A 109,910-nucleotide genomic window follows, 5' to 3' on the forward strand; every position below is an offset into this window, starting at 1 on the left:
CGCGCAGGTGGTTCTCGAACTGGCTGGTGACCGCACCGTCCTGGGTCCAGTGGCCGGTGTTGTGGGGGCGCATCGCGAGCTCGTTGATGTAGACCGCCGGGCGGCCCTCGGCGTCGACCGCCTCGAACAGCTCGACGGCGAGGATGCCGGTGACGTCGAGCTCGCCGGCGATGCGCAGCGCCAGCTCCTGGGCGGAGGTGGCCAGCGCCGGGTCGAGGTCCGGGGCGGGGGCGACGACCTCGCGGCACACGCCGTCGACCTGGAGCGTCGCGACGACCGGGTACGCCGCCGCCTGGCCGCTGGGGGCGCGGGCGACGAGGGCCGAGAGCTCGCGGCGGAAGTCGACGAGCTCCTCGGCGAGCAGGCGGACGCCTCGCTCCGCGGCCGCAGCCAGGGGCTCGGCGACGTCGGCCGGCGTCCGCACGACCCAGACGCCCTTGCCGTCGTACCCGCCGCGGGAGACCTTGAGGACGCAGGGCAGGCCGAACGCCTCGACGTCCGCCTCGGTCGCGACCACGGCCCAGCGCGGCTGAGGGGCGCCGAGGCGCGTCATCGCCTCGCGCATCACGATCTTGTCCTGGGCGTGGACCAGGGCCTCGGGTCCCGGGTGGGCCACGACGCCGTCGGCGGCGAGCGCGCGGAGGTGCTCGGTCGGGACGTGCTCGTGGTCGAAGGTGACGACCGAGCAGCCCTCGGTGACGGTGCGCAGTGTGGTCAGGTCGCGGTAGTCGCCGACCATCTGGTCGGGGATGACCTGGGCGGCGGAGACGCCGTCGGCCTCGGCCAGCAGGCGCAGTGGTACGCCGAGGGCCACAGCGGGCTGGGCCATCATGCGGGCGAGCTGGCCGCCTCCGATCACGGCGATCCGGGGCGCGGGTTCGGTCGTCGACACGGCCGAACCCTACGAGGTACGGAGGTGCTACGCCGAACTGGTGGCGTCGGCGGCCATGCCGAGCTCGAAGCGCAGGCCCTGGCCGCGGATGGTGGTGATCAGGCGGGGCTGGCGGGTGTCGTCGCCGAGCTTGCGGCGTACCCACCCCAGGTGGACGTCGATCGTCTTCGACGACGTCCAGAAGGTCACGCCCCAGACGTCGCGCATCAGCTCCTCACGGCTGACCACCGACCCGGCGCGCGCGATGAGCGCGTGCACCAGGTCGAACTCCTTGCGCGACAACAGGATCTCGCGGTCCCCACGCCACGTTCGCCGGGTCGACGGGTCGACCCGTACGTCCTGCACCTCGATCACATGGGCCAAGGTAAGGACGCAGGGGCCACCAGGGGCGTGGAATGCAAAGAATTTTGCATTGAGAGGGCGCGCCAAAACCACCGCTGACCAGCGGATACGTGAGTTGACGAAGGTCAGGCTCGCCTGACCGCGACGGGCTCGACGACGCCGAAGCCGCGCACCGGACGGGCCGGCAGCGGGCGCGACTCGACCTGGTCGTCGGGCAGCAGGTCGGCCGTCGCGTGGTCGACGATGATCCGGTTGCGGCGCGCGACCTGCGTGAGCCGGGCAGCCAGGTTGACCGGCGGGCCGAAGACGTCGCCCATCCGCAGCACCACGCCGCCGGTGGCCAGGCCGACGCGGACGTCGGGCATCCGCGGGTCGCGGCCGATCACGTTGATGATCCCCTCGGCGGTGGCGAAGGCGGCCATCGGGTCGTCGTTCACGTAGAGCACGGCGTCGCCCATGCTCTTGATCAGCCGGCCGTTCTCGCCGGCGATGACGTCGCCGCACCGTGCCTCGAAGACCTCGACCAGCTCGCCGATCCGCTCGCGGGACACCTCGTTGGACAGCGCGGTGAAGCCGACGATGTCGGCGAAGCCGACGCTGAGGTCGGTGGTGTGGGGATCGTCGTCGAGGGCGCGGACCGCCTCCATCCGCGCGATGGCGGCGGCGAGGTGGCGACGCCACGCGTAGACGAGGAGGTCCTCGAAGCTCTCCCCCAGCCGGGCGGTCACCCAGGCGCCGGGGTCCTCGGCGTCCTCGGGCGCGGCGTCGGCGACGTGTTGGACCAGCTCGCCGACCTCCCAGTCGGCCAGCCGGGCCATGGTGATGCCGATGCCGCGGGTGACGTTGAGGGCGACCTCGGGGACCACGACCTCGTCGTCGGGCCCCTGCCCGAGGATGCGCATCGCGGCGACGTCGGCATCCGTGTAGGCCGGCTCGTCGCCGTGCTCGGCGAACCCGAGGGTGCGGAACAGGCGACGGGTCAGGTCGAGCGGCAGGCCGGCACGCTCGGCCACCTCGGCGGCGGTGAGCCGGGGCTCACCGCTGTCAGACACCTTCGTCCCGGCGCGGCGCCGGCCCGCTGTGCAGCTCGTGGAGCAGCTCGTTGAGCTGGCGCTGGGTGGCCTCCACGTGCGGGATGTCGTTGAGGCGCACCGTGCCGAAGGTCGAGGCGTCGGAGATCAGCAGGCTGCCACAGCCGAACGGCCGGTCGAGCAGGTTGATCTCCATCGCGATGTCGCTGACGCGCGCGAGCGGGATGTCGTGGCCGCGGCGCGTGATGATCCCGTTGCGGGTGATCAGCCGGCGGTCCGTGAACGCGTGCACCGTGGTCAGCCAGTCGAGGAACGGGCGCACGGAGAACCACAGGATCCCGATGATCACGAGCACCCACACGATGAGGGTGAGCACCCGCTGGAAGCCGGTGTCGTCGAGGAGGACCTGCGCGGCGACGCCGATGGCGAGGAGCACCACGAGCGCGAGGATCGGCCCGAACAGCGCCTTGGGGTGCTGGCGGGTGCTGAGCACGAGTCGCTCGCCGGGGTTGAGCAGCTTCTTCGAGATGGCCACGGTCAGATCATTCCATCAAGTGGGCCCGATCAGGCCGAGGTCGGGCGGACGTGGATCACGTCGCCGGCGCCGACCCGCTCGGTCCCGGCGGCCGTGGTGACCACGAGCCGGCCGTCGTCGTCGATGTCGGTGGCCCGGCCGAGCAGCTCCCCGCCGCCGGGCAGCTCGACGCGTACGTCGCGACCGAGGGTCGCGCAGTGGGAGCGGTACGACGTCGCCAGGCGCGTGGTGCCCTGCTCGCCGCCGGCCTGCCACACGTCGTACCCCTCACGGACGGCCGCGACCACGGCGAGGAGGACCGAGGTGCGGTCGGGCCCGCCGGGGCCGGCGACGGCGAGGCTGGTCGCGGTCGGGACGGGCAGCTCGTCGGCGGTCATCGCCACGTTGATGCCGACGCCGACGATGGCGGCGGGACCGGTCGGGGTCTCGACCCGCTCGACGAGGATGCCCGCGACCTTGCGGTCGGCGTCGAGGAGGACGTCGTTGGGCCACTTGACCTTCGCGTCGTAGCCGAGCGCCGTGATCGCCTTCGCCACGTTGTGGCCGACGAGCAGCGGGAGCCACGGCCAGGACGCCGGCGGCACCGTCGGGCGCAGCACCAGCGAGAAGGTCACCGCAGTGCCCGGTGGCGTCTCCCAGGTGCGGTCGAGGCGGCCGCGGCCCGACGACTGGTGGTCGGCGACGACCACGAGGCCCTCGTGTGCACCGGCCCGGGCCCGCTCGGCCGCGACCTCGTTGGTCGAGGGTGTCTCGGGGAGCAGCTCGAAGGTGAGGTCGGGGGTCAGGTCGGACGCGCCGGCGAGACGGTCGCCGTCGAGCGGTCCACGGGTGGGGGTCGGAGTGGAGCCGGAAGTCACGGGCTCTACCTTGGCGCAGCAGCGGCCATGAGGAAACCCCGGGGGTACTCGCCCCGGGGTTTCGTCGAACGGCTCAGCCGAAGAACACCCGGAGGTCGGCGACCACGTCCTGCGGGACCTCCATCGCGGCGAAGTGGCCGCCGCGCGGGAACTCCGACCAGTGCGCGATGTTCGCGTTGTCCCGCTCGGCCAGCGAGCGGATCGTCTGGAAGTCGTCCTTGAAGACCGCGACCCCGATCCGGCCGCTGCTGACGACCGGCTCGGCACCGGCGTGCTGCTCCTCGTAGTGGTAGCGCGCAGCGGCGCCGTAGGTGTTCGTCAGCCAGTACAGCGTCGCCTGGGCGAGCACCTGCTCCGGCGCGACCAGGCTGGTGCCGTTGCCGAAGCTCTCGAACAGCTCGCTGTAGGCGAGCACGGCGACCGGCGAGTCGGCGAGGCCGGCGGCCACCGTCTGCGGGCGGGTGCCGTTCATCTGGTTGTAGCCGCCGACCGACTGGAACCAGCCCATGTGCTCGAGCGCGGCGTACTCCTTGGGGCCGAAGCCCTCGAACTCCGCCGGATCGCCGCTCGGGAACGAGAACAGGTGCAGCACGTGCGCGCCGCGGAAGCCCTCGGGGTTCGTGACCGCGAGCTCGCGGCCGACCATGGCGCCGCCGTCGCTGCCGTGGATGCCGTAGGAGTCGTAGCCGAGGCGGCGCATCAGGACGTCGTACGCCGCCGCGACCCGCTTCATCGTCCAGCCGGTGTCGACCACGGGGGTCGAGAAGCCGAAGCCCGGCATCGACGGGATGACGAGGTGGAAGGCCTGGTCGGCGGTGCCGCCGTGGGCCTCGGGGTCGACGAGCGGGCCGATCATGTCGAGGAAGTCGAGCTGTGAGCCGGGATAGGTGTGCGCGAGCAGCAGCGGCGTCGCGTCGGCGTGCTTCGAGCGGACGTGGAGGAAGTGGATCCGCTGGCCGTCGACCTCGGTCACGAAGCCGTCGTACGCGTTGAGGCGGGCCTCGACGGCGCGCCAGTCGAAGTCCTTCCACTGCTCGACCATGCCGCGCAGGTAGGACTCCGGGGTGCCGTAGTCCCACGAGTCGCCGGGGACCGCGGGGGCGAACCGGGTGCGGTCGAGTCGGGCCCGGAGGTCGTCGAGGTCGGTCTGCGGGATGTCGATGACGAAGGGGGTGATCTGGTTCATGGCACTGACGTTAAGTGCCATTGCGGAAGGGTTCTTTCCTGTTTAATCGGCTCCGTGCGAAATACTTCGGGACGGGTGCTCGAGCTGCTCGGACTGCTCCAGGCGCGCGTCGAGTGGACCGCCCCCGAGCTGGCCACCCGACTCGGCGTGACCGAGCGGACCGTGCGCAACGACGTCGCCCGGCTGCGCGAGCTCGGCTACCCCGTCGCCGGGATACGCGGGCGGACCGGGCACTACCGGCTCGGCGTCGGCGCCAAGCTCCCGCCGCTGCTCCTCGACGACGAGGAGGCCGTCGCGGTCGCCGTCGGGCTACGCACGCTGACCGGGGTGGCCGGCTTCGAGGACAGCGGCGGGCGGGCGCTCACCAAGCTCGAGCACGTCCTGCCCGACCGGCTGCGTCGCCGGGTCACCTCGCTGCGGGACGCCACCGAGGCGGGGCCGGTCAACACCGACTCCAACGTCGAGGACCCCGAGGTGGACGCCGGCGTGCTCGCCGAGATCGCCGACGCCATCCGCGACCACCGCGGGCTGCGCGCGTTCTACGGCGAGGCGCAGGAGCGGCTCGAGGTCGAGCCGTACCGCCTCGTGGCCTGGCAGCGGCGGTGGTTCGTGGTCGGCCGGCTGCCCGCGACGGGCGCGTGGGCGCCGTACCGCGTCGACTGGCTGACCCTGCGCATCCCCGGCGGGCGCACCTTCCGTCCCGCTCCCCCGCCGGGCGACCTGACCGAGCTGGTCGTGCGCGAGGTGGCGCGGACCGGCTGGGCGGTGCACGCGCGGCTGGTCATCGACGCACCCGCCGAGGAGGTGCTGGCCCGGATCAACCCGGCCGTGGGCGTCGTCGAGCCGCTCCCGCACGGCCGTTCGGTGCTCGTCACCGGCGGCGACAGCCTGGAGGTCGTCGCGGTGTGGATCGGCATGCTCGGCCTGGACTTCACCGTCGAGACACCGGTCGCGCTGGTCGAGCACCTGCGGGTGCTGGCGGACAGGTACGCCGCCGCGGTCGCCGGCTCCTGAGGCCCGGAGTCCTACCCCGGTCGGATGCCCACGCCGTCCGCGCGGACGAGGATGACTCCATGAACCGACTCATCGCGTCCGGCGCGGCGGCCTACGCAGGGCTCGGCGTCGCGTCCTTCCTCAAGCCCGACGTCGTGCCCGCGGTGATCGGCTACTCCGCACCCAACGCCGACACCCGCACCGAGATCCGGGCCGTGTACGGCGGCCTGCCGCTCGCCTTCGCCGCCAGCCTGGTCGCGGTGCCCGCGTCCGGCACCGCGATCGGGGTCGCCACCGCCGGGATGGCCGCCGGACGGGCGGCCTCCGCCGCGTTCGAGGGCCGGCCGAGCCTGAAGATGGCCGGGTTCATCGCGCTCGAGACGGCCGTGGCCACTGCGCTGGTGCTGGGCGCGCGCCGGGCCTCCTCCCCAGCCTGACCCCGGCTCTCCCGATATCGGGATGCCCTTGTCGGCCCCGGCTCCTAGGGTTCGGCTCATGACGCGACTCGTGGACGCCCGCACCGACCGGTTCGTCGAGGACCTCGCCGCCCTCGACCCGCTGACCGCGACCTACGCCGGCATCCCCGGCCACGACGGGAAGCTGCCCGACCTCTCTCCCGACGGCTTCGCGGCGAGCGAGGAGCTGCACCGGCGGGCGCTGGCCGACGTCGCCGGGCTGGCGACGGCCGACGAGCGCGAGGAGGTCGCCAAGGCGGCCTTCCTCGAGCGGGTCGGGCTCACCGTCGAGCGGGCCGATGCCGAGGTCGAGCGCAGCGAGTTCTCGGTCATCTCGAGCGCGATCCACGCGGTGCGCGAGGTGTTCGACCTGATGCCGACCGACACCACCGAGCAGTGGGAGGCGATCGGTTCGCGGCTGGCCGCGGTCCCGGCCGCGCTCGCGGGCTACCGCACCACGCTGCTCGAGGAGGCGGCCGCCGGGCGGGTCTCCGCGAAGCGGCAGTACGCCGAGGTGGCCGAGCAGGTGCGCGGCTGGACCGGTCAGGCCGGGGCCGCGGGCGACTACTTCGCGAATGTCGTGGCCGCAGCGCCGGACGCTCAGCGTGCGGCCCTCACGGCGGCCGCGGCGAGCGCCTCGGCGGCGTACGCCGAGTTCGGCCGCTTCGTCACCACCGACCTGCTCCCCCGCGGCCGCGAGGTCGACGGGGTCGGACGTGATCGGTATGCGCTGGAATCGCGATCCTTCCTCGGCGCCACGGTGGACCTCGAGGAGACCTACCGCTGGGGCTGGGAGGAGCTCAAGCGGATCGAGGACGACATGGCCGCCACGGCCGGGCGGATCGTCCCTGGCGGCTCGGTCGCCGACGCCGTCGCCGCCCTCGACGCGGACCCCGCGCGCGACTGCGGGAGCCGCGAGGCGTTCCAGGCGTGGATGCAGGAGAGGTCCGACACGATCCTCGCCGACTTCGACGGCGTGCACTTCGACATCGCCGAGCCGATCCGCACCCTGCAGTGCAAGGTCGCGCCGATCAACGACGGCGGCGCCTGGTACACCCCACCCACCGAGGACTTCTCCCGCCCCGGCACCATGTGGTTCTCGTTCACCGACGACCACGAGCGCTACTCGACCTGGCGCGAGACGACGACGGTCTTCCACGAGGGCGTGCCCGGCCACCACCTGCAGGTCGCCCAGGCCGTGCACCGCGCCGACCTGCTCAACCGCTGGCAGCGGCTGCTGTGCTGGGTCAGCGGCCACGGCGAGGGCTGGGCGCTCTACGCCGAGCGGCTGATGGACGAGCTCGGCTACTTCGCCGACCCGGGCGACCGGCTCGGCTTCCTCGACATGCAGGGCTTCCGCGCCGCGCGCGTCGTCGTCGACATCGGCGTCCACCTCGGACTCACGGTGCCGGTCGACAACCCGTTCGGCTGGCGGCCCGGCGAGACCTGGGACGCCGACCTGGCCTACGAGTTCATGCGTGCCCACTCGCGGATGGACGACGGCTCACTGCGCTTCGAGGTCAACCGCTACCTCGGCTGGCCGGGCCAGGCTCCGTCGTACAAGGTGGGCGAGCGGATCTGGCTCGAGTCCCGCGCGGCGGCGCAGGCGCGGCACGGGGCGGCGTTCGACCTCAAGGCCTTCCACACGGCGGCGCTCGACCTCGGCAGTCTCGGCCTCGACCCGCTGCAGGCCGCCCTCGGTCGGCTCTGAGGAGCGCGGCGTGCTGCGGCTCGAGCGTGAGGCGGCGCGGCGGATCGCGGTCCGGGCGCAGCTCCTCGATGCCCGCCACGCCCGGTCGGTGGCCGAGGTGGTCGACGAGCTGACCCTGCTCCAGGTGGACCCGACCGCGGCCGTCGCGCCGAGCGTCGACCTGGTGCTGTGGTCGCGGCTGGGCGAGGGCTACGAGCACTCCGACCTGACCTTCGCGCTCGAGACCGAGCGCTCGCTGGCCGAGCTGTCGTCCTACGTCCGCGCGATGGACGACATCGGCCTGCTGCTCGCCGTCGCGCCCCACGACCTGCACCCCACGATCCACGAGTGGCTGGCGGCCAACCAGCGGTTCCGGGCTGACGTGCTGGGCCTGCTCGACGCCGAGGGAGCGCGCACCGCCGCGGAGATCCCCGACACCTGCGAGGTGCCGTGGGCGTCGAGCGGCTGGAACAACGACAAGAACGTCAACCGCCTGCTCGAGGTGCTCACCTTGATGGGCGACGTGGCGATCACCGGGCGCCGCGGCAAGCTGCGGGTCTACGACCTGCCCGAACGGGTCTACCCGGGCGACCTCGACGTCCCGGCCTACGACGACGCGCGGGCCGCCCTCGACCGGCGCGAGCTCGCCGCGCTGGGGATCGCGCGGTCCGGGCCGGGCGAGGAGGCGATCGTCGAAGGGTGCGCCGGGTCGTGGCGAGTCGACCCCGATGCCCTGCTCGCGGTCGACTCGGCCTTCGCGGGGCGGTGCGCCTTCCTGTCGCCGTTCGACCGCCTGGTCCACGACCGCGAGCGGGCGCTCGACCTGTTCGACTTCGAGTACGTCCTCGAGATGTACAAGCCCGCCGCGTCGCGTCGCTGGGGCTACTTCGCCCTGCCCGTTCTCCTCGGTGACCGGCTGGTCGGCAAGCTCGACGCCAAGGCGGACCGCAAGGCCGGGGTGCTGCGCGTGCACGCGTTGCACGAGGACCTCCCCTGGGAGCCTGAGGTCGGCGACGCGGTCGAGGCCGAGCTGGTCGCGTTGGCGGACTGGCTGGGGATGGGTCTGGCTCGGGGCTGAACTTCCGGTGGTCGAGGAGGTCGCGCAGCGTCTCGGTGGTCGAGGAGGTCGCGCACCGTCCCCGGTGGTCGAGGAGGTCGCGCAGCGACCGTCTCGAGACCCCTCGCCGTGCTGCCGGGACTGTGCTCAGGCTTCGGCTCCGGGGTGGTTGCGTTCTGAAAGGGCGCTGGCGAGGACGGCGGCGAGGTGGCTGGGTTCGGCGGTCGGGCGGCGGTGCTCATCCCCGAGTGGTGGAGGGTCGCGCAGCGTTCCCGGTGGTCGAGGAGGTCGCGCAGCGCCCCCGGTGGTCGAGGAGGTCGCGCAGCGACCGTCTCGAGACCCCTGGCCGTGCTGCCGGGACCGTGCTCGGGCTTCGGCTGCGTCGTGGTTGCGTTCGGAGAGGCGCTGGCGAGGAAGGCGGCGAGGTGGCTGGGTTCGGCGGTCGGGCTACGGTCCGCAACGCCACTTCAGTGGCAGCTGGAGACGTCATTTCCGCACACCCCACGGATCGAGTTTCCCCTGTCCACAGGCGGGTTTCCGACGCGCGATTGTGTCGGATCTGGGTGGGAGGATCCAGTCATGGATCTCGGAACCCAGCCCCGCACGACAGCAGCCCTGCTGTCACGGGTCGGTGACCGGATCCGTTCCCGCAACGCCCTCATCATCGAGGAGTGGGAGGACATCACCGCCTGGGCCAGCGACCACATCGTCACCGGTCCTGAGGGGGCCGCGACCATCACCGAGGGCTACCTCGACACCGGTGTCCCGATCGCAGGCGACGGCGCACCGCTGGTGTCGGAGTTCGCGTTGATGGAGCTCGTCGCCGTCCTCGACCGTACGCCCGACGGCGGGAAGGCGTACGTCGGCCGCGTCATCGAGTGCGCCTGGCGGCTCCCGAACGTCTACGCCGCCGTCTCCTCCGGCCGGTTGGCGCCGTGGCGGGCGGAGCGGATCGCCGACCTCACCCACGGCTTGTGTGCTGAGGCGGCTGGGTTCGTGGACCGGCAGTTGTGGAACGCCTCCGGAGTCGGCTGGGCCCAGCTCGAACGTCTCGTCACCGAAGCAGTGCTGCGGTTCGACCCCGAGCGGGCCGAGGCCGACCGTCAGAAGGCGAGCGATCACCGCCACTTCGACCTCGGCGACGTGGACGAGCACGGGCTGGTCCACCTCGACGGACTCCTGGACGCCGCGGATGGCTACGACCTCGACCTGGCTGTGTCCCGGCGCGCGCGGGTGTTGGGTCAGCTCGGTGACGACTCGTCGCTGGACGTGCGGCGTTCCAAGGCTGCCGCGGAGCTCGCCCGCCAGGACATCGCGCTGGACCTGTTGATCCCGGACGCCGACACCGGCGAGGTCGTCGCGACCGTCCCGGGACGCAAGGTCGTCCTCAACATCCACCTCACCGACACCACCCTGACCGGGCACAACCCGGTCGGCCGCTGGGACGAAGGCCGCTGCCCCATCACCACCGCCCAGATCCGGGAGTGGCTGCGTGCGCGACACAGCACGATCATCGTGCGGCCGGTCATCGACCTGGCCGACCACGTCCCCGTCACGGCCTACGAGATCCCCGACCGCCACAGGACCCGCGTGATCCTCCGCGATCCCACCTGCCGCTTCCCACACTGCACCCGCCCCGCGACCCGGTGCGACGTCGACCACCACCAGCCCTACGGGGAGGGCGGCAAGACCTGCCCGTGCAACCTGGTCGCGCTGTGCCGACGACACCACCGGGCCAAGACCCACTCACCGTGGCACTACGACACCCCGATGCCCGGCTCCTACGTGTGGACCAGCCCGAACGGGTTCCGGTTCCGCGTCGACCACCGCGGCACCCACCCCCTCCGCGACACCAGCGACACCGGCCCGCCCGACGAGTAGCGACCCCGCCCCGCACCCCGCAGGACCTCACGCCTGCGGGGGCATCGGTGCGCGCAGGTCAGCGGCCGCCGGCGTACTGCTCGGCGGTGTAGGTGATGGTGCTGCCGGTGCGCGGGTCGGTGACCACGACCCTCTGGTCGACCGACGACCAGTCCACCTCGAGAGGCGACCCGGCCTCGGAGTCGAGGAACGGGTAGGCGGCGACGAAGCGGTAGTCGTTCTCGGCGCCGTCGTGGACGGCCGTGATCTCGAGGTGGGTGCGCTCCGAGCGCACGGGGGTCGCGGGATAGCGGCTGACGACGACGCAGTAGCCCTGCAGCCCCGACAGGGTCGGATCGGTGTCGCAGTCGGTCCACAGCTCCTCGCGCCCGAGGCCGTCGAGCAGCTTGAGGCCGCCCCAGGCCAGGGTCACGAGCAGCAGCACGACCACGGCCGTCCCGGCCGACGACAGTGCCGCCACCTTGGTCCTCGACATGGGCTGCACCCTGCCCCGCTCAGCGTGCCGCGAACCGCTCCCAGGTCACACCGTCGTCGCTCGAGCGCCAGGCCGTCCCGTCGGCCGCGCCGACCCACAAAACCGGGCCGCCGTCGTACTCGATCGCGAGGATGCCGGCCTCGGCCAGGTCGGCCAGGTCGGCGACGTCGGTCGCCACCTTGGTGAGCCGGCCGCCAGCCACCTGCCACACGCCCGCATCGACGGGCCCGCGCGCGCCCTGGCGCTCGATCGTCGCGAGCACCCGGAGCCCGCCCTTCCTGTCGATCCAAGCGCCGGAGACGGTCGGCCACTCCGTGTCGCGGTCGACCTCGTCACGGGTCCAGGCGGTCGGGTCGGCGGCGCGTGCGGTGTCGACGGCGAGGAGCGGGAACAGGGTGGCGCCGTCCCCTCCCTCGAGGACGACGTGGGGTGCACCGGCGCCGGCGTCGGCGATCCAGGGCAGGAAGGTGCCGGGGAGCTCGGACTGCTGCCAGGTCGCGCCGCCGTCGTCGGACCAGTGGCGGGTGACGGCGTCGCCGTGGGTGTCCACGGCAGTGAGCCGACCACCGTAGGCCGCGAGCCCCCGTACGCCGTCCGGGACCGGCACCTCGTGGCCGCTGCCGTCGGGAGCCACGGCCGCGAGTGTCGTCGATGCCCCGTCGAGCAGCACGACCGGGACCTCGCCGGCGGCGACCGGTGCCTGCGTCCGGGCGACCCGCACCGGGGTGGCACGCCCGTCCGCGACGTCGACGATGGACAGCTCGCGACCCTCCCAGCCGTCGCGGAGCACGAACCGTCCCTCGCCGAGCGGTGTGGCCTCGGTCCCCGCGGTGACCTCGCGCAGGCGGCGGTGGGCGAACCCGTCGGCGGTCAGAGCGAGGATCCAGTGCTGCTCGTCGCGGCCGCACCAGATCGCGATCCGCTGGTCGGGTGCACCCGGGGTGGTGGCGATGTCGAGGAGTCCGGCGTCGTCCGCGTCGACCGTCCCGCGCAGGTCCACGGCCCGTGTGGACGGGGCGTCGGCCGAGACGGTCGGCGACGCGACCGGAGGCGCGGGCGACGGAGCCTCGCCGCCCGGGCCGAGCAGCCGGACGGAGGCGACGATGCCCGCGACGGCCGCGACGGCCAGCGCCGCGGCACCGAGCGCGGCTGCCCGCTGCCGGGCGCGCCGAGCCCGCCTCCGCCGGATCGGGTCCTCGGGTCCACCGTCCATCGCACCTCCTACACGTGTCGCCCACCCTGTCACCGTTCACGACTCACCGCGTGCGGAAAAGGTTGCGTCGGTCGGGCTCGTTAGGGTGACGGCGTGCCGACCTTCGTGCTCGCCTCCGCCTCCCCCGCGCGCCTGGCGACCCTCCGCAGCGCCGGTCTCGACCCCCGGGTGATCGTGTCCGGGGTCGACGAGTCCCAGGTCGCCGGCGTCCCTCCCGCCGAGCTGGCGCTGCGCCTGGCCGAGCTCAAGTGCGGCGCCGTGGCCGGCCGCGAGGACGTCCCGGCCGACGGCCTGGTCCTCGGCTGCGACTCGGTGCTCGAGCTCGACGGGGTCGCCCTCGGCAAGCCCGACGACGCCGACGACGCCGTACGCCGCTGGCAGGCGATGCGGGGACGGTCCGGCGTGCTGCACACGGGCCACTGCCTACACGACCGCGCCACCGCGCACCAGATCGCCGCGACCGCCTCGACCACGGTCCACTTCGCCGACCTCGCCGACGACGAGATCACGGCGTACGTCGCGACCGGCGAGCCGCTCCACGTCGCCGGCGCGTTCACCGTCGACGGTCTCGGCGGCGGGTTCGTGACCAGCATCGAGGGCGACCACCACAACGTCGTCGGGGTCAGCCTGCCGCTGCTGCGCGGGATGGTCCGGGAGCTCGGGCACTCGTGGACCGACCTCTGGGCCCGCTGATCCGGCTGCTCGCCGCCCTGCTGGCGCTGCCCGTGCTGGTGCCGGCGCTCCTGCCGGCGACGGCCCATGCCGACGCGCCCACCCTCACCCCCGGCAGCCACGCGATCACGCTGCCCACCGACGCGCCCGCGACCTTCCGGCTCGAGCGCACCGCGACGGGCAGCACCCTCCACGTCGGGCTCTGGTACGTCGGCGCCGGCGACTCGGTCGGCGAGGGCGTCCGCCTCACCATCGGCACGACGCCCGCCGACACCGGCTGCGGCAGCGGCGCGGTGTTCCGCCCGACCATCGGCGAGCCGGCGCCACTGCTCACCACGACGGCCTCGACCTGGACCGACGAGGCCGAGCATCCCTGCGGGACGGTGGAGGAGCTGTTCGTGACGGTGGGCGTCCCGAGCGACCCGCTCGACGGGGGACGGGCGGCGACGCTGGTCGTCGAGGAGGAGCCGCCGCTGTCGGCGTACGCGTTCGACCTGCTGCGCGAGCCGGCGGACCCGGCGTGGGAGCCGGTGGATCCGGGACCGTCGGCCGAGCCCGTCGCGGCCGGGGCGACACCCGCGGACGCGCCGGTCGTCGAGCCGGGCAGCTACGAGGTCCGGGTGCGGCCCGGCCGGCAGGCCGTGGTGGGGATCCCGGTCGACTGGGACCAGTCCCTGCGAGCCCAGGTCGACGGCAGCACCGAGGCGACCGTGACGATCCTGGGCCCGGTGCTCGGTGAGGACGTCGCGTCGAGCGCGCCCGGGCAGGCGCAGTCCTGGGTGACGTCGTACCTCCACCGGAACTCGTTCGACCCGACCCGCGCGGGCGCCTCGCTCGCGGGCATGCGCTACGTGCTCGTCGGGCTGCCGCCGAACGCCGCCCCGGCGACGGTCACCCTGACCCTGGCCGTCGACGGGAGCCCGGGCGACGGGGTCCCGGACTACGCCGTCGCGTCCCCGAGCGGCTCCCCGTCCTCCGACCGGTCCGCCGACCCCACCGACGACGACAGCGCGCCGACCCCGATCTGGATCGGAGCCGGCGCGCTGGTGGTACTCGTCGCGGTGGCGCTCGGCGTACGCCGCCACCGCGGGAGACGTCCTACTCGACGGGGAGCCCGAGTCCGCGGGCGATGAGCATCCGCTGCACCTCGGAGGTGCCCTCGCCGATCTCGAGGATCTTGGCGTCGCGGTAGAACCGCGCGACGGGGTACTCCTCCATGAAGCCGTAGCCGCCGAAGACCTGGGTGGCGATCCGGGTCGCGGTGACCGCGGACTCGCTGGCGTAGAGCTTGGCGACCGAGGCGGCCTGCTTGAACTCCTTCATCGACGGGCCGCGGCCGCCCTCCATCGCGTCCTTCATCGCGGCCGCGCGGTAGGTCAGCATCCGCGAGGCGTGCAGCATCACCTCGAGGTCGGCGATCTGGAAGGCCACGCCCTGCTTGCGCCCGATCGGGCCGCCCATGGTCTGGCGGTCGAGTGAGTACTCGACGCACAGGTCGACGCACGCCTGGATCAGGCCGACGGCGAGCGCGGCGATCGCGACCCGGCCGTCGTCGAGGATGGCGAGGAACTGGGCGTACCCGCGACCACGCTCGCCCACCAGGTTGTGCTCGGGCACCCGGCAGTCGGTGAACGAGAGCGGGTGGGTGTCGGAGATGTGCCAACCGAGCTTGTCGTACGGCGGCTCCGCGACGAAGCCGGGCGTCCCCGCGGGCACGATGATCGCGGAGATCTCCGGCTTGCCGGACTCGGAGACGCCGGTGCGTGCGGTGACCGTCACCAGGCTGGTGATGTCGGAGCCGGAGTTGGTGATGAACTGCTTGCCGCCGTTGATCACCCACTCGCCGTTGTCGAGCTCGGCGCGGGTCTTGGTGGCGCCGGCGTCGGAGCCGGCACCCGGCTCGGTGAGGCCGAACCCGGCCAGTCGCCGGCCGGCGACCAGGTCGGGCAGCCAGGTCTTCTTCTGCTCGTCGGTGCCGTAGGTCAGGATCGGGTTGATGCCGAGGCCGACGCCCGCCTCGAGCGTCACGCCCAGGGACTGGTCGACCCGGCCGAGCTCCTCGATCGCCAGGCACAGCGAGGTGAACGGACCGTCGGCCGCGTCGAGCCCGGCGCCGCCGTACTCCTCGGGAGCGGTGAGGCCGAACAGCCCCAGCTCCCCCATCTTCTGGACCACGTCGGTCGGGAAGTGGTGCGCCTTGTCCCACTCCGCGACGTGCGGGCGGATGGTGGCCTCGGCGAAGTCCCGGACGGTACGGCGGAACTCCTCGTGCTCGCGCGACAGCTCGAACTGGGTCATGGCCCCATCGTAAGGCACGAGGTTAATGATTGTTAACCAGCGGGCCTGTCGATTTTCCCCGCACCGGCAACGGATTCATCGGAGGATGGCCCCCATGACCCCCGTCTCCCGCACCTTCACCGCGCTCGCCTGCGCGGCCGGGCTCCTGCTCACCGCCCCCGGCTCGGCCTCCGCCGCCGACCTGGTCCACACCGACCCGGCGCGCGACGCGCAGAGCGGCCCGGTCGACAGCGAACGGCTCCACCCCGCGCGGAACGAGCGCCGCGCCGACATCCGCCGCGTGGAGATCAGCCACGGCGCCGAGACCCTGACCGTCCGTCTCCGCACCCGGGGCGCACTGCCCACCAAGAAGACCTTCCTGGCCACGCAGGTCAAGACCCCGTCCGGCACCTTCGACGTCACCTACCTGCGCTTCTACGGCGAGTCCGGCGTCTCGATGACGCGCAAGCTCGACGAGATCCCGTGCGAGGGGCTGACGGCCACGCCTGAGCGCAAGGCCATCACGTTCGTCGTCCCGACCGCGTGCCTCGGGACGCCCGCATGGGTGCGGGTCGGCGTCGGGGTCGCCCGCATGCACGAGCGGACGATGGTGATGGACGACGGATTCAGCCGCGGCCCGATCGGCGACCAGCTGCACCTGTCGAAGCGGATCGCCCGGGGCTGAGCCCTCACGCCGTACGGCGGCCGCCGTCGACGAGGAAGGGAGGGCGGTCGGTGTAGCGCACGGCCCTGGCTCGTCCGGCCGCCTTGGCCTCGTAGAGCGCCTGGTCGGCCCGGGCGAGCACCGGCGCGACGTCGTCGCCGGGCAGTGCCGCCGCGATGCCGAAGCTCACGGTGGGCATGGGTCCGCCCTCACCGCGGTAGCGCAGGGCGATGGCTGCTGCCACCTCCTCCGCCGGCGTCCCGTCGGTGAGCAGGACGAACTCGTCGCCGCCGAGTCGGGCCACGATCCCCCGCATCCCGACCACTGCGCGGCACGCGTCCGCGAAGGCGGTCAGCGCACGGTCTCCGGCAGCATGCCCGAAGCTGTCGTTGATTCCCTTGAACCCGTCGAGGTCGGCCACCACGATCGCGGTCTCGGCGCGAACCGGTCCGTCGTCGATCGTGCGCTGGGCGGCGCGCAGGAACTCGACGCGGTTGAGGAGGCCGGTCAAGCCGTCACGCGTCGCCTGGCGGCGCAGCTCGGTCGTCTGCTGCTCGTGGCTGAGAGCGGACATGCTGAAGGTGACCACGACGAGGAGCAGCATGGTCAGCAGCGTGGTCACCTGTCCGCCGAAGACGGCCTCGAAGACCGGATGCGTCGGCCCGACGACGACGAAGGCCACGGCCCGTCCCAGGTAGAACGCCGCGATCCCACCCGACGCGATGGCCATGGCCCGCACGGCGAAGCGGAACTGGGCGCGCCGGTCCCGATCAGGAGCCTCCCGCAGGAGCAGGACCAGCTCTGCGGCCGACCGGCCGATCAGGACGCCCATGGCCACCAGGTAGACCGCCCCGCCGGACCAGACGTCGGAGCGCGGATCGTCCAGCAGCGATGCCAGCAGGACGACGACCGGCACCACGGCGAGCTCCCACTTGGCGACGGGACGCTCCCTCAGGGAACGGGCACCGGCCCACACGCAGCCGGCACCGAGAACGGCGATCGTGTTGCCCGCGGGGTTCGCCGCCACCTGGGCCGGCGTGTCGTTGAAGAGGAAGAGCAGGGCGCTCACCACGAACGCCGCCAGCGAGAGGCACCACCACGCGCTGTAGGCAGATCGGGTCGAGCGGTAGGTGACGCCGTAGAACAGCGCGAGCACGCAGACCGCCACGAGGCCGAAGGCCACGCGCAGGGTCAGGGTGTCCAGCATGCCATCGAGGCTAGGTCGCTCTGGCGGACCTGCGTGGCGGAGTGGGCAGATCATGACCGAAGGCCTCGTGACCATGGTCAATTCGGATGGATCTACGGCGGTTCGGCCGGGACGATCGTCCCGGCCTCGTCCGGGCCGGGGCCCGACGCGTCAGCACGTAGGCTCGCCGGCGTGAGCCAGCTGCGCGATCCCGCCCACCGGGTCAGTCCCCGTGCCCGCCTGATGTGGCACGTCGAGACCGGGATCACCGCACTCGTGGTGGCGATCGGGCTCGGGGTGGCCGCGGTGCTGCTCGGGCCGGACGGCCTGCGCTGGTGGCTGCTGGCGCTGGCGGTGGTCGTGTGCGCGACGGTGGCGGTCGTCGTACCGCAGTGGAGATATGCCGTGCACCGCTGGGAGGTCTCGGCCGACGCGGTCTACACCCAGCGCGGCTGGTGGGCCCAGGAGCGCCGGATCGCGCCGATGTCGCGGGTGCAGACGGTCGACCTCGCCCAGGGACCGCTGGCGCGGCTGTTCGGGCTCGCGACGGTCACGGTGACGACGGCCTCGGCGGCCGGGCCGCTGCAGATCGAGGGGCTGGACCGCCCGGTGGCGCTCGCCCTCGTCAACGAGCTGACCCGCAAGGCCGACCTCGTCGAGGGCGACGCGACGTGAGCCTGGCCGTCCCGCCGCCACCGCCCGTCGCCTGGCAGCGCCTCGACCCACGCATGCTGCTGGTGCATCCGATCAAGGAGGTCGGCAAGTTCCTGCCGGTCCTCGTGGGCCTGCTCGTCGCCGGCGGCGCGTCCGGCACCGGTCCTTGGGCACTGCTGGGCGTCGGCATCCCGGTCGCGCTCGGCGTCGTGCGCTACCTGACCACGACCTACCGGATCGCCGGCGGGCGGGTCGAGCTGCGGCGCGGACTGCTGCAGCGGCACACGCTGTCGACGCCGGTCGACCGGGTCCGCACCGTCGACCTGACCGCGTCGCCGGTCCACCGCCTGCTCGGGCTGACGACGGTCGTGATCGGCACGGGCAGCGTCACCAGCGACAGCGACGAGCGGCTCGCGCTCGACGCACTGCCGCAGGAGGAGGCGGCCCGGCTGCGTGCCGAGCTGCTGCACACCGCCCGTCCTGCCGACGGCGGCTCCGTCCTGCCCGGCGAGCAGGCCGAGCAGGAGCAGGTGGTGGCGCGCTTCGTGCCACGCTGGCTCTGGTACGCGCCGTTCAGCGGCACCGCCCTCGTCGGGCTCGGCGCGATCCTCGCCACCGGCGCCCAGCTCAACGAGTCGATCCAGATCCGGGTCAGCGAGGAGGACCTCGCCGCCATCGACCTGACCCTCGTCGTCGGGGTCGTGCTCGGCGCGATCGTCCTCGTCGTCCTGCTCGCCGTCGGCGGCTACCTCGTCACGAACGGCGGGTTCGTCCTGAGCCGGTACGGCGCGGCCTGGCACGTGCGCCGCGGCCTGCTCACCCGCCGCGAGACCAGCATCGACGTCGCCCGCCTCGCGGGCGTCAGCCTCGGCGAGCCCGCGGCGCTGCGGGTCGCGCGCGGGCGCCGCGTGGGCGCGATCGTCACCGGCCTGAGCGGCGACCGGGCCGGCTCGGCGGTGCTGCTGCCGCCGGCGCCGCGGACGACCGGGTACGACGTCGCGGCGGCCGTGCTCGGCACCCCGGCTCCGGTGTCCGCGGCACTGCTCCCCCACGGCCGCGCGGCGACGACCCGTCGCTACAGCCGGGCGCTGCTCGGTGCGCTCCCCTTCGTGCTCACGGCGGTGGTCGCCGTCCTGGCCGGCGGTCCGGCCTGGCTGCTCGCCGGTGCCCTGCTCCCGGTCATCGTCGCGCTCGCGCTGGCGACCGACCGGGCCCGCGCACTGGGGCACGCGTTCGTCGACGGCCACGTCGTGATGCGCTCCGGCTCGGTCCTGCGCAGCCGGGACGCGGTCGCGGCGGGACACGTGATCGGCTGGAACCAGCGCGCCACGTGGTTCCAGCGTCGCGCCGGCCTGGTCGCGCTGGCCGCCACGACCGCCGGCGGCAAGGGACAGGTGCACGTGCCCGACGTACCCGCGGACGCGGCGATCGCGCTCGCGGAGGCCGCCACCCCGGGCCTGGTCGGCCAGTTCCTGGAGGAGCGATGAGCGGCCGGCCCGACGGCACCTACGCACCCGTCGAGGACGACCGCCCCGACCCGGGCGAGGTCGTGTGGGCGTGGGTGCCCTACGAGGACGACCCGAGCCAGGGCAAGGACCGGCCGGTCCTGGTGATCGGCACGGCCACGGGCAACGACGGTCGCGAGGTCCTGCACGCCCTCGCCCTGACCAGCAAGGACCACGACCGCGACGAGGCCCAGGAGGCCGCCGCGGGCCGGTACTGGATGGACATCGGCACCGGCGCCTGGGACCCGCGCGGCCGGCCGAGCGAGGTTCGGCTCAACCGGCTGCTGGTCCTCGCGGCGTCCGGCGTACGACGCGAGGGGGCCGCCCTGGCCCCGGCGGTCTACGCCGAGGTGATCGCAGCCCGGCGGCTCTTCAGCTGAGCCCGAGGTCCTCGGCGAGCGTGGCGAGGTGGTGCTCGAAGAGCGCTGCCGGGTCGCCGAACGCCCCGGGGCCGTACTGGCCGAACACCTCGAAGCTGATGCAGCCGAACATCCCGGCCCAGACCAGCACGCCGGCCACGATCACCTCGTCGGGCAGGTCGACGCCGAACTGCGCGCGCACCTCGTCGAAGCCCGCGACCAGCGTCGGCGGGACGGGGGCGGCCGGCTCCCGCACGGCCAGGGCGCCGTCGGCGAGCGCTGCCGCGGCCAGCTCGAGCAGCACCCGGACCACGCGGGTGCCGGGGCCGGTGGTCTGCTCGGCCGGGGCCTGGTAGCCGGGCACGGGGGCGCCGTACAGCAGGGCATAGGTGGCGGGCTCGCCCAGTGCCCAGGCGCGCACCGCCCGCCCGAACGCCAGGAACCGGTCGCGGTGGCTGCCCCGGTCGACCGCGGGGCGGCGCAGCGCCGTCTCGACCGCGTCGGCCATCTCGTCGTAGCCGTCGACGACGAGGAGCGTCAGCAGGTCGTCGCGGCTCTTCACGTAGCGGTAGACCGCCGACGAGACCACGCCGAGGTCTCGGGCGACGGCGCGCAGCGAGAGTGCGGCCGCGCCGTACTCCGCGAGGTGCTGGCGCCCGATCCGGGTGATGTCCTCCATCGTCTGCGCGCGGGCACGTGCCCGTGGAGTGGTGGCCATGACCGCATCATGCCACGTTCGTGAACAGTTGCCGCAAAAGTGAGCAGTGCTCTTGCTTTTCGTTCCACGAGCAGGCATCCTCGAAATGGAGAGCACCGCTCTCGCTTTCCCCCAGGAGAGGAAACCCCATGAACCACCACGTCGTCACCGGAGCCGGACCGGTCGGCAGCACCATCGCCCTGCAGCTCGCCGACCGGGGCGAGCACGTCGTCCTCGTCACCCGCTCGGGCAGCGGCCCGGAGCACCCGCTCATCTCGCGGCGCCGCGCCGACGTCGCCCAGCCGGGCGCGCTCGACGCGCTCCTCGAGGGTGCGGTCGCCGTCCACCACTGCGTCCACGCGTCGCGCTACGACGCCGCGACCTGGCGCGCCGAGCTGATCCCCACCGAGCAGGCCCTGCTCGCGGCGGCCGGCCGGGCCGGCGCGGTCGTCGTCTTCCCCGAGAGCCTCTACGCCTACGGCCAGGTGGCGGGACCGATCACCGAGGACCTGCCGCGCGACGCGTCCGGGGGCAAGCCCGGGATCCGGACCGAGCTGCTGCGCGCCCGCGCCGCGTCGGCGACCGCGACCGTCAGCGTGGCGGCCTCGGACTTCCTCGGCCCGCGGGTGCTCACCTCCCACGCGGGCGAGCGGCTGGCATCGGCCATCCTGTCCGGGCGCACCCTGCGCGTGGTCGGCAGCCTCGACCAGCCCCACTCGTTCACCTACGTGCCCGACCTGGCGGCAGCGATGATCCGCGCCGCGGCCGACCCCGCCCTGCACGGCTCGTTCCTGCACGCGCCCACCGGCCCGGCCCTCACCCAGCGCGAGCTGGCGACGGCGTTCGCCGCGGCCGCCGGCGTACCGCTCCCCCGGCTCGGCGCGATCTCGGCCGGCATGCTGCGCACCGTCGGCCTCGTGCACCGCGACACCCGGGAGCTGGCCGAGATGAGCTTCCAGTTCACCGCGCCGTTCGTGCTCGACTCGCGATACAGCGAGCAGCGCCTCGGCCTGGCGCCGACGCCGTTCGACACCGCGATCCGCGAGACCGTCGCGTGGTGGCAGGCCCGGCGCGAGACCGGTGCCGCGCTCAGCGCATGAGCAAGGACGCGCGCCAGACCTTGCGGTCGCGCTCGGAGACCATTGCGTTCTCCTGCAGAACCGGCATCACCTTCTCGCCCATCCAGGCGATCGTCTCCCGGTAGCTCTCGTTGCCGAGCGCCTGGCGCCGCGCCTCCTGCGGGTCGAGCCCGACGACCTTGTAGACGTCCGGGTGGACCAGCGAGCGCATCGTCACGTAGGCGACCTGGGCCGTCATCGCCTGGTGCCAGCGCAGCTTGGTGCGGCCCAGGCCGCGCACCGACTTCGCGAGCTCGTCGCGGGCGAAGGTGACGTGCCGGGCCTCCTCGGTGACGTGGATCCGGGCGACCATCCGGGTCAGGGGCTGGATCCGCTCGTCGCGCATCATCTCGCGCTGCCAGCGGTCGACGGGCTCCTCGCCGATCAGGATGCCGGCGTACGCACTGGCACCGCGCAGTGCGAGCGGACCGAGCCGTGCGAGCCGGTGGGGCGTGGGCCGAGGGCCGTACGCCGGCACCCCCATCGACCCGATCGCCCGGCCGAACATCACGGTGTGCCGGGTCTCGTCGCCGACCTCGGTCAGCGCGAACTGGGTGCGGGCGGAGGTGGGGTCCTCCCGGTAGGCGTCGCGCAGCAGGATCTGCATGAGCACGATCTCGAACCAGATCCCGACGCTGGCGATGCTCGCGACCTCGTGCATGGACAGGGTGATCCGCTGCTCCTCGCTGAGCGCCCTCCACATCGGGGTGCCGTAGAGCGACATCCGCTCGGGCTGCATCCACCACAGCCCGGGGACGGGAGGAGCACTCCAGTCGAGGTCGACCTCCGGGTCGTACGACTGGCGGGCGGTCGAGCGCAGCAGCCGCTCGGACAGCGCGTCATCGACGAGGGTCACGGGTCCTCCTGAGACATAGGTATTACCGTCGGTAACGGATAAAGGTACTCTTCTCCCCATGGCCCCCCACGTCAAGAGCGACGGACGCACCACCCGCTGGGAACGACACCGCGCTGAGCGCCGCGAGGAGTTCGTGCTCGCGGCCGTGCGCGCCATCGACAGCCTCGGGCCGGACGCCTCGGTCGCCGACATCGCAGCGGAGGCCGGGGTCAGCAAGCCGGTGCTCTACCGCTACTTCGCCGACAAGAGCGAGCTGCACGCCGCGGTCGGCGCCTGGGCGGCCGACCTGGTGCTGGCCCGGGTGCTCACGGCGGTGCTCGCGCCCGCCTCGGCCCGCGACCGGGTCACGGCCGGCGTGGCGGCGTACCTCGACACCCTCGGCGAGCACCCCCAGGCCTTCCTCCTGCTCAGCAGGCCCGCCGGCGGCACCGACCCGCTCGCGGCGGGCAAGGACCAGATCGCCGCGAAGCTGACCCGCCTGCTCGGCGACGCACTGCGCCACCTCGGCGGCGACACCGGCGCGGCCGAGCCGTGGGCGCACGCGGTCGTCGGCCTCGGCACCTCCGTCGGCCAGTGGTGGCTCGAGCGGCACACCGTCTCGCGCAGCGCAGCAGCCGGCTACCTCAGCGACTTCATCTGGCACGCCCTGTCCGGCGCCGCGGCCGAGAGCGGCGTCGACCTGTCCCGCCTCGACGCGGGCGACAGCGACGTCACGCCGATCCGCACGCAGAAGCGCCGATGAGCGCGGCGCCGCAGCCCGGGCTCCACGAGCCGCAGGAGGCGTACGACGGCCCGGCGGTCCTGGTGGCCGCCGGCACCGAGCACCCCGTGTCGGTGACCCTGCGCGGCGCCTTCCAGCCGCTCGACGGGCACTTCCACTGGTACGGTCGGATCGCGGTCGACAGCGCGCTCGACGCCGTCCGCAGCGGGTCCGCGGTGACCCTGCGGACCGTTCACGGGGAGGCCGACGGCAAGGTCGCCGACGTCGACCCGTGGGGTCGGTTCCGGGTCAGCGGGACCGGGCGGCCGCCGTTCTGAGCGCCCGCCAAACCGTTCGATCGAACGGTTTGAGCCGCTTGTTGTAGCACCAACTCCCCCGAACCGTTCGATTGAACGGTTCGGGGGATGTCAGCCGGGCGTGACGATCACGTTGACCGCCTCCAGCGGCGCGTCGGGACCGGCCCGGTAGGCGTGCGGCACGTCGGCGGCGAACCTCACGTGGTCGCCCGGGCCGACGGCGAGCACCCGGCCGCCGTGCTCGACCTCGCCCACGCCCTCCAGGACGACGAGCTGCTCCTCGACGCCGCCGGAGTGCGCCGGGGAGATCCGCTCAGCACCCGGGGCGAGCCGGATCAGGTAGACCTCCGTGGTGCGGCCGGGCTCGCGCACCACCCGGACCCGGGTGGTGACCATGCCGCCGTGGGCGAGCACGGCGCCGTCATGGTCGTCGACGAGCGCCGCCAGCGGTACGCCGAGCGGCGCCGCGACGGCATACAGCGTGTCGAGCGTGGGGTTGCGCCGACCGGTCTCGAGCTCGGACAGCGAGCCCTTCCCGATCCCGGCCTGGGCGGCCAGGGCGGACAGCGACAGGCCCCGCGCCTCGCGCAGCGCCCGGATCCGGGCGCCGACCTCTCGCGCCATCGCCGCCCACCGCCTAGAGTGTTCCGTATACAGAACGCCGCACCGGTGTTCCCGGAGGAGGCGGCGTGTCCGAGGAGACTACTCACGGTCCCGTGATGGCGGGCGTCGTCACGGCCCTGGTCGGGTTCAGCAGCTCGTTCGTCGTGGTGCTCGCCGGCCTGGTCGCGGTCGGCGCCACCCCCGCGCAGGCCGCGTCCGGTCTCGCCACGCTGTTGGTGACCCAGTCGCTCGGCATGCTGTGGCTCTCGCTGCGGCACCGGATCCCGGTCACCCTCGCCTGGTCCACCCCGGGTGCCGCGCTGCTCGCGACCTCCACCGGCGTCACCGGCGGCTGGTCGGCCGCCGTCGGCGCGTTCGTCGCGACCGGCGTGCTGATCGTGCTGACCGCGCTCGTGCCGAAGGTCGGCGACCTCGTCGCAGCCATCCCGCACAGCCTGGCCCGCGCGATGCTGGCCGGCGTCCTGCTACCGCTGTGCATCGCGCCGGTCACTGCCCTGGTCGACTCCCCCGCCGCCGTCGCCCCGCTCGTCATGACCTGGCTGGTCCTGCTCCGACTCGCCCCTCGCTGGGCGGTGCCGGGCGCCCTCCTCGTGGCCCTCGGGACCGTGCTCGCCACCGCGCGGATCGACGCCGCCGACCTCGCCCCGCACCTGGCCTGGACCACGCCCACCTGGTCGCTGTCCGCACTGGTCGGCATCGCACTGCCGCTGTACGTCGTCACGATGGCCTCGCAGAACGTGCCGGGCGTCGCGGTGATGAGCGGCTTCGGCTACCGGGTCCCCTGGCGCGAGTCGCTCGCCGTCACGGGGATCGGCACCGTCGCCGGCGCTCCCACCGGCGGGCACGCGATCAACCTCGCCGCGATCAGCGCGGCCCTGTCCGCCGGCCCCACCGCCGGCCCGGACCCGCGGCGGCGCTGGATCGCCGCGGTCAGCGCGTCGGTCGCCTACCTCGTGCTCGCCGTGGCCAGTACGGCGCTCGCCACGCTCGTCGCCGCAGCGGCGGACGGGGTGATGCAGGCGGCAGCCGGACTGGCCCTGCTGGGCACCCTCGGCGCCGCGCTCGCCGAGGGGCTCGCCGACCCGGCCGAGCGCGAGCCCGCGGCCGCGACGTTGGTGGTCGCGGCCTCCGGTGTGACCGTGCTCGGGATCGGCGCCGCGTTCTGGGCGCTGGTCGCCGGGCTGTTGCTGCGGGGGTTCCTGCGGGCCGGGCGAGCGCCGGTCGTCAGGCCGTCTGAGCGAACATCGTCGACCTGAGGCCCAGGCGACTGCGGAAGACCTCTCCGTCGACGTCCACGAACACTCCCCCGGGACCCACGATCCGGACACTCGCCACGTGACCGCCGCTGGGCGTATCCAGCGTCAGCTGGAGCGACTGGAAGTCCCCGACCTTGGGGAACGCAGTTTCGATCGAGGACGCGGGAACCACGGCCGTCCATGATGTCTTCGGGTCATAGGGGTCAGGTGCTGCCGCCAGGTAGGGCTCGCCACCGCCAGCGGTCCAGCCACCGTTGCTCGAGGAGAACTGCGTGTACGCGGGCAACCCACCGTACGTCCGGATCTGCCCGGCCGTGGCCGCGATGGCGGCGTTCGACTCGGGCTGCTCGACGGCGATGCCTCGATAGACCTGCGACTGGGTGGTGTCGTACACGTCGAACGGACCGTGGTCCTCGGTGTCGCGCTCGAAGATCGCGTACGTGCGGGCAGCCACGGCCTGCGCCTGGACCGCCTGCGGGTTCCACTTCGCGGGCATCTCGGCGGGCACCACGCCGCGCAGGTACTTCTCCACGCTCACCACGTTGACGGTGTCGCGGCCCTGCCCGTTGGCCGGCACGACGGAGCGGATCTTGCCGCGGTAGTCGGCGGCCCCGCCGGGCACGTAGAGCCGCAGGGTGCCGCCCTTGCCCTGGAACTCGGCCTGCCCCGGGATGATCCGGACCTTGTGCCAGCGCTTGGTCTTCACCGACAGCTTCGTGTCGGCGCCGTGCGCGGTCAGCTTCCAGCGCTTCGCGCCACGCTTGCGCAGCTTCCACGCCTTCCCGGTGGCCAGGCTGCGGACCTTGAGCCGCGACCGGTGCTGGACCACGACGTTGCTCGAGGTGTCGGCGGTGATCAGCACCTTGACCGAGCCGCCACCGACGCCGGTCGCCGTGCCCGGGTAGTAGAAGTCGAGGATGGCCGCGGCCGGCTGTCCGGCGTTGGCACGGGCCTGCGCGCCATACTGCGAGAGCCCTCGGCCATGCCCCCAGCCCGTGCCGGTCAACGTGACCGTGTCAGGGCCCGCGGCGGGCGCGGACGCATGCGCCGGCGGGACGGCGAGCCCGAGGGCCAGACCGGCAGCGAGAGTGGTGACGGTTCGCGGGAACAGGCGCATCGTCCGAGAGTAGCCGCCGGTTGAAGCCGCGGCCGCGGTGCGCAATAGGCTTCGACCATGACCGAGCCCGACAGCACGCAGACCCCGGACCCGACCGACGCGCCCGACGGCGCCGTCGTCGTACCGGACAAGCCCGCGCTGGAGGGGCTCGAGGAGAAGTGGGCGCAGCGCTGGAAGGACGCCGACACCTACGGCTTCGACCGCACCCAGCCGCGCGAGAACGTCTACGCGATCGACACCCCGCCGCCGACCGTCAGCGGCAGCCTGCACGTCGGGCACGTCTTCTCCTACACCCACACCGACCTGATCGCCCGCTTCCAGCGGATGCAGGGCAAGTCCGTCTTCTACCCGATGGGCTGGGACGACAACGGCCTGCCCACCGAGCGCCGCGTGCAGAACTACTTCGGCGTGCGGTGCGACCCGTCGCTGCCCTACGACGCCGACTTCACCCCGCCCGAGAAGCCGGACCCGAAGCGCCAGGTCCCGATCAGCCGGCCCAACTTCATCGCGCTGTGCGAGCAGCTGGTCGAGCAGGACGAGAAGGTCTTCGAGGACCTGTGGCGCACCCTGGGCCTCAGCGTCGACTGGAACACGACCTACACCACGATCGGCACCAAGGCGCAGACCGTCAGCCAGCGCGCGTTCCTGCGCAACCTGGCCCGCGGCGAGGCCTACCTCCAGGAGGCGCCGACGCTGTGGGACGTCACCTTCCAGACCGCGGTCGCGCAGGCCGAGCTGGAGGCGCGTGACTACGCCGGCGCCTACCACCGGGTCGCCTTCCATTCCCCTGCGCAGCCCGACGGCTCGCCGGGCAAGCCTGTTTACATCGAGACCACCCGGCCCGAGCTGATCCCGTCGGTGGTCGCGCTGATCGCGCACCCCGACGACGAGCGCTACCAGGACCTCTTCGGTACGACGGTCACCTCGCCGGTCTTCGGCGTCGAGATCCCCGTGCTGGCCCATGCCGCCGCCGAGAAGGACAAGGGCGCCGGCATCGCGATGTGCTGCACCTTCGGTGACCTCACCGACGTCCAGTGGTGGCGCGAGCTGCAGCTGCCGGTGCGCACCGTCATCGGCCGCGACGGCCGGCTGACCCGCGAGACGCCCGAGTGGCTCTCCTCGGAGCAGGCCTCGACGGCGTACGAGGACCTCCAGGGCAAGACCGTCCACTCCGCCCGCGAGGCGATGGTCGCCAAGCTCAAGGAGTCCGGTGACCTCGACGGCGACCCGAAGCCGACGCAGCGGATGGCGAACTTCTACGAGAAGGGCGACAAGCCGCTCGAGATCGTCTCCACCCGCCAGTGGTACATCCGCAACGGCGGCCGCGACGCCGGGATCCGCAAGCAGATGCTCGAGCGCGGCTCGGAGATCGACTGGCTGCCGCCGCACATGAAGCACCGCTTCGACAACTGGGTGGGCGGCCTCAACGGTGACTGGCTGATCTCACGCCAGCGCTTCTTCGGCATCCCGTTCCCGGTCTGGTACCCCCTCGACGCCGAGGGCGAGCCCGACTACACGCGGCTCCTCCTGCCGACCGAGGCCGATCTGCCGATCGACCCGTCGACCCAGGCGCCGACCGGCTACACCGAGGAGCAGCGCGGCAAGCCGGGCGGCTTCATCGGCGACCCCGACGTGATGGACACCTGGGCCACCTCGTCCCTGACCCCGCACATCGCGGGCGGCTGGGAGTCCGACCCCGACCTGTGGTCGCGGGTGTTCCCGATGGACCTGGCCACCCAGGCCCACGACATCATCCGCACCTGGCTGTTCTCCCGCGTCGTGCGCGCGCACTTCGAGAACCACGTCGCCCCGTGGTCGCACGCGATGATCTCGGGCTTCATCGTCGACCCCGACCGCAAGAAGATGTCGAAGTCCAAGGGCAATGTCGTGGTCCCCAACGAGATCCTCGACAAGTACGGCGCCGACGCGGTCCGCTGGCGTGCGGCCATCGCCCGCCCCGGCCTGGACTCGCCGTTCGACGAGACCCAGATGAAGGTCGGCCGCCGGCTGGCGATGAAGGTCCTCAACGCCTCGAAGTTCGTGCTCGGCAGCGTCGGCGCGACCACGTTCAGCGCCGCCGCGGTCAGCCAGCCGGTCGACACCGCGCTGCTCGGCCGCCTCGGCGGCGTCGTCCGCCGCGCCACCGAGGCGTTCGAGGCCTACGACTACACCACCGCGCTCGAGGTCAGCGAGAAGTTCTTCTGGGAGTTCTGCGACGACTACCTCGAGCTGGTCAAGGAGCGCGCGTACGCCGGCGACGGCGACGCCTCGTCCTCCGCCCGAGCCACCCTCGCCCTCGCCCTGCAGGTCCAGCTCCGGCTGCTCGCGCCCTTCCTCCCCTATGTCACCGAGGAGGTCTGGTCGTGGTGGCAGGAGGGCTCGGTGCACACCGCCGCCTGGCCGAGCGTCACCGAGCTCGGCTCCCCCGCCGCCTCCGACGGCTCCCTGATCGACGCCGTCGCGGCCGCCCTGTCCGGCATCCGCGGCGCCAAGTCGGCCGCCAAGGTCAAGATGCGCGCACCGCTCGCCCGGGTCGAGGTCAGCGGTCCCGCACGCCTGGTCGAGGCCGCCGAGAAGGCTGCCGAGGACCTGCGCCGCAGCGGCAACGTGGTCGGTGAGCTGGTCTTCACGGTCGCCGAGGACGCCACCGAGCTGAGCGTCACCGCCGAGATCGCGGAGGAGGAGCCGGAGGCTCCGAAGGAGTAGGTCCGGTCCGGGCTCAGTCGCCCGGCCACTCCCCCGTCCAGCGCTCGAAGGCGCGCGCACCGCCGCGGTCGATGAGCGCCCGGACGGCCGAGAAGATCGCTCCCTGCACCATCGCCGCGACCAGGATCTTGCGCAGCCGGTACTCCGACTGCAACGGCTTGGGCGGATCGTCGGTCGCCTGCGGGTCGACCCGCTTCCACACCTGTTGGAAGACCTGGCCCGCGATGAGCCCGCCGAGGAGGCTGCCGGCGAGCCCCCACGGGCGGTAGAGCAGCTTGGCCGAGCGGCTGGTCCGCTTCTCGTGCGTCATCGCCGGCCTCCCCGGCGCCGCAGCACGACCGCAGCCGCCGCGAGCGACACCACTGCGGCGACGCCGATCGCGACCCCGCGCGAGCGCCTGGCGAGCCGCGCGACCAGGACGTCGACGTCGCCGGCGAGCTCCGCGCGGGTGTGCTCGATGGTCCGCTCGAGCTCCTCGACGCCGGCACCGTCCGCGGCGGCCCGGTGGCCGCTCATCGCGGGTGCCTGATCGCCGCGACGTCCTCGCGGACGCCGGCCAGCGCCCGCTCGGGGACCGGCGGGGTCGCGGCCGCGACGCGCTTGCGCCCGACGAGGGCGACCACGCCGGCGACCGCGAGCAGGGCCACGCCCACGACCAGTCCGGCCAGCCAGGCCGGGAGGGCGAGCGCCAGCGCGAGGATCGCGGTGGCGAGCAGCACGCCGACGCCGTACAGGGCCAACAGGCCGGCGGCGCCGAGCATCCCGGCGCCGATCCCGAGCCCGTTGGCCTTCTCGGTCGTCTCCACACGGGCCAGGCGCAGCTCGTCGCGCACCAGCTCGCGCACGTCTTCGGAGATCCGGGCGACGAGCTGGCCGGTCGTCAGCGCCCCGGCCCCTCGGGAGTCGGTGGTCGGTGGATGAACAGTCATGCCTGGTCGGTTCCCGAAGTCGGGGAACCGATACGGACCGGTCAGCCGGTCCCCGGGATCAGGCCGACTTCTTCTTCTTGGACTCGCGCAGCACCAGCGTCGGCGCGACCTCGTCGTCGACGACCTCCTTGGTCACCACGACCTTCTCGACGTCGCCGCGGCTGGGGACGTCGTACATGACGTGGAGGAGGACCTCCTCGATGATCGCGCGCAGGCCGCGGGCGCCGGTGCCGCGCTCGAGGGCCTTGTCGGCGATCGCGCCGATGGCGTCGTCGGTGAACTCCAGCTCGACGCCGTCGAGCTCGAAGAGCTTCTTGTACTGCTTCACCAAGGCGTTGCGCGGCTCGGTGAGGATCTGGACCAGGGCGTCCTGGTCGAGCGGGCTGACGCTCGCGATCAGCGGCAGGCGGCCGATGAACTCGGGGATCAGGCCGAACTTGGTGAGGTCCTCGGGGCGGACCTGGGCGAGCAGGTCGTCGGCGGCGCGCTCGGCCTCGCCGCGCGGCTCGGCGGTGAAGCCCAGGGACTTCTTGCCGACCCGCTGCTCGATGATGTGCTCGAGGCCGGCGAACGCACCGCCCACCACGAACAGGATGTTGGTGGTGTCGATCTGGATGAACTCCTGGTGCGGGTGCTTGCGGCCACCCTGCGGGGGCACCGAGGCGGTGGTGCCCTCGATGATCTTCAGCAGCGCCTGCTGGACGCCCTCACCGGAGACGTCGCGCGTGATCGAGGGGTTCTCGGCCTTGCGGGCCACCTTGTCGATCTCGTCGATGTAGATGATGCCGGTCTCGGCCTTCTTGACGTCGTAGTCGGCGGCCTGGATCAGCTTGAGGAGGATGTTCTCGACGTCCTCGCCGACGTAGCCCGCCTCGGTCAGCGCCGTGGCGTCGGCGATCGCGAACGGGACGTTGAGCATCCGGGCCAGCGTCTGGGCGAGGTAGGTCTTGCCGCAGCCGGTCGGGCCGATGACGAGGATGTTGGACTTGGCCACCTCGACGACCTCGTCCTTGCTGTGCTTGCCGGAGATGGGCTGCACCCCGGCCTGGACGCGCTTGTAGTGGTTGTAGACCGCGACCGCGAGGGACTTCTTGGCCTGCTCCTGCCCGATGACGTAGGAGTTCAGGAACTCGAAGATCTCCTTGGGCTTCGGCAGGTCAGCGAGCTCGACCTCGGAGCCCTCGGCGAGCTCCTCCTCGATGATCTCGTTGCACAGGTCGATGCACTCGTCACAGATGTAGACACCCGGACCAGCGATGAGCTTCTTGACCTGCTTCTGGCTCTTGCCGCAGAACGAGCACTTCAACAGGTCGCCACCGTCACCGATGCGTGCCACGGGTCCTCCTCACAATCGAACTACCCGACGGTACCCCCTGCCACGCTCCGGCGGGAGCGTGACACGAGGGGTACGTCGGGATGCTCATCGGTCTTGTTCGTTCTCGTCTGAGCCGCGGCTCAGGCGAGGGCCGGGGTCTTCTTGAGGGACTCGAGCACGGCGTCGATCAGGCCGTACTCGATCGCACCCTGGGCGGTGAGGATCTTGTCGCGCTCGATGTCGCGGCTGACGTCCTCGACGGACTTGCCCGAGTGGTCGCTGATCATCTTCTCGAGGAGCTCGCGCATGCGCAGGATCTCGTTGGCCTGGATCTCGATGTCCGAGGTCTGGCCGAACGTGCCCTCGGTGTAGGGCTGGTGGATCAGGATCCGGCTGTTGGGCAGGGCGAGGCGCTTGCCCTTGGCGCCCGCAGCGAGGAGGATCGCCGCGGCCGAGGCCGCCTGGCCGATGCACACCGTCTGCACGTCCGGCTTGATGAACTGGATCGTGTCGTAGATGGCGGTCAGCGCGGTGAAGGAGCCGCCGGGGCTGTTGATGTAGATGCTGATGTCCTGGTCGGGGTTCATCGACTGCAGGCACAGCAGCTGGGCGATGACGGCGTTGGCGACGTCGTCGGAGATCGGCGTGCCGAGGTAGATGATGCGGTCCTCGAACAGCTTGGCGTAGGGGTCGATCCGGCGGAAGCCGTAGGACGTGCGCTCTTCCCACTGCGGGATGTAGTAGTTCATGGCGTGATCACTCAGTCCTTCTTGTGAGCCGGACGGCCCTCGTCGACGGCTTCCTTGGCACTCTTGACGACCTTGTCGACCAGGCCGTACTCCAGCGCCTCCTGGGCGGTGAACCAGCGGTCGCGGTCGGCGTCCTCGGTGACCTGCTCAACGCTCTGGCCGGTGTGGTCGGCGATGAGGTCGAGCAGCACCTTCTTGATGTGGAGCGACTGCTGCGCCTGGATCTTGATGTCGGAGGCGGAGCCTCCCATGCCCGAGGAGGGCTGGTGCATCATGATCCGCGCGTGCGGCAGGGCGTAGCGCTTGCCCTTGGCGCCGGCGCACAGCAGGAACTGGCCCATCGAGGCGGCCAGGCCCATGCCGACGGTCGCGACGTCGTTGGGGATGTAGTTCATGGTGTCGTAGATGGCCATGCCGGCGTCCACGGAGCCACCGGGGCTGTTGATGTGCAGGAAGATGTCCGCCTCGGGGTCCTCGGCCGACAGCAGCAGCAGCTGGGCGCAGATCGCGTTCGCGTTCTGGTCGCGCACCTCGGAGCCGAGGAACACGATCCGCTCGCGGAGCAGCCGGCTGTAGATGTTGTCGTCGAGGAAGCTGATCCCCGCTCCCCCGTTCATCTGCGGGTTCATCTCATGACCGCGCGCTGCGTGGTGAGCGCCACCGGGAAGATTCTGAGTCACGCGAGTGACCCTAGCCGGACCGGGAGGCAGAACCACGCGTTCGACACCGCTGTTCGCCGACAGCAGATTCGCGGCGCCCGGTCGTCGTACCCCACCGGTAGCCTGCCGGGAAGCCGACTGCCCCACGCGCTCCAGGAGGTCCCATGCCCGCGGCTCCATCCACCGGCCGGCTCGTCGCCGCCGTCACGCTCCTGGCGGGCCTCGGCCTGGCCGCCTGCGACGCCGACGAGGGCGGACCGGAGGGGCCCGACGACGGTGACCGTACGACGGCCGCGGCCGCCGTGCTCCACGAGCCGGCGACGACCTGGGAGCTGCGCGCCGACACGGTGCTGCCGGGCGGCCGGTTCGCGCCGCTGGCGCCGGCGGGCGACGACGAGGTCCCGCAGCCGGGTGGCGTGGTGGTGGGCGACGTCCTGGTGGCCGCGATCACCGACCAGGGCAAGGGTGACGACGGGGCCGCCGCCTCGCTGCTGGTCGGCGTGTCCGGCGCCGGGAAGGTGCTGTGGAAGGGCGAGGACTACGGCGGCTGCTGGACACCCGACCACGCCGCGCTCTACTGCACCCGGGGCAACGCCCTGGTCCGGGTGAACGCCGAGACCGGCGGGTCAGGCGCCGGGGCCGAGGTCACCGTCGCCCCGGGCACCACGCCCGTCCTCGACGACGGCGTCCTCTACGTCGTCGTGACGCCCGCGGGCGCCGACGAGACCGCCTACCCGCCACCGTTCGCGGTCGCGGCGCTCGACGCGACCACGCTGAAGAGCGTGTGGCCCGGCGGCCCCGCGGGCGCCGCCGAGCTCGCCGGGTTCGGGTCCGGCTCCCCCGCGCTCGACCTGAGCGGCGACGACGTGTCGGTCGCGGCCTGGAAGGAGACGCCGTCCGGGCAGCCGGACGCCACCCAGTTCGAGCTCGACCGGGCCAGCGGCAAGGTGCTCGGCAGCACCCCGCTCGGCAAGGGCTCGTTCCTCGAGCGGCCGTGGACCGTGCGCCGCGGCTTCGGCAACGACAAGCTCGAGGTGCTCCTCGGCGACGAGGTGCTGCTGCAGCTCGAGGGCCAGCCGTGGGACACCCAGGACCAGCGGCTGACGACCACCGAGGGCCGGGTCGGCGTCGGCGCGACGCTCTACGACGTTACCACCGGCAAGGCGGTCTGGGAGCGGGCCGACCTCGGCGACGACCTGGCCGGCTGGCGCTGGACCGCCGACCGGAAGCAGGTCGCGGTGACCGGCTTCGACGCGAAGGCCGGGAAGATGCAGACGACCTACCTCGACGCCGGGACCGGCAAGACGCTGTGGTCCGGCCCGGGCACCGACGTCGCCCCGACCGAGACCCCCGACGCCTTCGTCCAGGTCGCGAGCGACTACGCGACCTCGTGGGTCGTGCAGGCCCTGGACCGCACCTCCGGAGAGGTGGCGTGGGAGAAGGACGTCAGCGCGATCGGCGAGGAGGGGTACGACGACGGGGTCTCGCCCGGCGGCCCGTACGTCTCCCCCAGCGCCGTGTGGCTCGTCGGGGCCTCGACGATCGTGGGCTTCACCGGCTTCCCGGGCTGACCCGGCCGGACTCCCGCTCGAGCACGAGGATCGCGAGCTGGACCCGGTTGTCGAGGCCCAGCTTGGCGAACAGGCTGCCGACGTGGGTCTTGACCGTGGCCAGGCTCAGGTGGAGCGACGACGAGATCTCCGCGTTGGAGCACCCACGCGCCACGAGCCGGGCGACCTCCCACTCGCGCTCGGTGACCTCCGCAGGTGCCCCGGCCGGCGCGACCGGCTCCGCCGCCAGCGCGACCAGCCGGCGCAGGACCCCCGCCGACATCACGGCGGCCCCGTCGTCGGCGCCGAGCACCGCCTGCTCGATCAGCTCGGGGTCCTCGGCCTTGAGCAGGAAGCCGTCGGCCCCGGCCCTCAGGGCGCCGAGGACGAACCCGTCGGTGTCGAAGGCGGTCAGCATGATGACCCGGCAGCGCAGCCCGGCGGCCCGGATCCGGCCGACCGCCTCGATCCCGTCGCCGCCGGGCATCCGGACGTCCATCAGGACCACGTCCGGGTCGACCTCGCGGACCACCCGGAGGGCGGTGACGCCGTCGCCGGCCTCGCCGACGATCTCGATGCCACGGGCGGGATCGAGGACCAGCCGCAGGCCGGCGCGCACGAGCGGCTCGTCGTCGACGATCACGACCCTCACCACGGGACGCTGACCTCCACGACGAACCTCCCGTCCACGAGGCCCGCGCGATGCCGGCCGTCGGCGAGACGAACCCGCTCCGCGATCCCCTCCAGGCCCAGACCCGCAGCGGCGCGATCGGCGCGGGCCGCCACCCGGTTGCGGCAGCGGACCTGCACCCGCTCGCCACCGGTCACGTCGAGCTCGACAGGCTCGCCGGGCGCGTGGCGGGCGGCGTTGGCGAGAAGCTCACGCACCACCCGGTGCAGCAGCCGGGAGGTCGTCTCGGACAGACGTCCGTCGGGGTCGGCGACCACGGCCGGGTCCAACGCGGCCCGCACCTGTGCCCCGGCCGCCCGGTGCTGCTCGACCAGCTCCGGGAGGAGCGCGGCTCCGGCCGGCGGTACGGCGCAGGGCGCCTCGTCCCGGTGCAACACGCCGAGCACCTCGCGCAGCTCAGCGTGCGCGGTGCGGGAGAGGTCCGCGACCAGCCGACTGCTGGAGCGCACGGTGTCCGCCGGGAGGTCGTCGCGACGCCCGAGAGCCCCCGCATGCAGCGCGATCAGGCTGAGGTGGTGGCTGAGCGTGTCGTGCATCTCGCCGGCGATCCGGGCCCGCTCGTGGCTCCGCGCCTGCTCGACGACGAGCTCGCGCTCCCGGTGGGCCTGCTCGGCGAGCTCGCGCCGCGCGCCGACCACGAGGCCGACGAGCACCATCACCACCACCGCCCCCGCCAGCACACCGAGCAGGCCGACCCGGTCCCGCCCGACGACGAGGATGCTCGCCGAGCAGGGGACGACGAACGCCGCGACCGCCCCCGCCCCGAGGCGCCACGAGCGGAGGGACACGAGGAGGACCACCGCCACCACTGCGGCCGGCGTCGCCGCGCCGAGCGGAGCCAGCAGGGCCAGCACCAGGCCGGCCGCCCGTGAGCGTTCGACGAGGACCCGTGCCAGCAGGTACGCCGCGGCGCAGCCCGCGGCGAGCTCGGCCAGCAGCCACAGGGCGACCAGGTCGTCCGGCGGAGGGTCGGGCCGCTCGAGGACGCCTCCGATGGTGATCGCGGCCTCGAGCAGGCCCAGAACGGCGCACACCGCGACCAGCAGCGTCCGAGAGCGCCGTCGCGCCACGAGGGGTGCGTCGTACTCGCCCCGAGCCTGCCCGATCATGCCGTGAGCCTAGAGCGAGAGCAGGGCGGGCGGATCAACCGAAGGGATGAGCGCGCCCCGACCTTCGGTGCCCGGGCCCGGCCCCGCGCCCGATGCGGTCGAGAGGGGCCGACGGGGAGCGTGGAGCCATGACGATCACGACTGCCCCTGTCCCGGACACCGTCCACGAACGGGACTTCCACCGGCTGGCCCGCAGCACACCCCGCCACCGGTGGTGGCGCCCCCTGGCCGTGGTGGCACTCGCGGGCGTCCTGTTCCTCGCCGGGACGATGCTGGCGATCGTTCCGATGGCCGTGGTGGAGGTCGCCGTCCCGGGCCAGGACGGACTGGTCGACCGGCTGTTCGGGCCCGCCGGGATGTCGGACCCGCTCGTCGCGACGGTCATGCTGACCACGATCGCCCTGATGCTGCCCGCCGCCCTGCTGGCGGTGCGGCTGGCCGGCGGCCGAGGGGCCGGCACCCTGTCCTCGGTGACGGGCAGGCTGCGCAGGGTCCTGCTGGTCCGCTGCGTCGGCCTCGGCCTGCTCCTGGTCGTACCCGCCCTGCTGGCCTTCGTCACCCTCGACGGCACGTGGCAGGACCTGGCCGTCTCCGGCACCACAGCACCGCTGCTCGCGGTGGCGCTCCTCGTGGTGCCGCTCCAGGCTGCCGCGGAGGAGTACGCCTTCCGCGGGCTGCTGATGCAGACCATCGGGGCGTGGCTGCGCCATCCCGCGTTCGCCATCGTGCTGCCCGTGCCGCTGTTCACCCTCGGTCACGAGTACGACCTGCTCGGACTGCTCGACGTCACCGTCTTCGCCCTCACGGCCGGCTGGCTGGCCTGGCGCACCGGCGGCCTGGAGGCCCCGATCGGCATCCATGTCGCCAACAACGCCGCACTGGTGGCCTTCGGCGCCGTCGGTCTGGTCGACCTCGACGCGACGGAGGGCACCTGGTTCGGGCTCGCCTGCAGCGTCGGCGTCACGCTCGGCTACGCGTGGCTGGTCCGTGGCTGGGGTGACGCGGACGCTACCTCTCGGCCGCGGCCTTGAGGCCGGCGAGCGTGGTCGCCATGCCGGCCTCGAGCTCGTCGGCGTGCGAGTCGTTGCCGCCGAGCAGCAGCGGGGCCACGATCCGGCTGCCGATGCTCAGCGAGCCGGGGACGGGGCGCCGGTGCACGACGCGGGTGCGGCCCGGGTCGGCGGGGTCCGCTTCGAGCTCCCAGATCCAGCGGGCGCCGCTGGACGGCGTGTCCCACACCAGCCGCTGACCGGGCGCCACGTCGGCGACGACCGAGCGGGTCGGCCACACGACGGCCTTGCGCCGGTTGATGCCGAGGTACCACTGGCCCACGCGCAGGCCGCCGCGCTTGAGCGGCACCATCCGGACCGTCTCGGGACTCCACTCGGCGAGCTGGCCGAAGTCGGTCAGCAGCGCCCACACGTGCGCCGCGGGCGCCTCGATCACGGCCTCGGCGCGCAGCTCGCGCGCGGCGTTCGTCGTCATGGCGCTCATCATGACGTCGCCGGTCGGCCTACCACCACCTCCCACGGGAGGAGATGTCACGCGAGCCAGCGCACCAACGCGGTGTGCACGTCGGGGTGGTTGAGCAGCCCGAAGTGGTCGGTGCGGCCGAGATGGAGCACCTCGGCGTCGGGGAACAGCTCGGTGCCGCGCCGGTCGCGACCGACGGCGGAGCGCGGGGTGACCAGCAGATCGCCGACGGCCTGTGCCACCGGGTGGCGCGCGGAGCGCGTCAGCGTGGCCGACACGAGGCGGTAGCGGGCGTGCGGCAGCGGAGGTACGTCGTGGGCGAGGCCCTCGATCAGGTCGTGGATGCCCGGCGCCTGGCGGTCGATGATCCGGCCGAAGGCGGCGACCTCGGGGGCGCGGGCGAGGGTGCGGCTCGCGTGGTCGGCGCCCACGGCGAACCAGGAGCCGAGGTGCGGCGTACCGAGCGTGACGACGTCGCTGACCAGCCGGGTCCAGGCTGCGGGGCCCTGCCCTTCGGCGACGACCGCGGACGAGGCCCGCAGGATGAGGCCGCCGAGGGAGTGCCCGACGAGCGCGATCCGGGTGACCTCCGTGGGCCAGGCGTCGACCAGGTGCTGCATGAGCGAGGCGAGCACGACGCCGTTCTCGCGCAACGGCAGGCCGGTGTTGGCGCGCAGGTAGACGGGGGTCCAGCCACGGGCGGCCAGGGACTCGCCGTACGTCGAGCCGAGGCGGTCACGATGCCGCCTCCAGTAGTCCTCGTTCTCGCACAGGCCGTGCAGGAAGACGACGATCCGGCCCGTGGGCTCCGGGAAGGCGCGCGCGAGGTCCGCCGGCGTGAGGGGTACGTCGCGCCCGCCGCTCCGCACGCCCATCTCGATCGCCAGGCGCGGCCGGTCGCGGCGGATCTCGTCGCCGATCAGCCCGTTGACCGCGGCGTTGACGAACCGGCCGCGCGGCCCGTCCTCCAGCGCCGGGCCGACGCCGGCGGCACCCAGCCGGGCGAGCCCGAGGCTGGCCCCGCGGAAGGAGAGCCCGACGGCGCCGTAGACGGTCGCGGCGATGCCGCGGTGCAGTGCCTCGGCCGGTACGGCGGCCGGGCCGACGCCGCGCCGGACCAGGCCGTGGGTGCGGCGGGCGATCGCCTGGTGGGTGTCGCGGGCGGTCGTCACGACCAGGTCGTCGAGGACCGCAGTGGCCAGGGCCAGGGCGTCGACGACGGTCGGGGCAGTGGTCATGGCCCGCAGCCTAGCCGAATGAGTGCACATGCGTACACTCAACTTCCGGGTGCCACCATGGCCGGGTGCGGACGTTCGAGGAGCTGGTGACCGAGGCGCGGCAGGCCGACGTGAGTGGCTGGGGCTTCGGCTGGCTCGAGGGCCGCGCGCGCGAGGAGCGGCCGTCGTGGGGGTACGCACGGCTGCTGGCAGAGCGCCTCTCGGGCGTCGGGAGCGGAGCCGCCCTCGACCTCGACACCGGCGGCGGCGAGGTCGTCGCCGAGGCGCCGGCACTCCCCCGGAGAATGGTGGTGACGGAGGGTTGGGCCCCCAACGCAGCACGCGCCCGCGAGCTGCTGGGCCCGCGCGGCGTGGAGGTCGTCGAGGTCGACCCCGGCGTACCGCTCCCCTTCCCGGACGCCACCTTCGACCTGGTCACCGCCCGGCACCCGGTCGCCCCCGACTGGCCCGAGATCGCCCGCGTGCTGCGCCCGGGCGGGCACTACCTGGCCCAGCACGTCGGCCCGGCGTCGGCGTTCGAGCTGATCGAGTGGTTCCTCGGCCCGCTTCCCGAGGAGCGGCGAGCGCGGGATCCCCGGACCGAGCGGGCCGCGGCCGAGGCAGCGGGGCTGACCGTGCTCGACCTGCGCACGGCGCGCTGCCGCATCGAGCTGGACGACATCGGGGCGGTCGTGTGGCTGCTGCGCAAGTGCGTGTGGTGGGTTCCGGACTTCACCGTGGAGCGGTACGACGACCGGTTGCGCGCCCTCGACGCCCGGCTGCGCACGGGCGGGCCCTTCGTCGCCCACTCCACCCGGCACCTCGTCGAGGCCCGGCGCTGAGCCGAAATGCACCGCACCCGGCCATCCGGTCGCATCTCCGCGAGGAGGGCGACCCGGATGCCGGGTGCGACGGTGGAGCGTGCGGATCAGGCCTCGGCCGGGGCCTCGGTCTCCTCGGCGGCCTCGGCGGTCTCCTCGGCGGGCTCGCCGATGGTGCCGTCGGCCTGCAGGTCCTTGAGCTCGACGACGTTGCCGGCGGCGTCCTTGACGGTCGCGCCCTCGACGAGCAGCTGCAGCGCCTTGCCGCGGCGGATCTCCTGGACCAGCTCGGGCACGTGGTTGTGCTCGAACATGTGGTTCACGAACTCCTGCGGGTCCTGGCCGGACTGCTGGGCGCGGCGGATCATGTGCTGGGTCAGCTCGCCCTGGTCGACGCCCATCTCCTCCTTGTCGGCGATGTCGTCGAGGAGGAACTGGGCGGCGACGGCGTCACGGACCCGGCGCTCGAGGTCGGCCTCGAACTCCTCCTGGGTCTGCTTCTCGTCCTCGAGGTACTTCTCGAGCGTCATCCCGGCCATGGCGAGCTGCTGCTCCAGGTTGCCGCGGCGCGCGTTGAGCTCCTCGGTGACCATGCTGTCGGGCAGCGGGATCTCGACCTTCTCCAGCAGCGCCTCGAGGACGGCGTCGCGGGCGGCGGCGGCCTGCTCGAGGCGCTTGCCGCGGGTCAGCCGCTCGCGGACGTCGGCACGCAGCTCGTCGAGGGTGTCGAACTCCGAGGCCTCCTGGGCGAACTCGTCGTCGAGCTCGGGGAGCTCCTGCTCCTGGACCTGGGTGACCTTGACGGCCACCTCGACGTCCTGGCCCACCAGGTCGCCGGACACCAGCTGGGTGGTGAAGGTCTTCTCCTCGTCGACGCCCATGCCGGTCAGGGCCTCGTCGAGCCCGTCGATCATGCCGCCGTTGCCGACCTTGTAGGAGAAGCCGGAGATCTCGGCGCCCTCGACGACCTCGCCGTCGTTGGTGGCGACCAGGTCGATGACCACGAAGTCGCCGTCCTGCGCCGCGCGCTCGACGTCGATCAGGGTGCCGAAGCGCTCACGCAGGGCCTCGACCTGCTCGGCGACGTCCTCGTCGGAGACCTCGAGGTCCTCGACGGAGGCCTCGATGCCGTCGTACGCCGGGAGCTCGAACTCAGGCTTCACGTCGACCTCGGCGGTGAACTCGAGGCCGTCGTTGTCCTCGAACTTGGTGACCTCGATGTCGGGCTGCGCGAGCGGCGTGAGGTTGTTCTCCTGGAGCGCCTCGACGTACGCCTTCGGCAGCACGTCGTTGACGGCCTCGTCGAGGACCACGCCGCGGCCGACCTGGCGGTCGATGACCTGCGGCGGGACCTTGCCACGGCGGAAGCCGGGGACGTTGATCTGCTTCGCGATCTTCTGGTACGCCGCGTCGAGGCTCGGCTTGAGCTCCTCGAAGGGCACCTCGACGGTCAGCTTGGCCCGGGTCGGGCTCAAGGTCTCGACGGCGCTCTTCACAGGTGTTCTCCTACTGGTCTGGGGATGGTGCACGGGCCACGAGGGCCCGCCGATCGGGGCGATCTGTCGGGGCGACAGGACTCGAACCTGCGGTCTCCTGCTCCCAAAGCAGGCGCGCTAGCCACTACGCTACGCCCCGCGGAACGGCCCGTCGCTCGGGTGGACGGACCGCACTTCGAGGGGATGACGGGAATCGAACCCGCGTAATCAGTTTGGAAGACTGAGGCTCTACCATTGAGCTACATCCCCGGAGGTCACGGCCGTGCTCGCGCCCGGCTTGAGACCACGCGCAATCGTGCCACACGGCAGGGTGACGACCCCAACTCAGGGGCGCCGGTGGACCACCAGCAGCGCCCGGTCGTCGTCCGGTGAGCCGACCGCGGCGACCAGGCGACGGGCCAGCCCCTCCCACGACCCGCGCAGCAGCGACTCGGCCTCTCCCATCATGTGGTCGATGCCGAGGTCGATGTCGCGGCGCGGCTCCTCGACCATGCCGTCGGTGTAGAGCAGCAGGCTGTCGCCCGGCGCGAGCCGGCCACGGTGGCAGCTGAAGTCGGCGTCGTCGACGATGCCGAGGACCGGCCCCTCGGGCCGGAGCAGCTTCCAGCGGCCCGAGCCGGCCTCGCGCTGCACGGCCGGCGGGTGCCCGGCCGAGCGCAGCTCGAAGTCTCCGGTGCGCAGGTCGACCGAGACGTGGACGGCGGTCGCGAAGCCCTCCTCCCAGGCGCGCTGGAGGAGGTAGTCGTTGGCGGCCGGGAAGAACCGGTCGGGCGGCAGCGCGGCCACCAGCCCGCCCATCGCACCGGACAGCTGGAGCGCCCGGGTGCCGGCCGCCTCGCCCTTGCCGGACACGTCGACCACGACCAGCTCCATCCGCCGGCCGCGGTCGCTCGCGGTGGCGACGACGAAGTCGCCGGCGAACGGCGAGCCGCCGGCCGACGACAGCGCCGACTGGACCAGCCACTCCCGGGGGAGCTGCGGGATCTCGCCCTGGGCCAGGATCCGGTCGCGCAGGTCGACCAACATCGACTGCCCCCGCATGGGGCCGACGCCGACGTGGTCGCGCCGCAGGGACAGCACGATCACGAGGACCGAGACCCCGTACATCACGACCAGCGCGACGACGATGCGCACCGGGTAGGTGTCCTGCAGCACGGCCGCAGAGCTGAGGGCCACCATGATGAACGCCGCGAACCAGCGCAGCACCCGGTTGCTGAGGAACAGGATGCCGAGCACCAGCGGCAGGAAGACCAGGTTGATGGGGACGTCGTCCGGGTTCCACCCGATGCCGACGACGACCGCCGAGGTGAGCAGCGCCAGGACGCAGGCCAGCCCGACGTCGGAGCCCGCCCAGCGCCGGCCGCGGATCATCGACCCGCCCTGGACCGGAACACCGGCTGGCAGCGCGGGCACCAGAACAGGTTGCGGCCGCCCAGGACCTCGGTGCGGACCTTGCCCTGGCACACGTGGCAGGACTGGCCGGTGCGGCGGTAGACGTAGACCTCGCCGCCGTGGTCGTCGACCCGCGGCGGGCGACCCATCGCCTCCGGGGTGTGCTCGGGACGGACGGTGTCGATCCGCCCGGTGAGCACTCCCTCCCCCATCAGCACCACCAGATCGTCCCAGATCGCCCCCCATTGCGTACGACGAAGCGTGCGACCGGGCCGCAACGGGTGGATGCGGTGCCGGAAGAGCACCTCGGCGCGGTAGACGTTCCCGACGCCGGCCAGCACGGTCTGGTCCATCAGCAGGGTGCCGATCGGTGCGCTGCTCCGAGAGATCCGGGCCCAGGCCCGCTCGGGGTCGGCGTCGTCGCGCAGCGGGTCCGGGCCGGCCTTCGCGACCACCGCCGCGCGCTCGGCAGCCGTGACGAGCGCGCAGGTCGTCGCGCCCCGCAGGTCGGCGTATGCACCGGGGCGGGTCAGCCGCAGGCGGACCTGCCCGACGGGCGCCGGGATCTCGTCGACGCCGGCGTGCACGTCGAAGGTGCCGTAGAGCCCGAGGTGGACGTGGACGAACCGCTCACCCTCGAACTGGATGAACAGCTGCTTGCCCCAGGCGTCGGCGTCGACGAGCAGGGCGCCGTCGAGCTGCGCGGCGGACTCGGCGAAGCGGCCCTGAGGGCTCCCGACCTGGACGCGGCTCCCCCCGAAGACCGCGGTCAGCTCGCCGGCGAGGCGATGGAGGGTATGACCCTCGGGCATCAGTCCTGGTGCCCGAGAGCCGACTCGGGCAGCGGCGGGAGATCCCCGGTGGTCTCGTACGACGACAGCTGGCCGATGCGGCGCACGTGGCGCTCGTCGCCGGGGAACGGGGTGGTCAGGAAGACCTCGACGAGACGGGTCATCTCGTCGAGGGTGTGCATCCGGCCGCCGACGGCGACCACCCAGGCGTCGTTGTGCTCGCGCGCCAGGGTGGCGGTCTCCTCCGACCAGGCGAGGGCCGCCCGGATGCCCTTCACCTTGTTGGCGGCGATCTGCTCGCCGTTGCCGGAGCCGCCGATGACCACGCCGAGGCTGTCGAGGCCCTGCTCGCGGTCGGCGCGCACGCCCTCGGCAGCGCGCAGGCAGAAGACCGGGTAGTCGTCGAGCGCGTCGTAGACGAACGGGCCGTGGTCGACCGGCTCGTAGCCGTGCTCGGTCAGCCAGCCGGTGAGGTGGGACTTGAGCTCGAGGCCGGCGTGGTCGCAGCCGAGGTGAACGCGCATGGCAGCGATTGTCTCAGGTCTCAGACCTGGTGCAGGCGGCGGGCGGCCTCGGCGATCGAGCCGCTGATCGACGGGTAGACGGTGAACGTCTGGGCGAGCTGGTCGGCGGTGAGCCGCTCGGTCACGGCGAGCGCGACGGGGTGGATCAGCTCGGAGGCGCGGGGCCCGACGACGACACCGCCGAGCAGGCTGCGCGAGCCGGGGGCGACGAACAGCTTCACGAAGCCGTCGACGATGCCCTGCATCTTGGCGCGCGGGTTCGTGGCGAGCGGCTGCATGACCACCTCGGCGAGCACCTCGCCCGCGTCGACCTGCTTCTGGGTGACGCCGACGGTGGCGATCTCCGGGGACGTGAAGACGTTGGACGCGACCACGCCGAGGTCGAGCGGCTGGACCGCGTCGCCGAGCACGTGGGCCATCGCGATCCGGCCCTGCATGGCGGCGACCGAGGCCAGCATGAACACCCCGGTGCAGTCGCCGGCGGCGTACACCCCGGGCGCGGAGGTCCGCGAGACCCGGTCGACCTTGACGAACCCGCCGTCGTCGAGCGTGACGCCGGCCGACTCCAGGCCGATCCCCTCGGTGTTGGGGACCGAGCCGAGGGCGAGGATGCAGTGCGATCCGGTCACCTCGCGACCGTCCTGCAGGGTCACGGTCACCGCGTCGCCGGAGCGGGTCACCGACTGCATCCGGGACCGCCCGAGAACGGTCATGCCGCGCCGGGTCAGCACGTCCTCGAGCACCTGCGCGGCGTCCTGGTCCTCGCCGGGCAGCACGCGGTCACGCGAGGACACGAGGGTGACCGGGATGCCGAGCGACTGGTAGGCGCTGGCGAACTCCGCACCGGTCACACCGGAGCCGACCACGATCACGTGCTCGGGCATCTCGGCGAGGTCGTAGACCTGCTCCCACGTCAGGATCCGCTCGCCGTCGGGCTGCGCGGTCTCCAGCACCCGCGGCGTGGCGCCGGTCGCGACGAGCACCGCGTCGGCGTCGTACGTCGCCTCGGTGCCGTCGGCGAGCGTCGCCACCACCCGCGACGGGCCGTCGAGGCGGCCCCGGCCGTGGACGACGGTGACGCCCTCACGGGCCAGCCGGCTCTCGATGTCGGCGGACTGCGCGAGCGCGAGCGCCTTGACCCGGTCGTTGACCCGGGCCAGGTCGACCCGCGGCGCGGCGACGTCGATGCCGAGCTCGCCGGCTTCGAGGAAGTCGGTCATCACCTCGGCGGTCGCGATCAGGGTCTTGCTCGGCACGCAGTCGGTCAGCACCGCCGACCCGCCGACCCCGTCGGAGTCCACGACGACGACCTCCGCCCCGAGCTGGGCGGCCACCAGGGCCGACTCGTAGCCACCGGGTCCCCCACCGACGATCACGACGCGCGTCATGGCCGCCATTCTTGCAGCGCAGGGCTCGCCCTACGATTCCTGCCATGCGTCCTGCCCTGCGCCTGTCCCGCGCCGCCACCCCCGTCGCCGCCGTCCTGCTCGCCACCGCGGTCGCCGCGTGCGCCCCGGCGGAGGACGAGCCCGAGCAGAGCGGCAAGAGCGCCTCGGCCGACGAGTGTGCCGTCGCCGACCTCCCGCTGGTGAAGAAGGGCGTGCTGACGATCGGCACCGACTCGCCGGCCTACGAGCCCTGGTTCGTCGACGACGACCCGGCCAACGGCAAGGGCTTCGAGTCCGCCGTGGCCTACGCGCTGGCCGACGAGCTCGGCTTCTCGAAGGACCAGGTCAGCTGGGTGACCGTGCCGTTCAACAACTCGTACAAGCCCGGCAAGAAGGACTTCGACTTCGACATCAACCAGATCTCGGTCAACCCCGAGCGTGAGAAGGCGGTCGACTTCTCCGACGGCTACTACTCCGCCGCGCAGGCCGTGATCGTGCTCAAGGACAGCCCCGCCGCCGAGGCGACCTCGCTGGCCGACCTCGCGAAGTTCAAGATCGGCGCCCAGACCGGCACCACGTCGCTGACCGCCGTGCGCGACGTGATCAAGCCCGAGCAGGAGCCGCTGGTCTTCCAGAACACCAACAACGCCAAGCAGGCGATGCTCAACGGCCAGGTCGACGCGATCATCGCGGACCTGCCGACCGCGTTCTACATCAGCGCGGCGGAGATCGAGAACAGCGTGCTGCTGGGCCAGTTCCAGTACGACGGCGGCGAGCCCGAGGAGTTCGGCCTGCTCTTCGAGCAGGGCAACGAGCTGCTCCCCTGCGTCAACGGCGCCATCGCGTCGCTGAAGGAGAACGGCACCCTGGCCGACCTGCAGCAGAAGTGGCTGTCCGACGTGGTCAGCGTGCCCGAGCTGCAGTGAGCGGGTCGACCGCGGACTGGCAGCCGAGCGAGCGCGAGCTCGCCCGGCGTCGTACCCGTTCCCGTCAGCGGCGCCACGGCGTCGTGGTCGCCAGCATCGCGACGGTCGTGGTGATCGGCGCGCTCGGTGCGGCGCTGATGCTGTCGCCGGGGTGGCCGCGGGTGCGCGCGACCTTCCTCGACCTGCACCACGCCAAGGAGTCGCTGCCGTCGATCCTCGACGGGTTCTGGCTCAACGTGCGGATGTTCCTCATCGCCGAGCCGATCATCCTGGTCCTGGGCCTGGCGCTGGCCCTGGCCCGACAGGCGACGTCGGCGTGGCTGGTGCCACTGCGCGGCCTCGCGGTGCTCTACACCGACGTGGTGCGCGGCGTCCCGACGCTGCTGCTCGTCTTCCTCTTCGTCTTCGGCATGCCCGCGCTCGGACTCGCCGGCATCCCCAACAGCATCTTCTTCTGGGCCACGGTCGCGCTGGTCGTGTCCTACTCGGCCTACGTCGCCGAGGTGTTCCGCTCCGGCATCGAGTCGGTGCACCCCTCGCAGCTCGCCAGCGCCGAGGCGCTGGCCCTGTCCCGGGCCCAGACGATGCGGCACGTGGTCGTCCCACAGGCCGTGCGCCGCGTCGTACCCCCGCTGCTCAACGACTTCGTCTCCCTGCAGAAGGACACCGCGCTGGTCGCCTCGGTCGGCCTGTTCGACGCCCTGTTCGCCGCCGCGGACTACGGGAACTTCAACTTCAACTTCACGCCGTACGTCGTCGCGGCCCTCTTCTTCATCGCGATGACCGTGCCCCTGGCCCGACTGTGCGACGTGCTCGCGCGACGACTGGCCCGGCGCGAGCGGGCAGGAGCACTCTGATGACGGCACTGCTGCAGGTCCGCGATGTCCGCAAGACCTACCCGCGCCACGACGAGCCGGGCCGGCGGGTGGTCCTCGACGACCTGTCCCTCACCGTCTCCCCTGGCGACGTGGTCTGCCTGATCGGGTCGTCCGGCTCGGGCAAGTCGACCCTGCTGCGCTGCCTCGACCTGCTCGAGCCGATCGACGACGGCGTGATCGAGTTCCAGGGCCGTGAGATCTCCGACCCGCTGGTCGACCCGCGGGTCGTGCGGCGCGACATCGGCATGGTCTTCCAGGCCTACAACCTGTTCCCGCACCTCAGCGTCCTCGACAACTGCACCCTGGCACCGCGCCGCGTGCACGGCATCCCCGCCGCGGCCGCGAAGGACAAGGCCCGCGAGCTGCTGCACCGCTTCGGACTCAGCGAGCACGTCGACAAGCACCCCGACCGCCTCTCTGGCGGCCAGCAGCAGCGGGTCGCCCTGGTCCGCGCGCTGTGCACGGACCCGGCCCTGCTGCTGCTCGACGAGATCACCGCCGCGCTCGACCCGGAGCTGGTGGGCGAGGTGCTCGACATCGTCCGCAGCCTCGCCGAAGCGGGTACGACGATGGTGCTGGCCACCCACGAGATGAGCTTCGCCCGCGAGGTCGCCTCGCACGTCTGCTTCCTCGACGGCGGCCGGATCGTCGAGGAGGGTCCGCCTGCGCAGGTGCTGGGGGCTCCCGAGCAGGCACGGACCCGGGAGTTCCTGCGCCGGGTGCTGCCCCAGGCCTGATCGGGTCCGGCAACGACACGGCCCCCGCCCCGCAACAGCGGGACAGGGGCCGAGGCGATGCCGGATCAGAGATGGATCATGTGGCCGGCGATCCCGTGGATCGCCTCCTTGACCGCCTCGGACAGCGTCGGGTGGGCGAACACGTTGCGGCCCACCTCGTCGGCGGTCAGGTCCCACTTCTGCGCGAGGGTCAGCGCGGGGAGCAGCTCGGTGACGTCCGGGCCGATCATGTGGGCGCCGAGGATCTCGTTGAACTCCGCGTCGGCGACGATCTTGACGAACCCGACCGCCTCGCCGAGGCCCTGAGCCTTGCCGTTGGCCGAGAACGGGAACGAGGCCGTCTTGACGTCGTACCCCTTCTCCTTCGCCTGCGCCTCGGAGTAGCCGAAGGAGCCGATCTGCGGCTGGCAGTAGGTCGCGCGCGGGATGAAGTCGTACTCGACCGGCATGGTCTCGGCGCCCGCCAGGTGCTCGGCGGCGACGGTGCCCATCGCGTCGGCGACGTGTGCCAGCATCATCTTGGCCGTGACGTCGCCGATCGCGTAGACACCCTCGACGCTGGTGCGGCAGAACTCGTCGACCTGGATCGCGCCACGGTCGGTGAGAGCGACTCCGGTGGCGTCGAGGCCGTAGCCCTCGAGGCGGGGGGCGAAGCCGAAGGCCGCGAGGAACTTGTCGGCCTCGAGCACCTGCTCGTCGCCCCCGGCGGCCGGGGCGATACGGACCTTGACACCGGAACCGGTGTCCTCGACTCCCTTGACGGCGGTGGAGGTGAGCACCTTCACGCCGAGCTTCTTGTAGTGGCGCGCGAGCTCCTTGGAGACGTCGGCGTCCTCGGTCGGGACCATCCGGTCGAGGAACTCGACGATGGTGACGTCGACACCGAAGTTCTTCAGCACGTAGGCGAACTCGACGCCGATCGCACCGGAGCCGCCGATGATGATCGAGGAGGGCAGGTTCTCGTCGAGGATCTGCTCCTCGTACGACACGATGTTCTTGCCGTTGACCTCGACGCCGGGGACGGTGCGGACGGTCGCACCGGTGGCGATGATCAGGTTGTCGCAGGTGTAGTCGGCGGTGGAGCCGTCGTTGAGCGCGACGGAGACCGACTTCGGGCCGGTCAGGGTCCCCCAGCCGTCGATCTCGGTGATCTTGTTCTTCTTCATCAGGAAGTGGACGCCCTTGACGATGCCGGCGCTCACCTGGCGCGAGCGCGCGTGCGTCGGGCCGAAGGCCATGGTCGCGTCACCCTCGATGCCGAACTTGGCCTTCTCGTGGGTCAGCGTGTGGGCCAGCTCGGCGTTCTTGAGCAGCGCCTTGGAGGGGATGCAGCCGACGTTGAGACAGACGCCGCCCCAGTACTTCTTCTCGATCACGGCAACGGACTTGCCGAGCTGAGCGGCGCGGATCGCGGCGACGTAACCACCGGGGCCGGCACCGAGGACGAGGACATCGAAGTGGGTCACGGAGCCAGCGTAGTAGGGGCCCTCCTTGTGTCGGACATCACGCTCAGGGCAGAGTGCTCCTACTCATGAGTACGGCGGCATGGGGCCGCCGTACGCGAAGAGGAAGCTGCTCCCTCCATGTCTCGGATTCTCGGATTCATCGCGTCCTGCGCGCTCGCGCTCGCCGGCCTCGCCGCCGTACCGCTACCCCAGGCCCAGGCCACGTCGGCGGGCCTGCTCGACGTCATCGTCGTGCTCGAGCCGGGTGCCGATGCCGACGCCACCGCGAACGCGCTGGTCACCCGCAAGGGCGGCACCGTGACGCACGTCTACGAGCACGCGCTGAACGGCTTCGCCGCCACCCTGACCGACGCCCTCGTCTCGCTGCTGCGCGGCGACAACCGGGTGCTCTCGGTGGAGATGGACCGCACCGTGCGGGCCAGCGACACCCAGAGCCCGGCGCCCAGCTGGGGCCAGGACCGGGTCGACCAGCGCAACCTGCCGCTCGACAACGCCTACTCGTGGACCAGCAGCGGCTCCGGCGTCGACGCGTACGTCGTCGACACGGGCATCCAGCTCGACCACCCGGACCTCGGCGGCCGGGCCGTGTCCGGCACCGACACCGTCGACGGGGACGCCGACGCGAGCGACTGCAACGGCCACGGCACCCACGTCGCCGGCACCATCGGCGGCACCAGCAAGGGGCTCGCCAAGCAGGCCCGCCTGGTCGCCGTACGCGTGCTCGACTGCGGCGGATCCGGCGCGACCTCCGGTGTGATCGCCGGCCTCGACTGGGTCGTCGCCAACCACCAGCCCGGCCGCCCGGCCGTCGCCAACATGAGCCTGGGCGGTGGCGCGTCCACCGCGCTCGACTCCGCGGTCAAGCGGGTGGTCGCCGACGGCGTCACCATGGCCGTCGCGGCGGGCAACGAGAACGCCGACTCCTGCACCAAGTCGCCGGCCCGGGTCCCGGAGGCACTGACCGTCGCCGCCAGCGACCGCGCCGACGCCCGCGCCGGCTTCTCCAACCGCGGCACCTGCGTCGACCTGTTCGCGCCCGGCGTCGACATCACCTCGGACTGGCTCGCCGGCGGCACCAACACGATCAGCGGTACGTCGATGGCGACCCCGCACGTCAGCGGCGCTGCGGCGCTGTACCTGTCCGCGCACCCCACCGCCACGCCCGCCCAGGTCGCCACCGCGGTGCTCGGCGCGACCACCAAGAACAAGATCACCGGCACCCAGAAGTCCTGCGTGCTGCTGATCATCTGCTCGCCCGCCACCCCCAACAACCACCTGCTCTACACCGGCGCCTGACGAGTCGGCGGCGTACGACGGACTAGCCTGACTCCCGTGACGTCGTACGCCGCCTACGGCACCAACCTCGACCCCCAGCGGATGGGCGAGCGGTGCCCCCACTCGCCGCTGCAGACCACCGGCTGGCTCACCGGGTGGCGGCTGACCTTCGGCGGCGAGGAGCACGGCTGGGACGGCGCGCTGGCGACCATCGCGCCCGACCCGATGAGCGCGGTCTTCGTCGCGGTCTACGACGTCAGCCCGCTCGACGAGCCGAGCCTGGACCAGTGGGAGTCGGCCGACTCTGGGCTGTACCGCAAGACCAAGGTGCGGATCTCGACCATGGCCGGTGAGGTCGTGGCGTGGACCTACGTGCTCGACGCCTACGAGGGCGGGCTGCCCTCGGCGTCGTACCTCGGGGTGCTGGCGGACGCGGCCGAGGCCGCCGACGCACCGGCCGACTACGTCACCGGCCTGCGGGGCCGGGCCTGCCGCTCGACGGGGTTGTGAGGCGGCTCGCCACGCTCCTCGTGCTGGTCCTCGGCGGGACCGGGGTGGCGGGGTGCGACGACACCGGCCGCACCCGCACCGACGGGACCGACGGGACCGGCGGGACCGGCGGGACCGGGGAGCTGGCCGGGATGCCCGGGGTCCGCGACACGTGGTCGGGTCTACAGGAGGTCGAGGACGGCGTCCGCGGACTCGTGGTCGTCGCGGACCTCGAGCAGGACATCACCGCCGAGCAGCTGACCGACGTGCTGGTCGCCACCCAGGCACCGAACCCCGACCTGTACACCCTCTCGCTCGGCTGGGGCGAGCTGCCCACGAGCGTGCCGCTCGAGCTCGGGGACCGCGACGTGATCGACGGCGCCTACGGGCCGCTCGAGGCGACAGCCGGCGACCGCGCACCGCAGTTCCTGGCCGCGGCACGCACCTTCGAGGGCTCGGTCGGCCTGACCCCGCGCGGCACCGAGGTGGTGCTCGCGAGCATCTCCCCCGACGACGTCACGGCCGCGCTCGAGGCGACGCTGGCCGATCCGGTCCTGCGGGCCAGTCCCCACATGTCGATCCGCACCGGGGAACGGCAGGGGCCCGACTCGTCGGGCGTCGCGTGGTCGGCGCCGCTCACCGCCGACGGCGCCGGCCGCTGGCGGGCGCTGCGCGCCACGCTCGACCTCGCCCCGGCGGACGTCACCGCGAACACCTGGTTGCGGGAGGGCGACGACGACTCGCCGGTGTCGATCCGGGCCAGACTGGCGCTGCCCGGTGTCGACCGCGAGGGCATCGTCGTCCCCGCGACGTGGGGCGAGCGACTCTGGCCCCTGATCCACGCACAGCTGGACGTCGCCGGGACGCTGCCGCCGGGGTCAACGTACGAGCTGGAGCTCGACCTGAGCCTCGGGGGGCTGCCGAAGGACGAGACGATCGTGGCACTCACCGTCGGCAGGGGCGCCGGCGACCAGCCGAGCCCGTGGGACCCCGCCGCGGCGCGCTACCTGCGGAGCGTGACCTCTCCATAACCTGACCCGTTGTCAGGTTATGCGGACGTCCCGTGCTCTTCGTCGCCTGTCCCTCGCCGTCACCGCCGTCGGTGTCGCCACCCTCTCGCTGGCCTTCCCCGACGCCGCGCCGGCCGAGCCCGGGCGGTCGGCGGCGGTCGCCGCCCTCCCGGCCGCTCCGACCTCGCTCCCGCAGCGGGCGCCCGGCCTGCGCGACGTGATGTGGGTCGGCAACAACTGGGCCGGAACGGCGAGCGTCGTCGACGCGCACGACTTCACGGTGCTCAAGCGCGGCGTGGACCTGGTCCCCGACAAGGCGCAGGAGCTCGCCGACATCCGCACCAACCCGGTGGACCTGGCGTACTTCCTGCTCATCCGGTACGGCCCCGGCGAGGGCCACGACCAGTTCGTCGACGACATGTTCACCACGCTCGACGGGCGCTACCTCGCGGTGTCGCGGCCCAGCTTCGCCGACGTCGTGTGGATCGACATCGCCAAGGCCACCGCCGGCGAGCCGGACTCGATCGTGCGTGAGCAGTCGATGGACGGCAACCGCAGCGACCACATGGCGCTCTCGCGCGACGGCCGGCGGCTGCTGGTCTCGGACTCGACCAAGCGCCAGGTGATCGAGTACTCGATGGTCGACGAGACGCTCACCGACGGCACCGTCGTGAAGATGGGCGACCGGATGCGGACCTTCCCGTCCGGGGAGACCCCGCACGAGAGCAACTACACCCGGGACGGGCAGCGGATCTTCCACGCCTCGATCGGCCTGGTCTACACGCCCGGGGACATCCCGCTGCTCGACGCCCTCAAGGGCGACCGGTGGTTCCAGGTCGTGCGCAACTCCGACTTCTCGGTCCTCCAGCGCTGGGGCATCGGCCGCGAGCTCGCCGAGGCCGGGTACCCGAACATGAGCAGCGCCGTACGCCCGATGGCTGTCTCCCCCGACGAGCGCTACGTCTACTTCCAGGTGTCCTTCTTCCACGGCTTCGTCGAGTTCGACACCCAGGCGCCCGACCTCAACGGCAAGGTCGACTACACGCTCGGCGGCGTCCCCGAGCCACGAGCCGGCGCGGTCACCCGATTGATCCCGCTGCCCAACCGGGTGCCGAACATGCTGCGCGAGCAGTACGTCAACGACTCGGCCCACCACGGCCTGTCGATCAACGCGGACGGCGACACGCTCTGCGTCGCCGGCACCATGGACGACTACGCCGCGCTGGTCGACCGGACGTCGGGCAGATACACGATCTTCGACGAGACGACCACCGGCCACACCTACCTCAAGCCGTACTGGACCACCGAGGGCCTCGACGACACCTGCTGGATCTCGCTGTCGGGCAGCGACGCCGTCGCGGTCATCGACACGAACACCGGACAGGAGCTCGCCTACCGGGAGGTCGGCGACCACCCGCAGCGGGTGCGTCACGGGTACGTCCCGGAAGGCCTCGTCGCGACCTGGTGATGAGTAGGCTCGCGCCGTGACCGAGTCCACACCGTACGCCCTGGCCGAAGAGGCCGCCGCCCGTCTCGCCGAGCTCACGGGCGTGGCCCGTCACGACGTCGCGCTCGTGCTCGGCTCCGGCTGGCTGCCGGCCGCCGAGGCGCTCGACCCGACCGGAGAGAACACCACCGAGATCTCCGTGACGGACCTGCCGGGCTTCGGCGCCTCCGCGGTCGCCGGCCACTCGGGCAAGATCCGCTCGATCCGGCTCCCCGGCGCCGATGGCGACCGCCACCTGCTCGCCTTCCTCAGTCGCACCCACTACTACGAGGGCAAGGGCGTCGCCGCCGTCGTCCACGGCGTGCGTACGGCGGCCGCCGCCGGCTGCCGCGCGATCGTGCTCACCAACGGGTGCGGCGGGCTCAAGGAGACCTGGACGCCCGGCACCCCGGTGCTGATCAGCGACCACATCAACCTGACCGGGCAGTCGCCGATCGTCGGCGCCAACTTCGTCGACCTCACCGACCTCTACTCCACGCGGCTGCGCGAGCTGTGCCGCTCGGTCGAGCCGAGCCTCGACGAGGGCGTCTACGTCCAGTTCACCGGGCCCCACTACGAGACCCCGGCCGAGGTGCGGATGGCCGGGATCCTCGGCGGCCACCTGGTCGGCATGAGCACCACGCTCGAGGCGATCGCCGCCCGCGAGGCCGGCATGGAGATCCTCGGCATCAGCCTGGTCACCAACCTGGCCGCCGGACTCAGCGGCGAGCCGCTCGACCACGCCGAGGTGCTCGAGGCCGGCCGCAACGCGGCCACCCGGATGGGCGCGCTGCTCGGCGACATCGTCCCGCGCATCTGAGGTCCGCGGCCGTGGAGCCGTACGCCGAGGTCGAGGAGTCCTACCGCGCCTTCGCCGCCGAGGCGACGGACTCACCTACCTTCGCTGCGTGGGCGGCCGCGGTCGCCGACGATGCGGAGGTCGTCTCCTGGATCCGGACCCTGCCGGCGGTGAAGCAGCAGCCCAACCTGGTGTTCGCCGCCGCCCGGCACCACGGCGTGCCCGCGCCGGGGCCCTACGCCGGCCTGCGGGCCGCGCTGCTCGAGGACACCGGTCCGCTCCGCGCCACCATCCTGGCCCGGGCGACGCAGACCAACGAGGTCGGCCGGCTGGCGACGCTGGTGCCCGCGTTCGGCTCCTTCGCCGGACCGCTGGCGCTGCTCGAGGTGGGCGCGTCCGCGGGGCTGTGCCTGTACCCGGACCGCTGGGGCTACAGCTGGTCGACGGACGACGGTCCCGTGCTGCTGGGCGAGGAACCGCGGCTGCCCTGCCGGGTGAAGGGAGCCGCTCCCCTGCCGACCGTGCTGCCCGAGATTGCCTGGCGCGGCGGCATCGACCTCCACCCGCTCGACGTCAGCGACCACGACGACATGGCCTGGCTGGAGACCCTGGTCTGGCCCGAGCAGGACGAGCGGCGGGCGCGGCTGGAGCGGGCGATCCAGGTCGCCCGGACCGACCCACCGAGGGTGGTCGCGGGTGACCTGGTGGAGGAGCTGCCGGAGATGGTGGAGCGCGCGTCGGCGTACGGCACGGTCGTGGTGTTCCACAGCGCCGTCATCGTCTACCTGCCGCCACCGCGCCGACTCGAGTTCGACGCGCTGATGCGCGACCTCGTCGGCTCCGGCGCGTGCCACTGGGTGAGCAACGAGGGCAAGCAGGTGCTGCCCTCCGTGACCGCCACCGGCCCGCCGATCCCGGACGAGCACCCCACGTTCGTGCTCGGGGTCGACGGGCGGATGGTCGCGCAGACACACGGTCACGGGCGAGGGCTGCGCTGGACGGCGTGACCCTGTGGATGACCGGCCCGGTTTGTCGTAGGTCTCCTGCACGCTGGTCGGCATGGAGACAAGGAGGCACCATGGGAGCCATGACCATCGTCCGGCCGCCGACCACGAAGCTCGGCGACGTGATCGTGCGCGAGGGGCCGATCACGGTCGCGGAGCGCGACGCGATCCCCGACAACGGCTACCGGCATGAGCTGCTTGACGGGGTCCTGCTGATGTCCCCGTCCCCGCGCCCGCGACACCAGGTCATCGTCGGTGAGCTGTTCGTCCTGCTCCGAGCAGCGGCGCCTCGAGACCTGAAGGTGTTCGGCGCACCGATCGACGTGCGCCTGGGTGACCGGTCGGTGCTCGAGCCCGACGTGCTGGTGACCCGGCGCTCCGACCTCACCGAGTCCGGCATCCACGTGCCGCCTCTCCTCGCGGTCGAGGTGCACTCCCCGTCGACGAAGGCCTACGACCTCGGCCCCAAGATGGAGATCCTCGCGGCTGCGGGCTGCCCGAGCTACTGGACCATCGACCCGAAGGAGCCCGAGCTGACCGTGTGGTCGCTGCGCGACGGCAGGTACGCCGAGACGGCCCGCGTGGCCGCCCAGGAGACCTGGACGGCCAGCGAGCCGTTCGCGGTGACGATCACACCGGTCGACCTGCTCGACCTCTGATCAGCTCGCGCGGTTCATCCGCCGGACGCCGACCCACAGCCCGAACGCGGCGACGACCAGCGACGCGGCGAACCCGGCGAGGACGGTGTCTGCGGGGAACGACCCGGCGAACAGGGCTCGCTCCGCGTCGACGATGTAGCTGAGCGGGTTGAGGTCGGAGGCGGTGCGCAGCCAAGCGGGGGCGCCGTCGAGCGGGAGCAGGACGCCGGCAAGCAGCAGGAGCGGGAAGATCACGGTCTGCTGGACGGTCCAGAACACCCAGGCCTGCTCCTTCGCGGCGACCGCGAGGGCGAGGCTGAGGGCGCCGAGCCCCACGCTGAACGGGACCAGGACGAGCACGCCGACGACGACACCGCCGAGGTGCAGGTCGAAGCTGAACGGCGTCACGACCGCGACGATGATCAGCGTCTGCAGCAGGAGCGGGACCATCTCGCGCAGCGCCTTGCCGATGAGCAGCGACGAGCGGCGCACGGGCGAGACGAGGAGCCGCTCGAAGGAGCCGCTGATGATCTCCTCCGAGAGGTTGGCGCCGGTGAAGGAGGCGCTCATCAGGGCCGTCATCGACACGATGCCCGGGACGAACCACTGCAGCGCAGACCCGGTGGGGGTGTCGGGCAGCAGCGGCGCGAACAGGCCGAGGAAGACCAGCGGCTGCACCATCGCGAACAGCACCGACGCCGGCTGGCGCAGCACCGGCTGCAGCTCGCGGACCAGCACGTTGACGATGTCGGCGAGGATCCCGACCGGGCGCGACTCGACGCGGGTACGACGGACGGCCGGTGCCGGCGCGACCGTGGGGGCGAGGTCGATGCTCATGCTGCTGCTCCTTCGGTGGAGGTGGAGGTGGAGGTCGAGGTGGTCTGGGAGGTCTCGCGCAGGCTGCGCCCGGTGAGGTCGAGGAAGACGTCGTCGAGGGTCGGGCCGACCACCTCGATCCGGGCGACCGGGGTGCCGGCGGCGGCGAGGTCGGCGACCAGGCCGGGAGCGGCGTCGCGGCCGAAGGCGGCGCGGACCGCGACGTGGCTGCCGGTGACGGTGACCTGGGCGCCGTCGATCCGGTCGGCGCGGGTGGCCGCGGCACGGGCGTCGTCGGCGGTGGCGAAGTCCATGGCGACCAGGTCGCCGAGGGCGGACTTGAGGGCGGCGGCGCGGTCGTCGGCGATGACCTGGCCGTGGTCGATGACGATCACGCGACCGGCGAGGGCGTCGGCCTCCTCGAGGTAGTGCGTAGTGAGCACGATCGTGGTGCCGAGCTCGGTGTTGAGCCGGCGGACCTGCTCCTGCAGGTTGACCCGGTTCTGCGGGTCGAGGCCGGTCGACGGCTCGTCGAGGAACAGGATCGGCGGCTCCTGGACCAGGCCGATCGCGACGTCGAGGCGACGCCGCTGGCCGCCGGAGAGCTGGGCGACCGGGCGGTCGGCGTGCTCGGTGAGGTCGAACGCCTCGAGCAGCTCCTCGGTCCGGATCCGCGCGTCGCGCCGCGACAGACCGTGCGCGCGGGCCTGGCACATGATCTCGTCGCGGCCGCGGTACTGGTGGCCGGCGGCATTGCCCTGGCCGACGTACCCGATCGATCGGCGTACGGCGGCGCGGTCGCGGACCACGTCGTGCCCCGCGACCGTGGCGGTCCCCGAGGTCGGCGCGATCAGCGTCGTGAGCATCCGCAGGGTGGTGGACTTGCCGGCGCCGTTGGGGCCGAGGAAGGCGACCAGCTCGCCGGCCGCCACCTCCAGGTCGAGCCCGCGGACGGCCTCGATCGTCTGCTTGTTGCGCGTGAAGTGGCGGGTGAGTCCGGCGGTGCGGATCACCGGCCCGCTGGCCTGATGGGTCGTGTTCTTCTCCATGACCACCACGCTAGGGAGCATTCCGGTCAGGTTCCGTCCTGATTACTGACTATCTTGGAAACATGTCCACCTCAGCCCGGATGCTGCGCCTCCTCTCCCTGCTGCAGACCCACCGGTTCTGGTCCGGCGGCGACCTCGCCGAGCGCCTCGAGGTCAGCGACCGGACCCTGCGCCGCGACGTCGAGCGGCTGCGCGACCTGGGGTACGACGTCGACGCGGTCCGCGGGGCGGCCGGCGGCTACCAGCTGCGTGCCGGCGGGGCGATGGCCCCGCTGCTGCTCGACGACGACGAGGCGGTCGCCGTCGCGGTCGGGCTGCGGGCTGCGGCCAACGGCGGCGTCCCGGGGTTCGAGGACACCACCCTGCAGGCATTGACCAAGGTGATCGCGCTGATGCCGCCGCGGCTGCGCCGCCGGATGGGCGCGCTGCAGACCCAGACCGAGGGCCTGCCGTGGTCGGGCGGCCCGCCGCTCGACCCGACGGTGCTGACGACGCTGGCCCAGGCCTGCCGCGACGACGAGGTGGTCACCTTCGCCTACACCGCGTACGACGGCACGAGCACCACCCGCCGCGTCGAGCCTCACCGGCTGGTCAACCTCGGCCGCCGCTGGTACCTGGTCGCCCACGACCGCGAGCGACAGGACTGGCGCTCGTTCCGCGTCGACCGGCTGGCCGATGTACCGGCGACGACCGGACAGCGGTTCCGCCCTCGCGAGATCCCCGGCGGCGACGCGGCGCAGTACGTCAGCCGCGGCCTGCGCAACCGGCCGCAGCGCCACCACGTGCGGATCGTCGTCCAGGCGCCGGCCGCCGAGGTCGACGCGGTGATGGGGCGCTGGGGCGAGGTCGAGCCGCTGGGCGCGGCCACCTGCCGGATGACGATGAACACCGACACCCTGGACTGGCCGGTGCTCGTGCTGGCCAACCTCGACCACGACTTCGAGGTCGAGGAGCCGGCCGAGCTCAACGCGCTGATCACGCGGCTGGCAGCACGGGTCCACTAGTCTTCCGGGCGTGCCTCGCATCCTCGGAGAGTCGCTGAGCGACCACCGCGAGCTGGTCCAGCGCCGCGTGTTCGACGCCTTCGCGGAGCTGATGGGCGAGGGCAGCTTCGACGCCGTCACGATGGCGGCGATCGCCGAGCGCGCGGGGATCGGGCGGACCTCGATCTACCACCACTTCCACGACAAGGAAGCCGTGCTGGTCGCCTTCGCGACCCACGAGACCGACGCCTACACGACCGACCTGCGATCCGCGCTCGACGCCGTCGCGGAGCCGGCCGACCAGCTGCGGACCTACGTCCGCCACCACCTCGCCGCGGGCGAGAAGTTCCACATGGGCCTGGGCCCGTCGCTGTACGGCGTCCTGTCCCCCGCCGCCCGGCTCGAGATACGCGAGCACGTCGTCGCGGTCGAGGACGTGCTGCGCGCCATCCTGGAGCGCGGCCGGGCCGACGGCACCTTCAGGTACGACGACGCCGACGCCACACTCTCCCTGGTCCACGCGTGCCTCAGCCCCCGGCACCTGCCGTCCGCCGCGATCGAGTCGTTCGTGCTGCGGGCGGTGGGGGTCGAGGCTTGAGTACCTGGTCATTCGCCGCCCGCGGGCTGCGGTCCACGCGGGGTCGAAAACCCCTAGAAACAAGGAGAAACTCCTCGCAGACCATAGGATTCGAACATATGTGCGAGTAGAATGGGTGCATGATCTCGGACCTCTCGGATGGCACGCTGGAGCGGCTGCTCCACGCGGCCGAGGACGGCGTCCGGGATCGGCGGAAGGCCGAGGTCCGACAGCTCGAGCTGCTGCTCGCGTGGGCCGACCTCCACTCCGGTGATCCGCAGGCCGAGCCCGGCGCGGTCCCGGTCCGGTTCGGTGGTCCGCGGCTCATCTCGCTGGGTGGGGACGGGACCCCGGAGGTCGCCGACCTCGCACTGGTGGAGATGGCGATCGCCCGTCACGAGCACGTGCTCTCGACCCGCGGCGCCCTGGCCGACGCGTTCGACCTGCGCCACCGCCTCCCGCAGACCTGGGCCGGCGTCCGTGAGGGACACTGCGAGGCGTGGGTGGTGCGTCGGGTCGCACGGATGTCCCGCACCCTCGACCGCCACCAGATCAGGATCGTGGATGAGGCCGTCGCTGCCGCGTTGGATCAGGCACCCAGCCGGATCCTCGCCATCGCGGAGGCCAAGGTGATCGAGGCCGACCCGGTCGCTCACCAGGCCCGGATCGACAAGAACCAGGCCCAGAAGGGTGTCTGGTACCCCAAGCCCCGCCCGGGCTCCCAGGTCGACCACACCGACAACGCCGACAACACGGCCGGCGTGGGGACGGTGTTCGCCCGGCTCGACGAAGCCGACGCCCTGGCCCACCAGGAGGCGGTCGAGGACCTCGCTGCCGCTCTGGCCGAGCACGCCGACGTGCCCGAGGGTGCCGAGCCACTGTCGATGGATCACTGGCGGGCCGAGGCGTTCGCGATGCTCGCCGACCCCGCTGCCGTGCTCGCGTTCCTGAACGGCATCAACGACACCTCGGAGGTCGAGGAGGTTGCGCAGCAACCGTCACGACACCCCCGCAACCCGACCGCCGAACTCATCGTCCACATCTCCCTCACCGACACCGGCGCCCTCGGTCCCCTCGCCCGCGTCGAGGGCCTCGGACCTCGGCTCCTCACCCAGGTGAGCGACCTCCTGGGTCGCCACACGACCATCACCGTGCAGCCCGTCATCGACCTGCACACCGGCCGCTCGGTCAACGGCTACGAGCACCCCACCGACGTCAAGCACCGCACCCAGCTGAGGACCGTCGGAGACGTGTTCCCCCACGCCACCGGCCTCTTCAACAGAAACGGCCGGCCACCCGACCACGACCACACCATCGCCTACGACAAGCACGGACCACCCGGCCAGACCGGCGACCACAACGACACCCCACTCACCCGACACCACCACCGAGCCAAGACCCACGTGCCCGGATACACGGTGATGCAGCTCGGACCCGACAGATGGATCTGGGGCACGCCCCACGGCCTCTACCGCCTCGTCACCGGCGGCGGCACCCGACCCATCACCCAGGCCGAGTACCAGGTGCACGCCCACCAGGCCGTCACGCTCGCCTGCGACCTCGCCGCCTGACAGTACGGCGGCGAGGTCGCAGGTGCGCGTCGCTACTTCTTGACCTTGACCTTCACGGTCGTGGTGGCCGAGGCCCGGTGCACCGGGTCACCGAGATAGGTGACCTTGAGGGTGCGCTTGCCCTTGGCGGACTTCGGCAGCCTCACCGTCACGGTGCCGTCGGCGCCCAGGGCGAGGGTCCGGACGAGCTTGACCTTCTTGCCCTTGAGCTTGCCGCCCTTGTAGACGACCGAGACCTGGCCGGTGGCGGCGTACTTGCCGCCGGGGACGGCGACGATGACCGTTCCCTTCTTCTTGCTGGTCGGCTTCTTGGTGACCGTGGCGGTGGCGGTGGTCGCGACCGGGTAGCCCAGCTTGGTCCAGTCGATGCTCACCGGGGTCTCGGTGTCGAGGTGCCTGCTGGCGTGCGCGTGTGCCTGCCAGGTGTAGACGGCGTACTTCTGGCGCGGGTCGAGCCTGTCCGCGGCGGCACTCAGGCTCACCGCGAAGGACCCCTCGGCCAGTGCCGCCGTCGGCAGGTACGTCGCAGCGGCGAACTTGGCCATGCCCTCGGCTGCGGAGCTCGCGGTCGGCATGCCGCCGGCCGGGGCGAGCCCGACATAGACCCCGGCGCCACCGCTGATGTCCGAGTTGACGAAGTTCTCGCCGCTCACCGCGATCTCGACGCCGGCCGCGGTGGTGACGGGCGACGCCGTGACGGCCGGAGCGTCGGCGATCGGGGCGCTGGCCGTGAAGGAGGCGGCGACCTTCTTCGGCTGGTTGTCGGCGCTCGCATAGAAGTGGGCGCGGACGCCCGGCGTGAGCTGGCCGAGGAAGGACGGCGCGAAGGAGCCGCCGCCGACCGGCTTGCCGGCGCCGATACCGAGCTCGGTCGCCGGTGCGCTGTCTGCCGGCAGCACACCGGCCCAGTCCGGGGTGTCGCTCAGGGTGGCCACGCCCTCGGCCTGGGTCCAGTCGGAGGCCTCGGCGTCGAAGGTCGTCACGACCACACGCGTAGGCGCGGTGGACGCCTCCTCGCTGCCCATCCCTGCCGCGTTCCAGGCCGACACGATCGCCGAGATCGAGCCGTTGCCAGCGGCGTCGACCGACACGACCGGGTCGGCCACGGTGACCTTGTAGTAGGTCGTCGTCGCCATGACGAAGGCGCCCTCGACGGACCCGTCGTACGCGACGCTCGCGACACCGGTGGCGGCGTCGTAGCTTCCCTCGCCTCCGGGGAAGGTGATCACGCCGTCGGTGTCCTCGCTGGCACCGCCGCCGAGGACATGGGTGGAGAGGTGGTCGTCGAACTGCTGCGAGATCTCCCACTGCAGGCTCAACGGAGCCGGGGTCGCCGAAGCGGGTGCCCCCGGGACGAGGGCGAGGCCGGCAGCGGCGACGCCGACGGCCGTGAGCGCGGCGAAGGAGCGGCGCCGGGTCGGTCGGATGGACATGGGTGTTCCCTTCTGTGGTGGTCCCGAGACGGACAGGCAGGCGGCTGCTAGCGCAGGCCGCGCACGGGCGGAGGTACGACGAGGGCGGCCGCCGCGACGAGCAGCAGCGCGCCGCCGCCCCACCAGGGCCAGGAGCGGGCCGCGGGTGCGGCCGGCGCCGGGGTGCTCGTCGACACGGGGCGCAGGTCGGTGGCAGGGCGCGCGAGCAGCGGCTGCTCGGGTGACGGCGCCGCGACGGCCGGCGGCGGCACGACGACGGGGGCGGCAGGTGCTGCCGCGGGGGGCTCGGCAGCGGCCGCGGTCGTGGCGGGCGGCGGGGGCGCGCTGTTGTGGATCTCCGGCGGCGTGCTGGTCGCGACCGTCGGGGTCGGTACGACGACCCGGCCGGCGTCGAACGCGACGGTGAGCGGGGCGGCGACCTTGTTGGGATCGGCGCTGCCGCCGCTGGAGTACCAGAACGCGGCCGTCCCGAGCGGCTCCATGAACGCGACCCACGACTGCGGGAACGCGCCCCAGTCCTGGCCGGACCGCACCTGCGCGCCGGTGGCGAGGTCGACGGTCACACCGCGGTACGCCGGGTCGGCGGTGAACCCGTCGGCGCCGAGCGTCACCTGCGGCAGGGTCGCGATCGTGACCTGCGCGGCCGGAACTGCCACCCACCGGGTCGGATCGGCCTGGTCGGAACCGAAGCCGCTCAGGGTCGCGGTGACCGTGCCGCGGCCCTCGGCCACCTCGAGCACCGGGTCGCTGAGGTAGAAGAACGAGAACCCCGAGTAGAAGACGACCGTCGCGCTCCCCTGCCACGCGATCCGCGCGGTGCCGGCGGTCCGGTCGAGGGTGCCGGTGCCCTTCCCGAAGACGAGCTGGTGGTTGCTCGAGCCGCCGATCCGCAGCGCGGCGCCGGTGCTGTCGGTGCGCAGCCCGGCCCAGGTGGCGTCCTTCCACGCGCCTGCGGCGGCATCCCACTTCTCGATCTCGACGTCGCCCGAGCGCTGCTGCCACTGGGCCTCCGGCACCTGCTGGCCGCCCCGACCGGGGTCGGGGATCCGGCCGGCGACGAGGAAGTTGTAGGTGCCGGGGTTGTACGCCGCCGTGTTCGACTCGGTGTTGACGCCCCAGCGGAGCACAGCGTCGGTGAGGGTCTCGGTCGTCGGTTCGGTGGTCGGCGGGTCGGTCGGCTCGTCCGCCCGGGCGGGCGTGACGGCGAGGGTGGCGAGCACGACCAGCCAGGCGACCAGCCCGGCGGCGGCGAGCACGGCGGCGAGCGGCCTACGCACCGGAGACACCTCTGCGGCGGGCGAGGACCAGGCGGGCGAGGGCGCCGGCGAGCACGACCCCGGCGGCGACGAAGAACCCGATCCCCCAGCGGTCGGTGGCGCGCCCGTGGTCGGCCGGTGCGACGGCCGCGACCACCGGCTCGTCGCCGGCCGCGATCGCGAACCGGACGACGGGCGGCTGGTCGCCGTCGAGCCCGTACAGGCGCAGCTCGTGGGTGCCGCCGGACGCGGCGACCGGGAGGGTGAGGACGCCGGTCACCTGGCCCTGGGCACCGACGAGGAAGGGCCCGGCTGCGGCGAGACCGTCGTCGAGGACGGCCGAGACCTGGGCGCCCGGTGTCAGGCCGCGGGCGGTGAACGACAGGGCCCGGCCGGCGACAGCGGAGGGCCGGTCCACGCTCAGCACCGGTGCGGCCGCTGCCTGCGGAGCAGCCGGAGCGTCAGCTACGACGACCTCGGGGGCCGCCGCCTCCTCGGCATCGGGAGCCCCGGCAGCGGGAGCCCCGGCCGGGTCAGGTGCCTTGCCGCCGTACAGGTCCTTGACCGTGACCGGCGTGAAGGTCTCGTTGGCGGCATTCGTGACGCCGTGCGCGCCGACGGTGATGATGCCGCAGCGGACCTTGCGGCAGTCGACGGTGCGGGTGCCGCCGTCGCGGTCGACGGCCTGGAAGGTCGCGCCGGGCACGGTGATCGTGGTGGACCAGCGGCCGGCCGCGGAGACGGTGCCGCCGTTGGCGGAGGCGGCGGTGTCGGAGCCGGGGAAGGCGACGTACTTCTGGTGGCCGGCGTTGGCCTGGCTCTCGCTGTCGGGGACGTAGAAGTAGTCCTCGCCCGTGACGCCGCCCTTGCTGGGCCGCCAGTTCCCGGACACGGTGCCGAAGAAGACGTAGATGCCGCCGTGACCGCCGCGGACCGACTGGAAGCCGGTGCCGCCGACCTCCAGGGTGGTGGCGTACGTCGGGTCGACCACCGCGCCGCCGCGGTCGCTGCTGATCGAGACCCGGGCCTGCGCGTGGGCTGCGGGGACGGGCGCCACCAGCGAGGCGAGCACGCCGAGCAGCACGAGCACGGTCCGGGTCAGCATCGCGCCTCCTGCGCAGCTCGAACGGGTACGACGACCGGTGTGCCGTCGTGGTCGAGCACCCGCACCGGGTGCTGGTAGACCTCGCCGAGCAGGTCCTCGGTGAGCACCTCGCGCGGCGCGCCGACCGCCCGTACCCGGCCCTCGGCGAGGATGCAGATCCGGTCGGCGTACGCGGCCGCCAGGGACAGGTCGTGCAGCACCACGACCACGGCACAGCCCTCGGCCGCAACGAACCGGGCGACCCCGAGGACCGCCTCCTGGTGGCGGATGTCGAGGGCCGCGGTGGGCTCGTCGAGCAGCAGCACCGGCGTCTCCTGGGCGAGGGCTCGGGCGAAGGAGGTGCGCGCCTGCTCCCCGCCGGACAGGGTCGGGAAGGTGCGCTCGGCGAGACGTTCGACGTCGGTGCGCACCATCGCCGCGGCCACGACCTCCTCGTCGGCCACCGACCGTGGGGTGCGGTGCCACGGCGAGCGGCCCATGGCGACGACGTCGTGGACCCGGAAGCCGAAGGCCAGGCCCTGCTGCTGGAGCTGGACCGCGCGCTGCTGCGCGGCCTCGCGGGCGGCGTACGACGCCAGCGGCCGCCCCGCGAGGTGGACTGCTCCCGTTCCGGGCCGGACGTCGCCGGCCAGGACGCCGAGGAGGGTGGACTTGCCGGCGCCGTTGGGGCCGACGAGTGCGACCAGCTCGCCCGGCCGGACGGTGAGGTCGACGCCGTCGAGGACGACCTTGTCGCCGAGGGTGACGTGGATGCCGCGGGCCTCGATCATGCCCAGCCTCCTGCGGTGCGACGGGACCGGCGGATCAGCCAGAAGAAGAAGGGGCCGCCGACGAGGGAGGTGAGCATGCCGATGGGGAGGTCGGCGTTGTCGACGGCGGTGCGCGCCCACAGGTCGGCGAAGGTCAGCAGCACCGCGCCACCCAGCGCGCTGGCGGGGACGAGGAGCAGGTGCCCGGGACCGGCGATCATCCGCACCAGGTGGGGCACGACCAGTCCGACGAACGCGATGATGCCGCAGAAGGAGACGGCGGCGGCGGTGAGCAGCGCGACGACCACGATGGCCGCGAGCCGCAGCCGCTCCACGTCGACGCCGACGTGGAACGCGGCCCGGTCGCCGAGAGCGAGCAGGTCGAGGCGGCGCGCGAGGACGAGCGCGGCGGCGATGCCGACGGCGGCGAGCGGGGCGACCACGGCGACCGCGGCCCAGCGGGTGCCGTTGAGGCTGCCGAGGGTCCAGAACACGATCTCCTCGCGGGCCTGCTGGTCGCCGAGGAACATCAGGAACGCCAGGGCAGCGCTGGTCATCGCGTTGAGCGCGATGCCGGTGAGGACGAGGGTGACGACCTCGGTGCGGCCGCCGTCGCGGGAGAGCAGGTAGACGAGCAGGGTGGCCGCGAGGCCACCGAGGAAGGCGGCCGCGGCGATCGTCCACGAGCCGAGCACCGCGACGTCGAGGACGATCACGCAGCCTGCGGCGACCGCAGCGCCCGAGGACACGCCGACCACGGCAGGCTCGGCGAGCGGGTTGCCGAAGATGCCCTGCATCACCGCACCGGCGGTCGCGAGCGCGGCGCCCACCAGTGCGGCGAGCACGACCCGCGGGAAGCGCACGTCCCACAGGGTGTCCTCGGCGCGCGGGTGCGTCGGCAGTGGCCCGAGGTCGAGCCCGATCCGGTGCAGTACCGAGCCGAGCACCTCCAGCGGCGGCACGTGCATCTGGCCCTGCCCGGCGCCGACGACGAGCGCGACGAGGAGCAGGCCGGTCAGCCCGCCCAGCAGGCCCACCTTCACGAGACGGCCTCGGGGGCGTAGACGGCGACAGCGAGGGCGTTGAGGACGTCAGCGGTCTGCGGTCCGAAGCCGAGGATCTGCGAGTCCTCCATGTCGACGAACCGCTCGTGCTCGCCGGCCGGCGTGTTCGCCAGTGCGGGCAGCCGCTCGAGCAGGCCGGCGACGCCGTCGACCGAGTCGAGGCCGCCGCTCATCATCAGCACCAGGTCGGGCTGGGCGGCGACGATCGCCTCGTCGGTGACCGGCTTCATGCCGTCCCAGCCGATCTCCTCGGCGACGTCGTAGAGCCCGAGCGCGTCGATCAGGCCGTCGGCGCCGGACTCCTCGCCGAAGAGGTAGTAGACGCCGGACTGACCGCGGACGTAGAGGAACAGGGTGCGCAGCCAGTCGGTCTCCGCCTTCGGCGCGACGGCGGCGATCGCCGTACGCACGTCGTCGACCTCGGCGGCGGTGCGCTCGACGAGGGCCGCGCCCGCCTCCGGTACGCCGAGCGCCGTGGCGACCTGCGTGGTCAGCTCGGCGACGTTGTCGAGGCCGCGGTGGCTGTCGACCACGACGACGGGGATGCCGGCGTCGCGCATCTGCAGGATCACGTTCCACGGCCCGAGCGAGGTGTCGGTGAGGATGACCGTGGAGTCCAGCTCGAGGATCGCCTCGGCCGCCAGGTCGTGGCCGTTCTGCGTCACCAGCGGCAGGCCGGCGGCCTCGTCGAACTGCGTGGAGATGTCGCGCCCGACGACGCGGTCGCCGAGCCCCAGCTCGAAGACCGTGCGGGCCAGGGTGCCGTAGACGTCGAGGGCCAGCACCCGGCTGGCGTCCTTCACCGTCACCGACGTGTCCTGCGCATCGGTCACCGTCACCGGCAGCGCGGGCTCCGGCGTCGCGACCGGGTCGACCGTGCCGTCGGCGACGACCGCGCTGGTCGCACCGGTCCAGTCCCGCGCGTCGGCGAGCGGCGTGACGTCCGCGAGCCGCGGGGCCGCCGTACCGCGGTCCGCTCCCCCGCTGCGCTCCGACGCAGCGGGCGAGGAGAGCCCGCAGCCCGCGAGGAGGAGCGTGGCGGACGCGGCGGCCAGCAGGCGCCGCGGCGATCGGACGGGGTGGGACATCACGGCGGGTGCTCACTCTCGGATCAAGATGTTAGGTCAACCTTATTTAGGCTAGGCTAATCTTGATTGAGACGTCTTGACAAGTTGTCAGAATCTTGTCGACAATCTGTCGAGAACTTCACTCGATCCCCAAGGAGCACCCCCCATGACCCCGACCGAGACCGGCCTCGTCCCGCTGTCGACGGCCATGCGCGAGGGCTCGCGCGCCGAGCACGAGGCGGCCGAGGGCTCGACGTTCATGGCCGAGCTGCTCGACGGCCGGCTCACCGCGCAGGCGTACGCCGACCTGCTGCTCCGGCTGCGCCGTGTGTACGCCGCGCTCGAGGAGGTCGTCGCCGAGCACCGGGCAGACCCGATCGTCGCCGCGGTCCACGACCCCGCGCTCGAGCGGCTCGCCGCGATCGACGCCGACCTCGCCCACTGGGCTCCGGGCATCGACCCCGCCAGCGTCGACTCCCCCGCCGCGACGGCGTACGTCGACCGGATTCGCGCCGGCGCCGCCTGGGGCGGCCTCCTCGTCGCGCACCACTACACGCGCTACCTCGGCGACCTCTCCGGCGGCCAGGTGATCGGCCGCGTGCTGCAGCGCACCTTCGACCTGCCCGAGGGCGCGGGCGTGCGCTTCTACGACTTCGCGCAGATCGCGAGGCCGAAGCCCTACAAGGACGACTACCGCGCTCGGCTCGACGCGCTCGACCTCACCCCCGGCGAGGTCGAGCGGGTCGTCGACGAGGTGCGGGCCGTGTTCAGCCTCAACCAGGCGGTGTTCGAGGAGCTCGGCGGGCAGATCGAGCGCTACCGGGCGGCCTGACCGACCGCCTCGGCCGGGGCGACGCTCCCGACGTGGCGCCGCAGGAAGTGGAGGGCGTGCTCGACGGCGGGCTCGTGGAACGGCTTGCCTGCGAACAGGTCGAAGTGGTCGCCCGGGTAGTGGCGGACCTCGGCCCTGCCCGCGAAGGCTGCCTTCATCGCGGCGTGCAGCGGAGCGCTGCGGTCGAAGTCGGCGACCTGGACCAGCCAGGGGATGTCGGCGAGCGCCGCCGCGGCCTTCGCCGGCGCGCGGGTGCCGAGCTCCATCACGACGTCGGCGGCGATCTCGTTGCGCCAGGTGGGGCCGGCGATCGCGAGGTAGTCCTCGTAGGCGCCGGACAGGGTCAGCGCACCGGTCTCGCCGGGCTGCGCCACGACCGGGATCATCGCGGGGCCGCGACCCGCCCTGCGTCGTACGGCGCTCGCGAGGCCGCGCCCGGTCGAGGCGAGCAGCTGTCCGGCGCTGTGATGCCGGGTGGCCAGCCGCGCGGCGGCGAGGCCGTCGACCATCGGGACCACCGAGACGACCGCGGTGATGTCGGTGCGCTCGGCGGCGACGGACACGACGTGCCCACCCCCGAGCGAGACGCCCCAGAGCACGACCCGGGTCGCGTCGACACCGGGGAGCTGCTTCGCGGCGTCGACGGCGGCGTGCAGGTCGGCGACCTGCCCGGCGAGCGAGACGACCTGGCGCGGCTCGCCCTCGGCGGCGTCGGAGGCGCCGAATCCGCGGTAGTCGAAGGTGACCGCGTGCAGACCGGCCGCGGCGAAGGCCTCGGCGAACGGGAACATGCCGGCGTCCTGGGTGCCGGCGAGGCCGTGCGCGAGGACGACGACCGGGGCGCCGTCCTCCCCGGCGACGTGGGTGGCGGCGCAGCGCACGCCGCCGGAGGTGAGGTCGAAGGTCGTGCCGGTCATGCGGGGCTCCCGTAGATGCTCTGGATCCAGATGTGGGTGATCGCGTCGATGTGGCCCTCGCGATCAGGACCGACACCCAGCGCGTGCCGCTCGACAGCGTGGTCGTTGAGGTCGAGGAGGACGGCGGCGAGGACGTGGGCGTCGACGCCCTGCGGCGCGTGCCCGTGAGCCCGCTCTCGCTCGATCATCTCGGCGGTCATCTCGGCAAACTCGGCGCGTCCCGCCTCCCACAGCTCGCGCACGGCCGGGCTGGTGGCGCGGGCCTCGAGGAGCGCCCGGTAGGTGTGCGGCGTCTTGTCGACCGAGTCGAAGAGGGTCGCGACGACCGTGCGGATCCGGGCCCGCGGGTCGCCCTCGGCCTTGACCAGCAGGTCGGTGGCGTCCGACGCGTCGTCGTACAGCTCCGCCATCAGGGCCAGGACGGCGGTCGCCTTGCTCTCGAAGTAGAAGTAGAAGGCCGAGCGGGTGACGCCCGCGCGCCGCGAGATCTCGGCGACGTTGATCTCCTCGAGCGTCTGCTCACGGAGCAGGTCGTCGAGCGCGGCCAGCAGCGCGGCGCGGCGCTGGTCGCCGCGGTTGACGCTGCGACGGTCGACCATGCGCGCCCAGAGGCGCTCGTCGTTCATCGCGCCACCGCCGCCGCGCGCGCCCGGCCGGCGGGGATCTCCCTCGTCCGAAGGTCGTGCTCGTAGACGAAGTAGTCGAGCTGCTGGGTGTGCCGGGCGCTCGGGACCATGTGACCGGTGTACTTCTGCGTGTCCTCGTCGATCACCCGCTCCATCTCGGCGATCGACGGCGTCGCATAGCGACCGACCAGCCAGGCTGCCACCATCCGGGTCTGGCACTCGACGAACGGGAACAGCGTCGGCGTCGACTGGGCGAAGCCGATGAAGGCGAGGTCGTCGATGCCGGGCTTGAAGACCCGCTTGTAGAGCCGGATCTCGTTGTCGGGGGCGCTGATGAGCTCGGGATCGAAGAACGGGAAGGTGATGTTGTAGCCCGTCGCGTAGATGATCACGTCGAAGTCCGCGCTCGTGCCGTCCTCGAAGTGGACGGTCTGGCCGTCGAGCCGGGCGACGTTGCCCCTGGGGGTGACGTCGCCGGACTTCAGTCGCAGCGGCAGCTCGCCGGACTGGGTGGGGTGGGCCTCGAAGAACTTGTGGTTGGGCGTGGGCAGGCCGTAGAGCGTCGGGTCGGAAGCGGTGAATCGCTGGCCCCACTGCGCCACCTTGCGCTGCCAGCTCAACGGCAGGTGCGGGTTGGTGCGGTAGTTCATGTCGGCGGCCTTGCCGTAGAGCAGCTTGGGCACGATCCACGCGCTGCTCCGGGTCGACAGGGTGACCTGGTTGCGCATCGCCTTCTGCGACAGCTCCACGGTGATGTCCGCCGCGCTGTTGCCGATCCCGACCACGAGGATCCGCTTGTCCATCAGGTGCAACGGCGTCCACGGGTCGACGTAGGCGTGTGAGTGGATCGTCTCGCCGGTGAACTCGCCGGGGAACTCGGCGAAGCGGGGGTCCCAGTGGTGGCCGTTCGCCACCACGAGCACGTCGAAGTCGCGGGTCCGGCCCGCCTGGTCGGTGATGTCCCAGCCGCCTTCGGTCCGGCGCTCGGCGCTGACCACGCCGTTCTCGAACTCGATGCGCCGGCGGATGTCGAAGGCGTCGGCGTAGGCGTCGAGGTAGTCCTTGATCTGGGTGTGGTGCGGGAAGTCCGGGTACTCGTCGGGCATCGGGAAGTCCCTGAAGGACAGCTGGTGCTTCGAGGTGTCGATGTGCAGCGACCGGTAGGCGCTGCTGTGGCCGTTGGGGTTGCCGAACGCCCAGTTGCCGCCGACCCGGTCCGAGGCCTCGAAGGTCGTGAACTCCAGGCCGTAGTCGGCCAGCATCTTGCTCATCGTGAGGCCGCTGATGCCGGCTCCGATGACAGCGACGGTGGGTCGGGACATGCCGACTCCCTCCTTGACAGATCAGCGTGACGGGCGTCACGTTAGGCCTGCTATTTGACACGTGTCAACAGATTCAGACGAACGTCAGGAGAACGCAGATGCAGGTATCGGTCGTCGTCGGCGGCGCATCCGGGATCGGGGCGGCCACCGCCCAGGTGTTGCGCGCGGCCGGACACGAGGTCGTGGTCGCGGACCTGCCCGGTACGGCGGCCGACGCGTTCGTCGACGTCACGGACGAGACCTCCGTCGAGGCCCTCTTCGACCTGGTCGTCGCCGAGCACGGCGCTCCCCACGGCGTGGTCAACTGCGCCGGCGTGAGCACGCTGTCGCGCGTCGTCGACCACGATGCGACCGAGTGGCGCCGGGTCGTCGACGTCTGCCTCAACGGCGCCTTCCTGGTCCTCAAGCACGCCGGGCGCCGGGTCGCGGACGGCGGCTCCCTGGTCTCGCTCTCCTCGCTCAACGCCCGCCAGCCCGGGACCGGCCTGGCGGCGTACTGCGCCGCGAAGGCGGGCCTGGTCGCCCTCACCGAGGTGGCCGCGCTCGAGCTCGGCGCGCGCGGCGTACGCGTCAACGCGGTCGCGCCCGGCCTGGTCGTCACCCCGCTGACCGCGCCTGCGATGGACATCCCCGGCGTGCGCGAGGACTACCTCGAGAACACCGCCCTCGGCCGCTCCGGCGAGCCGGTGGAGATCGCCGCCGCCATCCGGTTCCTGCTCTCCGACGAGTCGACGTGGATCACCGGCGAGACCCTCGACATCAACGGCGGCGCGCACCTGCGCCGCTACCCGGACCTCGTCGCCCTGGTCGAGAAGGCGTTCGCGTGAGGACGGCTGTCGTCACCGGCGGTGGCTCCGGCATCGGCGCCGCGCTGGTGCGGGCGCTGGTCGCCGACGGTGCGTACGTCGTGTGCGCCGACCTGGACCTCGACGCGGCCTCGGCCGTGGCCTCCTCCGCATCGGGGCCCGGGACCGCGGTGGCGCGGCAGGTCGACGTCACCTCGTCCGCGGCGGTCGAGGAGGCAGTGGCGGCCGTGGTCACCGAGCACGGCCGGATCGACCTGATGTTCAACAACGCCGGGATCACCTGGCTCGGCGCGACCGAGTCGCTGAGCCTGGCGCAGTGGAACGCGATCATCGACGTCAACATCCGCGGTGTGGTGCACGGCGTGCACGCGGCGTACTCGCGGATGATCGCCCAGGGTGGAGGTCACATCGTCAACACCGCCTCGATGGGCGGACTGATGGCGGCGGGGTTGATGACGTCGTACGTCACCACCAAGCACGCCGTGGTCGGGCTCTCCCTCGCGCTGCGCACCGAGGGCGCCGCGCACGACGTCGGCGTGACCGTCGTGTGCCCGGCCGCCGTCGACACCCCGATCCTCGACAAGGGCGAGATCGGGCCGTTCCGGGGCCGCGACTTCTACCTCGAGGGGCAGGGTGTCAAGCGGCCCGTCGACCCGGCCGTGCTGGCCCGCCGGGTCCTCGCCGCCGTCGCGGCGAACGAGGCGATCGTGATCGAGCCCCGCCAGGCAAGGATCGCGTGGCGGGTCGGGCGGCTCGCGCCGATGTTCGTCAACCGGATGGCGACGAGGTTCATCGCGAAGCAGCGCGCACAGGCCTCCTGAACCAGCGCCGCCGGCTGGGGCGCGGCAGGGTCGGGCGGCTAACGTCTTGGCCCATGGTCACGTTCGGGGGGACCGGTGTCATGCTGCTCGGCATCGGCGTCGCGGGAGTGCTCTGCGCCCTCCTCGGCCTCGCCCTCGCCCGCCCCCTCGGCTGGGTCTCCGCGATCGCGACCGCGGGCTTCCTGTGGTCCGTCGCGGTGATCGCGCTGGTCACCCTGGTCCCCACCTCCCCCGACACCGGCTTCGTCCCCGCCGAGACCCGGATGACGACCTGCTCGTGGGACATCGGCGGTCCCGCACCCGACGGCTTCTGGATCTTCCAGTCCGGGCAGCGCACCCTCAACACCGTGCTCTTCGTGCCCGCCGGCGCCCTGCTCGTGCTGGCGGTCGCCCGATGGCGCAGCGGCTGGCTGCTCGCCCCCGCCGGGCTCCTCGGCCTGGCCGCGTACTCCGCCCTCATCGAGAAGACCCAGCTGGAGCTGGCCCGCATCGACCGGGCCTGCGACGTCACCGACATCATCGACAACGCCACCGGTGCGGTGTTCGGCGCGGTGATCGGGCTGGTGGCCGTGGTGGTGCTGCGACCCTGGCGGCACCGGCAGGCGAAGGTGCGCCGGCGCTCGGCGTATCGCTGAGGGAAGTCCCTCTCGGCACCCCGCCATCATCCGCCGGTGGTTCCACTCCAGCAGCCACCGGCCGCCGTACGACGCCAGCGCGAGCAGCCCGCCGACCGTGACCTCCTGGGCGAAGTCCAGCCGGGTCCGGCCGCCCTCCGCGGTGAGCGTGAACCGGGCGAACCCGTCGAGGTCGCCCCCGATCGCCACCTCCACCACCGGCGGCGTGCGGGAGACGGCGTCGAGGACCAGGTCGAGCGTGTAGGGCAGGGCGGAGCGGCAACGCACCCACGCGGTGTCCGGGCCGAGCTTGGCGACTGCGCGGACCTGCGGCCACCAGCGCGGGTAGCGCTCGAGATCGACCAGGGCCGCCGCCACGTCGTCCACCGGCGCGGCGACGAGCCAGGAGTCGGTGAAAGTGAAGGAGCGGCGCACGGGTCCATCATGTCGGGCGCGGACACCCGGACCTGAGCGACACTGGGACCATGCCGAGCACCGGACCCACCATCGCCGAGGCCGCCGAGCTCCTGGGCCTGACCGCGGACACCCTGCGCTACTACGAGAAGGACGGGCTGCTGCTGCGACCGGTGCCCCGCGACAACAGCGGCCACCGGCGCTACGACGAGCCGGACCTGCGCTGGATCGAGCTGGTGACCAGGCTGCGTTCGACGGGGATGCCGATCCGTGACGTGCGGCGCTACGCCGACCTCGTGCGGGCGGGCGACGGCAACGAGGAGGAGCGACTGGCGCTGCTGCAGGCCCACCGCGACGAGGTACGCCGCCAGCTCGCCGAGGTCACCGCGCACCTGGGCGCCATCGACCTCAAGATCGCGCTCTACGAGGGGCGGCTCGTCCAGCTCGAGCGCAGCGCTTGACCTGGAGCGCGCTCCAAGGGGTTCGATGGTCGACATGACGAACTCGACCCGCACCCTCGGTACGACGTCCCCGCTGACCGTCTCGTCCCTCGGCCTCGGCTGCATGGGCATGTCGGAGTTCTACGGAGCCCCCGACGAGGCGGCCGGCATCGCGACCATCCACCGCGCCCTCGACCTGGGGATCACGTTCCTCGACACCGCCGACATGTACGGCCCCTTCACCAACGAGCAGCTCGTGGGCAAGGCGATCGCCGGCCGGCGCGACGAGGTGCAGCTCGCGACGAAGTTCGGCAACGAGCGGGCGCCCGACGGCACCCGGCTCCGGATCAACGGGACGCCCGACTACGTCCGAGCCGCCTGCGACGCCAGCCTGCAGCGCCTGGGCGTCGACCACATCGACCTCTACTACCAGCACCGTGTCGACCCGACGGTCCCGATCGAGGACACGGTCGGGGCGATGAAGGAGCTCGTCGAGGCGGGCAAGGTCCGCCACCTCGGACTGTCGGAGGCCTCCCCCGAGACCATCCGGCGCGCGCACGCGGTGCACCCGGTCACCGCGCTGCAGACGGAGTACTCGCTGTTCACGCGCGACCTCGAGGACGCGATCCTGCCGACGCTGCGTGAGCTCGGGATCGGCCTGGTCCCCTACTCCCCGCTGGGCCGCGGCATCCTGACCGGCGCGATCACCGGCACCCCGGCCGACGGCGACAGCCGCGCGACGGCGTACTTCCCGCGCTTCCAGGGCGAGAACCTCGCCACCAACCTCGTCCTGGTCGACAAGGTCCGCGAGCTGGCGACCGAGCACGGCTGCACCCCCGGCCAGCTCGCACTCGCGTGGGTGCTGGTCCAGGGCGAGGACGTGGTGCCGATCCCGGGCACCAAGCGAGTCGCCTACCTCGAGGAGAACGCCGGTGCGCTCGACGTCGTGCTCACCGCCGACGACCTCGCGGCCGTGGACGCGGCGGTGCCGCGCGACGCCGTCGCCGGTGACAGGTACGGCGACATGAGCACAATCGACGCCTGAGCCCGGCCGCCGCGACTCAGCGAGCAGGCGTGATCCGCACCTTCACGTTCTTCATCAGCGGTTGGTCGCTCTGCTCGCTGTAGTCGGCGGCACCGATCAGCACGTTCATCTCCGGCATGTAGCCGGCCGCGCTCCCCCGCGGCAGGTCGTACCTGAGCGCCGTGTAGCCGCGCAGCTCGCGGGTCGTGCCGTCCTTGCAGGTGGCGACGATGTCGACCTGGCCCCCCTGCTCGATGCCTCGCGCCCTCATGTCGTCCTTGTGCAGGAAGACCAGCGTGCGCAGGTTCTTCACGCCGCGGTAGCGGTCGTCGTCGGAGTAGATGGTGGTGTTCCACTGGTCGTGGGAGCGCATCGTCTGCAGCACCAGCACGTCGGCGTCGGCCGGGATCACGTCGGGCAGCGGCGCGGAGGAGAACTCCGCCCGCCCCGACGGGGTCCCGAACACCAGCTCCCGAGCGGGCTGCTTGAGCCGAAACCCGAGCGGGAGCCGGACCCGGCGGTTGAAGTCCTCGAACCCGATCAGCGCCTTGGCCATGGTGTCGCGGATCCGGTCGTAGTCGTCGACGTACCAGTCCCACGGCGTCGCACTGTCGGGCAGCGTCGCGCGCGCCATCCCGGCGATGATCGCCGGCTCCGAGAGGAGGTGCGGCGATGCGGGCCTCCGCTTGCCGCGGGACAGGTGGACCATGCTCATCGAGTCCTCGACCGAGGTCTCCATCAGCCCGTGCTTCTGCTCGTCCTTCTCGGTGCGGCCCAGGCACGGCAGGATCAGCGCCTTGCGGCCGTGGACCAGATGGCTGCGGTTGAGCTTGGTGCTGACCTGCACCGTCAGCTCGCAGTTGCGCAGCCCCTCGGCGGTGTACGGCGTGTCCGGGGCCGCCAGCACGAAGTTGCCACCCATCCCGACGAACACCTTGATGGTGCCGTCGTGCATGCCGGCGATGGTCGAGACCGTGTCGCGGCCGTGCTCGCGCGGCGCCTCGATCCCGCACGCCGCATCGAGACGGTCGAGGAAGTCGGCGGACGGGCGGTGGTCGATGCCGCAGGTGCGGTTGCCCTGGACGTTGCTGTGCCCGCGCACCGGCGACGGGCCGGCGCCCTCGCGGCCGAGGTTGCCGCGCAGCAGCAGCACGTTGACGATCTCGCGGATCGCGTCAGGCCCGTGCTCGTGCTGGGTGACGCCCAGGCACCAGCTGATCAGGGTCCGGTCGGCCTCCGAGTAGATCCGGGCGGCCTTGCGGATCTCCTTCTCCTTCAGCCCCGACTGCTCCACGAGCGTGGACCACGGCGTCGCCTCGACCAGGTCCCGGTAGTCCTCGAAGCCGTGCGTGTAGCGCTCGATGAACTCGACGTCGAGCGCCCTCGGGTCGCTGCGGAACTCCTCGAGCAGCGCCTTCGCCATCCCCCGCATCAGCGCCATGTCGCCACCGGGGCGAACCTGCAGGTTGAGCGTGCCAGTGCGAGTGGCCTTCATCAGCGCCATGTCGACCATCTCGTGCGGGATGATCGCCTTGCGCGACGCGGCCTCGATGAGCGGGTTCACGTGCACTATCTGGGCGCCGCGGTCGAAGGCCTCGGTCAGCGCGGTCAGCATCCGAGGCGCGTTGGACGCCGCGTTGACGCCCATGATGAACAGCGCGTCCGCCGTCTCCCAGTCCTTGAGGTCCGCGGTGCCCTTGCCGGTGCCGAGCGAGGCCTGCAGCGCCCGCCCGGACGCCTCGTGGCACATGTTCGAGCAGTCGGGCAGGTTGTTGGTGCCGTACTCGCGTGCCATGAGCTGGTAGAGGAAGGTGGCCTCGTTGCCGAGCCGGCCCGAGGTGTAGAAGGAGGCCTGGTCCGGGTCGTCGAGCGCGCGCAGCTCGGCGCCGACGAGCGCGAACGCGTCGGACCAGCTGATCGGGACGTACTTGTCGGACGCGGCGTCGTACACCATCGGCTCGGTCAGCCGGCCCTGGTCCTCGAGCTCGAACTCCGACCAGCCCTCCAGCTCGGTCACCGTGTGGGCGGCGAAGAACTCGCGGTCCACCCGCTTCGAGGTCATCTCCCACACGACGTGCTTGATGCCGTTCTCGCAGATGTCGAGCTTGAGGCCCTTGAGGTCGTCGGGCCACGCACAGCCCGGGCAGTCGAAGCCGTCGTTCTCGTGGTTCATCCGGAACATCGCGGCACTGCCGCGCCCGAACGCGTGCTCCTTCGCGAGCACCTTGTTGACCGAGATCGCGGCCCCCCAGCCGGCTGCCGGATGGTGGTAGTCCTTCTGCGACCAGCTTTGATCCGCCATGCAGCGAACCTAACCCCGCGCCGCCGTCTGCGACAGGGCTACGGTGGGCCGGTGACCACGCCTGACACCGACGTCCTGCTCACCCGGGCCCAGTCCTGGCTCGCCGAGGACCCCGACGTCCAGACCCGCGACGAGCTGGTCCGGGTGATCGCGGCCGTCGAGGCCGGCGACGCCGCCGCCCGCGCCGATCTCGCCGACCGCTTCCGCGGCACCCTCGAGTTCGGTACCGCGGGCCTGCGCGGCGCACTCGGCGCCGGCCCCAACCGGATGAACCGGGTCGTCGTGCTGCGCGCGGCGGCCGGCCTGGCGGCGTACCTCCTCGACACCGGCACCGCCCCGGGCACCCCCGTCGTGATCGGGTACGACGCCCGCCACAACTCCGACGTCTTCGCCCACGACACCGCCGAGGTGATGGCCGGCGCCGGCCTCAAGCCGCTGCTGCTCCCCCGGCCGCTGCCGACCCCCTTGCTGGCCTTCGCGATCCGCGAGCTCGGCTGCGCGGCCGGCGTGATGGTGACCGCGAGCCACAACCCGCCGCAGGACAACGGCTACAAGGTCTATCTCGGCGACGGCAGCCAGATCGTGCCGCCGGCCGACACCGAGATCGCAGCGCGGATCGCGGCCGTCGGCAACCTGGAGTCGGTCGCGCGGGTCCCGCTGGGCACGACCGGCGGCCGGGTGCTCGACGACGGGATCGTCGACGCCTACCTCGACACGGTCGCCGCGATCGCCGCCGACGGGCCGCGCGACCTGACGATCGTCTACACGCCGCTGCACGGCGTCGGCGGCGGCGCGCTGCCGAGCGTGCTGGAGACCGCGGGCTTCGCGGCGCCGCAGGTCGTCGCCGAGCAGGAGGCGCCCGACCCGGACTTCCCGACCGTCGCCTTCCCCAACCCGGAGGAGCCCGGCGCCATCGACCGCGCGGTCGCGCTGGCGGAGCAGACCGGGGCCGACATCGTCATCGCCAACGACCCCGACGCCGACAGGTGCGCGGCCGCCGTACCCGGCCCGGACGGGTGGCGGATGCTGCGCGGCGACGAGGTGGGGGCGCTGCTCGCCGACCACCTGCTGCGGGCCGGCCGCACCGGCGTCTACGCCACCTCGATCGTGTCGTCGTCGCTGCTCGGCACGATGGCGAAGGCCCACGGGCAGCGGTACGCCGAGACGCTCACCGGCTTCAAGTGGATCGGCCGCCTGCCGGAGCTGGTGTTCGGCTACGAGGAGGCGCTGGGCTACTGCGTCGACCCGACCCACGTCTCCGACAAGGACGGCGTGTCCGCGGCCCTGCTGCTGTGCGAGATCGCCGCCGAGGCCAAGGCCGCGGGGCGGAGCCTGCTCGACCTGCTCGACGACATCGCCGTCACCCACGGCCTGCACGCGACCGACCAGCTCTCGGTGCGGGTCACCGACCTCGGCGAGATCGCGACCGCCATGGCTCGCCTGCGCGAGGCACCGCCGGCCACCCTCGGTGGCTCGGCGGTCACCGCCGCCGACGACCTCGCCGCCGGGTCGGCGCAGCTGCCGCCGACCGACGGGCTGCGCTACCGCACCGCGGACGGCAGCCGGGTCGTCGTACGTCCCAGCGGCACCGAGCCCAAGCTCAAGTGCTACCTCGAGGTCGTGGTCCCCGTGGTCGACGGCGACGTCGCCTCGGCCCGGGCCGAGGCGGCGACGCGGCTCACCGCGTTGCGGGCCGACATCGCCGCCGCAGCGGGGATCTGACGGTCAGAGGCGTCAGCTGATCGAGACCGCGTCGACGACGAAGACGAGGGTCTCGTTCGGCGCGACGCCGTTGCCGCCCTGGCCGTAGCCCAGGTCCGGCGGGACGACCAGCAGCCGGCGGGTGCCCTTCTGGACGCCGATCAGGCCCTGGTTCCAGCCGTCGATGACCGGCGCGTTGCCGAGGTTCTCCAGCGGGAAGGTCTCGCCGCGCTCGAAGGAGCTGTCGAGCACCTGCTTGTCGGACCACGTGACCAGGTGGTAGTTCGTCTCGACGGTGTCGCCCGTCTTCGCGGCCGGACCGCTGCCGGTGACCAGGTCCTTGCTCAGCAGGGTGGTCGGGGGCGCGCAGTCGTCGGGGATGGTGATCGTCGGCGTGCTGCCGAAGTCGCCCTCGACCGTGATGTCGTCGGCCGTGCACTCCGCGGTCGGGGTGGTCGGGGCGGACGAGCCGGTCGGGGCGGACGACGAGGTGTCGGCGGCCTTCTCCTCCCCATCGTCGCCACAGGCACTGGTGGCGAGCACGGACAGCGACAGGAGGGCGGCGGCGGCAAGCCGGACACGGGTCTGCATGGGGTGCAGCCTACGAACGGTGCGAAACCGTCAGCCGACGAGGGCCAGGACGACGGTCGCCACCGCGAGCACGCCGACCACCACGATCTCGGGCCACGCCCAGGCGTGGCGCACGTCCGCGACACCCTCGGCCGTCGTACGGCGCTCGCGGGCGGTGGCGACCTTGCGCTCGATCTTGTCCTGGATCAGCCAGGCGGTGGACCGCTTCTCGAGCGGGGTGTCGTGGGAGGCGTGGCGGTCCTTGCGGATGGTCCCGCGGGTGCGGCCGAACCCGCTGCCGACGTACCGCTGCTCGCCGACGCTGACCACGGTCACCTGGGTGATCTCCACGCCGGTGATCTCGGCGAAGGGCACCCAGCGCGAGTGCAGCACGTTGCGCAGCTCGAGCTCGTCGTGGTGCAGCCGCACCGCGGGCCGGACCATGACCAGCCAGATCAGCGCACCGAGCAGCAGGCAGAAGGGGAACGCCCACGGCGCGAAGCCGGCTTCGTCGTCGACCAGTCCGTAGATCAGCACGGCGGCCACCAGGACGAGTCCGGTCACGCCCATGACCAGGCCGCCGGAGCTGTAGCGCTCGACCTTCTCGACACCTTCGTTCTGCACGTCTACAACCCTATGCTGACGGCATGCCCACCTCCGCCCTCGCGGCGTACTCCGAAGTGACGGCGAGCGACGCCTCGCTGCGCCGGTTCCTACACGGACTGCCCGGCGTCGACCAGGTCGGTGCCGAGGCGAGGGCCGCGGGGCTCGGGACCCGCTCGATCAAGACCACGGCGAAGGCCTGGGCCCTCGACCTGGCGATCCGGATGGTCGACCTGACCACGCTCGAGGGCCAGGACACCCCCGGCAAGGTGCGCGCGCTCGCCAACAAGGCGCTGCGCCCGGACCCCGCCGACCCGACCTGCCCGTCCGTGGCGGCCGTGTGCGTCTACGGCGACCTGGTGGGCGAGGTGAAGGCGATCGTCGGCTCGCAGGTCAACGTGGCCGCGGTCGCCACGGCGTTCCCCAGCGGCCGGGCGTCGATGGACGTCAAGCTCGCCGACACCCGCGACGCAGTGGCCAACGGCGCCGACGAGATCGACATGGTGATCGACCGTGGGGCGTTCCTGGCCGGTCGCTACCTGCAGGTCTTCGAGGAGATCGTCGCGACCCGCGAGGCGTGCGTGCGCCCCGACGGCTCGCACGCCCACCTCAAGGTGATCTTCGAGACCGGTGAGCTGCAGACCTACGACAACGTACGACGCGCGTCGTGGCTGGCGATGCTGGCCGGCACCGACTTCATCAAGACCTCCACCGGCAAGGTGCAGCCGGCCGCCACCCTGCCGGTCACCCTGGTGATGCTGGAGGCGGTCCGCGACTTCCGCGAGGCGACCGGCGTCCAGATCGGCGTGAAGCCGGCGGGCGGCATCCGCACCGCCAAGGACGCGATCAAGTACCTCGTGATGGTCAACGAGATCGCCGGCGACGACTGGCTCGACCCGGACTGGTTCCGCTTCGGTGCCTCGACGCTGCTCAACGACCTGCTCATGCAGCGCACGAAGATGACCACCGGCCGCTACAGCGGTCCCGACTACTTCACCCTGGACTGACCGAGGGATCTGGACATGGCATTCGAGTACGCACCGGCTCCGGAGTCGCGGAGCATCGTCGACATCAGGCCCTCCTACGGCCTGTTCATCGACGGCGAGTTCGTCGACGGCCGCGGGTCGTCGTTCAAGACCGTCAACCCGGCCACCGAGGAGACGCTCGCGGAGATCGCCGAGGCGTCGGACGCCGACGTCGACCTGGCCGTCCGGGCGGCCCGGCGCGCGTTCCGAGGCTGGTCACGGATGTCGGGCAAGGAGCGGGCCAAGTACCTGTTCCGGATCGCCCGGATCATCCAGGAGCGCGCGCGTGAGCTGGCGGTGCTGGAGTCGATCGACAACGGCAAGCCGATCAAGGAGAGCCGCGACGTCGACGTACCCGTCGTCGCCGCGCACTTCTTCTACTACGCCGGCTGGGCCGACAAGCTCGACCACGCCGGACTCGGGCCGAACCCGCAGCCGCTGGGCGTCGCGGGCCAGGTCATCCCGTGGAACTTCCCGCTGCTCATGCTGGCGTGGAAGGTCGCGCCCGCGCTGGCGTGCGGCAACACGGTCGTGCTCAAGCCGGCCGAGACCACGCCGCTGACGGCGCTGCTGTTCGCGGAGATCTGCCAGCAGGCCGACCTGCCGCCGGGTGTCGTCAACATCGTCACCGGCGCCGGCTCGACCGGCCAGGCCGTGGTCTCCCACCCCGACGTCGACAAGGTCGCGTTCACCGGCTCGACCGCCGTCGGCAAGGCCATCGCGCGTGCCATCGCCGGCACCGACAAGTTGGCCACCCTCGAGCTGGGCGGCAAGGCCGCCAACATCGTGTTCGACGACGCCCCCATCGACCAGGCGGTCGAGGGCATCGTCGGCGGCATCTTCTTCAACCAGGGTCACGTCTGCTGCGCGGGCTCACGGCTGCTGGTCCAGGAGTCGGTGGCCGACGAGGTGCTCGGCCGGCTGAAGCGCCGGATGGGCACATTGCGTGTCGGCGACCCGCTCGACAAGAACACCGACATCGGTGCGATCAACTCCCGCGAGCAGCTCGAGCGGATCCGCGAGCTCTCCGACATCGGCGAGGCGGAGGGTGCCGAGCGCTGGGCGCCGGCGTGCGAGCTGCCCTCCTCCGGCTTCTGGTTCCCGCCGACGATCTTCACCGGCGTCACCCAGGCCCACCGGATCGCCCGCGACGAGGTGTTCGGCCCGGTGCTGTCGGTGCTGACCTTCCGCACTCCCGCCGAGGCGATCGAGAAGGCCAACAACACGCCGTACGGCCTCTCCGCCGGCGTGTGGACCGAGAAGGGCTCGCGGATCCTGCACATGGCCTCCCAGCTGCGGGCCGGCGTGGTGTGGGCCAACACGTTCAACAAGTTCGACCCGGCCAGCCCGTTCGGCGGCTACAAGGAGTCCGGCTACGGCCGCGAGGGCGGGCGCCAGGGTCTCGCCGCCTACCTGAAGGAGGCAGACGCCTGATGGCTCGCATCGACGTGCGCAAGACCTACAAGCTCTACATCGGCGGCGCGTTCCCCCGCTCGGAGTCGGGCCACTCCTACGAGGTCACCGACAGCAAGGGGAAGTTCGTGGCCAACGCCTCCCTCGCCTCGCGCAAGGACGTGCGCGACGCGGTCGTCGCGGCCCGCAAGGCCTTCGGCCCCTGGTCGTCGCGGACGGCCTACAACCGCGGCCAGATCGTCTACCGGATCGCCGAGGTGATGGAGGACCGTCGCCCGCAGTTCGAGGACGCCGTCCGCCAGTCCGAGGGTGTCTCCGCCGCCGCCGCGCGGGGCCAGGTCGACGCCGCGGTCGACCGCCTCGTCTGGTACGCCGGATGGGCCGACAAGCTCGCCCAGGTGATCGGCAACGCCAACCCGGTCGCCGGCCCGTTCTTCAACCACACCGCCCCCGAGCCGACCGGTGTCGTCGGCGTCCTCGCCCCGCAGGAGTCCTCGCTGCTGGGCCTGGTGTCGGTCGTCGCGCCCGTCATCGTGACCGGCAACGTGGCGGTCGTCGTGTCGTCGTACTCACGTCCGTTGCCGGCCGTCACCTTCTCCGAGGTGCTCGCGACCTCCGACGTCCCCGGTGGCGTGGTCAACATCCTCACCGGCGACGCCTCGGCGCTCGGCCCCTGGCTGGCCGCCCACATGGACGTCAACGCGATCGACCTGTGCGGCGTCGCGGGCCTCGACAACGCCGCCGAGCTGGCGACCTCGCTGGAGGTGGCGGCGGCCGACAACCTCAAGCGGGTACGCCGACCGCCGGACGCCGAGCCCGACTGGACCGCCGAGCCGGGCCTGAGCCCCATGACGGCGTTCGTCGAGCAGAAGACGGTGTGGCACCCGATCGGGATCTGAGGCGCCGCCTCACCCTGGGGTCGCGGACCGGCCGAGCACGTCCGCGACCTTCGGTGGCATCTCCAGCGCCAACGCATCGGCGCTGACCTCCTCGATCGTGCCGGGATCGGCCAGGACTCCGCGCAGGGCGAGGGTTGCGAAGTCGCGGGGTAGGTTCGCGCTGCGCGGGAGGTTGACCGTGCGGGCCAGGCGTCCGGCGTGCATGTCGATGCCGATCAGGAACTCGCGCAGCACCGGCAGCGGCAGGTCGACGAACTGCCCCTCCCTGACGCCTGCTCGCAGCACGGCCCGGTAGAACCGGTAGATCTTCTGCACGCTCTTGTCCAGGTGGGCGAAGTCCTCGTGCTCCAGCACGTTGGTGTCATAGATGCCGACCAGGTTGTAGGAGTCGTCGCTGAGCGACGCGACGTCGATATGGAGGAACCGGAAGAGACGAGCGGCAGGGCTGACCTCTGCCTTGGAGAGCCAGGCGATGACCTCGCCGACGCGCCGCAGGTCCATGCCGATCAGCTCGGCCATGATGGTGCGCTTGCTGTCGAAGTACCAGTACAGGCTCGGCTGCTTGATCCCGCACGCGGTCGCGATGTCGCGCGTGCTGACCCGCTCGTAGCCGCGGCTCGCGAACAGCACGGCCGCCTCTCGCAGGATCCGGGATCGGGTGTCGTCGGCCTCGCCGTTCACCATGTGCTGCTCTTCTCCTACGGTCGGGTCCGGCGCTCGGGTTCGGCGGACCAACGGTGGACCCGCCCGCCCTGGATGACGCCGACTACGTTACGGCGCTCGAGGAACACCTCGGGATCCGAGGGGTCCGCCGCGAGCACGATCGCGTCGCCGATCAGGCCCGGCTCGAGCCGGCCCCGGACGTCGGACTGGCCGCAGAGCTCCGCGCCGTTGGCGGTCGCCGCGAGCAGCGCCTCCTGCGGCGTGAGCCCCGCACGGTGCAGGTAGGCGATCTCGGCGAGGTTGCCCACCTGCTCGGTGAGGTCGGTTCCCAGCGCGATCGGCACGCCCGCCGCGCGGGCGACCCGTACCGCCTCGCCGATCAGCGGCTCGACCTCCGAGACCTTCGCGGCCACGGACTCCGAGACCGCGCCATCGTCGCGGAGCCGGACCAGCTCGTGCAGGACCGACAGTGTCGGTACCAGGAAGGTGCCGCGCCGGGCCATCAGCGCGGCCTGCTCCTCGCTGAGCCGCGCGCCGTGCTCGATCGATCGGACGCCCGCGGTCACCGCGTCGGTCAGTCCGGAGCCGCCGTAGGCGTGGGACATGACGGGCTTGCCCGCTCGGGTCGCCTCCCGGACGATCGCCTCGATCTCGTCGGCGTCGAACTCCGGGACGTCGGGATGGTCGTGCCCCGGGGAGAGCAGCCCACCCGTCGTGCAGATCTTGATCCAGTCGGCACCCGCACGGACGATGAGGCGGACAGCTCGGCGTACGTCGTCCACGCCGTCGGCGAGGTACGGCGGCCGCCCCGGGTACTCGTGCATGAGGAATCCGTTCGACGCCTCGAGACCGACGCCCGGGAGGTGTCCGTCGCCGTGTCCCCCGGTCTGCGAGAGCGCGGACACGGCAACCTGGGTGGTAGGTCCGGGCACCAGCCCGGCATGGATCCCGTCCCGCACACCGGCGTCGGCGCCGCAGGGGTCACGCACGAAGGTGACGCCTTGGTCGAGCAGCCGCGCCGCCGACCCCGCGCACTCCAGCGCCCACCGTGAGGTGGACATCGACAGGTACCGGAGCGTGTCCTCCTCGAAGCAGGCCAGGTGGGCGTGGCAGTCCACCACGCCCGGCATCAGCCACAGGCCGGTCAGGTCGAGCGACTCCCCAGTGACTGGTCCGGCCGCGGGCGCGACAGACTCGATGACTCCGTCACGCACTACGACGTCGTGGTCCGCGACGAATACCCCGGCGCGGTCCATCACCTGTGCGTTGCGGAGTGTCAGGGTCCCCGGGCGCAGTGGCGCCCTCATGGCCGCGGTCCTTCGGCAGCCGCCTCCCGCGCCGCCCGGGTGGCGTCGGGATCGAGGCCGGCACCGTCGTCGGTGAGGACGACGCCGTAGACCGCGGCGGCCGCCGCGGCCGACACCGCTCCGCTGCGGACGTCGGCCAGCACCCGCTCGGGATCACGGGTCAGCGGGTCACCATGCCCACCGCCGCCGCCACCGGTCACCAGGACCCGGTCCCCCTCCTGCAGCGGGGCGCCGCCCGACTTGGGCAGCACCCGCCGGTTCCCGTCGCGGTCGACGATCTCGATCCGGTTGCGGACCGTGCTCGCACAGCCGCCGGCGACGCCGAGTGGTTCGGCGGCGCTCATCTTGTCGCCGACCAGGCTCAGCTCCGCGCCGTCCAGGAACTCCCACTCACTGATCGTGCCCAGCCCGCCCCGGAACCGTCCGGCGCCGCCGGAGTCGGTCACCAGGGCGGTACGCCGCTTGACGATCGGCATCCGCGCCTCCCAGATCTCGGCAGCCGGGAGCTCGGCACCCGCGAGGTGCACGTGCAGCAGCGCGTCCTCGCCGTCGGCGTCGTGGGTCGCGCCGTACCCGACGGGCGCGGCGTCGGCGAAGAACGTGACCCGCCCGGTGGCCGCGTCGGTGTGTCCGCCGGTGACCGCGACCGCGTCGCCGCCGTTCTGGGCCGGGAACTGGTCAGGCAGGGCCGATGCCATCGCGTGGACGATCACGTCACCGAGCCGCCCCACGGTCCAGCCCATCAGGTACGTCGGGGCCGGCGGGTTCGGGTTGTACAGCGACCCGGCCGGTGCGATCACCGTGAGCGCTCGGGTGTCGCCGGAGTTCGTGGGATAGGTGTTCTCCGTGGTCAGCCGCTTGAGGGCCAGCCGGCAGGCGGCCACCGTCTGTGGGAGCGTCGCGTTGATCGGTCCGGCCTGCTCCGGGGCGGACCCGGTGGTGTCGATGACGATCTCGGAGCCGCGGACCCGGACGGTCACCTCGACGCGGACCGGCTCGCAGCCGACGCCGTTGTCGTCGAGGTACTCGGCATGGCCGTAGTCGCCGTCGGGGATCGCCTCGATCGCCTCGCGCACCGCCTGCTCGGTCTGGTCGAGGAGCTGGTCGATCGCTGCGTGGTAGGTCGCCTTGCCGTACTTGTCGACGAGCGTCGACAGGCGCGCAGCACCGTCCGCGCAGGCGCGTCCTGCCGCAAGCATGTTGCCGAAGGTCTCGCGCGGCAGCCGGGAGTTCGCCCCGATGATGCGGTGCACGGCCCGGTCGACGACCCCGGCCCGCTGGAGCCGGGTCGGGGGCAGGATCAGCCCCTCCTCGTACATGTTCGTCGAGTCCGACGGATAGGTGTTCTTCGCGCCCAGGTCGCCCACGTGCGCGCGGATCGCGACGAACCCGACGATCCCGCCGTCATCTCCGACAGCCGGCACGACCAGCGCCACGTCGGCCGAGTGCGCCCCGGTCAGGTAAGGGTCGTTGACGATGAGGCAGTCCCCCGGGCCCAGGTCGTCCTCGAAGTCACCGACCATCGCGCGGACCGCCTCGTCGAGCGAGCCGACGAACTCCGGCAGTCCCGGTGCGTCGCCGATCAGGTTCAGCCGGTCGTCGAAGACCGAGACGCTGAAGTCGTTGACCTCGTAGATCACCGGGAGCAGGGCGGTGCGCTTGAAGGTCACGAAGACCTCGCGCGCAATGGACTCGATGCTCGCGCGGATCACTGCCACGCTCACCGGATCGGCGACGACCGCGCGGCCGTGCTGGGTCGAGGTGGTCATGCGTTCTTCTCCTTCAGGTCGAGGACGAGGTTGCCCCAGGGGTCGACCGCGATGGTGCGGCGTGGGGTGACGAGGACGGTTGACGTCTGCTCGACGACGATGGCCGGGCCGCTGAGCCGGACGCCTGGATGCAGGTCCTCACGCCGGTACACGGGCCACAGCGCGCCGGACGCGTCGGCGGTCCGGTGGGTCACCGACTCGTGCCGGACGACGTCGGGAACCCCGGCCCTCGCCTCAGCGGCAGGCCACACCGGCTTGTCGAGCGTGCCGACCGCGCGCAGGCGGTAGCCCACGACCTCCAGGTCTCCGTCGAGCCGGAAGCCGTAGGTCCGCTCGTGCAGGTCCTCGAACCGGCCACGCAGGTCGGCGACCGTCTCGCTGCCGTCCAGGATCGGCACGGGCAGCGTGTGCTCCTGGCCGTCGTAGCGGATCTCGACGAACTGGAGCAGCGACCGGCGTTCGTCCGCGACGCCCTCGGCCTCGAACCGCGCGCCGGCCTCCTCCACCAGCTCCCGCAGGGGCGTGCGGATGTCGGTGTCGGCGCTGAGCAGCGCGACCGAGGTACGAGCGAACTCGTGGGCGAGGTCGAGGGTCTGCATGCCCCAGGCGGAGAACACGCCCGCGTGCATCGGAATGACGACGCGGCGCACCTCCAGCAGGTCGCCCAGCACGGCGCCCACCATCGGCCCGCCACCGCCGTACGCGAGCAAGGTGAAGTCGCGGGGATCCGAGCCGCGGCCGACCGTGATCTCCTCGAGCAGCCGGGCCATCCGGGACTCGGTGAGCGCGACGACGGCCGCAGCCGCGTCGACCGTGGTCATGGCGAGCGGGCCGGCGACGTGCTCGTCGATCGCTCGCTCCGCGGCCTCCCGGTCGAGCTTCATCTCGCCGGACAGCAGCGACTCGGGCAGGAGCCCGCTGACCAGCGCGGCGTCGGTGAAGGTGGCCGCCGTGCCGCCCCGGTCATAGCAGGCCGGACCGGGCTGGGAGCCCGCGCTCTGTGGGCCGACGTGCAGTGCCCCGACCTCGTCGACCCACGCGATCGATCCGCCGCCCGCTCCGATGGTCGCCAGGTCGACCATCGGGACGAGGAGCCTGCGGTCCGCGACCACCGCCGTGTCCGCCATGGTGACCACGCCCTGCCTCACGATGCCGGCGTCGAAGCTGGTGCCGCCCATGTCGATGCAGATCAGATCGGGATATCCGCAGGTGGTGCCGAGGCTCGCAGCGCCCGCGATACCGCTGGCACAGCCCGACACCAAGGTGCGCAGGCTCTGCCTGCGGGCGTGCTCGAGCACCATCACGCCGGCGTCGCTGGAGGTGATGAACGCGTCCCCGCCGAACCCGCTGGCGCCGAGGCCCTCCTCGAGTCGGTCGAAGTACTCGCGCATGGTCGGCCGGATGTAGGCCTCGCTGAGCGCGGTCACACCGCGCTCCGTCTCGCGGTAGCGCCGGGTGATCTCGTGCGACAGCACGATCTCCACCCCGGGCAGTCGTTCGCGCAGCACCGCCCCGACGGCGATCTCGTGATCCGGGTTCGCATAGCTGTTGATCAGGCAGACGGCGATCGCCCGGACTCCTGTGCTCGCCAGCCGCTCGGCGACCCGCTCCACGTCCGCGGTGCCGACGGGCCGACGGACGCTGCCGTCGGCGAGGATCCGCTCGTCGATCTCGAAGGTGAGCTCGCGAGGGACGAGGCGCGGCGGCTTGTGCCAGCTGAGACGGTACGGCGGCCAGGTCCCCGAGCCGATCTCGATCATGTCGCGCATCCCGGTGGACACCACGAGCGCGACCTGAGCGCCCTTGTGCTCCAGAAGCGTGTTGATGCCGACGGTGGTGCCGTGGATGAAGCGGCCGGCCGCAGCGAGCGAGACGCCGACCGTGCCGAGCGCATTCATGATGCCGGTGACGGGGGCGTCGTGCGTCGACGGGCTCTTGCAGACCCGGACGGCGCCGGCGGCGTCCATGGTGACGACGTCGGTGAACGTCCCGCCGACGTCGGCCGAGACCGACAACGCGATGGCGCGTGAGTGCATGGGGATCCCTCCTAGGAATCGTGGGAGCGCCACCCTATCGCTCGATAGGGAGATTGCCCAGACTTTCCCTATCATTTGATAGAGAACTCGCACGCCCTCTTGCGGCGTGCCCCTATCAAGTGATCGAGTACCGCCATGGACGAGTCACGACGACAGCCGGCGACTGCACCCTTCTGGGTCGACGTCACGACGACGGACCTGCCGCGCTCAGCGGCGTTCTACGCCTCGATGTTCGGCTGGTCCCGGACAACCACGCACGACCCCCGCGAGCCCGGGTACCAGCTGCTCGGGCGCACGAACCGCCCCGGACTCGCAGGTATCGATCCGGTCCCGGACCCCGGGCCGCCGGTCGAGTGGGCCGTCTTCTTCAGAACGCCGAGCCTCGCCGAGGCGGAGGGAGCCGTGGAGCAGCGCGGTGGACAGGTCGTGACGTCGGGCATCGACTTCCTCGGCTGGGGAGCCATGACGATGGTCACCGACCCGTGGGGCGCGAGCCTGTGCCTGGTGGAGACCTCCGAGTGGGCCGGCGTCACCGTCGGCAAGGACGCGGAGCCGGGCGACCCGGTGGGCGCCGTGCTCCACTGCCCGGACCCCGCCGGCGCGGGCGCCTGGTACGGCTCCGTCCTCGAGATCCGTCCCGAGACCGCGGCGGTGGCGGGCCGGGCTCGCTGGTATCCGGTCCTGCGTGGACCGGACACCGGCGGTGGCGATCGACTGGTCAGCGACCCGCTCGGAGCACGGTTCGTGCTCCGAGCGTGACGCCGACGGGCGCCGCACCTCAGGCGATGCGGCGCCCCTGCTCGTCCTGCAGGGATGCTCCGGAGAGCTCGAAGCCGAGCGCTTCCACCGAGCTCGCGGACGAGGCGTAGAACCCCTGGCGGCTCACGGAGTAGCGGCCGGCCCGGTAGAGGTCGGCCAGCATCTCGGCTGCCTTGATCGAGGCGAGAACCGGGTTGATGACCGGCAGGTCGCCGTCCACCGTGGCGACCGAGCCCGCGGCGGCGAGGCAGTCTCCGATGACGGTGCATCCCAGCACGACCACGTCACTGCCGTCGGCGGCCATGATCCGCCGGACCTCGCTCGCCGTGGTCGTGCAGACCGTCGGCACGTCCTCGAACATGGCGTGCGGGTCGAGGTCGAGGCTGTGGATGCCGCGACAGCGGGCGTCGCGGTAGACGTTGAGCAGGTCACCGAGCCAGGCCGCGACCTTCGGCCCGTCGGTCAGGATCGAGTACGTGCGCCCGACATAGGACGCCAGGTTGATGCTCGCCTCGAGCGGCCCGACCAGGGGCATGTCGACCAGCTCCCGCCCGAGCAGCACGGCCGGGTCGTAGCAGCATCCGATCGCGGCGGCGTCGAAGCCGGCGTCCTGCAGGCTCGGCAGCAGGCGCAGCAGGGCCAGCTCGGTGAACTGCCGGGACGCGTAGCCCTCGATGTCGGGCGGCACGCCCTCCAGGAAGACGGTCTCGACGGTCGTCTCGGGTGACGCGAACTCGCTGACCAGCTTGAGGGTCGTGTCGGCGTCAGGGGTGCGCGGTCCCGGGTAGACGTAGGCGATGCGGCGCGTCATCGATGCACGCCCGCGAGAACCTGCTCCGCCACGAACCCGAGCGGCAGCTCGGCGATGTGAAGTCCCGAGTCGTCGACCGGCCACGGGATCGGAACGTCGTTGGCGGGGTGGGGTCCCGGCCAACGGTAGTTGGCCCGCACCGGACGCGGCGGTCGCGCGCGGCCCGGGGCCGCCTCGCCGCCGGTCGTGAAGGGCAGCTCGACCGCGATCGAGTTCACCGAGGCGCCCTCGAGGCTCGACCCGTCGGAGCGGACAGCCGAAGCGGTGTCGCGGAAGCTGATGAACGAGAGGAACACCGTGAAGTCGAGGCCCGGCTCGAAGGTCCCGGCGGGCAGGGTGATGCCCGTACTCTCCTGGGTGAGCGCGGCGACCGGAGGCACCACTCCGGAGGAGTAGACCATCTCGCCGCGGCAGTTGTCGATGAGCAGGAAGATCGCGTTCTGCGCGAACCAGACGGTCTCGGAGCCCGTCGCCGAGTCGCTGCTGACGAAGGGGTCCCACTCGATCCGCAGTGGCTTGCCCGGATCGACCTGCCCCGCGACGCGGACGCCGTCTTGGAGCAGGTCGATCGTCGGTACAGCAGGGATCTCGCTGCGGCCCGTCGAGCCGCCGAGGTCGACGGTGAGCGCATGCGTGCCGACCGCGTCGGTCGCGACGAAGGTGTACGGGCCGGGCGGGAACGCACGGTCCAGCTCCTCGAGGCTGCCGAAGGACGCCATCTTGCGGTTCAGCAGCATCTCGTTCACGTAGACCAGCGGCGGGCCGGGCGCGAAGGTGGTGATCGCCTCACCGGTGCCGTCGGTGCCGCGTGAGAGCGTGACCTCGTAGCGGTCCTCGACGGCGTTGAGCACGGACTCGCACAACAGCATGTGGTCGACGGCCGTCGGGGTCTCCCCCGGCTTCTCCTGCAGGTGCACGACGTACTTCTCGAGCCACACGGCCGCGAGCTCGGTGGATCCTCCCGCCTCGTGGTGGCGGGTCGACTCCTCCATACCGGTTTTCCTCTCTAGTGGGGGTGGGTGCGGGCGCTCAGACGGTGTCGCCCGCGTGGCCGAGCAGCTCCTCGGCCCCGGCCGGGTCGTCGTCGGCCGGGCTGGTCCGGGCTGAGCCGTTGAGGACGAACCCGAGCGCGAACGCGACGAGGACGGAGCCGGGGAGCACCACGTTGATGACGCCGGTCCGGCCGGTGAACAGGGAGATCTGCGTGCAGATCGCGTAGACGATGGCCGCCAGCGCGAGCGCGGCCACCGCGGGCGCGACCCGGATCCGCCACACGGAGTGCCCGCGTGCGTTGCGCAGGAAGTAGGCGAGGATCGCGAGGCTGGCCAGGGCCTCCAACCCGGGGATGCCGACCAGCGCCGGCGCACTCGACATGACGTACATGTCCAGGTAGGGGTCCGCGCCGATCGCGACGAAGAGCGCCACGAACAGGACCGTGAACACCGTGTGACCCAGGCTCGCGGCGTACGGCGAGCCGAAGCGCGCGTGCTGGCTGCCGAGCCGTCGCGGCAGCAGGCCGTCACGGCCCATGGCGGCGAAGTAGCGGGAGGCCGCGTTGTGGAAGGCGAGGATGGTCGCGAACCAGCTGCTCACCACGAGCACCTGCATCACGTCGCCGGACCAGCCGCCGAGGTAGTGGTCGGCCGCGGTGAAGAACAGGTTGATCGGGTCGGCATTGGCTGCCGCGACGGCGTCGTTGCTGCCGTAGGCGATGATGACCGCCCACGCGGCGAACGCGTAGATGACTGCCATCAGCGCGATCGCGATGTAGGTCGCTCGCCGGATGGTCCGGGCGCGGTCGCGCACCTCACCGCCGTAGATCACCGTCGCCTCGAAGCCGGCGAACGCGGCGATCGAGATGGCGAACATGGTGCCCGTGCTGTGCCCGAACACGTGGCGCGGGTTGAGCGGTGTCACCGAGAGGCCGTCCGCGCCGCCCTGGAGGACGATCGCGATCGAGACAAGGAGGATCATGCCGATCTCGAGCGAGATGATGACCCCGAGGATCTTGGCTCCCAGGTCGACGTTGCGGTAGCCCAGGGTGCCCATGGTCGCCACGGCGACGGCTGCGAAGGCGATCCACGAGACTTCCAGGTCGAGCAGGTTCATGGCCGCCGAACTGGCGAACACCGAGAACGCGCCGATCGAGCCCGCCGCGATCAGGGCGTAGAGCATGGCGGCCACGTAGGACGCCCCGTCACCCGCTCGCCGGCCCAGGCCGGCTCCGATGAAGGCGTACAGCCCACCCGGCCGGGCGAGGTGCTGTGCCATGGTCACGTAGCCCACGGCGAAGACAGCGAGGATGGCGCCTGTCCAGAGCAGCACGCCCACGAAGCCGATGCCGCCGCGGCCGATCGCCAGGGGGAAGGCGCCGGCCGCGAACCCGAGCGGGGCAGCGGCAGCGATCACGAAGGCGACCAGGTCACGGGTCCGCAGGGCTCCTCCGGCGGACGGGTCGGCTTGCTCGGGAGATGTCATGGCCACCTTCTCAGGGTGTGGGCTCGGTCACGACGGACAATGCCAAAGCGCTTTGGCAATGTCAATGGCTCGTTCGGGACAGCCGGAGCTAGGGTGGGCCGCGTGATCGAACGGGCGACCCTGGCCGACGTGGCGCGGGCGGCCGCCGTCTCCCCCACCACCGCCTCCCACGCACTCAGCGGCAAGGGCCGGGTCGACGCTCGCACCCGGGCGCACGTGCAGAAGATCGCCCAGGAGCTCAACTACGTCCCGAGCCGGGCAGCGCGCAGCCTCGCCCTGGGTCGGCCCGACACCATCGGCCTGGTGTTGCCTCGCGTCGCTGAGCTCTCCCTCGACGAGCTGCTCACGACGGATGCCTACGGCCGCCTTGCCGTCTGGGCCAGCCAGCACGCCCTCGTCCACGGCTGTGCCTTGACCATCCTCCCGGACCTGAAGCCACCCACGGAGCTGCTGGCGATGGGCCTCAAGGGCCTGATCGTCGTGGACCCGGTCGAGGGCGACCCTCGCTGCCGGATGCTGGATCAGACCCAGGTCCCGTACGTCCTCATCGGGCGGGACGACCAGCACCCCGACGCACCGTCGGTCAGTCCCGACACATCGAGCGCGATTCGCGCCATGCTCGACCACCTGCACGAGCAGGGCGCCCGGCGGATCGTCCTGCTCGCCAGCGACGTGAACTGGAGCGCCGGGCGTGATGCCCTGGAGGAGTTCGCGTCCTGGCACGCCACCGGATCCACTGCCGTCGCGCACACAGTCGAGGTCGGCACCTGCCGCACGCGTGAGGAGATCGGCGCCCGCGCGAGGTCGGTCGCGCTGGAAGCCCTGCGCTCCGATCCGCGTCCCGACGCCGTGCTCGGGCTCTTCGACGGCTTCGCGGGAGCGGTCGTGACGGCCGCTCGAGAGATGGGCCTCACCGTTCCCGACGACCTGCTCGTCGCCCAGGACATCGACAGCGGCCTGGCCCGCCTCGGTGACCCGCCGATCACGGCCATCGACATCCACCAGGAGGAGCAGGTCGCGACCGCGATGGAGCTCCTCATGGGCGATCCAGACGACCACGCGACTCCCAGGTCCCGCGTCGTACCGGCGACCCTGAGCGTGCGCCGCTCGACCTCCCGAGCGACCGCGCACACCGACGGCTGACCGGCGGCTGACCTACGGCAAGGTCGCCCGCATCACCCGCAGCGTGTTCCCGCCCATGATCGCAGCGATCTGGGTCCGGTCGTAGCCACGGTTCACCAGCTCCTGGGTGATCGCAGCCAGATGGGTGGTGTCCCAGCCGACAGTGGTGGCGCCGTCGTAGTCGCTGCCGAGGGCGGCGGTCTCGATGCCGGCGACCTGGACGACGTGGTCGATGGCGTCGACGACGGCCTTGGTGGTGCGGGCACACACGGCCGCGTTCCAGTAGCCGACGCCGACGACGCCACCCGTGGCCGCGACGCCGCGGATCTCGGCGTCGGTGAGGTTGCGGTTCACGTCGCAGGTGGCCTGGACGCCGCCGTGGCTCAGGACGACCGGCTTGGTGGCCAGGGCCAGCATCTCGGCGACGGCGGCGTGGCTGGCGTGGGCGATGTCGACGATGATGCCGCGGCGCTCCATCTCCGCGAACACGCGACGCCCCAGGTCGGTCAGCCCGCCCTTCTCCTCACCGTGCATCGAGCCCGCGACCTCGTTGTCGAAGAAGTGGGTGAAGCCGGCCATCCGCATGCCGGCGTCGTAGAGCTTGTCGAGGTTGTCGAAGTCGCCCTCGAGGTTCTGCAGGCCCTCCACCGAGAACAGTGCCCCGGTGACCTGCTTGCCGTCCTCGCGGTCGGCGATCAGCCGGTCGAGGTCGCGGCGCGAGCGGATCAGGCGCAGCGCCCCGTTCGACTTCCGGGCCGCCTCCTCCAGCTTCTCGGCGTGGTAGAGCGAGCGCTGCAGCAGCGAGGTCCAGGTCCGCGGCGGCTGCAGCTGGGCGAAGGTGAGCAGCGTGATGTTGTCGCTGTCGGCCGAGTTGCTGTCGTAGTTCTGGCCCTTCGGGGACTTCGACACCGACGAGAACACCTGCAGCGCGACATTGCCGTCCTCGAGCCGCGGCAGGTCCAGGTGCCCACGGTCCGACCGGTCCAGGATGTCGCGGTCCCACATCAACGTGTCGGAGTGCATGTCGACGACCTGCAGCGAGTCGTGCAGCCTTTGCGTCTGCGGGCTGACCTCCGGCAGGTCGGCGGGATCGACCTTGTTCATCCCGTTCTCGACGATGCCGGGCGCGAACGTGAAGAACCCGATCGCGGCCAGCACCACCAGCGCCAGCAACCCCAGCAGCGTCCTCTTGATCCAGCGGCGCTTGCGCCGAACTCCCTCTCCCATGGGGCGAAAACCTACTGTGCCGGCTCGCTCCCCCACCGGCAGTACGGCAGACTCGACCCCCATGACCGCCCCTGCCCGCGTGATCGTGCTCGCCGGCCCCTCGGGGTCCGGGAAGTCCCGGCTGGCCGGGCGGCTCGCGAAGGCCTACGGGTGGCCGACCCTGCGCCTCGACGACTTCTACCGCGACGGCGACGAGCCGGGCCTCCCCCTGATCACCGAGGGCGCCAACGCCGGCCTCGTCGACTGGGACCACCCGGGCACCTGGAGCCACGAGGACGCCTTCGCTGCCCTGGAGGAGCTGTGTACGACGGGCGCGACCGAGGTGCCGACGTACTCGATCTCGCAGAGCCGCCGCACCGGCTCCCAGCGTCTCGACCTGGCCGGCGCGCAGCGGTTCTGCGCCGAAGGGATCTTCGCGACCGAGATCGTCGAGGAGTGCCGTCGCGCCGGGATCCTGGCGGCGGCGTACTGCATCACCCAGCACCCGGTCGTGACCTTCTGGCGCCGGCTCACCCGCGACCTGCGCGAGCACCGCAAGCCCCCGCCGGTACTGGTACGCCGCGGCCTCGCCCTGGCCCGGGCACAGCGGCAGATCGTGCGCCGGGCGACCGCGGTCGGCTGTCGGGTCGCCACCGGCGACCGGGCCTTCGCCGAGCTGCGCCAGAGCCACGAGCGCCACGACCAGGAGGGCGACCATGCGGTGGCCGGCTGACCTCGCGCCCAGCGCGCTGCGCCAGCCGGACTCCCGCACCTGCGGCGCGGCCAGTGTCCTGGGCGCCCGCGCCCTGCTGACCTCGTGGCGCCCGGAGGACCCGGCGAGCGACATCACCGAGGAGCACCGGCTGCTGACCTCCTCGCGTAGTCCGCGCGACCGGTTCCAGGTGCCGTGGCCGCGCGCGCTCGGCACCCCACCGTGGGCGGTCGCGGGCGCACTCCGGGCGCTCACCGGCGAGCACGTCGCGACGGTGTTCGTGCGCCCCCGCCCCGTGATCGGGTACGACGTCCTGCGCGAGCAGGTGCACAGCCGCCCGGTCGGTGTCTACCTCGGCAGCCGCTGCCTGCCCCGCCACGTCGTGCTCGCCGTCCGGGCGACCGGGACCGGGGTCGAGGTGTTCGACCCGGCCAGCGGGCGCCTCGTCGAGGTCCCCGCCGAGCGCTGGTCCGCCCACCGGGTCGACGTGGCCGGCTGGGACTACTTCTGGTTCGTCGTCTGAGCCGCGTACCAGGGCTTGATGGTCTCGGTGATCAGGCGGTACCGCTCGTCGTACGGGACGAACGCGGACTTCATCGCGTTGACCGTCAGCCACTCCATCTCGGCCCAGCCGTAGCCGAAGGTCTCGGAGAGCAGCCCGAACTCCCGGCTCAGCGTGGTGCGGCTCATCAGCCGGTTGTCGGTGTTGACGGTGACCCGGAACCGCAGCGACGCGAGCAGCCGGAGCGGGTGCTCCTCGAGTGAGGGCGCGGCTCCTGTCTGGACATTCGAGGACGGACACATCTCGAGCGGGATCCGCTTGTCCCTGATGTAGGACGCCAGCCGGCCCAGCTGGGCGACGCCGGCGTCGTCGACCCTGATGTCGTCGACGATCCGCACGCCGTGGCCGAGCCGGTCGGCCCCACACCACTGGACGGCCTCCCAGATCGACGGCAGGCCGAAGCCCTCGCCGGCGTGGATGGTGAAGTGGGAGTTCTCGCGCTGGAGGTACTCGAACGCGTCGATGAACCGGGTGGGCGGGTAGCCCGCCTCGGGGCCGGCGATGTCGAACCCGACGACGCCGCGGTCGCGCCAGGCGATGGCGAGCTCGGCGATCTCCATGGCGCGGGCGGCCTGGCGCATCGCGGTGAGCAGGTGCCGCACGATGATCCGGCCACCGTCGGCGGCCACCGCGGCCATGCCCTCCTCGAAGCCCTGCTGGACGGCGGCGACGACCTCCTCGAGGTCGAGCCCGGACTCGACGTGGAGCTCGGGGGCGTAGCGGATCTCGGCGTACACGACACCGTCGGCGGCCAGGTCCTCGACGCACTCCCGCGCGACCCGGGTCAGCGCGTCGGCGGTCTGCATCACCCCGACGGTGTGGGCGAAGGTCTCGAGGTAGCGCTCGAGCGAGCCGGAGTCGGCGGCCTCCGCGAACCACCGCGCCAGCGCGTCGGTGTCGGTCTCCGGGAGGGCGTGGCCCACGCCCGCGGCGAGCTCGATGATCGTCGCCGGTCGCAGTCCCCCGTCGAGGTGGTCGTGGAGCAGCACCTTGGGTGCCGCCCGCAGCAGGTCCTCGGGAAGGCCGCGTGTAGGTTCCATGACCGAATCCTAGTGACGAGACACCAAGAGCCAGGAGCAAGAAGCATGCGGGTCTTCACCACCTTCGACGAGCTGGTCGCCGCCAACGGCGAGGTCCTCGGCACCAGTGACTGGGTCGAGATCACCCAGGAGCGGGTGAACCAGTTCGCCGAGGCGACCGGTGACCACCAGTGGATCCACGTCGACGTGGAGCGGGCCAAGCAGGGACCGTTCGGCGGCACCATCGCCCACGGCTACCTCACCCTCTCGCTGATCCCGTGGCTGGGTCACGGTATCTTCGAGCTGGACACGCCCGGGGCGAAGCTCAACTACGGGATCAACAAGGTGCGTTTCCCGAACCCGGTGCTGGTCGGCAAGCGGATCCGGTCGACGATCACCCTGGCCGACGTCACCGAGCTCGCCAGCGGCTACCAGATCACCCTCAAGCACGTCATCGACATCGAGGGCGAGGACAAGCCGGCCGCGGTCGCCGAGACCGTGGTGCTGCTCCTGCCCTGATCGGCGCGGATCTGTTGGCAACACCTGCCATGCTCAGCGGTTGCCGTCGTCACTAGGGTCGAGCCATGTCCGCGCCTCTCGACGACGTTCTGGTCCTCGACCTCACTCGCGCCCTCGCCGGGCCCCATGCCGCGATGATGCTGGGAGACCTGGGGGCCCGCGTGATCAAGGTCGAGAGCCCCGCGGGTGACGACACCCGCACATGGGGTCCGCCGTTCGTGGACCCCGCGGAGGGGGAGCGCGAGTCGACGTACTTCCTCTCGGCGAACCGCAACAAGGAGTCGATCACCCTCGACCTCAAGGACCCGGCCGACCAGGAGGTCCTGGCCCGGCTGGTCGAGCGCGCCGACGTGCTGATGGAGAACTTCCGGGTCGGCGTCCTGGACCGCCTCGGCTTCCCGGTCTCCCGCCTCCACGAGCTCAACCCGCGCCTGGTCGTCCTGCAGATCACCGGCTTCGGCCACGACGGGCCGGAGGCGAAGCGCTCCGGCTTCGACCAGATCGCCCAGGGCGAGGGCGGCCTGATGTCGCTGACCGGCCTCACCGAGCCGACCAAGGTGGGCGTACCGATCGCCGACCTGCTGGCCGGCATGAACGGTGCGTACGGCGTGGTCTCGGCCCTCTACGAGCGCGAGCGCACCGGCCGCGGCCGGGTCGTGCGCACCTCGCTGCTCGCGGGCATGGTCGGGGTGCACGCCTTCCAGGGCACGAAGTGGACCGTCGCCAAGGAGGTCCCCGGCCTTGCCGGCGGCCACCACCCTTCGATCGCGCCGTACGGCATGTTCGCGACCGCCACCGCCCCCGTGCAGATCGCGTGCGGCTCGGAGAAGCTGTGGCAGGCGCTGTGCGCCGAGCTCGGCATCGACCCCGAGCGCGAGAGCATGGCGACCAACCCCGAGCGGGTCGAGAACCGCGACGCGGTGATCGCCCTGATCGAGGCCCTGCTCGCCGACGTGTCTGCCGACGAGGTCCTCGAGCGGCTCGACAGGGCCGGCGTGCCCGCCGGCAAGGTGCGCTCCCTCGACGACGTCTACGCGTGGGAGCAGACCCGTTCCCAGGGCCTGCTCATCGATGTCGAGCACTCCACCCTCGGCGACATCCAGCTGCCGGGCCCGGCGCTGCGCTTCGACGACAACGCGTACGCCGGCGGTCGCGAGCAGCACGTCGCGCCGCCCACGCTCGGGCAGCACAACGACGAGATCCGGGAGTGGCTGGAGGCCGCCGACGGCTGAGCTTGCGAAGCCGTCGTCAGCGGCCGAAGGTCGAGGAGCGCCGGCGAGCTCGCGCCGCGAAGCAAGCGAGGTCGTGGCGCGTCACGAGACCACGTGAGGTGCTGCCGGGACTGGCCGCAGGCAGTTGGCGAAGCAAGGCCGTGGCCCCGGAGGTCGAGGAGGCCGCCCGCGGCCGTCACGAGACCCCGTGAGGTCTGCCGGGACCGTGCCTCGACAGTTGCGAGAGCGGGCCGGGGGTCTCGTGACGGTCGCTGCGCGACCTCCTCGACCTCCGGGCCGCTCAGGCGTCGGCGACCGCCAGCCGCGCCTTGAGCAGCGGGATCGCGGGGTGCCGCAGCCGGCCCTCGCGGCCGAGCTCGGCGAGACAGGCCTCCAGCACAGCGGTGTCGTAGGGCGCCAGCTCGCTGTAGTGCAGCACCGCGTCGGGCTGCGGGTCGGCAAGCAGGGCCTCGCGGACCGCGACGGCGACGTACTCCCCCATCTCGACCAGCGCCGGGCTCTCGGTGCCGGGCAGCAGGTCGCCGCCGTAGGCCTCGACCGCGGCGGCGACGTCGCCGCGCCGCAGCAGCGCGAGCACGTGGTCGACATCGGTGGCGATCGGCATCAGCAGCCGGTAGGGCCGGGAGGCGAGCTGGCCGGCCAGCGCGGCACGCAGGTGGGAGACCTCTGCCTTGAGCGTGGAGAAGGTGACCGCGTGGTCGCCGTACAGCATCGCGTGGAGCTGGTCGAGCGAGAGCCCGTCGGGGTGCAGCGCGAGCAGCGAGAGGATCTCGGTCTGGCGCCGGTTGAGCAGCAGCCGCTGCCCGTCGACCCGCGCCTCGGCGGTGCCGAGCAGGCTGAGCACCAGGCCCGGCTCGCTGGTCTCCTCGGCCGCTGCGGCCTCCTCGTAGAGGTGGGTGCGTGGCAGCGCCTGCTCGACCAGTCGCGCGAGCACGCGCGCGGTGGCCAGGCCGATCGGGTGGGTGCGCTCCCAGGTGGTCGAGATGTCGAGGACGCCGAGCTTGGCGCCGCTGACCGGGTCGTGCAGCGGCGCGGCCCAGCACACCCAGTTGTGCACGATCGGGGCGTAGTGCTCGGCGCTGAACACCATCGAGGGGCGGTCCAGCCGGTTGGCGAGGTCGAGCGCGTTGGTGCCCACCGAGCGGTCGTCCCAGCGCCCGCCCGGCACGAAGTTCACGGTCTCGGCCTTGCGCCGCATCACGCGGCCGCCGTACGTCCAGAGCACCCGGGTGTCGGGGTCGGTGACCGCGAGCACGAGGTCGCCGTCCTCGGCGGTGCGACGCAGCTCGTCCTCGACCCGCTCGACGGCGATCTGCAGCGGCGATCCCTGCCAGAACGAGCGGGTCTCCGACTCGTCGGCGAGCGGCGCCTGGATCACGTCGCGCGCGACCGAGGCTCCCGAGCGGGTCCAGCTGTCGAGGATCTCGGGACGCACCTGGTTCAGGGCGCCGCCCTCCTCGACCCACGTGGTCCAGGCGGCGAGCGCGCGCCGCCGACGCTGGTCGAGCTCGTCCATGATCGAACCCTACTCCGTGGCTGTGACCGCGATCACCCCCTCGCCACCGCGGCACCCGCCGCCACGACGAGGGCGATGCCTGCCGGGAACGTCGAGGTGAGAACACCGGCCCAGACGACGTGGTGGTAGTCGGCGTGGAGCAGCGCGCCCTGACCGACGAGCACCGCGGTCCACCAGTAGCCGGGAAGCACCAGCTCGACGCCCAGGGCGAGTGTCAGCAGCCAGCAGGTGCCGGCGACCGCGTGGTGGTCCTCGGCCAGGCTGGCGACCGCGGCGGCGACCAGGCACGCCACGATCGTCGCCCCCACCCGCACCGCGACGATCCCGGGCCCCTGACGGGAGAGCGCTAGCTCGGTCGTCGGCCACCGGTCGACCAGGGTCCAGCCGAGGAGCAGGGTGACCGTGCCGGGGACCAGCAGGCCCACGAGGACCGCGCTGGGCAGGGCCGGGAAGGACACCCGGACGGTCGGCACGAGGTTGAGGCAGAACCCGAGCACCAGTGCGAGCGGCATCGTGACGTGGAAGCCGTTGGCGCGCAGGAAGACGGCGATCGCTCACTCCCCCCACTGGGGAGCGGCGGCGGGGAGGACGATGTCCGCCAGGGTGCACGACGCCAGGGCGGGATAGGTCTGGGCGGCCCAGGTCGTGGCCTCGTCGGTGAGCAACCAGGTGTCGAGCGTGCCTCCGTCGGAGCGGCTCGGCCGGGTCGCGAGGTCGAGCCACCGGATCAGGACCGACTGCGCCTGGAGCGCCGTCTGGTCGGCATGGTTGCTGCGGAAGGACGCGCAGGGCGCCGGCGACGCCAAGGAGAACAAGACGGCCTGACGGTTCGCACCGGCACTCGTCTCGCCCACGTCGACGAAGGTGAGGACACCGGTGTGAGCGGGGTGGGGCCGAGGACCGACCTCCGGCTCCCAGCGCGCCGGCAGCGTGACCCCGGCCGCCCGCAACGGCTCCGCCGCCGCGCGCAGGGCATCGGCCACGGCGTGCAGCGGGCGGCTCGTCTCCCGCGCCACGCACACCTCGGGCACGCCGTCGTCGTCGCAGACCAACGGCACCGGTACGGCGCGCAGCCGGCTCGCGTCCGCCGTACCGCCGATCCAGCACCACGCGCCCACCCCGACGGCCAGCACGACCAGCACCGCGAGCACACGGCTCCCGACCGGCGCCGCCCTGGACCGGACGCCGAGGAGCAGGAGCATGGCCAGCCCGAGGCCGATCGCCGCCTGCGCGAGGACCACTGGCACCACGTAGAGCTCCCCGATCATCGGCCCCGTGATCCCGCCGGTGCGGAACGTCTCGGGGATCAACGCGCTGGAGGAGAAGGTGCTGAGACAGAACACCAGCACGGCCGACACCGGTGGCGCCCACGGGCCGGGGAACCGGGCGCCGACGTAGGCCCCGACGAGCACCTGAGCGGCGAGCGTGCTCCATCCCAGGAGGAGGATGACCCCCTGGGATGGAGCAGCCACCGACCCGTGGAACAGGGCCAGTGTCGTGGCCGCCACGGCGATGACCAGCATCACCGCGCAGGCGACCAGCCAGGTGGCCAGCGCCGGCTCCAGCCACCCACGACTCCCCCGCGAAGTCTGGGCGGCGAGCCCGGCGAGGCCGAGCCCGGCGACCCGGGAGTAGCGCCACGCGGTCAGCCCGGCGGCCACCGGACCGATGAGGATGGCGGTCCCGCTCGCCCAGTCGAGCGCCATCTTCCACGATCCCAGCCATGGCGCACCGGACAGCATCATGAAGCCGACACCCGCTGCCAGGCAGAGGCCGGCGAGGACCACGCCGTCGCGGCGGGACCACCACAGCCAACCGCGCCTCATCCGCGCCGCCCGGTGGTGATGAGCCGCAGGAAGCGCTCCTCGTCGGTGCCCTCGGACGTCGCCCGGAACGCGGCCATGCTGTCGTCGAACAGCACCTGCCCCTGCTCCAGGACCACCAGATGGTCGGCGAGGGTCGAGATGTCCTCGATCAGGTGACTGCTGACCACGGTCACTCCCTGGCGCTCCTGCGCTGCGATGACCTCGCGCATCGCCACCCGCTGCTCGGGGTCGAGGCCCGTGGTGGGCTCGTCGAGCAGCAGCACGTCGGGATCGGCCATCAGGCTCTGCGCGAATCCGACGCGCCGCTTCATGCCGCCCGACAACGAGCCCATCGGCGCGCCGGCCCGGTCGGCCAGGCCGACCACCTCGAGCAGCCGGGCCGCGGCGGTCCGGGCCTGCCGCGCATCGAGCCCTCTCATCCAGCCGAGGTAGCGCAGCACGTCGCTGACGCTCGCGCGTGGGGGTGCGTCGAAGTGCTGGGGCATGTAGCCGACGCGGGACAATGCCTGCCGGCGGCGACGCCCGTAGAGCGACGTCCCGTCGACCAGCGCGTCCCCCGAGCTCGGCCGCAGGCTCCCCGCCATCACGCGAAGAAGGGTGGTCTTCCCCGCCCCGTTGACGCCGAGCAGCCCGGTGACCCCAGGACGCGACACGAGGTCGACGTCGACGAGCACGGGCTCTCCCAGGCCGTAGTGATGACTGCAGGCCACCGAGAGCGACAACCCGACCCGGCCTCAGTAGTTGAAGAACTTGGTCGGCTTGATGCTGCACGGGTCCTTGACCAGTGCGCCGTGGTCCTCGCACACGTTCGTGGAGATGCGCACCCCGTTGCCCCCAATGTAGAGGACCTGCTGATCGGCACTGGCGGTCCAGGCCGACTGGGCGTACTTCGGGCTGGTGTCGGTCCCGACCTGCGACTTGAGCGTCGAGCCTTGGTACCAGTCGTAGAACGTCTCGACGTAGACCGCGTCGCCTCCCGCGCGCGGGTCGCGGTAGCTGTAGCCGTTGTGGGCGTAGGACAGGTTCTTGATCGAGAAGGCGCCGAACGACTCGGCCTGCGACTTCCCGTCCTGGATCGCCTGGAGCGGGTTGGCCGCAGAGTAGTAGGTGGACGCGAGCGCCGGCACTGCCGTGCCGACGACCACCAGTGCCGCCGTCACCGCCGGAGCGCCGATCCAGCGGGTCAGTGCCGAGGAATGAATGTGCATGACTGGACTCCCGAGATCATCTGTGTCTGCCCATCTTCGTATGGGCAGACACATCTGACACCACGTCCCCGCGGAAGTCAAGGAAGTCCGGCGGACCTGTGGAGAAGCGCTGCTCAGGCGTGGATGCGGCCGCTGAGCACACCCAGCGGCTCCCCCGAGCCGCCCCAGCGACCGGCGACGATCTCGGCGGCGATGCTGATCGCGGTCTCCTCGGGCGTGCGGGCGCCGAGGTCGAGGCCGATCGGGCTGCGCAGCCGGCCGAGCTCGTCGTCGCCCAGGCCTGCCTCGCGCAGCCGGTCCATCCGGTCGTCGTGGGTACGGCGTGAGCCCATCGCACCGACGTACCCGACCTCCGGCAGGCGCAGTGCGACCTCGAGGAGCGGTACGTCGAACTTCGGGTCGTGCGTCAGCACCGCGATGACCGTGCGGGCATCGACCCGTCCGGCCTCCTGCTCGGCGGCGAGGTAGCGGTGCGGCCACTCGACGACCACCTCGTCGGCGCCGGGGAACCGGCTGGTCGTCGCGAACACGGGCCGCGCGTCGCACACCGTCACGTGGTAGCCGAGGAAGCCGCCGACCCGGGCGACCGCGGCGGCGAAGTCGATGGCGCCGAAGACCAGCATCCGCGGCGCCGGGGCGAAGGCCCACACGAACACCCTCATCCCCTCGCCGCGCCGCTCGCCGTCGGGGCCGTAGGACAGGGTGCCGTTGTGGCCGGCGGCGAGCAGTCCGAGGGCGTCGTCGCGCACGGCGTCGTCGATGCGCGGACTGCCCAGGGAGCCGGTGGCCGGCTCGTCGGGACGGATGACCACCCGCCGGCCGACGTACGCCGGGTCGGGGTGGTCGACGACGGTGGCCACCGCGACCGGGCGGCCGGCCTCGATGTCGGCCGCGATGTCGGCGAGCTCGGGGAAGGTCTCGCGGCTCACCTTCTCGACGTAGACGTCGAGGATGCCGCCGCAGGTCAGGCCGACGGCGAAGGCGTCGTCGTCGGAGACGCCGTAGCGCTGCAGGGTCGGGGTGCCGGTGGTGGCGACCTCCTGGGCCAGGTCGTAGACCGCGCCCTCGACGCAGCCGCCCGACACCGAGCCGACCGCGGACGCGTCGGGCCCGACCAGCATCGAGGCGCCCGGCGGTCGCGGGGCGGAGCGGAAGGTGGCCACCACGGTGCCCATCCCGACCGTCTCCCCGGCCTCCCACCAGGCCAGCAGCTGGGGCAGTACCTCACGCACGGCGTACCTCCTCCAACAGGTCCGCGAAGGTCGCCAGCGAGTGGCCGGCGAGAAACGCGTCGACATGGGGCAGGACGGCGACGATCCCCTGCTGCACCGGGGCATAGCCGTCCTTGCCGCGGTGGGGGTTGACCCAGACGACCTTGTGGGCCAGCCGGTGCAGCCGGTCGACCTGCTCGGCGAGGAGGGCGGTGTCGCCGCGCTCCCAGCCGTCACTGAAGACCACGACGACCGCGCCACGGGCCATCCCGCGCCGGCCGTGGCGGTCGACGAACGCCTTCAACGTCTCGCCGAGCCGGGTGCCGCCCGACCAGTCCGGTACGACGTCGCCCGCCGCCGCGATCGCCCGGTCCGGGTCGCGGCGCCGCAGCGCGCGGGTCAGGTGGGTCAGCCGGGTGCCGAGGCTGAACACCTCGACGCCGGGGCCGGCGGTGACGACCCGGTGGCACAGGCGGAGCAGCGCGTCGGCGTACCCGCTCATCGAGCCGGACACGTCGACCAGCAGGACGACGCGCCGCGGCCGGGTCGCTCGCCGGCGGCGGTGGATCTCGGCCGGCTCGCCCATCCGGCGCAGGCTGGCGCGCAGCGTGCGGGAGGCGTCGACATCGCCGCGGCGGTGCGGCGTACGACGCGCGGTCGGGCGGGTGGGCAGCACGACCCGCAGCGTGCTGAACATGCTCGCGAGCCGGACCCGGTCGGCCGGGTCCATGGTCGCGACGTCGCGGTGGCGCAGCACCTCGATCGCGCTGGCGGCCGCCTTGACCGGGTCCTCGTCCTCGTCCGGCCCGCTCCCCGTCGCCGACTGCTCGTCGGGCAGCAGGGCCGCGGACGGCTGCTGCTGGGCGTGCCGCGGCCGGACCGTCGGCGTGGTGTTGTCGCGGTTGAACCACTCGTCGAACACCCGGTCGTGGCGCTCGAGGTCCTCCGGGGTCGCGCACAGCGTCGCGCGCCCGGCCGCGCGGGTCGCCGTACGGTCGCCGAGGCCGACGAGGGCGACCGCGTCGAGGTAGGCGCGGGTGCGGTCCTGGGTGACGGGTACGCCGGCCGCCCGGAGCGCGGTGGCGAAGCCCAGGAGGATCTCGTCGGGCTGGTGGGTCAGGGTGGCGGTGGTCATCGCGCCAGCATCCGGTCGAGCGCGGCGCGCACCCGCTCGGCGTCGTCGCGGTACTTCACCAGCGCACCGAGGGTCCGCGCCGCCGTCTCGACGTCGAGGTCGGTGGTGCCGAGGTGCTGCAGCGCCCGCGCCCAGTCGAGGGTCTCGGCGACCCCCGGCGGCTTGAGCAGGTCGGTGCCGGCGCGCAGCTGCTGCACGACCTCCACCACCTGGCGGGCCAGGGTCGCGCCGACCTCGGGCGCCCGGGAGCGGACGATCGCGACCTCGCGCTCGAGGCCCGGGTGGTCGATCCAGTGGTAGAGGCATCGCCGCTTTAGCGCGTCGTGCAGCTCGCGGGTGCGGTTGGAGGTGAGCACGACCGTCGGCGGCGTCGCCGCCTGGACCGTGCCGAGCTCGGGGATGGTCACCTGGAAGGTCGAGAGGACCTCCAGCAGGAACGCCTCGAACTCGTCGTCGGCGCGGTCCACCTCGTCGATGAGCAGCACCGCGGGGCTCTGCTGCAGCGCGGCCAGCACCGGCCGCGCGAGGAGGAAGCGCTCGTCGTACAGGCTCTTCTCGGCCTCCTCGACGTCACCCTTGGCGCTTCCCGACAGCGCCTCGAGGGCCCGCAGGTGCAGGATCTGGCGCGGGAAGTCCCAGTCGTAGAGCGCCTGCGTCGCGTCGATCCCCTCGTAGCACTGCAGCCGGATCAGCGGCCGGTCGAGGCTCTCCGCGATCGCCTCGGCCAGCGCCGTCTTGCCGGTGCCCGGCTCGCCCTCGAGGAGCAGGGGCCGCGACATCTCCAGCGACAGGAAGAGGACGGTCGCGAGCTCCTCGTCGGCCAGGTAGCCCGTCTCCTCCAGCCGGCGGGCGAGGTCGGCGACGCGGGTGTCCATGCTTCAAGGCTAGGGGGCGGTCGTTGGCGGGAGGTTGGCAACTGTTGCCGATCTCATCGCCGATCGACGTCGGCCCCCGTGGCGAGATCGCCGCACTCAACGAGAGTGACGTCGTGCGCCGCGAGGAAGGCCCGCGCGCCCCGGTCGCCCGCCGCGCTCTCGACCACGCCGGACCAGTGGTCGCGTCCGATCAGGACGGGGTGCCCCGGCGTGCCGTCGTACGACGCCCGGGCGAGGGCCGCGGTGCCGCAGGCGACCGTCGTCAGGACGCGGTCGACGACCTCCGCCGTGACGTCGGGAAGGTCGACGAGGTGGACGAGGGCGGCCTCGGCGACTCCGGGGGCGAGCACCGCGAGACCGGTGGCGAGCGAGGCACCCATGCCGGAGGACCAGTCCTCCGAACGAATGGTGCTGACACCGGCAAGCCCCTCGAGCAGCGGCTCGGCCTCATCGGCACCCGCCCCCAGCACCACCACGACCTCAGCGCAACCACCGTCGCGCAGCACGCGCACCGACCGCGTCAGCCAGGGAGTGCCGTCGGCGTCGCGCACCAGCGCCTTGGGCATGCCCATCCGGCGGCCCGCGCCGGCGGCGAGGAGGAGACCGTGGACCACGGACGCAGACTAGTTGGCCACCGTCAGGAGCACTGCCGCGTCGCTGAGCGCCTCCAGGTCGTGGCGCTGCGGCGGGATGACGACGTGATCGCCGGCCACGCCCTGCCAGGTCTCCCCGCCCGCGTGCAGCGCGACCTCGCCCTCCAGCACCTGCAACGTCGCCTCCTCCGGAGCGTCGTGCTCGCCGAGCCGCTCACCCGCGCGCAGGGCGATCAGGGTCTGGCGCAGCCGGTGCTCGCGGCCGCCGTACACGGTGACGGCCGCGCGGCCGCTGCTCGCCGCACGCGCGGCCGCGAGCTGGCTGTCGGTCAGCGTGGTCAGGTTCGTGGACTCCATGTCGGGCTCCTTCGTGCGCTCTGACGATCAGCAGGGGTGGATCGCCGCGTTGAAGCAGATCAGGTCGCCCTGGCTCGGCACAACCGGCAGCTCGTCGTGGAGGTCCCGAGCACGGCGCTCGACAGCCCTTTGCAGCGCCCGTTCCCGGGCGACCTTCCTCGTCGCGAGCTTCTCCCGGCTCTGTCGCCGCCCGAGGCCGCGTCCGATCCGGTTCGGCACGAACATGTCTTCATCATGGGACGAACGGTCCGCTGTGTCGAACGACCAGCGATGACCGGGTCAACGACGCGCCGCCGGCCGCGACCATCCGGCAGCGCCTCGCCGCCCGCCTCCCCGGCGAGGAGATGGTGCCGTAGTCCACAGGAGGATCCGAGCGCGTCCTTTGTGTCGAGGGTGCGTGATCGGCTGTGGGCATGAACCGGGACCTCGGCGAGCTGACGGCGGCACAGCTGTTGGCGCGCGCCGAGGCCAACGTTCGCGAACGACGCCAGGCCGAGGTCGACCAGCTCCTGCTGGTCCTTGCGTGGTGCGACCGCAACGGCACCGACCCGCAGACCGGGCCGGGCGCCGTACCGGTGACGCGGGGTGGTGACCGGCTGGTCCGGCTCGGCGGCGACGGCACCCCCGCGGTCGCCGAGCTCGGCATCGCCGAGCTGGCTATCGCCTTCCACGCCGGGGAGATCGGCACGCAGAGCCTAGCGGCCGCGGCGCTCGACCTGCGCCACCGGTTGCCGTCGCTGTGGGCCCTGGTCCTCGACCTGCGGATGCCGGTCTGGCTGGCACGCAAGGTCGCCGTGATGGCGCGGGAGCTGGACCGTGATGCGGTCCGGCTGGTCGATGCCACGGTCGCTGCCGCGGTGCAGGAGTC

Annotated in this window: 113 protein-coding genes, 2 tRNA genes and 1 pseudogene (2 of these 116 cut by a window edge); 49 read left to right on the plus strand and 67 right to left on the minus strand. The window is 72.3% G+C overall.

Annotated elements, in window-relative coordinates:
• The 6 genes from FBY23_RS20635 to FBY23_RS20660 form a co-directional block, all read right to left on the minus strand.
• On the minus strand, window positions 1-892 hold the 5' portion of the coding sequence (locus tag FBY23_RS20635; RefSeq protein ID WP_141799854.1) for a 5-(carboxyamino)imidazole ribonucleotide synthase. Its footprint begins 287 nt before the window's first position; 892 of the gene's 1,179 nt are visible here — the first part of the coding sequence; it begins with the start codon at window positions 890-892; the stop codon falls past the left edge of the window.
• A 27-nt stretch (window positions 893-919) separates the two neighbouring features.
• A complete protein-coding gene (locus FBY23_RS20640) occupies window positions 920-1,246 on the minus strand; it encodes a winged helix-turn-helix domain-containing protein (protein WP_141799855.1) in 327 nt (108 codons plus the stop codon).
• 113 nt (window positions 1,247-1,359) lie between these two features.
• Window positions 1,360-2,286 (minus strand): adenylate/guanylate cyclase domain-containing protein, encoded by a 927-nt coding sequence (locus FBY23_RS20645; RefSeq protein ID WP_141799856.1) that lies wholly within the window; start codon window positions 2,284-2,286, stop codon window positions 1,360-1,362.
• Entirely contained in the window at window positions 2,279-2,800 is a 522-nt protein-coding gene (locus tag FBY23_RS20650; protein WP_141799857.1) for a PH domain-containing protein, read from the minus strand. The genes FBY23_RS20645 and FBY23_RS20650 overlap by 8 nt, the downstream gene beginning before the upstream one ends.
• A 29-nt stretch (window positions 2,801-2,829) precedes the next feature.
• Complete coding sequence (locus tag FBY23_RS20655; protein ID WP_260806110.1) at window positions 2,830-3,657, minus strand: biotin--[acetyl-CoA-carboxylase] ligase; 828 nt, start codon at window positions 3,655-3,657, stop codon at window positions 2,830-2,832.
• A 73-nt stretch (window positions 3,658-3,730) separates the two neighbouring features.
• A complete protein-coding gene (locus FBY23_RS20660; RefSeq protein ID WP_141799858.1) occupies window positions 3,731-4,843 on the minus strand; it encodes an epoxide hydrolase family protein in 1,113 nt (370 codons plus the stop codon).
• 54 nt (window positions 4,844-4,897) lie between these two features.
• On the opposite strand from FBY23_RS20660, the gene FBY23_RS20665 reads away from it, so the two are divergent.
• The 5 genes from FBY23_RS20665 to FBY23_RS20685 all read left to right on the plus strand — a co-directional run bounded on the left by FBY23_RS20665 (window position 4,898) and on the right by FBY23_RS20685 (window position 10,919).
• Window positions 4,898-5,857 (plus strand): YafY family protein, encoded by a 960-nt coding sequence (locus FBY23_RS20665; RefSeq protein ID WP_141799859.1) that lies wholly within the window; start codon window positions 4,898-4,900, stop codon window positions 5,855-5,857.
• A gap of 59 nt (window positions 5,858-5,916) precedes the next feature.
• Window positions 5,917-6,273: a DUF4345 family protein gene (locus FBY23_RS20670; protein WP_141799860.1), complete on the plus strand. Its 357-nt coding sequence runs from the start codon at window positions 5,917-5,919 to the stop codon at window positions 6,271-6,273.
• 58 nt (window positions 6,274-6,331) lie between these two features.
• A complete protein-coding gene (locus FBY23_RS20675) occupies window positions 6,332-8,002 on the plus strand; it encodes a DUF885 domain-containing protein (protein WP_141799861.1) in 1,671 nt (556 codons plus the stop codon).
• A 10-nt stretch (window positions 8,003-8,012) separates the two neighbouring features.
• Entirely contained in the window at window positions 8,013-9,059 is a 1,047-nt protein-coding gene (locus FBY23_RS20680) for a DNA glycosylase AlkZ-like family protein (protein WP_141799862.1), read from the plus strand.
• Window positions 9,060-9,617: 558 nt separating this feature from the next.
• Window positions 9,618-10,919 carry an HNH endonuclease signature motif containing protein gene (locus tag FBY23_RS20685; protein ID WP_141799863.1) on the plus strand — a complete coding sequence of 434 codons (1,302 nt, stop codon included), beginning with the start codon at window positions 9,618-9,620 and terminating at the stop codon, window positions 10,917-10,919.
• Window positions 10,920-10,977: 58 nt separating this feature from the next.
• Here the strand turns inward: FBY23_RS20685 and FBY23_RS20690 are convergent, their stop codons facing one another.
• Window positions 10,978-11,394 carry a hypothetical protein gene (locus tag FBY23_RS20690; RefSeq protein WP_141799864.1) on the minus strand — a complete coding sequence of 139 codons (417 nt, stop codon included), beginning with the start codon at window positions 11,392-11,394 and terminating at the stop codon, window positions 10,978-10,980.
• A gap of 19 nt (window positions 11,395-11,413) precedes the next feature.
• Window positions 11,414-12,607 (minus strand): hypothetical protein, encoded by a 1,194-nt coding sequence (locus FBY23_RS20695; protein ID WP_141799865.1) that lies wholly within the window; start codon window positions 12,605-12,607, stop codon window positions 11,414-11,416.
• Between the two features lie 93 nt (window positions 12,608-12,700).
• Between FBY23_RS20695 and FBY23_RS20700 the strand changes: the two genes are divergently transcribed.
• Together FBY23_RS20700 and FBY23_RS20705 are read left to right on the plus strand one after the other, a co-directional pair.
• Complete coding sequence (locus tag FBY23_RS20700; protein ID WP_141799866.1) at window positions 12,701-13,300, plus strand: nucleoside triphosphate pyrophosphatase; 600 nt, start codon at window positions 12,701-12,703, stop codon at window positions 13,298-13,300.
• Window positions 13,276-14,412 (plus strand): hypothetical protein, encoded by a 1,137-nt coding sequence (locus FBY23_RS20705; protein ID WP_141799867.1) that lies wholly within the window; start codon window positions 13,276-13,278, stop codon window positions 14,410-14,412. Before FBY23_RS20700 ends, FBY23_RS20705 begins: the two co-directional genes overlap by 25 nt.
• On the opposite strand, the gene FBY23_RS20710 is transcribed toward FBY23_RS20705, so the two are convergent.
• The gene (locus FBY23_RS20710; RefSeq protein ID WP_141799868.1) at window positions 14,378-15,577 is read right to left on the minus strand and encodes an acyl-CoA dehydrogenase family protein; all 1,200 of its coding nucleotides are present in this window, start codon (window positions 15,575-15,577) and stop codon (window positions 14,378-14,380) included. The genes FBY23_RS20705 and FBY23_RS20710 overlap by 35 nt on opposite strands.
• Before the next feature lie 94 nt (window positions 15,578-15,671).
• Between FBY23_RS20710 and FBY23_RS20715 the strand changes: the two genes are divergently transcribed.
• Window positions 15,672-16,241: a hypothetical protein gene (locus FBY23_RS20715; RefSeq protein WP_141799869.1), complete on the plus strand. Its 570-nt coding sequence runs from the start codon at window positions 15,672-15,674 to the stop codon at window positions 16,239-16,241.
• Between the two features lie 4 nt (window positions 16,242-16,245).
• Here FBY23_RS20715 and FBY23_RS20720 read toward each other — a convergent pair whose 3' ends face one another.
• A complete protein-coding gene (locus FBY23_RS20720; RefSeq protein ID WP_141799870.1) occupies window positions 16,246-17,427 on the minus strand; it encodes a GGDEF domain-containing protein in 1,182 nt (393 codons plus the stop codon).
• Window positions 17,428-17,598: 171 nt separating this feature from the next.
• On the opposite strand from FBY23_RS20720, the gene FBY23_RS20725 reads away from it, so the two are divergent.
• Genes FBY23_RS20725 through FBY23_RS20735 form a run of 3 tightly spaced genes read left to right on the plus strand, consistent with a single transcriptional unit; the run spans window position 17,599 to window position 19,945 of the window.
• Entirely contained in the window at window positions 17,599-18,081 is a 483-nt protein-coding gene (locus tag FBY23_RS20725) for a PH domain-containing protein (RefSeq protein ID WP_260806111.1), read from the plus strand.
• Window positions 18,078-19,547, plus strand: a complete 1,470-nt coding sequence (locus FBY23_RS20730) for a PH domain-containing protein (RefSeq protein ID WP_141799871.1) — start codon at window positions 18,078-18,080, stop codon at window positions 19,545-19,547. The genes FBY23_RS20725 and FBY23_RS20730 overlap by 4 nt, the downstream gene beginning before the upstream one ends.
• Complete coding sequence (locus FBY23_RS20735; RefSeq protein ID WP_141799872.1) at window positions 19,544-19,945, plus strand: type II toxin-antitoxin system PemK/MazF family toxin; 402 nt, start codon at window positions 19,544-19,546, stop codon at window positions 19,943-19,945. Before FBY23_RS20730 ends, FBY23_RS20735 begins: the two co-directional genes overlap by 4 nt.
• Here FBY23_RS20735 and FBY23_RS20740 read toward each other — a convergent pair.
• Window positions 19,938-20,642 (minus strand): TetR/AcrR family transcriptional regulator, encoded by a 705-nt coding sequence (locus tag FBY23_RS20740; protein ID WP_141799873.1) that lies wholly within the window; start codon window positions 20,640-20,642, stop codon window positions 19,938-19,940. The two genes, FBY23_RS20735 and FBY23_RS20740, sit on opposite strands and share 8 nt — an antisense overlap.
• A gap of 128 nt (window positions 20,643-20,770) precedes the next feature.
• Between FBY23_RS20740 and FBY23_RS20745 the strand changes: the two genes are divergently transcribed.
• The gene (locus tag FBY23_RS20745) at window positions 20,771-21,721 is read left to right on the plus strand and encodes an NAD-dependent epimerase/dehydratase family protein (protein WP_141799874.1); all 951 of its coding nucleotides are present in this window, start codon (window positions 20,771-20,773) and stop codon (window positions 21,719-21,721) included.
• Here FBY23_RS20745 and FBY23_RS20750 read toward each other — a convergent pair.
• Window positions 21,711-22,595: a diiron oxygenase gene (locus FBY23_RS20750; RefSeq protein WP_260806112.1), complete on the minus strand. Its 885-nt coding sequence runs from the start codon at window positions 22,593-22,595 to the stop codon at window positions 21,711-21,713. The genes FBY23_RS20745 and FBY23_RS20750 overlap by 11 nt on opposite strands.
• A 58-nt stretch (window positions 22,596-22,653) precedes the next feature.
• On the opposite strand from FBY23_RS20750, the gene FBY23_RS20755 reads away from it, so the two are divergent.
• Together FBY23_RS20755 and FBY23_RS20760 are read left to right on the plus strand one after the other, a co-directional pair.
• The gene (locus FBY23_RS20755; protein WP_141799876.1) at window positions 22,654-23,337 is read left to right on the plus strand and encodes a TetR/AcrR family transcriptional regulator; all 684 of its coding nucleotides are present in this window, start codon (window positions 22,654-22,656) and stop codon (window positions 23,335-23,337) included.
• Entirely contained in the window at window positions 23,334-23,633 is a 300-nt protein-coding gene (locus FBY23_RS20760; protein ID WP_141799877.1) for a DUF4873 domain-containing protein, read from the plus strand. Before FBY23_RS20755 ends, FBY23_RS20760 begins: the two co-directional genes overlap by 4 nt.
• 90 nt (window positions 23,634-23,723) lie before the next feature.
• On the opposite strand, the gene FBY23_RS20765 is transcribed toward FBY23_RS20760, so the two are convergent.
• The gene (locus FBY23_RS20765) at window positions 23,724-24,236 is read right to left on the minus strand and encodes a helix-turn-helix domain-containing protein (protein ID WP_141799878.1); all 513 of its coding nucleotides are present in this window, start codon (window positions 24,234-24,236) and stop codon (window positions 23,724-23,726) included.
• A gap of 65 nt (window positions 24,237-24,301) precedes the next feature.
• Here FBY23_RS20765 and FBY23_RS20770 point away from each other — a divergent pair, with 65 nt between their 5' ends.
• A complete protein-coding gene (locus FBY23_RS20770) occupies window positions 24,302-25,492 on the plus strand; it encodes a benzoate/H(+) symporter BenE family transporter (RefSeq protein ID WP_260806113.1) in 1,191 nt (396 codons plus the stop codon).
• Here FBY23_RS20770 and FBY23_RS20775 read toward each other — a convergent pair.
• Window positions 25,461-26,609 (minus strand): SpoIID/LytB domain-containing protein, encoded by a 1,149-nt coding sequence (locus FBY23_RS20775; RefSeq protein ID WP_141799879.1) that lies wholly within the window; start codon window positions 26,607-26,609, stop codon window positions 25,461-25,463. The two genes, FBY23_RS20770 and FBY23_RS20775, sit on opposite strands and share 32 nt — an antisense overlap.
• A 57-nt stretch (window positions 26,610-26,666) precedes the next feature.
• Between FBY23_RS20775 and valS the strand changes: the two genes are divergently transcribed.
• Window positions 26,667-29,315: a valine--tRNA ligase gene (valS, locus tag FBY23_RS20780; RefSeq protein WP_141799880.1), complete on the plus strand. Its 2,649-nt coding sequence runs from the start codon at window positions 26,667-26,669 to the stop codon at window positions 29,313-29,315.
• Window positions 29,316-29,328: 13 nt separating this feature from the next.
• On the opposite strand, the gene FBY23_RS20785 is transcribed toward valS, so the two are convergent.
• The 6 genes from FBY23_RS20785 to FBY23_RS20810 form a co-directional block, all read right to left on the minus strand.
• Complete coding sequence (locus FBY23_RS20785; protein WP_141799881.1) at window positions 29,329-29,625, minus strand: DUF4235 domain-containing protein; 297 nt, start codon at window positions 29,623-29,625, stop codon at window positions 29,329-29,331.
• On the minus strand, window positions 29,622-29,831 hold the full coding sequence (locus FBY23_RS20790) for a DUF3618 domain-containing protein (protein ID WP_141799882.1): 210 nt from the start codon (window positions 29,829-29,831) through the stop codon (window positions 29,622-29,624). The genes FBY23_RS20785 and FBY23_RS20790 overlap by 4 nt, the downstream gene beginning before the upstream one ends.
• Entirely contained in the window at window positions 29,828-30,244 is a 417-nt protein-coding gene (locus FBY23_RS20795; protein ID WP_141799883.1) for a phage holin family protein, read from the minus strand. Before FBY23_RS20795 ends, FBY23_RS20790 begins: the two co-directional genes overlap by 4 nt.
• Before the next feature lie 58 nt (window positions 30,245-30,302).
• Window positions 30,303-31,580, minus strand: coding sequence for an ATP-dependent Clp protease ATP-binding subunit ClpX (clpX, locus tag FBY23_RS20800; protein WP_141799884.1), 1,278 nt, complete (start codon window positions 31,578-31,580; stop codon window positions 30,303-30,305).
• 119 nt (window positions 31,581-31,699) lie between these two features.
• Window positions 31,700-32,308 carry an ATP-dependent Clp protease proteolytic subunit gene (locus FBY23_RS20805; protein ID WP_141799885.1) on the minus strand — a complete coding sequence of 203 codons (609 nt, stop codon included), beginning with the start codon at window positions 32,306-32,308 and terminating at the stop codon, window positions 31,700-31,702.
• Between the two features lie 11 nt (window positions 32,309-32,319).
• Window positions 32,320-32,925, minus strand: coding sequence for an ATP-dependent Clp protease proteolytic subunit (locus FBY23_RS20810; protein WP_246319106.1), 606 nt, complete (start codon window positions 32,923-32,925; stop codon window positions 32,320-32,322).
• Between the two features lie 206 nt (window positions 32,926-33,131).
• Here FBY23_RS20810 and FBY23_RS20815 point away from each other — a divergent pair, with 206 nt between their 5' ends.
• Window positions 33,132-34,538 (plus strand): hypothetical protein, encoded by a 1,407-nt coding sequence (locus tag FBY23_RS20815; protein ID WP_141799886.1) that lies wholly within the window; start codon window positions 33,132-33,134, stop codon window positions 34,536-34,538.
• On the opposite strand, the gene FBY23_RS20820 is transcribed toward FBY23_RS20815, so the two are convergent.
• Window positions 34,519-35,169, minus strand: coding sequence for a response regulator transcription factor (locus FBY23_RS20820; RefSeq protein ID WP_313901101.1), 651 nt, complete (start codon window positions 35,167-35,169; stop codon window positions 34,519-34,521). The genes FBY23_RS20815 and FBY23_RS20820 overlap by 20 nt on opposite strands.
• Entirely contained in the window at window positions 35,166-36,317 is a 1,152-nt protein-coding gene (locus FBY23_RS20825; protein WP_141799888.1) for a sensor histidine kinase, read from the minus strand. The genes FBY23_RS20820 and FBY23_RS20825 overlap by 4 nt, the downstream gene beginning before the upstream one ends.
• Window positions 36,318-36,445: 128 nt before the next feature.
• On the opposite strand from FBY23_RS20825, the gene FBY23_RS20830 reads away from it, so the two are divergent.
• On the plus strand, window positions 36,446-37,348 hold the full coding sequence (locus FBY23_RS20830) for a CPBP family intramembrane glutamic endopeptidase (protein WP_160158316.1): 903 nt from the start codon (window positions 36,446-36,448) through the stop codon (window positions 37,346-37,348).
• Here FBY23_RS20830 and FBY23_RS20835 read toward each other — a convergent pair.
• Window positions 37,326-37,802 carry an SRPBCC family protein gene (locus tag FBY23_RS20835; RefSeq protein WP_160158317.1) on the minus strand — a complete coding sequence of 159 codons (477 nt, stop codon included), beginning with the start codon at window positions 37,800-37,802 and terminating at the stop codon, window positions 37,326-37,328. The two genes, FBY23_RS20830 and FBY23_RS20835, sit on opposite strands and share 23 nt — an antisense overlap.
• Window positions 37,803-37,858: 56 nt before the next feature.
• On the minus strand, window positions 37,859-39,028 hold the full coding sequence (locus FBY23_RS20840; RefSeq protein WP_141799891.1) for an alpha/beta hydrolase: 1,170 nt from the start codon (window positions 39,026-39,028) through the stop codon (window positions 37,859-37,861).
• Between the two features lie 65 nt (window positions 39,029-39,093).
• Here FBY23_RS20840 and FBY23_RS20845 point away from each other — a divergent pair, with 65 nt between their 5' ends.
• Window positions 39,094-39,849, plus strand: a complete 756-nt coding sequence (locus FBY23_RS20845) for a class I SAM-dependent methyltransferase (protein WP_141799892.1) — start codon at window positions 39,094-39,096, stop codon at window positions 39,847-39,849.
• An 86-nt stretch (window positions 39,850-39,935) separates the two neighbouring features.
• Here the strand turns inward: FBY23_RS20845 and tig are convergent, their stop codons facing one another.
• From tig to FBY23_RS20880, 7 genes are all read right to left on the minus strand, one after another.
• Complete coding sequence (gene tig / locus FBY23_RS20850) at window positions 39,936-41,324, minus strand: trigger factor (RefSeq protein ID WP_141799893.1); 1,389 nt, start codon at window positions 41,322-41,324, stop codon at window positions 39,936-39,938.
• Window positions 41,325-41,390: 66 nt separating this feature from the next.
• Window positions 41,391-41,463, minus strand: a tRNA-Pro gene (locus FBY23_RS20855).
• A 39-nt stretch (window positions 41,464-41,502) separates the two neighbouring features.
• Window positions 41,503-41,573: transfer RNA gene (locus FBY23_RS20860), tRNA-Gly, on the minus strand.
• Window positions 41,574-41,648: 75 nt separating this feature from the next.
• The gene (locus tag FBY23_RS20865; protein WP_141799894.1) at window positions 41,649-42,737 is read right to left on the minus strand and encodes a PP2C family protein-serine/threonine phosphatase; all 1,089 of its coding nucleotides are present in this window, start codon (window positions 42,735-42,737) and stop codon (window positions 41,649-41,651) included.
• Window positions 42,692-43,528, minus strand: a complete 837-nt coding sequence (locus tag FBY23_RS20870; RefSeq protein ID WP_141799895.1) for an Fpg/Nei family DNA glycosylase — start codon at window positions 43,526-43,528, stop codon at window positions 42,692-42,694. The genes FBY23_RS20865 and FBY23_RS20870 overlap by 46 nt, the downstream gene beginning before the upstream one ends.
• Window positions 43,528-44,031 carry a ribose-5-phosphate isomerase gene (locus FBY23_RS20875; protein WP_141799896.1) on the minus strand — a complete coding sequence of 168 codons (504 nt, stop codon included), beginning with the start codon at window positions 44,029-44,031 and terminating at the stop codon, window positions 43,528-43,530. Before FBY23_RS20875 ends, FBY23_RS20870 begins: the two co-directional genes overlap by 1 nt.
• 20 nt (window positions 44,032-44,051) lie before the next feature.
• The gene (locus tag FBY23_RS20880; RefSeq protein WP_141799897.1) at window positions 44,052-45,419 is read right to left on the minus strand and encodes an NAD(P)H-quinone dehydrogenase; all 1,368 of its coding nucleotides are present in this window, start codon (window positions 45,417-45,419) and stop codon (window positions 44,052-44,054) included.
• 44 nt (window positions 45,420-45,463) lie between these two features.
• Here FBY23_RS20880 and FBY23_RS20885 point away from each other — a divergent pair, with 44 nt between their 5' ends.
• Genes FBY23_RS20885 through FBY23_RS20895 form a run of 3 tightly spaced genes read left to right on the plus strand, consistent with a single transcriptional unit; the run spans window position 45,464 to window position 47,960 of the window.
• Entirely contained in the window at window positions 45,464-46,345 is an 882-nt protein-coding gene (locus FBY23_RS20885) for an ABC transporter substrate-binding protein (RefSeq protein ID WP_141799898.1), read from the plus strand.
• Window positions 46,342-47,202, plus strand: coding sequence for an amino acid ABC transporter permease (locus FBY23_RS20890; RefSeq protein ID WP_141799899.1), 861 nt, complete (start codon window positions 46,342-46,344; stop codon window positions 47,200-47,202). The genes FBY23_RS20885 and FBY23_RS20890 overlap by 4 nt, the downstream gene beginning before the upstream one ends.
• On the plus strand, window positions 47,202-47,960 hold the full coding sequence (locus tag FBY23_RS20895) for an amino acid ABC transporter ATP-binding protein (RefSeq protein ID WP_174245234.1): 759 nt from the start codon (window positions 47,202-47,204) through the stop codon (window positions 47,958-47,960). The genes FBY23_RS20890 and FBY23_RS20895 overlap by 1 nt, the downstream gene beginning before the upstream one ends.
• A 65-nt stretch (window positions 47,961-48,025) precedes the next feature.
• Here the strand turns inward: FBY23_RS20895 and lpdA are convergent, their stop codons facing one another.
• The gene (gene lpdA / locus FBY23_RS20900) at window positions 48,026-49,426 is read right to left on the minus strand and encodes a dihydrolipoyl dehydrogenase (RefSeq protein WP_141799900.1); all 1,401 of its coding nucleotides are present in this window, start codon (window positions 49,424-49,426) and stop codon (window positions 48,026-48,028) included.
• A 117-nt stretch (window positions 49,427-49,543) separates the two neighbouring features.
• On the opposite strand from lpdA, the gene FBY23_RS20905 reads away from it, so the two are divergent.
• From FBY23_RS20905 to FBY23_RS20935, 7 genes are all read left to right on the plus strand, one after another.
• Window positions 49,544-50,722 carry a S8 family peptidase gene (locus FBY23_RS20905; protein WP_141799901.1) on the plus strand — a complete coding sequence of 393 codons (1,179 nt, stop codon included), beginning with the start codon at window positions 49,544-49,546 and terminating at the stop codon, window positions 50,720-50,722.
• Window positions 50,723-50,758: 36 nt separating this feature from the next.
• Complete coding sequence (locus tag FBY23_RS20910; protein ID WP_141799902.1) at window positions 50,759-51,211, plus strand: gamma-glutamylcyclotransferase; 453 nt, start codon at window positions 50,759-50,761, stop codon at window positions 51,209-51,211.
• Window positions 51,208-52,221: a hypothetical protein gene (locus FBY23_RS26060; protein ID WP_160158318.1), complete on the plus strand. Its 1,014-nt coding sequence runs from the start codon at window positions 51,208-51,210 to the stop codon at window positions 52,219-52,221. The genes FBY23_RS20910 and FBY23_RS26060 overlap by 4 nt, the downstream gene beginning before the upstream one ends.
• 19 nt (window positions 52,222-52,240) lie before the next feature.
• Window positions 52,241-53,668: a YncE family protein gene (locus FBY23_RS20920; protein WP_260806114.1), complete on the plus strand. Its 1,428-nt coding sequence runs from the start codon at window positions 52,241-52,243 to the stop codon at window positions 53,666-53,668.
• A 16-nt stretch (window positions 53,669-53,684) separates the two neighbouring features.
• Complete coding sequence (locus FBY23_RS20925) at window positions 53,685-54,506, plus strand: purine-nucleoside phosphorylase (protein WP_141799903.1); 822 nt, start codon at window positions 53,685-53,687, stop codon at window positions 54,504-54,506.
• 11 nt (window positions 54,507-54,517) lie between these two features.
• Window positions 54,518-55,492: a DUF2332 domain-containing protein gene (locus FBY23_RS20930; protein ID WP_141799904.1), complete on the plus strand. Its 975-nt coding sequence runs from the start codon at window positions 54,518-54,520 to the stop codon at window positions 55,490-55,492.
• An 80-nt stretch (window positions 55,493-55,572) separates the two neighbouring features.
• Window positions 55,573-56,148 (plus strand): Uma2 family endonuclease, encoded by a 576-nt coding sequence (locus tag FBY23_RS20935; RefSeq protein ID WP_141799905.1) that lies wholly within the window; start codon window positions 55,573-55,575, stop codon window positions 56,146-56,148.
• Here the strand turns inward: FBY23_RS20935 and FBY23_RS20940 are convergent, their stop codons facing one another.
• Together FBY23_RS20940 and FBY23_RS20945 are read right to left on the minus strand one after the other, a co-directional pair.
• Entirely contained in the window at window positions 56,149-56,964 is an 816-nt protein-coding gene (locus tag FBY23_RS20940) for an ABC transporter permease (RefSeq protein WP_141799906.1), read from the minus strand. It lies immediately after the preceding gene.
• Window positions 56,961-57,992 (minus strand): ABC transporter ATP-binding protein, encoded by a 1,032-nt coding sequence (locus FBY23_RS20945; protein WP_260806115.1) that lies wholly within the window; start codon window positions 57,990-57,992, stop codon window positions 56,961-56,963. Before FBY23_RS20945 ends, FBY23_RS20940 begins: the two co-directional genes overlap by 4 nt.
• A 62-nt stretch (window positions 57,993-58,054) precedes the next feature.
• Between FBY23_RS20945 and FBY23_RS20950 the strand changes: the two genes are divergently transcribed.
• The 3 genes from FBY23_RS20950 to FBY23_RS20960 all read left to right on the plus strand — a co-directional run bounded on the left by FBY23_RS20950 (window position 58,055) and on the right by FBY23_RS20960 (window position 61,123).
• The gene (locus FBY23_RS20950; protein ID WP_222117895.1) at window positions 58,055-58,996 is read left to right on the plus strand and encodes a YafY family protein; all 942 of its coding nucleotides are present in this window, start codon (window positions 58,055-58,057) and stop codon (window positions 58,994-58,996) included.
• 10 nt (window positions 58,997-59,006) lie between these two features.
• Window positions 59,007-59,573, plus strand: coding sequence for a TetR/AcrR family transcriptional regulator (locus tag FBY23_RS20955; protein WP_141799907.1), 567 nt, complete (start codon window positions 59,007-59,009; stop codon window positions 59,571-59,573).
• A 119-nt stretch (window positions 59,574-59,692) separates the two neighbouring features.
• Window positions 59,693-61,123: a hypothetical protein gene (locus FBY23_RS20960; RefSeq protein ID WP_141799908.1), complete on the plus strand. Its 1,431-nt coding sequence runs from the start codon at window positions 59,693-59,695 to the stop codon at window positions 61,121-61,123.
• Between the two features lie 32 nt (window positions 61,124-61,155).
• Here FBY23_RS20960 and FBY23_RS20965 read toward each other — a convergent pair whose 3' ends face one another.
• Genes FBY23_RS20965 through FBY23_RS20990 form a run of 6 tightly spaced genes read right to left on the minus strand, consistent with a single transcriptional unit; the run spans window position 61,156 to window position 67,818 of the window.
• Complete coding sequence (locus tag FBY23_RS20965; RefSeq protein ID WP_141799909.1) at window positions 61,156-62,556, minus strand: HtaA domain-containing protein; 1,401 nt, start codon at window positions 62,554-62,556, stop codon at window positions 61,156-61,158.
• Window positions 62,557-62,603: 47 nt separating this feature from the next.
• On the minus strand, window positions 62,604-63,833 hold the full coding sequence (locus FBY23_RS20970) for a hypothetical protein (RefSeq protein ID WP_141799910.1): 1,230 nt from the start codon (window positions 63,831-63,833) through the stop codon (window positions 62,604-62,606).
• Complete coding sequence (locus FBY23_RS20975) at window positions 63,826-64,917, minus strand: hypothetical protein (protein WP_141799911.1); 1,092 nt, start codon at window positions 64,915-64,917, stop codon at window positions 63,826-63,828. The genes FBY23_RS20970 and FBY23_RS20975 overlap by 8 nt, the downstream gene beginning before the upstream one ends.
• Window positions 64,911-65,687, minus strand: coding sequence for a heme ABC transporter ATP-binding protein (locus tag FBY23_RS20980; RefSeq protein WP_141799912.1), 777 nt, complete (start codon window positions 65,685-65,687; stop codon window positions 64,911-64,913). The genes FBY23_RS20975 and FBY23_RS20980 overlap by 7 nt, the downstream gene beginning before the upstream one ends.
• Window positions 65,684-66,709 carry an iron ABC transporter permease gene (locus FBY23_RS20985; protein WP_260806116.1) on the minus strand — a complete coding sequence of 342 codons (1,026 nt, stop codon included), beginning with the start codon at window positions 66,707-66,709 and terminating at the stop codon, window positions 65,684-65,686. Before FBY23_RS20985 ends, FBY23_RS20980 begins: the two co-directional genes overlap by 4 nt.
• A complete protein-coding gene (locus FBY23_RS20990) occupies window positions 66,706-67,818 on the minus strand; it encodes a hemin ABC transporter substrate-binding protein (RefSeq protein ID WP_141799913.1) in 1,113 nt (370 codons plus the stop codon). The genes FBY23_RS20985 and FBY23_RS20990 overlap by 4 nt, the downstream gene beginning before the upstream one ends.
• A gap of 145 nt (window positions 67,819-67,963) precedes the next feature.
• On the opposite strand from FBY23_RS20990, the gene FBY23_RS20995 reads away from it, so the two are divergent.
• A complete protein-coding gene (locus FBY23_RS20995; protein WP_141799914.1) occupies window positions 67,964-68,629 on the plus strand; it encodes a heme oxygenase (biliverdin-producing) in 666 nt (221 codons plus the stop codon).
• Here the strand turns inward: FBY23_RS20995 and FBY23_RS21000 are convergent.
• Genes FBY23_RS21000 through FBY23_RS21010 form a run of 3 tightly spaced genes read right to left on the minus strand, consistent with a single transcriptional unit; the run spans window position 68,614 to window position 71,494 of the window.
• Complete coding sequence (locus FBY23_RS21000; RefSeq protein WP_141799915.1) at window positions 68,614-69,546, minus strand: alpha/beta fold hydrolase; 933 nt, start codon at window positions 69,544-69,546, stop codon at window positions 68,614-68,616. The genes FBY23_RS20995 and FBY23_RS21000 overlap by 16 nt on opposite strands.
• On the minus strand, window positions 69,543-70,172 hold the full coding sequence (locus FBY23_RS21005) for a TetR/AcrR family transcriptional regulator (protein WP_141799916.1): 630 nt from the start codon (window positions 70,170-70,172) through the stop codon (window positions 69,543-69,545). Before FBY23_RS21005 ends, FBY23_RS21000 begins: the two co-directional genes overlap by 4 nt.
• Window positions 70,169-71,494: an NAD(P)/FAD-dependent oxidoreductase gene (locus FBY23_RS21010; RefSeq protein WP_141799917.1), complete on the minus strand. Its 1,326-nt coding sequence runs from the start codon at window positions 71,492-71,494 to the stop codon at window positions 70,169-70,171. Before FBY23_RS21010 ends, FBY23_RS21005 begins: the two co-directional genes overlap by 4 nt.
• 98 nt (window positions 71,495-71,592) lie before the next feature.
• Between FBY23_RS21010 and FBY23_RS21015 the strand changes: the two genes are divergently transcribed.
• The 3 genes from FBY23_RS21015 to FBY23_RS21025 are packed head-to-tail and all read left to right on the plus strand — an operon-like array spanning window position 71,593 to window position 73,756.
• Window positions 71,593-72,321 carry an SDR family NAD(P)-dependent oxidoreductase gene (locus FBY23_RS21015; RefSeq protein WP_141799918.1) on the plus strand — a complete coding sequence of 243 codons (729 nt, stop codon included), beginning with the start codon at window positions 71,593-71,595 and terminating at the stop codon, window positions 72,319-72,321.
• A complete protein-coding gene (locus FBY23_RS21020) occupies window positions 72,318-73,121 on the plus strand; it encodes an SDR family oxidoreductase (protein ID WP_141799919.1) in 804 nt (267 codons plus the stop codon). The genes FBY23_RS21015 and FBY23_RS21020 overlap by 4 nt, the downstream gene beginning before the upstream one ends.
• A gap of 53 nt (window positions 73,122-73,174) precedes the next feature.
• The gene (locus FBY23_RS21025) at window positions 73,175-73,756 is read left to right on the plus strand and encodes a VanZ family protein (RefSeq protein WP_141799920.1); all 582 of its coding nucleotides are present in this window, start codon (window positions 73,175-73,177) and stop codon (window positions 73,754-73,756) included.
• A gap of 36 nt (window positions 73,757-73,792) precedes the next feature.
• Here the strand turns inward: FBY23_RS21025 and FBY23_RS21030 are convergent.
• Window positions 73,793-74,170: pseudogene (locus FBY23_RS21030) on the minus strand (SRPBCC family protein); the annotation flags it as partial.
• A gap of 50 nt (window positions 74,171-74,220) precedes the next feature.
• Here FBY23_RS21030 and FBY23_RS21035 point away from each other — a divergent pair.
• Window positions 74,221-74,610 carry a MerR family transcriptional regulator gene (locus tag FBY23_RS21035; protein ID WP_141799921.1) on the plus strand — a complete coding sequence of 130 codons (390 nt, stop codon included), beginning with the start codon at window positions 74,221-74,223 and terminating at the stop codon, window positions 74,608-74,610.
• Between the two features lie 34 nt (window positions 74,611-74,644).
• Window positions 74,645-75,634: an aldo/keto reductase gene (locus FBY23_RS21040; protein WP_141799922.1), complete on the plus strand. Its 990-nt coding sequence runs from the start codon at window positions 74,645-74,647 to the stop codon at window positions 75,632-75,634.
• Window positions 75,635-75,650: 16 nt separating this feature from the next.
• Here the strand turns inward: FBY23_RS21040 and FBY23_RS21045 are convergent, their stop codons facing one another.
• Window positions 75,651-77,915 carry an FdhF/YdeP family oxidoreductase gene (locus tag FBY23_RS21045; RefSeq protein WP_141799923.1) on the minus strand — a complete coding sequence of 755 codons (2,265 nt, stop codon included), beginning with the start codon at window positions 77,913-77,915 and terminating at the stop codon, window positions 75,651-75,653.
• Between the two features lie 51 nt (window positions 77,916-77,966).
• On the opposite strand from FBY23_RS21045, the gene FBY23_RS21050 reads away from it, so the two are divergent.
• Window positions 77,967-79,637, plus strand: a complete 1,671-nt coding sequence (locus FBY23_RS21050; RefSeq protein WP_260806117.1) for a phospho-sugar mutase — start codon at window positions 77,967-77,969, stop codon at window positions 79,635-79,637.
• A 12-nt stretch (window positions 79,638-79,649) separates the two neighbouring features.
• On the opposite strand, the gene FBY23_RS21055 is transcribed toward FBY23_RS21050, so the two are convergent.
• Window positions 79,650-80,207, minus strand: a complete 558-nt coding sequence (locus FBY23_RS21055) for an FKBP-type peptidyl-prolyl cis-trans isomerase (protein WP_141799925.1) — start codon at window positions 80,205-80,207, stop codon at window positions 79,650-79,652.
• Between the two features lie 30 nt (window positions 80,208-80,237).
• Window positions 80,238-80,810 (minus strand): hypothetical protein, encoded by a 573-nt coding sequence (locus tag FBY23_RS21060; RefSeq protein WP_141799926.1) that lies wholly within the window; start codon window positions 80,808-80,810, stop codon window positions 80,238-80,240.
• Between the two features lie 23 nt (window positions 80,811-80,833).
• Between FBY23_RS21060 and deoC the strand changes: the two genes are divergently transcribed.
• The 3 genes from deoC to FBY23_RS21075 are packed head-to-tail and all read left to right on the plus strand — an operon-like array spanning window position 80,834 to window position 84,126.
• Window positions 80,834-81,796 carry a deoxyribose-phosphate aldolase gene (gene deoC, locus FBY23_RS21065; RefSeq protein WP_141799927.1) on the plus strand — a complete coding sequence of 321 codons (963 nt, stop codon included), beginning with the start codon at window positions 80,834-80,836 and terminating at the stop codon, window positions 81,794-81,796.
• Window positions 81,797-81,811: 15 nt separating this feature from the next.
• Entirely contained in the window at window positions 81,812-83,248 is a 1,437-nt protein-coding gene (locus FBY23_RS21070; RefSeq protein WP_141799928.1) for an aldehyde dehydrogenase family protein, read from the plus strand.
• The gene (locus FBY23_RS21075; protein ID WP_141799929.1) at window positions 83,248-84,126 is read left to right on the plus strand and encodes an aldehyde dehydrogenase family protein; all 879 of its coding nucleotides are present in this window, start codon (window positions 83,248-83,250) and stop codon (window positions 84,124-84,126) included. The genes FBY23_RS21070 and FBY23_RS21075 overlap by 1 nt, the downstream gene beginning before the upstream one ends.
• 9 nt (window positions 84,127-84,135) lie before the next feature.
• Here the strand turns inward: FBY23_RS21075 and FBY23_RS21080 are convergent, their stop codons facing one another.
• From FBY23_RS21080 to FBY23_RS21095, 4 genes are read right to left on the minus strand one after another with little or no spacing between them, the layout of a single operon-like run.
• Window positions 84,136-84,810, minus strand: a complete 675-nt coding sequence (locus FBY23_RS21080) for a TetR/AcrR family transcriptional regulator (protein ID WP_141799930.1) — start codon at window positions 84,808-84,810, stop codon at window positions 84,136-84,138.
• A 14-nt stretch (window positions 84,811-84,824) separates the two neighbouring features.
• Window positions 84,825-86,096: an amidohydrolase family protein gene (locus FBY23_RS21085; protein ID WP_141799931.1), complete on the minus strand. Its 1,272-nt coding sequence runs from the start codon at window positions 86,094-86,096 to the stop codon at window positions 84,825-84,827.
• A complete protein-coding gene (locus FBY23_RS21090) occupies window positions 86,093-87,865 on the minus strand; it encodes a hydantoinase B/oxoprolinase family protein (protein ID WP_141799932.1) in 1,773 nt (590 codons plus the stop codon). The genes FBY23_RS21085 and FBY23_RS21090 overlap by 4 nt, the downstream gene beginning before the upstream one ends.
• Complete coding sequence (locus FBY23_RS21095) at window positions 87,862-89,901, minus strand: hydantoinase/oxoprolinase family protein (RefSeq protein ID WP_160158319.1); 2,040 nt, start codon at window positions 89,899-89,901, stop codon at window positions 87,862-87,864. Before FBY23_RS21095 ends, FBY23_RS21090 begins: the two co-directional genes overlap by 4 nt.
• 135 nt (window positions 89,902-90,036) lie before the next feature.
• Here FBY23_RS21095 and FBY23_RS21100 point away from each other — a divergent pair, with 135 nt between their 5' ends.
• Entirely contained in the window at window positions 90,037-90,660 is a 624-nt protein-coding gene (locus FBY23_RS21100) for a VOC family protein (protein ID WP_141799934.1), read from the plus strand.
• A 19-nt stretch (window positions 90,661-90,679) separates the two neighbouring features.
• On the opposite strand, the gene FBY23_RS21105 is transcribed toward FBY23_RS21100, so the two are convergent.
• The 3 genes from FBY23_RS21105 to FBY23_RS21115 are packed head-to-tail and all read right to left on the minus strand — an operon-like array spanning window position 90,680 to window position 93,949.
• Complete coding sequence (locus FBY23_RS21105) at window positions 90,680-91,471, minus strand: aspartate/glutamate racemase family protein (RefSeq protein ID WP_141799935.1); 792 nt, start codon at window positions 91,469-91,471, stop codon at window positions 90,680-90,682.
• Window positions 91,468-92,463, minus strand: a complete 996-nt coding sequence (locus FBY23_RS21110) for a hypothetical protein (RefSeq protein ID WP_141799936.1) — start codon at window positions 92,461-92,463, stop codon at window positions 91,468-91,470. The genes FBY23_RS21105 and FBY23_RS21110 overlap by 4 nt, the downstream gene beginning before the upstream one ends.
• Window positions 92,464-92,500: 37 nt before the next feature.
• Complete coding sequence (locus FBY23_RS21115; protein ID WP_141799937.1) at window positions 92,501-93,949, minus strand: APC family permease; 1,449 nt, start codon at window positions 93,947-93,949, stop codon at window positions 92,501-92,503.
• Window positions 93,950-94,051: 102 nt separating this feature from the next.
• Here FBY23_RS21115 and FBY23_RS21120 point away from each other — a divergent pair, with 102 nt between their 5' ends.
• A complete protein-coding gene (locus FBY23_RS21120; RefSeq protein WP_160158320.1) occupies window positions 94,052-95,092 on the plus strand; it encodes a LacI family DNA-binding transcriptional regulator in 1,041 nt (346 codons plus the stop codon).
• Between the two features lie 12 nt (window positions 95,093-95,104).
• Here the strand turns inward: FBY23_RS21120 and FBY23_RS21125 are convergent, their stop codons facing one another.
• Entirely contained in the window at window positions 95,105-96,298 is a 1,194-nt protein-coding gene (locus tag FBY23_RS21125) for a dipeptidase (protein WP_141799939.1), read from the minus strand.
• Between the two features lie 61 nt (window positions 96,299-96,359).
• Between FBY23_RS21125 and FBY23_RS21130 the strand changes: the two genes are divergently transcribed.
• Together FBY23_RS21130 and FBY23_RS21135 are read left to right on the plus strand one after the other, a co-directional pair.
• Window positions 96,360-97,010: an ATP-binding protein gene (locus FBY23_RS21130; RefSeq protein WP_186348239.1), complete on the plus strand. Its 651-nt coding sequence runs from the start codon at window positions 96,360-96,362 to the stop codon at window positions 97,008-97,010.
• Window positions 96,994-97,512, plus strand: coding sequence for a hypothetical protein (locus FBY23_RS21135; RefSeq protein ID WP_141799940.1), 519 nt, complete (start codon window positions 96,994-96,996; stop codon window positions 97,510-97,512). The genes FBY23_RS21130 and FBY23_RS21135 overlap by 17 nt, the downstream gene beginning before the upstream one ends.
• Here FBY23_RS21135 and FBY23_RS21140 read toward each other — a convergent pair.
• Complete coding sequence (locus tag FBY23_RS21140) at window positions 97,491-98,591, minus strand: adenosine deaminase (RefSeq protein WP_141799941.1); 1,101 nt, start codon at window positions 98,589-98,591, stop codon at window positions 97,491-97,493. The genes FBY23_RS21135 and FBY23_RS21140 overlap by 22 nt on opposite strands.
• Before the next feature lie 45 nt (window positions 98,592-98,636).
• Between FBY23_RS21140 and FBY23_RS21145 the strand changes: the two genes are divergently transcribed.
• Window positions 98,637-99,089: a MaoC family dehydratase gene (locus FBY23_RS21145; RefSeq protein WP_141799942.1), complete on the plus strand. Its 453-nt coding sequence runs from the start codon at window positions 98,637-98,639 to the stop codon at window positions 99,087-99,089.
• 65 nt (window positions 99,090-99,154) lie between these two features.
• Entirely contained in the window at window positions 99,155-100,321 is a 1,167-nt protein-coding gene (locus FBY23_RS21150; protein WP_141799943.1) for a CaiB/BaiF CoA-transferase family protein, read from the plus strand.
• Window positions 100,322-100,601: 280 nt separating this feature from the next.
• Here FBY23_RS21150 and FBY23_RS21155 read toward each other — a convergent pair whose 3' ends face one another.
• From FBY23_RS21155 to FBY23_RS21205, 11 genes are all read right to left on the minus strand, one after another.
• Window positions 100,602-101,837: a transcriptional regulator gene (locus tag FBY23_RS21155; protein WP_141799944.1), complete on the minus strand. Its 1,236-nt coding sequence runs from the start codon at window positions 101,835-101,837 to the stop codon at window positions 100,602-100,604.
• A 32-nt stretch (window positions 101,838-101,869) separates the two neighbouring features.
• Window positions 101,870-102,349, minus strand: a complete 480-nt coding sequence (locus tag FBY23_RS21160) for a hypothetical protein (RefSeq protein ID WP_141799945.1) — start codon at window positions 102,347-102,349, stop codon at window positions 101,870-101,872.
• A 42-nt stretch (window positions 102,350-102,391) separates the two neighbouring features.
• On the minus strand, window positions 102,392-103,663 hold the full coding sequence (locus tag FBY23_RS21165; RefSeq protein ID WP_141799946.1) for a hypothetical protein: 1,272 nt from the start codon (window positions 103,661-103,663) through the stop codon (window positions 102,392-102,394).
• Complete coding sequence (locus FBY23_RS21170; protein ID WP_160158321.1) at window positions 103,660-104,337, minus strand: ABC transporter ATP-binding protein; 678 nt, start codon at window positions 104,335-104,337, stop codon at window positions 103,660-103,662. The genes FBY23_RS21165 and FBY23_RS21170 overlap by 4 nt, the downstream gene beginning before the upstream one ends.
• A 60-nt stretch (window positions 104,338-104,397) precedes the next feature.
• Complete coding sequence (locus FBY23_RS21175) at window positions 104,398-104,871, minus strand: hypothetical protein (RefSeq protein ID WP_141799948.1); 474 nt, start codon at window positions 104,869-104,871, stop codon at window positions 104,398-104,400.
• A 113-nt stretch (window positions 104,872-104,984) separates the two neighbouring features.
• Window positions 104,985-106,103 (minus strand): XdhC/CoxI family protein, encoded by a 1,119-nt coding sequence (locus FBY23_RS21180; RefSeq protein WP_141799949.1) that lies wholly within the window; start codon window positions 106,101-106,103, stop codon window positions 104,985-104,987.
• Window positions 106,096-107,217: a VWA domain-containing protein gene (locus tag FBY23_RS21185; RefSeq protein WP_141799950.1), complete on the minus strand. Its 1,122-nt coding sequence runs from the start codon at window positions 107,215-107,217 to the stop codon at window positions 106,096-106,098. The genes FBY23_RS21180 and FBY23_RS21185 overlap by 8 nt, the downstream gene beginning before the upstream one ends.
• A complete protein-coding gene (locus FBY23_RS21190; RefSeq protein ID WP_141799951.1) occupies window positions 107,214-108,092 on the minus strand; it encodes a MoxR family ATPase in 879 nt (292 codons plus the stop codon). The genes FBY23_RS21185 and FBY23_RS21190 overlap by 4 nt, the downstream gene beginning before the upstream one ends.
• A gap of 53 nt (window positions 108,093-108,145) precedes the next feature.
• The gene (locus tag FBY23_RS21195; protein WP_174245235.1) at window positions 108,146-108,706 is read right to left on the minus strand and encodes an NTP transferase domain-containing protein; all 561 of its coding nucleotides are present in this window, start codon (window positions 108,704-108,706) and stop codon (window positions 108,146-108,148) included.
• 9 nt (window positions 108,707-108,715) lie between these two features.
• Complete coding sequence (locus FBY23_RS21200; RefSeq protein ID WP_141799952.1) at window positions 108,716-109,042, minus strand: cupin domain-containing protein; 327 nt, start codon at window positions 109,040-109,042, stop codon at window positions 108,716-108,718.
• 27 nt (window positions 109,043-109,069) lie between these two features.
• On the minus strand, window positions 109,070-109,267 hold the full coding sequence (locus FBY23_RS21205; protein WP_141799953.1) for a hypothetical protein: 198 nt from the start codon (window positions 109,265-109,267) through the stop codon (window positions 109,070-109,072).
• A 188-nt stretch (window positions 109,268-109,455) separates the two neighbouring features.
• On the opposite strand from FBY23_RS21205, the gene FBY23_RS21210 reads away from it, so the two are divergent.
• A protein-coding gene (locus FBY23_RS21210; protein ID WP_141799954.1) for a hypothetical protein crosses the window boundary here: on the plus strand, window positions 109,456-109,910 show its 5' end (the start). 1,033 nt of this gene lie beyond the right edge of the window; the window shows 455 of its 1,488 coding nt (coding positions 1-455); the start codon lies at window positions 109,456-109,458; its stop codon lies off the right edge, out of view.

The organism is Nocardioides sp. SLBN-35 (assembly GCF_006715725.1).
Classification (GTDB): domain Bacteria; phylum Actinomycetota; class Actinomycetes; order Propionibacteriales; family Nocardioidaceae; genus Nocardioides.

Excerpts from the sequence above, each read along its gene's own strand:
- FBY23_RS20660 (WP_141799858.1), bottom strand. The coding sequence starts at position 4,843 with ATGAACCAGATCACCCCCTTCGTCATCGACATCCCGCAGACCGACCTC.
- FBY23_RS20670 (WP_141799860.1), top strand. The coding sequence starts at position 5,917 with ATGAACCGACTCATCGCGTCCGGCGCGGCGGCCTACGCAGGGCTCGGC.
- FBY23_RS20675 (WP_141799861.1), top strand. The coding sequence starts at position 6,332 with ATGACGCGACTCGTGGACGCCCGCACCGACCGGTTCGTCGAGGACCTC.
- FBY23_RS20685 (WP_141799863.1), top strand. The coding sequence starts at position 9,618 with ATGGATCTCGGAACCCAGCCCCGCACGACAGCAGCCCTGCTGTCACGG.
- FBY23_RS20690 (WP_141799864.1), bottom strand. The coding sequence starts at position 11,394 with ATGTCGAGGACCAAGGTGGCGGCACTGTCGTCGGCCGGGACGGCCGTG.
- FBY23_RS20695 (WP_141799865.1), bottom strand. The coding sequence starts at position 12,607 with ATGGACGGTGGACCCGAGGACCCGATCCGGCGGAGGCGGGCTCGGCGC.
- FBY23_RS20710 (WP_141799868.1), bottom strand. The coding sequence starts at position 15,577 with ATGACCCAGTTCGAGCTGTCGCGCGAGCACGAGGAGTTCCGCCGTACC.
- FBY23_RS20715 (WP_141799869.1), top strand. The coding sequence starts at position 15,672 with ATGACCCCCGTCTCCCGCACCTTCACCGCGCTCGCCTGCGCGGCCGGG.
- FBY23_RS20720 (WP_141799870.1), bottom strand. The coding sequence starts at position 17,427 with ATGCTGGACACCCTGACCCTGCGCGTGGCCTTCGGCCTCGTGGCGGTC.
- FBY23_RS20735 (WP_141799872.1), top strand. The coding sequence starts at position 19,544 with ATGAGCGGCCGGCCCGACGGCACCTACGCACCCGTCGAGGACGACCGC.
- FBY23_RS20740 (WP_141799873.1), bottom strand. The coding sequence starts at position 20,642 with ATGGCCACCACTCCACGGGCACGTGCCCGCGCGCAGACGATGGAGGAC.
- FBY23_RS20745 (WP_141799874.1), top strand. The coding sequence starts at position 20,771 with ATGAACCACCACGTCGTCACCGGAGCCGGACCGGTCGGCAGCACCATC.
- FBY23_RS20755 (WP_141799876.1), top strand. The coding sequence starts at position 22,654 with ATGGCCCCCCACGTCAAGAGCGACGGACGCACCACCCGCTGGGAACGA.
- FBY23_RS20760 (WP_141799877.1), top strand. The coding sequence starts at position 23,334 with ATGAGCGCGGCGCCGCAGCCCGGGCTCCACGAGCCGCAGGAGGCGTAC.
- FBY23_RS20765 (WP_141799878.1), bottom strand. The coding sequence starts at position 24,236 with ATGGCGCGAGAGGTCGGCGCCCGGATCCGGGCGCTGCGCGAGGCGCGG.
- FBY23_RS20775 (WP_141799879.1), bottom strand. The coding sequence starts at position 26,609 with ATGCGCCTGTTCCCGCGAACCGTCACCACTCTCGCTGCCGGTCTGGCC.
- valS (WP_141799880.1), top strand. The coding sequence starts at position 26,667 with ATGACCGAGCCCGACAGCACGCAGACCCCGGACCCGACCGACGCGCCC.
- FBY23_RS20785 (WP_141799881.1), bottom strand. The coding sequence starts at position 29,625 with ATGACGCACGAGAAGCGGACCAGCCGCTCGGCCAAGCTGCTCTACCGC.
- FBY23_RS20790 (WP_141799882.1), bottom strand. The coding sequence starts at position 29,831 with ATGAGCGGCCACCGGGCCGCCGCGGACGGTGCCGGCGTCGAGGAGCTC.
- FBY23_RS20795 (WP_141799883.1), bottom strand. The coding sequence starts at position 30,244 with ATGACTGTTCATCCACCGACCACCGACTCCCGAGGGGCCGGGGCGCTG.
- FBY23_RS20805 (WP_141799885.1), bottom strand. The coding sequence starts at position 32,308 with ATGAACTACTACATCCCGCAGTGGGAAGAGCGCACGTCCTACGGCTTC.
- FBY23_RS20810 (WP_246319106.1), bottom strand. The coding sequence starts at position 32,925 with ATGAACGGGGGAGCGGGGATCAGCTTCCTCGACGACAACATCTACAGC.
- FBY23_RS20815 (WP_141799886.1), top strand. The coding sequence starts at position 33,132 with ATGCCCGCGGCTCCATCCACCGGCCGGCTCGTCGCCGCCGTCACGCTC.
- FBY23_RS20825 (WP_141799888.1), bottom strand. The coding sequence starts at position 36,317 with ATGATCGGGCAGGCTCGGGGCGAGTACGACGCACCCCTCGTGGCGCGA.
- FBY23_RS20830 (WP_160158316.1), top strand. The coding sequence starts at position 36,446 with ATGACGATCACGACTGCCCCTGTCCCGGACACCGTCCACGAACGGGAC.
- FBY23_RS20835 (WP_160158317.1), bottom strand. The coding sequence starts at position 37,802 with ATGACGACGAACGCCGCGCGCGAGCTGCGCGCCGAGGCCGTGATCGAG.
- FBY23_RS20840 (WP_141799891.1), bottom strand. The coding sequence starts at position 39,028 with ATGACCACTGCCCCGACCGTCGTCGACGCCCTGGCCCTGGCCACTGCG.
- FBY23_RS20870 (WP_141799895.1), bottom strand. The coding sequence starts at position 43,528 with ATGCCCGAGGGTCATACCCTCCATCGCCTCGCCGGCGAGCTGACCGCG.
- FBY23_RS20875 (WP_141799896.1), bottom strand. The coding sequence starts at position 44,031 with ATGCGCGTTCACCTCGGCTGCGACCACGCCGGCCTCGAGCTCAAGTCC.
- FBY23_RS20880 (WP_141799897.1), bottom strand. The coding sequence starts at position 45,419 with ATGACGCGCGTCGTGATCGTCGGTGGGGGACCCGGTGGCTACGAGTCG.
- FBY23_RS20885 (WP_141799898.1), top strand. The coding sequence starts at position 45,464 with ATGCGTCCTGCCCTGCGCCTGTCCCGCGCCGCCACCCCCGTCGCCGCC.
- FBY23_RS20895 (WP_174245234.1), top strand. The coding sequence starts at position 47,202 with ATGACGGCACTGCTGCAGGTCCGCGATGTCCGCAAGACCTACCCGCGC.
- FBY23_RS20905 (WP_141799901.1), top strand. The coding sequence starts at position 49,544 with ATGTCTCGGATTCTCGGATTCATCGCGTCCTGCGCGCTCGCGCTCGCC.
- FBY23_RS20920 (WP_260806114.1), top strand. The coding sequence starts at position 52,241 with ATGCGGACGTCCCGTGCTCTTCGTCGCCTGTCCCTCGCCGTCACCGCC.
- FBY23_RS20935 (WP_141799905.1), top strand. The coding sequence starts at position 55,573 with ATGACCATCGTCCGGCCGCCGACCACGAAGCTCGGCGACGTGATCGTG.
- FBY23_RS20940 (WP_141799906.1), bottom strand. The coding sequence starts at position 56,964 with ATGAGCATCGACCTCGCCCCCACGGTCGCGCCGGCACCGGCCGTCCGT.
- FBY23_RS20945 (WP_260806115.1), bottom strand. The coding sequence starts at position 57,992 with ATGGAGAAGAACACGACCCATCAGGCCAGCGGGCCGGTGATCCGCACC.
- FBY23_RS20950 (WP_222117895.1), top strand. The coding sequence starts at position 58,055 with ATGTCCACCTCAGCCCGGATGCTGCGCCTCCTCTCCCTGCTGCAGACC.
- FBY23_RS20960 (WP_141799908.1), top strand. The coding sequence starts at position 59,693 with ATGATCTCGGACCTCTCGGATGGCACGCTGGAGCGGCTGCTCCACGCG.
- FBY23_RS20965 (WP_141799909.1), bottom strand. The coding sequence starts at position 62,556 with ATGTCCATCCGACCGACCCGGCGCCGCTCCTTCGCCGCGCTCACGGCC.
- FBY23_RS20975 (WP_141799911.1), bottom strand. The coding sequence starts at position 64,917 with ATGCTGACCCGGACCGTGCTCGTGCTGCTCGGCGTGCTCGCCTCGCTG.
- FBY23_RS20980 (WP_141799912.1), bottom strand. The coding sequence starts at position 65,687 with ATGATCGAGGCCCGCGGCATCCACGTCACCCTCGGCGACAAGGTCGTC.
- FBY23_RS20990 (WP_141799913.1), bottom strand. The coding sequence starts at position 67,818 with ATGTCCCACCCCGTCCGATCGCCGCGGCGCCTGCTGGCCGCCGCGTCC.
- FBY23_RS20995 (WP_141799914.1), top strand. The coding sequence starts at position 67,964 with ATGACCCCGACCGAGACCGGCCTCGTCCCGCTGTCGACGGCCATGCGC.
- FBY23_RS21000 (WP_141799915.1), bottom strand. The coding sequence starts at position 69,546 with ATGACCGGCACGACCTTCGACCTCACCTCCGGCGGCGTGCGCTGCGCC.
- FBY23_RS21005 (WP_141799916.1), bottom strand. The coding sequence starts at position 70,172 with ATGAACGACGAGCGCCTCTGGGCGCGCATGGTCGACCGTCGCAGCGTC.
- FBY23_RS21010 (WP_141799917.1), bottom strand. The coding sequence starts at position 71,494 with ATGTCCCGACCCACCGTCGCTGTCATCGGAGCCGGCATCAGCGGCCTC.
- FBY23_RS21015 (WP_141799918.1), top strand. The coding sequence starts at position 71,593 with ATGCAGGTATCGGTCGTCGTCGGCGGCGCATCCGGGATCGGGGCGGCC.
- FBY23_RS21025 (WP_141799920.1), top strand. The coding sequence starts at position 73,175 with ATGGTCACGTTCGGGGGGACCGGTGTCATGCTGCTCGGCATCGGCGTC.
- FBY23_RS21035 (WP_141799921.1), top strand. The coding sequence starts at position 74,221 with ATGCCGAGCACCGGACCCACCATCGCCGAGGCCGCCGAGCTCCTGGGC.
- FBY23_RS21040 (WP_141799922.1), top strand. The coding sequence starts at position 74,645 with ATGACGAACTCGACCCGCACCCTCGGTACGACGTCCCCGCTGACCGTC.
- FBY23_RS21045 (WP_141799923.1), bottom strand. The coding sequence starts at position 77,915 with ATGGCGGATCAAAGCTGGTCGCAGAAGGACTACCACCATCCGGCAGCC.
- FBY23_RS21055 (WP_141799925.1), bottom strand. The coding sequence starts at position 80,207 with ATGCAGACCCGTGTCCGGCTTGCCGCCGCCGCCCTCCTGTCGCTGTCC.
- deoC (WP_141799927.1), top strand. The coding sequence starts at position 80,834 with ATGCCCACCTCCGCCCTCGCGGCGTACTCCGAAGTGACGGCGAGCGAC.
- FBY23_RS21070 (WP_141799928.1), top strand. The coding sequence starts at position 81,812 with ATGGCATTCGAGTACGCACCGGCTCCGGAGTCGCGGAGCATCGTCGAC.
- FBY23_RS21075 (WP_141799929.1), top strand. The coding sequence starts at position 83,248 with ATGGCTCGCATCGACGTGCGCAAGACCTACAAGCTCTACATCGGCGGC.
- FBY23_RS21080 (WP_141799930.1), bottom strand. The coding sequence starts at position 84,810 with ATGGTGAACGGCGAGGCCGACGACACCCGATCCCGGATCCTGCGAGAG.
- FBY23_RS21085 (WP_141799931.1), bottom strand. The coding sequence starts at position 86,096 with ATGAGGGCGCCACTGCGCCCGGGGACCCTGACACTCCGCAACGCACAG.
- FBY23_RS21090 (WP_141799932.1), bottom strand. The coding sequence starts at position 87,865 with ATGACCACCTCGACCCAGCACGGCCGCGCGGTCGTCGCCGATCCGGTG.
- FBY23_RS21095 (WP_160158319.1), bottom strand. The coding sequence starts at position 89,901 with ATGCACTCACGCGCCATCGCGTTGTCGGTCTCGGCCGACGTCGGCGGG.
- FBY23_RS21100 (WP_141799934.1), top strand. The coding sequence starts at position 90,037 with ATGGACGAGTCACGACGACAGCCGGCGACTGCACCCTTCTGGGTCGAC.
- FBY23_RS21105 (WP_141799935.1), bottom strand. The coding sequence starts at position 91,471 with ATGACGCGCCGCATCGCCTACGTCTACCCGGGACCGCGCACCCCTGAC.
- FBY23_RS21110 (WP_141799936.1), bottom strand. The coding sequence starts at position 92,463 with ATGGAGGAGTCGACCCGCCACCACGAGGCGGGAGGATCCACCGAGCTC.
- FBY23_RS21115 (WP_141799937.1), bottom strand. The coding sequence starts at position 93,949 with ATGACATCTCCCGAGCAAGCCGACCCGTCCGCCGGAGGAGCCCTGCGG.
- FBY23_RS21125 (WP_141799939.1), bottom strand. The coding sequence starts at position 96,298 with ATGGGAGAGGGAGTTCGGCGCAAGCGCCGCTGGATCAAGAGGACGCTG.
- FBY23_RS21130 (WP_186348239.1), top strand. The coding sequence starts at position 96,360 with ATGACCGCCCCTGCCCGCGTGATCGTGCTCGCCGGCCCCTCGGGGTCC.
- FBY23_RS21135 (WP_141799940.1), top strand. The coding sequence starts at position 96,994 with ATGCGGTGGCCGGCTGACCTCGCGCCCAGCGCGCTGCGCCAGCCGGAC.
- FBY23_RS21140 (WP_141799941.1), bottom strand. The coding sequence starts at position 98,591 with ATGGAACCTACACGCGGCCTTCCCGAGGACCTGCTGCGGGCGGCACCC.
- FBY23_RS21145 (WP_141799942.1), top strand. The coding sequence starts at position 98,637 with ATGCGGGTCTTCACCACCTTCGACGAGCTGGTCGCCGCCAACGGCGAG.
- FBY23_RS21150 (WP_141799943.1), top strand. The coding sequence starts at position 99,155 with ATGTCCGCGCCTCTCGACGACGTTCTGGTCCTCGACCTCACTCGCGCC.
- FBY23_RS21155 (WP_141799944.1), bottom strand. The coding sequence starts at position 101,837 with ATGGACGAGCTCGACCAGCGTCGGCGGCGCGCGCTCGCCGCCTGGACC.
- FBY23_RS21160 (WP_141799945.1), bottom strand. The coding sequence starts at position 102,349 with ATGCCGCTCGCACTGGTGCTCGGGTTCTGCCTCAACCTCGTGCCGACC.
- FBY23_RS21165 (WP_141799946.1), bottom strand. The coding sequence starts at position 103,663 with ATGAGGCGCGGTTGGCTGTGGTGGTCCCGCCGCGACGGCGTGGTCCTC.
- FBY23_RS21175 (WP_141799948.1), bottom strand. The coding sequence starts at position 104,871 with ATGCACATTCATTCCTCGGCACTGACCCGCTGGATCGGCGCTCCGGCG.
- FBY23_RS21185 (WP_141799950.1), bottom strand. The coding sequence starts at position 107,217 with ATGACCACCGCCACCCTGACCCACCAGCCCGACGAGATCCTCCTGGGC.
- FBY23_RS21190 (WP_141799951.1), bottom strand. The coding sequence starts at position 108,092 with ATGGACACCCGCGTCGCCGACCTCGCCCGCCGGCTGGAGGAGACGGGC.
- FBY23_RS21200 (WP_141799952.1), bottom strand. The coding sequence starts at position 109,042 with ATGGAGTCCACGAACCTGACCACGCTGACCGACAGCCAGCTCGCGGCC.
- FBY23_RS21205 (WP_141799953.1), bottom strand. The coding sequence starts at position 109,267 with ATGTTCGTGCCGAACCGGATCGGACGCGGCCTCGGGCGGCGACAGAGC.